This window comes from Bacillus sp. CPT56D-587-MTF (genome assembly GCF_058792335.1).
In genome coordinates, this window is the sequence record NZ_JBYTEF010000001.1 from 3,425,478 (window position 1) to 3,540,820 (window position 115,343).

At 37.3% G+C, this 115,343-nt stretch carries 109 protein-coding genes, 1 pseudogene and 1 other annotated feature (1 of these 111 only partly in view); of the genes and pseudogenes, 7 read left to right on the plus strand and 103 right to left on the minus strand.

All coding sequences use genetic code 11. From position 1 onward, the window contains the following. The 53 genes from AC3WVZ_RS17560 to AC3WVZ_RS17820 all read right to left on the minus strand — a co-directional run. Positions 1-786, minus strand: the 5' portion of a protein-coding gene (locus AC3WVZ_RS17560) for a polysaccharide deacetylase family protein (protein ID WP_000868217.1). Its footprint begins 114 nt before the window's first position; the window shows 786 of its 900 coding nt (coding positions 1-786); the start codon lies at positions 784-786; its stop codon lies beyond the left edge, outside the window. Positions 787-937: 151 nt separating this feature from the next. After that, positions 938-3,076 (minus strand): polyribonucleotide nucleotidyltransferase, encoded by a 2,139-nt coding sequence (gene pnp / locus AC3WVZ_RS17565; protein WP_233935214.1) that lies wholly within the window; start codon positions 3,074-3,076, stop codon positions 938-940. 160 nt (positions 3,077-3,236) lie between these two features. Next, positions 3,237-3,506 (minus strand): 30S ribosomal protein S15, encoded by a 270-nt coding sequence (gene rpsO / locus AC3WVZ_RS17570; RefSeq protein WP_001229392.1) that lies wholly within the window; start codon positions 3,504-3,506, stop codon positions 3,237-3,239. Between the two features lie 100 nt (positions 3,507-3,606). After that, complete coding sequence (ribF, locus tag AC3WVZ_RS17575) at positions 3,607-4,578, minus strand: bifunctional riboflavin kinase/FAD synthetase (RefSeq protein ID WP_000766706.1); 972 nt, start codon at positions 4,576-4,578, stop codon at positions 3,607-3,609. A 43-nt stretch (positions 4,579-4,621) separates the two neighbouring features. Beyond that, a complete protein-coding gene (gene truB / locus AC3WVZ_RS17580) occupies positions 4,622-5,545 on the minus strand; it encodes a tRNA pseudouridine(55) synthase TruB (RefSeq protein WP_000399352.1) in 924 nt (307 codons plus the stop codon). Between the two features lie 86 nt (positions 5,546-5,631). Further along, entirely contained in the window at positions 5,632-5,988 is a 357-nt protein-coding gene (rbfA, locus tag AC3WVZ_RS17585) for a 30S ribosome-binding factor RbfA (protein ID WP_000776437.1), read from the minus strand. Positions 5,989-6,003: 15 nt separating this feature from the next. After that, positions 6,004-6,285 carry a DUF503 domain-containing protein gene (locus tag AC3WVZ_RS17590; RefSeq protein ID WP_000582363.1) on the minus strand — a complete coding sequence of 94 codons (282 nt, stop codon included), beginning with the start codon at positions 6,283-6,285 and terminating at the stop codon, positions 6,004-6,006. After that, entirely contained in the window at positions 6,282-8,342 is a 2,061-nt protein-coding gene (gene infB / locus AC3WVZ_RS17595) for a translation initiation factor IF-2 (RefSeq protein ID WP_233935216.1), read from the minus strand. The genes AC3WVZ_RS17590 and infB overlap by 4 nt, the downstream gene beginning before the upstream one ends. Before the next feature lie 4 nt (positions 8,343-8,346). Next, positions 8,347-8,658 (minus strand): YlxQ family RNA-binding protein, encoded by a 312-nt coding sequence (locus AC3WVZ_RS17600; RefSeq protein WP_001286523.1) that lies wholly within the window; start codon positions 8,656-8,658, stop codon positions 8,347-8,349. Then, positions 8,659-8,931: an RNase P modulator RnpM gene (rnpM, locus tag AC3WVZ_RS17605; protein WP_000071127.1), complete on the minus strand. Its 273-nt coding sequence runs from the start codon at positions 8,929-8,931 to the stop codon at positions 8,659-8,661. A gap of 11 nt (positions 8,932-8,942) precedes the next feature. Further along, positions 8,943-10,049, minus strand: a complete 1,107-nt coding sequence (nusA, locus tag AC3WVZ_RS17610) for a transcription termination factor NusA (RefSeq protein WP_000102604.1) — start codon at positions 10,047-10,049, stop codon at positions 8,943-8,945. Between the two features lie 17 nt (positions 10,050-10,066). Further along, positions 10,067-10,537 (minus strand): ribosome maturation factor RimP, encoded by a 471-nt coding sequence (rimP, locus tag AC3WVZ_RS17615; protein WP_000359096.1) that lies wholly within the window; start codon positions 10,535-10,537, stop codon positions 10,067-10,069. Positions 10,538-10,873: 336 nt separating this feature from the next. Further along, positions 10,874-15,175, minus strand: coding sequence for a PolC-type DNA polymerase III (locus tag AC3WVZ_RS17620; protein ID WP_000060005.1), 4,302 nt, complete (start codon positions 15,173-15,175; stop codon positions 10,874-10,876). A gap of 124 nt (positions 15,176-15,299) precedes the next feature. Then, positions 15,300-17,000, minus strand: coding sequence for a proline--tRNA ligase (locus AC3WVZ_RS17625; protein ID WP_000814299.1), 1,701 nt, complete (start codon positions 16,998-17,000; stop codon positions 15,300-15,302). Positions 17,001-17,109: 109 nt separating this feature from the next. After that, a complete protein-coding gene (rseP, locus tag AC3WVZ_RS17630; protein WP_001090244.1) occupies positions 17,110-18,366 on the minus strand; it encodes an RIP metalloprotease RseP in 1,257 nt (418 codons plus the stop codon). A gap of 17 nt (positions 18,367-18,383) precedes the next feature. Continuing rightward, complete coding sequence (dxr, locus tag AC3WVZ_RS17635) at positions 18,384-19,526, minus strand: 1-deoxy-D-xylulose-5-phosphate reductoisomerase (protein ID WP_088321980.1); 1,143 nt, start codon at positions 19,524-19,526, stop codon at positions 18,384-18,386. A 23-nt stretch (positions 19,527-19,549) separates the two neighbouring features. Next, the gene (cdsA, locus tag AC3WVZ_RS17640; protein ID WP_000813592.1) at positions 19,550-20,341 is read right to left on the minus strand and encodes a phosphatidate cytidylyltransferase; all 792 of its coding nucleotides are present in this window, start codon (positions 20,339-20,341) and stop codon (positions 19,550-19,552) included. A gap of 17 nt (positions 20,342-20,358) precedes the next feature. After that, positions 20,359-21,135 (minus strand): undecaprenyl pyrophosphate synthase, encoded by a 777-nt coding sequence (uppS, locus tag AC3WVZ_RS17645; protein ID WP_000971296.1) that lies wholly within the window; start codon positions 21,133-21,135, stop codon positions 20,359-20,361. 85 nt (positions 21,136-21,220) lie between these two features. Then, the gene (gene frr / locus AC3WVZ_RS17650; protein ID WP_000531501.1) at positions 21,221-21,778 is read right to left on the minus strand and encodes a ribosome recycling factor; all 558 of its coding nucleotides are present in this window, start codon (positions 21,776-21,778) and stop codon (positions 21,221-21,223) included. Between the two features lie 2 nt (positions 21,779-21,780). Continuing rightward, positions 21,781-22,503 carry a UMP kinase gene (gene pyrH / locus AC3WVZ_RS17655; protein ID WP_000042668.1) on the minus strand — a complete coding sequence of 241 codons (723 nt, stop codon included), beginning with the start codon at positions 22,501-22,503 and terminating at the stop codon, positions 21,781-21,783. A 66-nt stretch (positions 22,504-22,569) separates the two neighbouring features. Beyond that, on the minus strand, positions 22,570-23,457 hold the full coding sequence (tsf, locus tag AC3WVZ_RS17660; RefSeq protein WP_001018578.1) for a translation elongation factor Ts: 888 nt from the start codon (positions 23,455-23,457) through the stop codon (positions 22,570-22,572). Positions 23,458-23,560: 103 nt separating this feature from the next. After that, the gene (rpsB, locus tag AC3WVZ_RS17665; protein WP_000111485.1) at positions 23,561-24,262 is read right to left on the minus strand and encodes a 30S ribosomal protein S2; all 702 of its coding nucleotides are present in this window, start codon (positions 24,260-24,262) and stop codon (positions 23,561-23,563) included. A 186-nt stretch (positions 24,263-24,448) separates the two neighbouring features. Beyond that, entirely contained in the window at positions 24,449-24,571 is a 123-nt protein-coding gene (locus AC3WVZ_RS17670; RefSeq protein WP_282082056.1) for a hypothetical protein, read from the minus strand. A 38-nt stretch (positions 24,572-24,609) separates the two neighbouring features. Then, entirely contained in the window at positions 24,610-25,389 is a 780-nt protein-coding gene (gene codY, locus AC3WVZ_RS17675; protein WP_000421290.1) for a GTP-sensing pleiotropic transcriptional regulator CodY, read from the minus strand. A gap of 77 nt (positions 25,390-25,466) precedes the next feature. After that, entirely contained in the window at positions 25,467-26,858 is a 1,392-nt protein-coding gene (hslU, locus tag AC3WVZ_RS17680; protein ID WP_233935217.1) for an ATP-dependent protease ATPase subunit HslU, read from the minus strand. A 22-nt stretch (positions 26,859-26,880) separates the two neighbouring features. Beyond that, positions 26,881-27,423, minus strand: coding sequence for an ATP-dependent protease proteolytic subunit HslV (gene hslV, locus AC3WVZ_RS17685; RefSeq protein ID WP_000526272.1), 543 nt, complete (start codon positions 27,421-27,423; stop codon positions 26,881-26,883). Between the two features lie 42 nt (positions 27,424-27,465). Continuing rightward, entirely contained in the window at positions 27,466-28,365 is a 900-nt protein-coding gene (xerC, locus tag AC3WVZ_RS17690) for a tyrosine recombinase XerC (RefSeq protein WP_001101243.1), read from the minus strand. 65 nt (positions 28,366-28,430) lie between these two features. Next, a complete protein-coding gene (gene trmFO / locus AC3WVZ_RS17695) occupies positions 28,431-29,735 on the minus strand; it encodes an FADH(2)-oxidizing methylenetetrahydrofolate--tRNA-(uracil(54)-C(5))-methyltransferase TrmFO (RefSeq protein ID WP_000213003.1) in 1,305 nt (434 codons plus the stop codon). A gap of 48 nt (positions 29,736-29,783) precedes the next feature. Then, positions 29,784-31,862, minus strand: coding sequence for a type I DNA topoisomerase (gene topA, locus AC3WVZ_RS17700; RefSeq protein WP_001286963.1), 2,079 nt, complete (start codon positions 31,860-31,862; stop codon positions 29,784-29,786). Positions 31,863-32,006: 144 nt separating this feature from the next. Continuing rightward, positions 32,007-32,876: a DNA-processing protein DprA gene (gene dprA, locus AC3WVZ_RS17705; RefSeq protein WP_000818060.1), complete on the minus strand. Its 870-nt coding sequence runs from the start codon at positions 32,874-32,876 to the stop codon at positions 32,007-32,009. Between the two features lie 88 nt (positions 32,877-32,964). Further along, positions 32,965-33,867: a succinate--CoA ligase subunit alpha gene (sucD, locus tag AC3WVZ_RS17710; protein ID WP_000115178.1), complete on the minus strand. Its 903-nt coding sequence runs from the start codon at positions 33,865-33,867 to the stop codon at positions 32,965-32,967. A 19-nt stretch (positions 33,868-33,886) separates the two neighbouring features. Then, positions 33,887-35,047, minus strand: a complete 1,161-nt coding sequence (sucC, locus tag AC3WVZ_RS17715) for an ADP-forming succinate--CoA ligase subunit beta (RefSeq protein ID WP_001020791.1) — start codon at positions 35,045-35,047, stop codon at positions 33,887-33,889. A 194-nt stretch (positions 35,048-35,241) separates the two neighbouring features. After that, positions 35,242-36,015: a ribonuclease HII gene (rnhB, locus tag AC3WVZ_RS17720; RefSeq protein ID WP_001194265.1), complete on the minus strand. Its 774-nt coding sequence runs from the start codon at positions 36,013-36,015 to the stop codon at positions 35,242-35,244. Between the two features lie 56 nt (positions 36,016-36,071). After that, positions 36,072-36,962 (minus strand): ribosome biogenesis GTPase YlqF, encoded by an 891-nt coding sequence (gene ylqF, locus AC3WVZ_RS17725; protein ID WP_233935218.1) that lies wholly within the window; start codon positions 36,960-36,962, stop codon positions 36,072-36,074. Between the two features lie 20 nt (positions 36,963-36,982). Further along, a complete protein-coding gene (gene lepB / locus AC3WVZ_RS17730; protein WP_000711853.1) occupies positions 36,983-37,534 on the minus strand; it encodes a signal peptidase I in 552 nt (183 codons plus the stop codon). 101 nt (positions 37,535-37,635) lie between these two features. Then, positions 37,636-37,980, minus strand: a complete 345-nt coding sequence (rplS, locus tag AC3WVZ_RS17735) for a 50S ribosomal protein L19 (protein WP_001186516.1) — start codon at positions 37,978-37,980, stop codon at positions 37,636-37,638. A gap of 146 nt (positions 37,981-38,126) precedes the next feature. Then, positions 38,127-38,861, minus strand: a complete 735-nt coding sequence (gene trmD, locus AC3WVZ_RS17740) for a tRNA (guanosine(37)-N1)-methyltransferase TrmD (RefSeq protein WP_074047428.1) — start codon at positions 38,859-38,861, stop codon at positions 38,127-38,129. Further along, positions 38,861-39,376 (minus strand): ribosome maturation factor RimM, encoded by a 516-nt coding sequence (gene rimM, locus AC3WVZ_RS17745; RefSeq protein ID WP_000170278.1) that lies wholly within the window; start codon positions 39,374-39,376, stop codon positions 38,861-38,863. The genes trmD and rimM overlap by 1 nt, the downstream gene beginning before the upstream one ends. Positions 39,377-39,497: 121 nt before the next feature. Beyond that, complete coding sequence (locus AC3WVZ_RS17750; protein ID WP_000737401.1) at positions 39,498-39,725, minus strand: KH domain-containing protein; 228 nt, start codon at positions 39,723-39,725, stop codon at positions 39,498-39,500. A 14-nt stretch (positions 39,726-39,739) separates the two neighbouring features. After that, complete coding sequence (gene rpsP / locus AC3WVZ_RS17755; RefSeq protein ID WP_000268750.1) at positions 39,740-40,012, minus strand: 30S ribosomal protein S16; 273 nt, start codon at positions 40,010-40,012, stop codon at positions 39,740-39,742. 101 nt (positions 40,013-40,113) lie between these two features. After that, positions 40,114-41,463 carry a signal recognition particle protein gene (ffh, locus tag AC3WVZ_RS17760; protein WP_233935219.1) on the minus strand — a complete coding sequence of 450 codons (1,350 nt, stop codon included), beginning with the start codon at positions 41,461-41,463 and terminating at the stop codon, positions 40,114-40,116. Between the two features lie 12 nt (positions 41,464-41,475). Next, entirely contained in the window at positions 41,476-41,808 is a 333-nt protein-coding gene (locus tag AC3WVZ_RS17765) for a putative DNA-binding protein (protein WP_000891062.1), read from the minus strand. A 133-nt stretch (positions 41,809-41,941) separates the two neighbouring features. Beyond that, positions 41,942-42,931: a signal recognition particle-docking protein FtsY gene (gene ftsY, locus AC3WVZ_RS17770; protein WP_000007655.1), complete on the minus strand. Its 990-nt coding sequence runs from the start codon at positions 42,929-42,931 to the stop codon at positions 41,942-41,944. A gap of 15 nt (positions 42,932-42,946) precedes the next feature. Further along, entirely contained in the window at positions 42,947-46,516 is a 3,570-nt protein-coding gene (gene smc, locus AC3WVZ_RS17775; RefSeq protein ID WP_233935220.1) for a chromosome segregation protein SMC, read from the minus strand. Between the two features lie 146 nt (positions 46,517-46,662). Then, positions 46,663-47,400, minus strand: coding sequence for a ribonuclease III (gene rncS / locus AC3WVZ_RS17780; RefSeq protein WP_001146875.1), 738 nt, complete (start codon positions 47,398-47,400; stop codon positions 46,663-46,665). 58 nt (positions 47,401-47,458) lie between these two features. Next, on the minus strand, positions 47,459-47,692 hold the full coding sequence (acpP, locus tag AC3WVZ_RS17785; RefSeq protein WP_000786062.1) for an acyl carrier protein: 234 nt from the start codon (positions 47,690-47,692) through the stop codon (positions 47,459-47,461). Between the two features lie 69 nt (positions 47,693-47,761). Continuing rightward, positions 47,762-48,502, minus strand: a complete 741-nt coding sequence (gene fabG, locus AC3WVZ_RS17790) for a 3-oxoacyl-[acyl-carrier-protein] reductase (RefSeq protein WP_233935221.1) — start codon at positions 48,500-48,502, stop codon at positions 47,762-47,764. Next, entirely contained in the window at positions 48,502-49,446 is a 945-nt protein-coding gene (gene fabD, locus AC3WVZ_RS17795; protein ID WP_000515899.1) for an ACP S-malonyltransferase, read from the minus strand. Before fabD ends, fabG begins: the two co-directional genes overlap by 1 nt. Before the next feature lie 14 nt (positions 49,447-49,460). Then, positions 49,461-50,453, minus strand: coding sequence for a phosphate acyltransferase PlsX (gene plsX, locus AC3WVZ_RS17800; protein ID WP_000684100.1), 993 nt, complete (start codon positions 50,451-50,453; stop codon positions 49,461-49,463). Then, positions 50,450-51,043, minus strand: coding sequence for a transcription factor FapR (fapR, locus tag AC3WVZ_RS17805; RefSeq protein ID WP_000747348.1), 594 nt, complete (start codon positions 51,041-51,043; stop codon positions 50,450-50,452). The genes plsX and fapR overlap by 4 nt, the downstream gene beginning before the upstream one ends. Before the next feature lie 88 nt (positions 51,044-51,131). Beyond that, positions 51,132-53,180, minus strand: a complete 2,049-nt coding sequence (gene recG / locus AC3WVZ_RS17810) for an ATP-dependent DNA helicase RecG (protein WP_065212076.1) — start codon at positions 53,178-53,180, stop codon at positions 51,132-51,134. A gap of 290 nt (positions 53,181-53,470) precedes the next feature. Continuing rightward, on the minus strand, positions 53,471-55,147 hold the full coding sequence (locus AC3WVZ_RS17815; RefSeq protein ID WP_233935222.1) for a DAK2 domain-containing protein: 1,677 nt from the start codon (positions 55,145-55,147) through the stop codon (positions 53,471-53,473). Positions 55,148-55,169: 22 nt separating this feature from the next. Beyond that, entirely contained in the window at positions 55,170-55,532 is a 363-nt protein-coding gene (locus AC3WVZ_RS17820; protein WP_000021109.1) for an Asp23/Gls24 family envelope stress response protein, read from the minus strand. Positions 55,533-55,908: 376 nt separating this feature from the next. Here AC3WVZ_RS17820 and rpmB point away from each other — a divergent pair, with 376 nt between their 5' ends. Continuing rightward, the gene (gene rpmB / locus AC3WVZ_RS17825; protein ID WP_000124776.1) at positions 55,909-56,097 is read left to right on the plus strand and encodes a 50S ribosomal protein L28; all 189 of its coding nucleotides are present in this window, start codon (positions 55,909-55,911) and stop codon (positions 56,095-56,097) included. Between the two features lie 73 nt (positions 56,098-56,170). On the opposite strand, the gene spoVM is transcribed toward rpmB, so the two are convergent. The 17 genes from spoVM to AC3WVZ_RS17910 all read right to left on the minus strand — a co-directional run bounded on the left by spoVM (position 56,171) and on the right by AC3WVZ_RS17910 (position 74,111). Beyond that, positions 56,171-56,251: a stage V sporulation protein SpoVM gene (spoVM, locus tag AC3WVZ_RS17830; RefSeq protein ID WP_001213599.1), complete on the minus strand. Its 81-nt coding sequence runs from the start codon at positions 56,249-56,251 to the stop codon at positions 56,171-56,173. Between the two features lie 66 nt (positions 56,252-56,317). Continuing rightward, positions 56,318-56,998: a thiamine diphosphokinase gene (locus AC3WVZ_RS17835; protein WP_000752665.1), complete on the minus strand. Its 681-nt coding sequence runs from the start codon at positions 56,996-56,998 to the stop codon at positions 56,318-56,320. A 69-nt stretch (positions 56,999-57,067) separates the two neighbouring features. Beyond that, positions 57,068-57,712 (minus strand): ribulose-phosphate 3-epimerase, encoded by a 645-nt coding sequence (gene rpe, locus AC3WVZ_RS17840; RefSeq protein ID WP_065212077.1) that lies wholly within the window; start codon positions 57,710-57,712, stop codon positions 57,068-57,070. 2 nt (positions 57,713-57,714) lie between these two features. After that, positions 57,715-58,596 carry a ribosome small subunit-dependent GTPase A gene (gene rsgA, locus AC3WVZ_RS17845; protein ID WP_233935224.1) on the minus strand — a complete coding sequence of 294 codons (882 nt, stop codon included), beginning with the start codon at positions 58,594-58,596 and terminating at the stop codon, positions 57,715-57,717. Between the two features lie 246 nt (positions 58,597-58,842). Next, positions 58,843-60,816: a Stk1 family PASTA domain-containing Ser/Thr kinase gene (gene pknB / locus AC3WVZ_RS17850; protein ID WP_000904747.1), complete on the minus strand. Its 1,974-nt coding sequence runs from the start codon at positions 60,814-60,816 to the stop codon at positions 58,843-58,845. An 8-nt stretch (positions 60,817-60,824) separates the two neighbouring features. Beyond that, positions 60,825-61,577 (minus strand): Stp1/IreP family PP2C-type Ser/Thr phosphatase, encoded by a 753-nt coding sequence (locus AC3WVZ_RS17855; RefSeq protein WP_000648703.1) that lies wholly within the window; start codon positions 61,575-61,577, stop codon positions 60,825-60,827. 4 nt (positions 61,578-61,581) lie between these two features. Then, on the minus strand, positions 61,582-62,670 hold the full coding sequence (gene rlmN, locus AC3WVZ_RS17860; protein ID WP_000450540.1) for a dual-specificity RNA methyltransferase RlmN: 1,089 nt from the start codon (positions 62,668-62,670) through the stop codon (positions 61,582-61,584). A 4-nt stretch (positions 62,671-62,674) separates the two neighbouring features. Continuing rightward, complete coding sequence (gene rsmB, locus AC3WVZ_RS17865) at positions 62,675-64,009, minus strand: 16S rRNA (cytosine(967)-C(5))-methyltransferase RsmB (RefSeq protein WP_001249666.1); 1,335 nt, start codon at positions 64,007-64,009, stop codon at positions 62,675-62,677. Further along, the gene (fmt, locus tag AC3WVZ_RS17870; protein WP_000598804.1) at positions 64,006-64,950 is read right to left on the minus strand and encodes a methionyl-tRNA formyltransferase; all 945 of its coding nucleotides are present in this window, start codon (positions 64,948-64,950) and stop codon (positions 64,006-64,008) included. Before fmt ends, rsmB begins: the two co-directional genes overlap by 4 nt. Positions 64,951-64,973: 23 nt before the next feature. After that, complete coding sequence (gene def, locus AC3WVZ_RS17875) at positions 64,974-65,444, minus strand: peptide deformylase (protein WP_000279455.1); 471 nt, start codon at positions 65,442-65,444, stop codon at positions 64,974-64,976. A gap of 11 nt (positions 65,445-65,455) precedes the next feature. Beyond that, a complete protein-coding gene (gene priA, locus AC3WVZ_RS17880; RefSeq protein WP_233935225.1) occupies positions 65,456-67,861 on the minus strand; it encodes a primosomal protein N' in 2,406 nt (801 codons plus the stop codon). Beyond that, complete coding sequence (coaBC, locus tag AC3WVZ_RS17885; protein ID WP_233935227.1) at positions 67,858-69,063, minus strand: bifunctional phosphopantothenoylcysteine decarboxylase/phosphopantothenate--cysteine ligase CoaBC; 1,206 nt, start codon at positions 69,061-69,063, stop codon at positions 67,858-67,860. The genes priA and coaBC overlap by 4 nt, the downstream gene beginning before the upstream one ends. A 172-nt stretch (positions 69,064-69,235) precedes the next feature. After that, positions 69,236-69,448 carry a DNA-directed RNA polymerase subunit omega gene (gene rpoZ / locus AC3WVZ_RS17890; RefSeq protein ID WP_000933960.1) on the minus strand — a complete coding sequence of 71 codons (213 nt, stop codon included), beginning with the start codon at positions 69,446-69,448 and terminating at the stop codon, positions 69,236-69,238. Between the two features lie 2 nt (positions 69,449-69,450). Then, entirely contained in the window at positions 69,451-70,068 is a 618-nt protein-coding gene (gene gmk / locus AC3WVZ_RS17895) for a guanylate kinase (RefSeq protein ID WP_001257741.1), read from the minus strand. 13 nt (positions 70,069-70,081) lie between these two features. Next, a complete protein-coding gene (gene remA / locus AC3WVZ_RS17900; protein ID WP_001251456.1) occupies positions 70,082-70,345 on the minus strand; it encodes an extracellular matrix/biofilm regulator RemA in 264 nt (87 codons plus the stop codon). A 67-nt stretch (positions 70,346-70,412) separates the two neighbouring features. Beyond that, positions 70,413-71,288, minus strand: a complete 876-nt coding sequence (locus AC3WVZ_RS17905; RefSeq protein WP_000625869.1) for a YicC/YloC family endoribonuclease — start codon at positions 71,286-71,288, stop codon at positions 70,413-70,415. A gap of 99 nt (positions 71,289-71,387) precedes the next feature. Beyond that, positions 71,388-74,111, minus strand: a complete 2,724-nt coding sequence (locus AC3WVZ_RS17910; protein WP_233935229.1) for a calcium-translocating P-type ATPase, SERCA-type — start codon at positions 74,109-74,111, stop codon at positions 71,388-71,390. A 105-nt stretch (positions 74,112-74,216) separates the two neighbouring features. Here AC3WVZ_RS17910 and AC3WVZ_RS17915 point away from each other — a divergent pair, with 105 nt between their 5' ends. The 6 genes and pseudogenes from AC3WVZ_RS17915 to AC3WVZ_RS17940 form a co-directional block, all read left to right on the plus strand. Next, entirely contained in the window at positions 74,217-75,926 is a 1,710-nt protein-coding gene (locus AC3WVZ_RS17915) for an Rqc2 family fibronectin-binding protein (RefSeq protein ID WP_000863284.1), read from the plus strand. Between the two features lie 342 nt (positions 75,927-76,268). Continuing rightward, positions 76,269-77,339: a M24 family metallopeptidase gene (locus AC3WVZ_RS17920; protein ID WP_000172817.1), complete on the plus strand. Its 1,071-nt coding sequence runs from the start codon at positions 76,269-76,271 to the stop codon at positions 77,337-77,339. 83 nt (positions 77,340-77,422) lie between these two features. Then, complete coding sequence (locus AC3WVZ_RS17925; RefSeq protein ID WP_001012048.1) at positions 77,423-77,947, plus strand: DinB family protein; 525 nt, start codon at positions 77,423-77,425, stop codon at positions 77,945-77,947. Between the two features lie 186 nt (positions 77,948-78,133). Next, positions 78,134-79,519 (plus strand): hypothetical protein, encoded by a 1,386-nt coding sequence (locus AC3WVZ_RS17930; protein WP_065382112.1) that lies wholly within the window; start codon positions 78,134-78,136, stop codon positions 79,517-79,519. A 97-nt stretch (positions 79,520-79,616) separates the two neighbouring features. Then, complete coding sequence (locus tag AC3WVZ_RS17935; RefSeq protein ID WP_233936587.1) at positions 79,617-79,856, plus strand: YbeF family protein; 240 nt, start codon at positions 79,617-79,619, stop codon at positions 79,854-79,856. A gap of 86 nt (positions 79,857-79,942) precedes the next feature. After that, positions 79,943-80,194 (plus strand): annotated as a pseudogene (locus tag AC3WVZ_RS17940) (HAD family hydrolase); the annotation flags it as partial. A gap of 39 nt (positions 80,195-80,233) precedes the next feature. Here AC3WVZ_RS17940 and pyrE read toward each other — a convergent pair. The 33 genes from pyrE to murE all read right to left on the minus strand — a co-directional run bounded on the left by pyrE (position 80,234) and on the right by murE (position 115,308). After that, positions 80,234-80,866: an orotate phosphoribosyltransferase gene (pyrE, locus tag AC3WVZ_RS17945; protein ID WP_000711440.1), complete on the minus strand. Its 633-nt coding sequence runs from the start codon at positions 80,864-80,866 to the stop codon at positions 80,234-80,236. Continuing rightward, entirely contained in the window at positions 80,863-81,579 is a 717-nt protein-coding gene (gene pyrF / locus AC3WVZ_RS17950) for an orotidine-5'-phosphate decarboxylase (protein ID WP_000083510.1), read from the minus strand. Before pyrF ends, pyrE begins: the two co-directional genes overlap by 4 nt. Then, the gene (pyrD, locus tag AC3WVZ_RS17955; RefSeq protein WP_001081049.1) at positions 81,564-82,493 is read right to left on the minus strand and encodes a dihydroorotate oxidase B catalytic subunit; all 930 of its coding nucleotides are present in this window, start codon (positions 82,491-82,493) and stop codon (positions 81,564-81,566) included. Before pyrD ends, pyrF begins: the two co-directional genes overlap by 16 nt. Then, positions 82,490-83,269 (minus strand): dihydroorotate oxidase B electron transfer subunit, encoded by a 780-nt coding sequence (gene pyrK / locus AC3WVZ_RS17960; RefSeq protein ID WP_000983359.1) that lies wholly within the window; start codon positions 83,267-83,269, stop codon positions 82,490-82,492. The genes pyrD and pyrK overlap by 4 nt, the downstream gene beginning before the upstream one ends. Then, entirely contained in the window at positions 83,266-86,484 is a 3,219-nt protein-coding gene (gene carB, locus AC3WVZ_RS17965; RefSeq protein WP_001126101.1) for a carbamoyl-phosphate synthase large subunit, read from the minus strand. Before carB ends, pyrK begins: the two co-directional genes overlap by 4 nt. After that, complete coding sequence (locus AC3WVZ_RS17970) at positions 86,469-87,566, minus strand: carbamoyl phosphate synthase small subunit (protein WP_000828680.1); 1,098 nt, start codon at positions 87,564-87,566, stop codon at positions 86,469-86,471. The genes carB and AC3WVZ_RS17970 overlap by 16 nt, the downstream gene beginning before the upstream one ends. Continuing rightward, positions 87,563-88,849 (minus strand): dihydroorotase, encoded by a 1,287-nt coding sequence (pyrC, locus tag AC3WVZ_RS17975; RefSeq protein ID WP_001108367.1) that lies wholly within the window; start codon positions 88,847-88,849, stop codon positions 87,563-87,565. The genes AC3WVZ_RS17970 and pyrC overlap by 4 nt, the downstream gene beginning before the upstream one ends. Continuing rightward, the gene (gene pyrB, locus AC3WVZ_RS17980; RefSeq protein ID WP_000018867.1) at positions 88,833-89,747 is read right to left on the minus strand and encodes an aspartate carbamoyltransferase; all 915 of its coding nucleotides are present in this window, start codon (positions 89,745-89,747) and stop codon (positions 88,833-88,835) included. The genes pyrC and pyrB overlap by 17 nt, the downstream gene beginning before the upstream one ends. A gap of 148 nt (positions 89,748-89,895) precedes the next feature. Further along, positions 89,896-91,179 carry a uracil permease gene (uraA, locus tag AC3WVZ_RS17985; protein ID WP_000435928.1) on the minus strand — a complete coding sequence of 428 codons (1,284 nt, stop codon included), beginning with the start codon at positions 91,177-91,179 and terminating at the stop codon, positions 89,896-89,898. A 146-nt stretch (positions 91,180-91,325) separates the two neighbouring features. Next, entirely contained in the window at positions 91,326-91,868 is a 543-nt protein-coding gene (pyrR, locus tag AC3WVZ_RS17990; protein WP_001156491.1) for a bifunctional pyrimidine operon transcriptional regulator/uracil phosphoribosyltransferase, read from the minus strand. A gap of 203 nt (positions 91,869-92,071) precedes the next feature. After that, positions 92,072-92,980 (minus strand): RluA family pseudouridine synthase, encoded by a 909-nt coding sequence (locus tag AC3WVZ_RS17995; RefSeq protein WP_000005829.1) that lies wholly within the window; start codon positions 92,978-92,980, stop codon positions 92,072-92,074. Between the two features lie 4 nt (positions 92,981-92,984). Next, a complete protein-coding gene (gene lspA / locus AC3WVZ_RS18000; RefSeq protein ID WP_000642185.1) occupies positions 92,985-93,443 on the minus strand; it encodes a lipoprotein signal peptidase LspA in 459 nt (152 codons plus the stop codon). 124 nt (positions 93,444-93,567) lie between these two features. Then, positions 93,568-93,897: a TraR/DksA family transcriptional regulator gene (locus AC3WVZ_RS18005; RefSeq protein WP_233935230.1), complete on the minus strand. Its 330-nt coding sequence runs from the start codon at positions 93,895-93,897 to the stop codon at positions 93,568-93,570. A 157-nt stretch (positions 93,898-94,054) separates the two neighbouring features. Continuing rightward, positions 94,055-96,820, minus strand: a complete 2,766-nt coding sequence (ileS2, locus tag AC3WVZ_RS18010; RefSeq protein ID WP_000455951.1) for an isoleucine--tRNA ligase — start codon at positions 96,818-96,820, stop codon at positions 94,055-94,057. 71 nt (positions 96,821-96,891) lie between these two features. Next, positions 96,892-97,115 (minus strand) — a binding site (T-box leader). Positions 97,116-97,166: 51 nt separating this feature from the next. After that, entirely contained in the window at positions 97,167-97,673 is a 507-nt protein-coding gene (divIVA, locus tag AC3WVZ_RS18015; RefSeq protein WP_001131611.1) for a septum site-determining protein DivIVA, read from the minus strand. An 89-nt stretch (positions 97,674-97,762) separates the two neighbouring features. Further along, a complete protein-coding gene (locus AC3WVZ_RS18020) occupies positions 97,763-98,530 on the minus strand; it encodes a YlmH family RNA-binding protein (protein ID WP_002164454.1) in 768 nt (255 codons plus the stop codon). A gap of 15 nt (positions 98,531-98,545) precedes the next feature. After that, positions 98,546-98,809, minus strand: a complete 264-nt coding sequence (locus tag AC3WVZ_RS18025) for a YggT family protein (protein WP_000214233.1) — start codon at positions 98,807-98,809, stop codon at positions 98,546-98,548. A 6-nt stretch (positions 98,810-98,815) separates the two neighbouring features. After that, positions 98,816-99,286: a cell division protein SepF gene (locus AC3WVZ_RS18030; RefSeq protein WP_000119129.1), complete on the minus strand. Its 471-nt coding sequence runs from the start codon at positions 99,284-99,286 to the stop codon at positions 98,816-98,818. A gap of 19 nt (positions 99,287-99,305) precedes the next feature. Next, positions 99,306-99,980 carry a YggS family pyridoxal phosphate-dependent enzyme gene (locus AC3WVZ_RS18035; protein WP_000218005.1) on the minus strand — a complete coding sequence of 225 codons (675 nt, stop codon included), beginning with the start codon at positions 99,978-99,980 and terminating at the stop codon, positions 99,306-99,308. After that, entirely contained in the window at positions 99,977-100,795 is an 819-nt protein-coding gene (pgeF, locus tag AC3WVZ_RS18040) for a peptidoglycan editing factor PgeF (protein WP_017657591.1), read from the minus strand. Before pgeF ends, AC3WVZ_RS18035 begins: the two co-directional genes overlap by 4 nt. Positions 100,796-100,915: 120 nt before the next feature. Continuing rightward, positions 100,916-101,197: a YlmC/YmxH family sporulation protein gene (locus AC3WVZ_RS18045; RefSeq protein WP_000236745.1), complete on the minus strand. Its 282-nt coding sequence runs from the start codon at positions 101,195-101,197 to the stop codon at positions 100,916-100,918. A 163-nt stretch (positions 101,198-101,360) separates the two neighbouring features. Next, positions 101,361-102,140, minus strand: coding sequence for an RNA polymerase sporulation sigma factor SigG (gene sigG, locus AC3WVZ_RS18050; RefSeq protein WP_000197755.1), 780 nt, complete (start codon positions 102,138-102,140; stop codon positions 101,361-101,363). A 157-nt stretch (positions 102,141-102,297) separates the two neighbouring features. Further along, the gene (gene sigE, locus AC3WVZ_RS18055; protein WP_000976948.1) at positions 102,298-103,017 is read right to left on the minus strand and encodes an RNA polymerase sporulation sigma factor SigE; all 720 of its coding nucleotides are present in this window, start codon (positions 103,015-103,017) and stop codon (positions 102,298-102,300) included. 20 nt (positions 103,018-103,037) lie between these two features. Then, on the minus strand, positions 103,038-103,955 hold the full coding sequence (gene spoIIGA, locus AC3WVZ_RS18060) for a sigma-E processing peptidase SpoIIGA (RefSeq protein WP_000261975.1): 918 nt from the start codon (positions 103,953-103,955) through the stop codon (positions 103,038-103,040). 259 nt (positions 103,956-104,214) lie between these two features. Then, positions 104,215-105,369: a cell division protein FtsZ gene (ftsZ, locus tag AC3WVZ_RS18065; RefSeq protein ID WP_000888984.1), complete on the minus strand. Its 1,155-nt coding sequence runs from the start codon at positions 105,367-105,369 to the stop codon at positions 104,215-104,217. 39 nt (positions 105,370-105,408) lie between these two features. After that, the gene (gene ftsA, locus AC3WVZ_RS18070; protein ID WP_001087558.1) at positions 105,409-106,716 is read right to left on the minus strand and encodes a cell division protein FtsA; all 1,308 of its coding nucleotides are present in this window, start codon (positions 106,714-106,716) and stop codon (positions 105,409-105,411) included. A gap of 399 nt (positions 106,717-107,115) precedes the next feature. Then, positions 107,116-107,886 carry a cell division protein DivIB gene (gene divIB, locus AC3WVZ_RS18075; RefSeq protein WP_001065793.1) on the minus strand — a complete coding sequence of 257 codons (771 nt, stop codon included), beginning with the start codon at positions 107,884-107,886 and terminating at the stop codon, positions 107,116-107,118. A 98-nt stretch (positions 107,887-107,984) separates the two neighbouring features. After that, positions 107,985-108,890, minus strand: coding sequence for a UDP-N-acetylmuramate dehydrogenase (gene murB, locus AC3WVZ_RS18080; RefSeq protein WP_233935232.1), 906 nt, complete (start codon positions 108,888-108,890; stop codon positions 107,985-107,987). A 212-nt stretch (positions 108,891-109,102) separates the two neighbouring features. Beyond that, the gene (murG, locus tag AC3WVZ_RS18085; RefSeq protein ID WP_011110342.1) at positions 109,103-110,197 is read right to left on the minus strand and encodes an undecaprenyldiphospho-muramoylpentapeptide beta-N-acetylglucosaminyltransferase; all 1,095 of its coding nucleotides are present in this window, start codon (positions 110,195-110,197) and stop codon (positions 109,103-109,105) included. Between the two features lie 103 nt (positions 110,198-110,300). Then, entirely contained in the window at positions 110,301-111,392 is a 1,092-nt protein-coding gene (gene spoVE / locus AC3WVZ_RS18090) for a stage V sporulation protein E (RefSeq protein ID WP_000753520.1), read from the minus strand. Between the two features lie 90 nt (positions 111,393-111,482). Beyond that, positions 111,483-112,835 (minus strand): UDP-N-acetylmuramoyl-L-alanine--D-glutamate ligase, encoded by a 1,353-nt coding sequence (murD, locus tag AC3WVZ_RS18095; RefSeq protein ID WP_000860115.1) that lies wholly within the window; start codon positions 112,833-112,835, stop codon positions 111,483-111,485. Beyond that, positions 112,836-113,810 carry a phospho-N-acetylmuramoyl-pentapeptide-transferase gene (gene mraY / locus AC3WVZ_RS18100; RefSeq protein ID WP_233935233.1) on the minus strand — a complete coding sequence of 325 codons (975 nt, stop codon included), beginning with the start codon at positions 113,808-113,810 and terminating at the stop codon, positions 112,836-112,838. Between the two features lie 22 nt (positions 113,811-113,832). Continuing rightward, positions 113,833-115,308, minus strand: a complete 1,476-nt coding sequence (gene murE / locus AC3WVZ_RS18105; RefSeq protein WP_000766313.1) for a UDP-N-acetylmuramoyl-L-alanyl-D-glutamate--2,6-diaminopimelate ligase — start codon at positions 115,306-115,308, stop codon at positions 113,833-113,835. Between the last annotated feature and the right edge of the window lie 35 nt (positions 115,309-115,343).

Genomic DNA, 115,343 nt, shown 5'->3' on the forward strand with positions numbered 1-115,343 from the left:
CATTAATACGATAGCACCTGGGTGTATTTTTCTCATTACTCTCTGCAATAGTACATCTGGCTCAGGTCGCTTCCAATCGATTGTATCGACAGTCCACATAATCGTTCCCATTTGGAAATCATCAGCGATTTTCACGACTTCATCCCGAAAACTTCCACTCGGCGGGGCAAACCATCTTACTTTTTGATTCGTTACTACTTCTATCATTCGATTTGTTTTTTGTAACTGCTCTCGTATTTCATCAGACGATAGCGTTTTCATATTAGGGTGCGTATAAGAATGATTTCCGACTTCTTGATTTGCATCGACAATCATTTTTGCAAATCGTAAATTTTCTTTCACCCAACGTCCTTCTAAAAAGAAAGTGGCCTTCACATCATGCTTTTTCAATATCTCTAATATGCGAGGCAAATACTCATTTCCCCATGCCACATTTATTGTTAATCCTACCATCTTTTTATTTGGATGGCCTCTATAAATTGGAGCGGGTGATAAATCTTCTAAATGAACACTCGGTGAGACTTCTTTGAATTCAAGATATTTTTGATCAAATTCCTTTAGCTTCTTCATATTATTATACGATGCTTCAATATCCACTTGTCTTCCATTATATCCAGGTGTTGCCTTCCATATTTTATCAATCATCGCATTTTGAGGTGCAATCTCATACTTTTTTGCATGCTTTTGAATTTCTTCATGCAAGTTATCTTGTGCAAAAACAGAATAAGAGCCTAAACTGACATATAAAGAAAATATACATATGTATGCCAATATACGAACTTTCATATAAACCCTCCCAAATTAACTATATAAAAACATTTTCTTCTTATCTTTGTTAATTTGAGCGTTATAATGAAAACTATACCTATGCTGACATAAAAATATATATAAATCATATTTTTACATAACAAAAAAAGCCAGTTAAACTGGCTTTTACTTATTGCTGCTCTTGTTTGTTTTCTTCTTTAGCAGCTTCTTTTTCTTGCTCTTCTTTTAGCAATACTTTTCTAGATAGATTTACGCGACCTTGCTTGTCAATCTCGATAACTTTAACTGTAATTACATCACCGATTTTTACAACGTCTTCTACTTTACCTACACGCTCAAGTGCAAGTTCAGAAATATGAACTAATCCATCTTTACCGCTGAATAATTCAACGAAAGCACCGAATTTCTCAACACGTTTCACTTTTCCTTCGTAGATTTCACCTACTTGTACTTCGCGAACGATATCTTCGATAATTTTCTTAGTTTTGTCGTTCATTTCTTGGTTTATTGAAGAAATGAATACTGTGCCATCTTGCTCGATGTCAATTTTAACGCCAGTTTCTTCAATAATTTTATTGATTTGTTTACCGCTCGGTCCGATAACGTCACGGATTTTATCTGGATTAATTGTCATTGTAATAATCTTTGGAGCGTACGCTGATAATTCAGTGCGTGGCTCTGGAATAACAGATAACATATGATTTAGAATGTGCACACGACCAACTTTCGCTTGTTGTAATGCCTCTTCTAAAATTTCACGAGATAGACCATCGATTTTAATGTCCATTTGTAGTGCAGTTACACCTTGTGCTGTGCCTGCTACTTTAAAGTCCATATCACCTAAATGATCTTCCATACCTTGAATATCAGATAAAATTGTGTAATGCTCACCAGTTTTAACTAGACCCATTGCAATACCTGCAACTGGAGCTTTAAGTGGAACACCAGCATCCATCATTGCTAAAGTACTACCACAAATACTTGCTTGTGAAGTAGAACCATTTGATTCTAAAACTTCAGATACAAGACGTACTGTGTATGGGAAATCTTTTTCAGATGGAATTACAGGCTCAAGTGCGCGTTCTCCTAGTGCACCGTGACCGATTTCACGACGACCTGGTCCACGCATTGGTCTTGTTTCACCAACACTAAATGATGGGAAATTGTAATGGTGCATAAAGCGTTTTGATTCTTCTACACCAAGACCATCTAAAATTTGCACATCGCCTAATGCACCTAATGTACAAATACTTAATGCTTGTGTTTGTCCACGAGTGAACAAACCAGAACCGTGTGTACGAGATAAAATACCAACCTCTGATGCTAATGGACGGATTTCGTCACCTTTACGGCCATCTGGACGGATTTTTTCAACTGTAATAAGACGACGTACTTCTTCTTTTACAATTTTATATAAAATCTCATTTACTTGTCCTAATGTATCAGCGTCAGCTTCCTGCGCTTCGTAATGCTCAATAACACGCTTTTTCACTTCGTTAATTGCATCTTCACGTGCATGTTTCTCATGTACTTGAATTGCTGAATGCATATCTTCTTCAGCCATTTCACGTACAGCTTGGTTAAGATCAGCGTCAACTTCATAAAGTTTCACTTCTGATTTCTCTTTACCTACAGCTTGTACAATCTCTTCTTGGAATGCAATTAGACGTTTAATTTCGTCATGACCAAACATAATTGCTTCTAACATTGTTTCTTCAGGTACTTGATCTGCTCCTGCTTCAACCATGTTAATCGCATCTTTCGTACCAGCTACAACTAAGTGAATATCACTTTGTTCTTGCTGTTCTACTGTTGGGTTAATAACGAATTCGCCATTAATACGGCCAACTGTCGCACCAGCGATTGGACCTTCAAATGGAATATCTGAAATCGATAACGCTAATGAAGAACCAAGCATAGCTGCCATTTCAGAAGAACAATCTTGATCAACACTCATTACAATGCTGACAACTTGTACTTCGTTACGGAAGCCATCTGCGAATAGCGGACGAATTGGACGGTCGATTAAACGACTTGCCAAAATTGCTTTTTCACTTGGACGACCTTCACGCTTAATAAAACCGCCAGGAATTTTTCCGACTGCATATAAACGCTCTTCATAGTTTACTGTAAGTGGGAAGAAATCTACATTTTTTGCTTCTTTTGATGCAGTTGCTGTAGATAGAACCGCTGTATCGCCATATCTTACTAATACTGCTCCGTTCGCTTGTTTTGCAAGCTGACCAGTTTCAACTGTTAGCTGGCGACCAGCTAAATCTATCGAGAAGACTTGCTTTTCTTGACTCATTTAAGTACCCCTCTCAATTTAAAGTATTCAATTCTTCTATGTAAATGGATAGTATATCACAATATTCTACCTCTAGTATTGCCTAAAATTAAGTAAGCTATAAAGCGTAGAAGATATATTTTTACCTAACAAAAAAGCGGGAATATTCCCGCTTCTTTGACTATCGACGTAAGCCAAGCTTTGTGATTAATTCACGGTAACGTGTGATATCGCTATTACGAAGGTAAGTTAGTAAGTTACGACGTTTACCAACCATCTTTAATAGACCACGACGTGAATGATGATCTTTCTTGTGAGTACGTAAGTGCTCGTTTAGAGTGTTAATTTGCTCCGTTAGGACAGCAATTTGAACCTCTGGAGAACCAGTATCAGTCTCATGAGTTCTAAATTGTGCAATGATTTCATTTTTACGTTCTTGTGTTAAAGCCATCCTATTTCACCTCCTATTAATTAAACCCCCAATTACCTAGCAAGCGTCGGTGAGTCGCAATGCCAAGCAATGGTTGTCATAAAGTACATAACATAGAATACTACTTTTCATTTGAAAAAGCAAGTATATTCTTTTCGCTCATAAAATATTCTTGTGCTGTTTTCTTATCTTTTGCGATTTGTTCAACTAACTCATCAATACCGTTGAATTTCTTTTCTGCTCTTATACGCATATGCCACTCTACTGTAACATTTTGATCGTATATATCTTTGTTAAATTCAAATAAGTGCACTTCAATTGATAATTGACGCTCATCTTCTTTAAAAGTCGGTTTATATCCAATATTACATACACCATCGTACCATTCATCGTGAACTTTTAATCTCACTGCATAAACACCTACAGGTGGCAATAAATACTCATCACTTAAACCTACATTAGCTGTCGGGAAACCAATTTGACGCCCACGTTTGTCGCCGTGTATAACTGTTCCCGCTACAGTATAGGCTCTACCTAAAATAGATGGAATTTGCTCCATTTCGCCATTTCGAATTAACTTTCGTAATGCTGTAGAACTTACTTTCTCTTCTTGAAATTCAACTTTTTCAATCACAGTCTGTGTAAACTCCCCTCTTGCATGAAATGGTAAAGTCTCCATCTTTCCTTTTCCTAAACGTCCATATGAATAATCAAACCCTGCTACTACATGCTTTACATTTAAACCAATAATATAATCATCTACAAATTGTTGCGGTAATAACCCTGCAAATGATTCATCAAATTTAATCACATATAATATATCGATTCCTAAGCTTTCGACTATTTTTTCTTTATCACGCATTGGTGTAATATACTCCACATGCGCATCCTTTTTCCCTAAAACAACAGATGGATGAGGATGAAATGTCATAACTGCACTTTTATATCCTCGTTCGTCCGCTATTTTTTTCGCAGTTCGAATTACACATTGATGTCCTAAATGAATGCCATCAAAAAATCCTAATGCCATTACAGTAGGTGGTAATTCTAATTTATTTTGTTCATGTGGATGAGTTAAATGAATAAGTTTCACGCTTGAATTCACCTTTTTCTGTAATAATCCTTCCAATAATTCATTATAGCTTTAGTTCTTGATTATTCACAAGTACTTTCATCGGCTTTAACATGCCAGGATGTTTCGGATGATGTTCATAAATTGCTAAGCAACGATCATTTTTATCAAACACTGTAATAAATGGTGCTGTTATTTCTAATTCATTCTTTAAGAACATACCATTCTTTATTTTCTCTGCTTGCTTTTCATCTACAACCATTTTTGGAAACTTACTTAATGCTTCATCAATTGAAATGAAGATAGACTCTACTGTTCCATTTTGCACGTTTTCTTCAATTTCTTCAAATGATATGCAATCTTCTAATAAAAATTCACCAGATGCCGTTCTTACAAGGTGAGACATATGTGATGGGAAACCAAGTTTCTCCCCGATCATTACAGCTAACGTTCTTACATATGTTCCTTTACTACACGTTACACGGAAACGGAATGAAATATTTTCTCCTTCAAAAACTTCACGATCATCAAGTAATACGAATTCATGAATTGTAATCGTACGAACTGGACGTTCCACCTCTTGTCCTGCTCTTGCATATTCATATAATTTTTTCCCGTTTACTTTTACAGCCGAGAACATTGGTGGCATTTGTTCAATCGTGCCTGTTAATTCCGCAAGGACTTTCTCTACTTCCATACGAGTAATAGTACGATCTACATTTTTCGTTTCAACAACCTCACCAGAAGCGTCTTCAGTTGTCGTTGAAAACCCTAATGTTACTTCACCTTCATATGTTTTCGTTTCACTTGTTAAAAATTGTGCAATTTTCGTTGCTCTTCCAACGCAAATTGGTAATACTCCTGTTACATCTGGATCTAATGTTCCCGTATGACCAATTCTCTTTTCTCGCAATATCTTTCTTAATTTAAATACACAATCATGTGATGTCATGCCTTTTGGCTTATGTAATAATACTACACCTTCCATATATGTTCACCTCATCATAATTCTTTCGTATTAAATATCCAAAACTTATTTTGCATTGAAAAAATGGATAGACAAATGTCTATCCATTATTCTTCACGTTTACCGTCTTTATTAATTTCATGTAAAAGTGTATCAATTCGATGACCATATCCGATAGACTCATCAAACTCAAAGGTAATTTCCGGTGTTTTACGAAGACGAATACGTTGGCCAATTTCTGAACGAATAAAGCCTTTTGCCTTCGCTAAACCTTTTAAAGTATTTTCTTTCTGTTCTTCGTCACCTAAAACAGAAATATATACTTTAGCAATTTGTAAATCACCACTCACTTGTACATCTGTTACTGTAACAAATCCAATACGTGGGTCTTTAATTTTACGACTGATAATATCGCCTAATTCTTTTTTCATTTGCTCGCCCACACGGTTCGCACGTAATTTCATAACTCTTCACCTCATTCAATACCATTCCAAATGTGTTATTGTACGTTCAATTTCAGGAAATGAATCGATGTACTCAAGTACACGATTCATTTCTTTTTCACAGATAACACGATTTGAGGATACGGAAACAATTGCAATTTCTGTACGTTGCCATACATCTTGGTGCCCAACTTCAGAAACAGCTACATTATAGCGCTGTTTCACACGAGTTAACACACGTTGTAAAATTGCACGTTTCTCTTTTAAAGAATGCACATCGTAAATCATACACTCGAATGAGAGTGAAGCGATAATCATCGCTTCACTTCTTCCATAATGTACGCTTCAATGATGTCCCCTTCTTTAAGATCATTATATCTCTCAATTGTAATACCACACTCATAGTTTTGTGCAACTTCTTTTACGTCGTCTTTGAAACGTTTTAACGTATCAAGTTGTCCTTCGAAAATTACTACGCCGTCACGGATAATACGTACGCCACTATCACGCGTAATTTTACCGTCTGTTACATAACAACCTGCGATTGTTCCAACTTTTGTTACTTTAAACGTTTGACGAACTTCTGCTTGACCGATTACTTTTTCTTCGAATTCTGGATCAAGCATACCTTGCATCGCTGCTTCAATCTCTTCGATTACTTTATAAATAATACGGTGTAAACGAATATCAACGTTCTCTAATTCAGCTGTACGCTTCGCGTTCACATCTGGACGTACGTTAAATCCAATTACAATTGCATTAGATGCAGAAGCTAAAATGATATCAGATTCTGTAATCGCACCTACACCAGTGTGAATGATTTTAACTTTTACGCCTTCAACATCAATTTTACGAAGTGATGCTGCCATCGCTTCAACAGAACCTTGTACGTCTGCTTTTACGATTAAGTTAATTTCTTTTACATCACCCTCTTGGATTTGTTGGAATAAATCTTCAAGGCTTAATTTAGATTTCTCACCACGTTGTGCAACTAACGCTTCTTGTGCACGTGATTCACCAATTTGACGAGCTTTCTTCTCATCAGCGAATGCCATGAAACGATCTCCAGCCTGTGGTACTTCGTTTAAACCAGTAATTTCAACAGGAGTTGATGGACCAGCAACTTTTACACGACGACCAATATCACTTACCATTGCACGAACACGTCCGAATGAAGTTCCAACAACGATTGGATCTCCAACTCGAAGCGTACCGTTTTGAACAAGTAATGTCGCGATAGTTCCTTTACCTTTATCAAGCTGTGCTTCGATTACTGTACCAGTTGCATAGCGGTTTGGATTTGCTTTGTATTCTTCTACTTCACTTACAAGAAGGATCATTTCTAGTAAGTTGTCAATGCCTTCGCCTTGAATTGCAGAAATTGGTACGAAAATAGTATCTCCGCCCCAAGCTTCTGGAACTAATTCATATTCTGTTAGTTCTTGCATTACGCGATCAGGGTTTGCAGCTGGTTTATCCATTTTATTCACAGCAACAATAATTGGTACTCCTGCTGCCTTCGCATGGTTAATTGCTTCAACCGTTTGTGGCATAACACCGTCATCCGCTGCAACAACAAGGATTGTAATATCCGTTACTTGTGCACCACGAGCACGCATCGTTGTAAATGCTGCGTGACCAGGTGTATCTAAGAATGTAATCTTCTTATCGTTTACTTCAACTTGATATGCACCGATATGCTGAGTAATTCCACCCGCTTCGCCTGCAGTTACTTTTGAGTTACGAATAGAATCCAGTAATGTTGTTTTACCGTGGTCAACGTGTCCCATGATTGTAACTACAGCTGGACGTTCTTTTAAGTTCTCTTCATCATCTTGCTCATCAATGAATGTTTCAAACTCAGTCTCGCTCACAATTACTTCTTCTTCTACTTCAATACCGTAGTCGTTAGCAATTAACTCAATTGTATCTTTATCCAAGTCTTGGTTAATTGTTGCCATAATTCCAAGCATGAAGAGCTTCTTAATAATTTCAGATGGCTCTTTGCTTAATTTTTTAGCAAAATCTCCTACTGTAAGGCTTCCAGAGAAAGTAATTTTATCTGGTGTTTCTACAATTTGAGTTTGTTGTCTACCAGCAAAGTTCTCTTGACGTTTGTCTTCGTTTCCTTTGCCTTTTTTCTTTTTCTTATTGCTGTTCTTTTTACTGCGAACAACTTTTTCTTCTACTTCAAACTCATCTGCAACAGAAGGTTTTTCAGTTTGATATTCATTATCTAATTTATTTACTACTTCATCGTCTAACATTGTCATATGATTCGAAACCTCGATATTCATTTCTTTTAGTTTTGTCATAAGATCTTTACTTGAGATATTATGTTTTTTTGCATATTCATGCACTCGAATTTTACTCATACCTTCACCCCCGGTAATTTGTATCGAGCATGCTACGCAGCTTTTTCGCAAAGCCTTCATCTAACACAGCTACAACGACTCGCTCATCTCTCCCAATCGCATGCCCTAATTGTTGTCGATTTTCGACCTTTCTCATTGGTACGTTGTAGTACGTAGTTTTATCTGTGATGCGTTTTGTAGTATTTACTGACGCATCTTCAGATAGCAATACAAGTTTTGCTTTGCCACTTCGTACTTCTTTTAAAACGAGTTCTTCACCCGAAATAATTTTCCGAGCCCGGTTTGCTAGTCCTAAAAACGATTTCCAATCGGACACTTATTTCGACTCCTTCTCAACAAGCTCAAGAAGCTCTTCATATAAAGAACCGTCGATTTTCGCTTTTAGATGATGTTCCAAAACATTTTTCTTTTGAGCTTGAAGAATGCTCTCCTTGTCCTTCGACAAGTAAGCACCTCGTCCTGATTTTTTCCCAGTTAAATCAATGGACACTTCTCCCTCTTTGGAACGAACAATGCGAACGAGCTCTCGTTTTGATTTCATTTCTTGCGTTGCAACACATTTTCGTAACGGAACTTTTCGATTGCTCATACTCATCACCTCTATTCGATTTCGTCTTCCACTGAATCAAATCCAAATGCGATTACGCTATCTTCTTCTGTTACAATACCAAGTTGTTTCGCATCAGACTCACTCTTAATGTCAATTTTCCAGCCTGTTAATTTAGCTGCAAGACGTGCATTTTGTCCACGCTTACCGATAGCTAATGATAGCTGGTGGTCTGGAACAACTACTGTTGTCGCTTTTTCTTCTTCATCTACAAGTACTTTAACAACTTGTGATGGGCTTAATGCATTTGCAACATATTCAACTGGATCATTTGACCAGCGAACGATGTCAATTTTTTCACCTTTTAATTCGTCTACAATGCGTTGTACACGTTGCCCTTTTGGTCCTACACAAGAACCAACTGGATCAACATCAGTGTTCTCTGCATATACAGAGATCTTAGAGCGATCGCCAGCTTCACGTGCTACAGAACGAATTTCTACAGTTCCATCATAGATTTCAGGAACTTCCATTTCGAATAAACGTTTTAAAAGACCAGGATGTGTACGTGATACGTAAATTTGTGGTCCTTTTGTCGTTTTTTCTACTTTCGTAATGAATACGCGAATACGATCATGTGGCTTGTATTGCTCATTAGGCATTTGCTCACTTACAGGTAATAAAGCTTCTACTTTTCCTAAGCTTACATAGATGAAACGAGCATCTTGACGTTGTACAATACCTACCATAATATCTTCTTCACGATCACTAAACTCAGAGTAAATAACACCGCGCTCTGCTTCACGCACTCGTTGTGTTACAACTTGTTTTGCAGTTTGTGCTGCAATACGACCAAAGTCTTTTGGTGTTACTTCAATTTCTAGTACGTCACCATCTTGGTAGTTTGGATTAATTTGTCTTGCTTCCTCTACAGAAATTTCAAGACGTGGATCAAACACATTGTCTACTACGTCTTTACGTGCTAAAACTTGAATTGTTCCCACTTCTGGGTTAAAGCTCACACGAACGTTTTGTGCTTGATTAAAATTGCGCTTATAAGCAGAGATTAAAGCTGCTTCAATCGCATCAATAATAATGTCTTTGCTAATGCCTTTTTCAGATTCTAATACGAGCAAAGCATCTAATAACTCAGTGCTCATGAAGATCCCCCTTCTAACTAAAACGTAACAGCAAGTCGCGCATTTGCGACTTTATCCATCGAAATTTGGATTTCTTTTTTACGTGTTTTAATTGTTAATAATAATGTTATTGTTGTACCATCGTAAGAAAGCAGTTTTCCTTCAAACATCTTTTCACCATCAATCGGCTCATATGTTTTAATTGCCACTTGTTTTCCTACCGCTTGCTGGAAGTCTTTTTCTTTCTTTAATGGGCGTTCCGCTCCAGGAGATGATACATCCAAAAAGTAAAGATGAGGAATTGGATCCTCTTTATCTAAAGCTTCGCTTAAACGTTCACTTACCGCACCGCATTCTTCAATGTCGACTCCCTTTTCAGAATCGATGAATACGCGTAAGAACCAGTCTTGTCCTTCTTTCACATACTCTACATCTACAAGTTCAAGATTTAACTCTTCAACGATCGGCTGCGCAAATGCTTCTACAACTTCTGTGACTTTCTTATCCATAAACAGCCTCCTTCCTGCCGTCATGTACCATTTAAAAGAAGAAGACCCCGCCAATTTAAAAACGGTCTATCTTATTCTTTCTCGTTAGCTAACAAAAGCCCCTGCTGTTCAGCAGGGATTATCTGTCTTAGTATTACCAAATTTAAGAAGTAAAACTTGTAACAAAATATGTATATACGACAGAAATCTTTTACCTATCTACGTAGATAAAACATAGATAGTAACACGAAAGAGTGGGTTTCCCCACTCTTTTCTTTACACAATATACATGACATGGTTATCTCGGTTAATAGTATATCATAGGAAATGTTGATTTGCAAAGACTTTTCCTACCTACTAGAACAGTGATAACTGGTTTTGATCTGGTAAGTCTCCTAAACAACCTTGGCTATCTAAATACTCAATAATTGTTTTCGAAACCTTACTTCGCTGTTGCAAGTCTTCTTTTGATAAGAAGTCTCCATTTTTACGTGCTTCTACAATACTTAAAGCTGCGTTTGTGCCAAGACCAGGTACTGCATTAAATGGAGGGATTAATGTATCTCCATCAATAATAAATTCTGTTGCATGTGAGCGGTATAAATCCACCTTTTGGAATGAGTATCCACGCTCACACATTTCAAGTGTCATTTCTAGTACCGTTAATAAACTCTTCTCTTTCGGCGCAGCATCGAGTCCCTTTTGAGCAATTTCATCAATTCTTGCACGTATAGATGCTGAACCTTTCGCCATTGCCTCTACATCAAAATCATCTGCACGAACTGTAAAATATGCGGCATAGAATAACAGTGCAAAATGTACTTTAAAGTATGCGATACGTACAGCCATAAGTACGTAAGCAGCCGCATGGGCTTTAGGGAACATGTATTTAATCTTCTTACATGAATCAATATACCAACCTGGTACATTATTATTTTTCATGTCTTCTTCCCATTCTTCCGGTACACCTTTACCTTTACGAACCGACTCCATGATTTTGAAGGCTAATGATGGATCTAGACCTTGATAGATTAAATATACCATGATGTCATCACGACAACCGATAACTTCGCTCAGCGTACATGTACCGTTATAAATTAACTCGTTTGCATTACCAAGCCATACGTCGGTACCATGTGATAGTCCAGAAATTTGGACTAACTCTGAGAATGTCGTCGGTTTTGTCTCTTCTAACATCTGTCTTACGAATTTTGTACCAAACTCTGGTATACCAAGTGTACCTGTTTTACAGTTAATTTGTTCTTCCGTTACCCCTAACGATTCTGGACCAGAGAAAATTTTCATTACTTCTGGATCATCCGTTGGGATTGTTTTCGGATCAATACCACTTAAATCTTGTAACATACGAATAACGGTCGGATCATCGTGTCCTAGTATATCAAGTTTCAATAAATTATCATGAATCGAGTGGAAATCAAAATGCGTTGTTCTCCATTCAGCACCAATTGAATCAGCTGGATACTGTATTGGTGAGAAATCAAAGATATCCATGTAATCTGGCACAACGATAATACCGCCTGGATGCTGTCCTGTTGTACGTTTTACACCGGTACACCCCGCTACTAAGCGATCAATCTCTGCATTTCGAATCGTTAAGTTATGATCATTTGCATAACCTTTTACATATCCGTAAGCAGTTTTTTCCGCAACTGTACCAATCGTTCCTGCACGATATACATAGTCTTCACCGAACAGTACTTTCGTATAGTTATGGGCACGTGGTTGGTATTCCCCGGAGAAGTTCAAATCGATATCGGGTACCTTATCTCCTTTAAATCCAAGGAATGTTTCGAACGGAATGTCATGTCCATCTTTTACATATGGAATATTACAAGCAGGACATTCTTTATCTGGTAAGTCAAAACCAGAGCCTACAGAACCATCATTAAAGAATTCTGATTGCTTACACTTCGGACATACATAGTGTGGTGGTAATGGGTTTACTTCTGTAATTTCCATCATCGTTGCAACAAATGATGATCCTACCGATCCACGCGAACCTACTAGATATCCGTCTACTAACGATTTTTTCACAAGCTTATGTGAAATTAAATAAATTACGGCGAATCCATGCCCAATAATACTTTTTAATTCTTTTTCTAAACGTGCTTCTACAATTTCCGGTAGCTCTTCACCATAAATGCTACGCGCCATTTTATAACTCATATCACGCGTTTCATCATCAGCACCTTCAATTTTCGGTGTGTATAGATCGTCTTTTACTGGATGCACATCACCAATTAATGACGCAATCTTTTGTGTATTTGTTACAACAACTTCTTTCGCTTTATCTTCACCTAAGAATGAAAAACATTCTAACATTTCATCAGTTGTACGGAAATGTACTGGCGGTAATGAATGTCGATTTAACGGATTGGCTCCGCCCTGCGAACTGACTAAAATTTTACGATACATTGCATCCTCAGGGTCTAAATAATGCACGTTTCCTGTAGCAACAACTGGTTTATCTAACGTCTCACCTAGTTTTACTAAGTTAGAAATAATTGTTTTTAATTGACCTTCGTCTCGAACAAGTTCACGTTCTACTAAATGACGCAACACCTCTGGAGGCATTACTTCAATGTAATCATAGAACTGGGCAATTTCTTCTACCTCTTCAGGTGCCTTTTGCATCATTGCCTCGAAAACTTCACCTTTATCACAAGCCGTTCCTACTAAAATTCCTTCACGGTATTTTTTTAATAGTGACCTCGGCACACGTGGTACACGGTAAAAGTAATTAAGGTGAGAATATGAAACAAGTTTATATAAATTTTTCAATCCAACATCTGATGTGGCAAGTAACGTCATATGACTTGGACGGCCACGCTTATACGCATCCCCTTGTCCCATGCTATCATTTAATTGATCGTGATATTCAAATCCCTTTTCAATTACGTCTTTCAACATTTTCACAAGTAAATATCCCGTCGCTTCTGTATCATAAATCGCACGGTGGTGTTGTGTTAATTCAATATCAAGTTTTTTACACATCGTATTTAATCGATGATTTTTCATTTCTGGGAATAAGAATCGTGCAAGTTCTAACGTATCAATAACGGGGTTATTCGTTTTTTCTAGTCCAGCCTTTTTAAAACCTACGTTAATAAAGCCCATATCAAAGCTCGCGTTATGGGCAACAAGTGTATGGTCGCCCATCCATTCCTCAAACTTTTTAAACACTTCGTCCACTTCAGGTGCATCAGTTAACATATCATCTGTAATACCTGTTAATTCAATGATCGTCGCCGATAATGGTTGATGCGGATTTGCAAAAGATTCAAAGCGGTCAATAATTTCGCCACCCTTTACTTTTACAGCAGCCAACTCAATAACTGTATCGTATACAGCTGATAAACCTGTCGTCTCAACGTCGAAAACAACATACGTTTCCTCTGCAAGTAAACGATGCGCTTCGTTATATGCTATCGGTACACCATCATTAACTAAATTTGCTTCTACACCATATATAACTTTAACTCCAGCCTTCTTCCCCGCAGAATACGCCTCTGGGAAAGACTGAGCCACGGCATGGTCTGTAACCGCAATAGCCTCATGTCCCCATTTACCAGCTTGAGCAACAAGCTTAGAAACTGGAGTGACAGCGTCCATTTGACTCATCGGAGTATGGAGATGCAGCTCTACTCGTTTTTCGCCTTCTGGTGCTTTATCTTTACGAGACGGTCCTGTGATTTCATTAATATCATTTGCAATCATTACTAAATCTCGAACGAATGTATCGTTTTGAACAGAACCACGCGCTTTCACCCACATTCCTTTTTTCAAGGATTGCAGCATTGGAATATCTTCTTTGTCACGCGAGAACATTTTGATCATAATAGAATCCGTATAATCCGTTATTTTTAAAGTTAATAACGTACGTCCACTACGAAGCTCTTTTGTTTCTACATGGAAGACATATCCTTGAACCGTTTTTCTTCTTTCTTCATCTTGAATTTCTCGCATCGGTGTAATCTCTTCATCTGGCTTAATAAGATACCCGAGTGTAATCGGTCCTTCATACACAACGCTGCTTTCTTCAGCTTGCTTCTTCGCCATTTCTTCCATAGCTTGTATAACACGCTCGCGGTCTTCTTGCTGCGTTTGTTCACGAAACTTTTGCATTTCTTCTGTATTTTGCTGTATATGTGTGTCTAACTGAAAACGCGGGAATCCAAAAACTTCGTATTGATCCCCTACTGGTTTCGCAACGTTTTTCTTTAAAGCAGTAGACTCCAACTCGTTATTCACATTTATTAGCAACTTCACTCCATTCACCTGTGGAAGCTGCTTCTTTAAGTATGCGAACATAGGTGAAAATGTAATTCGTTCCGTACAAAGCGGCCAATACGCCCTCACTTCTTCTTCTGTAAATTGTTTATTCTCTGTTTCTAATGCAAATGTTGTTCTTGCAATATGAGAAAATGATTGCTTAAGCTTTGTTTCTAGCAATTCATATAATTCTGTAGGCAAAATACGTGGCACTTGTAAATCAAAATGCCAACTTTTATTCGCTTTATCAATAACGAGCCTTTCAATACCACCGCCTTGTAAATATTGATTTATAAGGTCGTCTGGTATTTGCAACTGCTGGAGCAAAATTTGAAATCGCTCTTGTTGTTCATTTGTTAAAGACATAAGCACTCTCCTTCCATTTGCTATTATAAATTGAAACGTACCACAAAGAAAGATTTCTCACCTCTTCTTTTACAAAATACGTTTACAAAGAAAGAGAAGGTACCCCATTACGAGGTACCTCTTCTTATTTTAAAATATTTGCAATATATGTTTGAAGTTCTTCTACTTTTACTTCTTCAGACTCACCTGTAGCACGTACTTTCACTTCTACAATACCTTCGTCTGCTTTTTTACCAACTGTAACACGAACTGGAAGACCGAATAAATCTGCATCTGCAAATTTAACACCTGCACGTTCTGCACGATCGTCTAATAACACTTCATAGCCTTGTTCTTGTAATGAGTTGTAGATATTTTCACCCATTTCACGTTGTGCATCCGATTTCATATTTACTGGAATTACATGCACATGGAACGGTGCTACAGCTTTTGGCCAAACTAAGCCGTTCTCATCGTTAAACTGCTCTGCAATTGCTGCCACTGTACGAGATACCCCGATACCGTAACAACCCATAATAAGTGGTTGTGTTTTTCCGTTTTCATCCAGGAATGTTGCGTTCATTGCTTCACTATAACGAGTTCCTAATTTGAATACATGACCAACTTCAATTCCGCGTGCAAAAAGAATTGTTCCGTTTCCATCTGGAGATTGGTCTCCTTCTTGGATGAAGCGTAAATCTGTATATTGACTTACTTTAAAGTCACGTTCTGGATTTACATTTACATAATGGAATCCTTCTTCATTCGCTCCTGAACATCCGTTAACAATTGATGCTACAGCATGATCAGCAATAATTTCGATATCACCTGTTACATTAATCGGTCCTAATGAACCAACTTCACAATTTAATAATGCTTTTACTTCTTCATGAGAAGCAAGCTCAACAACTGAAGCGCCGTATACATTTTTCACTTTCACATCGTTTACTTCGTGATCACCACGAACAAGTACCACTACTAATTTCTCATCTACTTTAAACACCATAGACTTAATGCACTTGTCAGCTGCAATGTTTAAGAATGCGGATACTTCTTCAATTGCTTTTTGGTCTGGTGTTGCTACTTTTTCAAGTGCTTTTTCTGCTTCGTCACTCTTCGTATACGTAGCTACAACAGGAGCCATTTCGATGTTTGCTGCATAATCAGATGTGTCAGAGTATGCAATTGTATCTTCACCAACATCAGATAATACCATAAATTCATGTGTATCTTTTCCGCCCATTGCTCCAGAATCAGCAATAACTGCACGGAAATTCAAGCCACAGCGAGCAAAAATGTTAGAGTATGCTTTATATAAACGATCGTATACTTCATCTAAGCTCTCTTGTGTAGCATGGAAAGAGTATGCATCTTTCATTAGAAACTCTCTTCCACGTAATAAGCCGAAACGAGGTCTTTGCTCATCACGGAATTTTGTTTGAATTTGGTATAATGTTAACGGTAATTTTTTATATGATTTCACTTCATCACGCACAAGATCCGTAATTACTTCCTCATGTGTCGCTCCTAATGCGAATTCACGAGCATTACGATCTTTCATACGCATTAATTCAGATCCGTAAGAATACCAACGACCTGATTCTTGCCATAATTCCGCAGCTTGCATAGCTGGCATTAATAATTCTACAGCTCCTGCGCGCTCCATTTCTTCTCGAACGATACGTTCTACTTTGTGTAATACTTTTAATCCAAATGGTAGAAAGCTATAAATACCAGAAGCATTTTGACGCATAAAACCTGCACGAAGTAATAGCTGATGACTCTTAATTTCAGCATCAGCTGGAACTTCACGTAATGTAGGACTGAATACCATACTTTGTTTCATTTATTTGCACCTCTTCATTTTACTCTTACACGCAGTAAAACCCCTCACCTCGAGTTAGGTGAGGGATTTTATTCTACGAGCTCTATTTCATTATAAGTTTCACTTTATTTTACAAGAAAAACTTACGAATGTCATTCCAAGTTACAACTAACATAAGTAACATTAATAATGCAAAACCAATAAAGTGAACCATTCCTTCTTTTTGGCGATCAATTGGTTTCCCTCGTAACGCTTCAATTAAGAAGAAGAATAAACGGCCACCATCTAAAGCAGGAACTGGTAATAAATTAAATAAACCAAGATTAATGCTTAGAACTGCAGCTAAACTTAGTACACGCGTAAACCCATAATCTACAACTTGATCTGTTAGATTATAAATTCCTACTGGACCTGATAACTCATTAATAGAAAATTGACCAGTTACTAATTTAACAAGAGATTCAAAAATTAGTTTCGTCCATTGGTACGTTTGTTCAAATCCTGATTTAATAGAACCCATTACTGTTTTCTCTACAGGAGAATACACACCGATTCTACCAACTTCGTCTTTTCCTTCTTTATCGAGTGTTGGCGTTACTTTCACATTAAACTGTTCATTATCACGCTTTACTTGTAACGTAATTTCTTTATTTGGGTTTTCACGTACAATAGTAACAACATCTTTCCATGTACTTGTGTTTTTCCCATCAATAGCTTGAATTGTATCATTCTCTTTCAATCCAGCTTGCTGTGCTGCACTGTTATCCATCACTTTTCCAACCATTGGTTTGTCAACAGGAACCCCTTGTACAAATCCAAGAATCACAAAAATAACAAATGCTAAAATGAAGTTCATTGCAGGACCCGCAAAGATTGTTAAAGCGCGTTGCCCTAGTTTTTTCGAGCCAAATTGTCTATTATACGGAGCAATTTGAATTTCTTCCCCCGCAGTAATAATACGAGCCTTTTCATTCACTCGGAATGTTTGAAGCTCTTCCTCGTACTCTTCATAGCCCGAAATTGTTAAATTATGCTCCAAATCAGCTTGTTCGACTTCAATAACACGAACATTTGGATACTTTTCATATCCATCAAAAACTAATTTTACAACTTCGTCTTTTTCATTTAATACAAGGCCAACCTTTTTCCCAGGCTTTAACTCAACTGTGTCCGCATCCTCGCCGGCCATTCTTACATAGCCACCAAGGGGCAGTAATCGAATCGTATACACCGTTTCATTCTTTTCAAATGAGAATATTTTCGGACCAAAACCAATCGCAAACTCGCGGCATAAAATACCTGCTCTTTTTGCGAAATATAGATGCCCTAGCTCATGGAAAAATACGAGTGCACCGAAAATTAATATAAAGGCAATCGCTGTATTCAATTCCATAACCACCTTTGCTAAATTTGTTCCATCACAAACCGTCTTGTGGCCGCATCAATTTCCAAAATTTCCTCTAAGCTCGGTCGTGCAATGACATTGTGATGGTTCATTGCTTTTTCAATGAGGTCTTCCAATGTTAAGAAACCAATTCTCTTTTGTAAAAAGGCTTCAACCGCTACTTCATTCGCTGCGTTCATTACAGCTGGCATACTTCCACCTGCTTTTCCAGCTTCATACGCAAAACGTAAACAACGGAATCGTTCTTGGTCCATTTTCTCAAAATGCAACGTCCCTATTTCCCATAAGTTTAACTGTTTTGTGTCTGAAAGAGGCAATCTATCAGGATATGTAAGTGCGTATTGAATTGGTACTCGCATATCAGGTGAACCAAGCTGCGCCATTACACTACGATCTTCAAATTCAACCATAGAATGGATAATACTTTCTTTATGTAAAACAACATCGATTTGCTCATAAGGGATACCAAAAAGCCAATGTGCTTCAATTACTTCTAGTCCCTTATTCATCATTGTAGCAGAATCAATTGTAATTTTCGAACCCATTGACCAGTTTGGATGTCGAAGCGCATCTTCTACGGTCACATGATGCAATTCATCCCTCGTTTTATCACGGAAACTTCCACCAGAAGCCGTTATAATAAGACGAGAAATTCTTTTTTCATTTTCACCATTCAAGCACTGAAAAATAGCCGAATGTTCACTATCTACTGGAAGTAACGAAACATTATGTTTTCGTGCTGCTTCCATTACAAGATGTCCTGCAGTTACTAACGTTTCTTTATTTGCAATTCCAATTGTTTTTTTCGCCTCAATTGCACGAAGTGTTGGTAACAACCCTACGCTACCTACAACAGCATTTACTACAATCTCCGCATCTGGATGTAATGCTACTTCTAAAAGTCCTTCACTACCATATACAATTTTTGTATTACCAGAAACAGATTGTAATTTTAAAACATCTTCCTCTCTTTGCACAGAGACGATTTGCGGAGAAAATTCTTGAATTACCTTTACTGCATAGTCAATATTTTTCCCTACAGAAAAAGCAACGAGACGGAATTGGTCTGGGTGCGAGCGTAATACATCTAAAGTTTGTGTACCAATTGATCCGCTTGCACCTAATAAACTAATGTTTTTCATGACTCCAACCCCTCGTTCATTTATTAATTGTATTGTAATAAGAAGTAGAGAATTGGTAAAACGAATAACCAACTATCTGTTCGGTCTAATATACCACCATGCCCAGGTAAAATTGTACCTGAATCCTTTACGCCATAATGACGTTTAAAAGCAGATTGTACTAAATCACCAATTTGTCCAAAAATAGAAATGATAATTGTCAGCACAATTAAAATTACTACATTCGATTCGACTGGGAAGAACACGTTGTAAACAAGTGCCACAATAATTCCACAAACGATACCGCCTAATGAACCTTCAATCGTTTTATTCGGACTAATTTCTGGCCACAATTTTCTCTTGCCCAATGCTTTTCCTACGAAATATGCGCCTGAATCAGTAGCCCATATAACAAATAATGCGCAAAATACATATTTAATTCCTAATATTCTCGTTTCATTTAAATATAAGAATCCCATTGCCACATATGTCGTTGCCATCAGTAAAAATGAAGCATTATCAAAAGTAAATGTATTCTTAGAAAGGACTGTATATGATAAAAGTAATAAAACAATCACAAATGTGATTTCCAATTTACCTAATCCAATCCATGTAAACAGTTCTGATGCACTACTTGGAATTAAAAGAATCCACAATAATACTGCAGCTAAAACTGTCGGTACTGAAATAAGCGTAAGCTTATTCATACGAATTAATTCATATAAACCTATAGAAGCAAGTGCATACACTAAAACCGTAAAAGGCACGCCACCGTATATTACGATGGGAATGAATAGCGCGGCAGCAACCACTCCAGTAATAATTCTCTGTTTCACTACCAAACCCTCTCTTTCTACACGCCTCCGAATCTGCGCCCTCTATGTTGAAAGTCAGTAATCGCATTTAGCAAATGTTCTTCTTTGAAGTCTGGCCAATACACGTCTGTAAACCAAAACTCAGAATATGCAATTTGCCATAACATGAAATTACTAATACGTAGCTCTCCGCTTGTTCGGATTAACAACTCTGGATCAGGTAAAGAACTCGTCATTAAGTAGGAGGAAAGCATTTCTTCACTTACCTCTTCAGAACGAATTTTTCCTTCCTCATTATCTTTCATCATATGTTGCACAGCAGAAACGATTTCATCTCGACTTCCATAGTTTAACGCGAAATTAAGAATTAATCCCGTATTCTCTTTCGTATCTTCCATGGCTTTCTCCATCGCTCTGCGTGTATGCGTAGGAAGACGATCTTTTTGCCCTATTACTCGGACTTGTACGTTTTCTTCAATCAATTCTGGTAAAAATGTACCTAGAAATTCTTCTGGAAGCTTCATTAAATAATCAACTTCCTTTTTCGGTCTTTTCCAGTTCTCAGTTGAAAAAGCATAGAGAGTTAACACTTTCACATTAAGTTTACTTGCAAATTTTGTAATTTTCTTTACAACTTGCATACCTTCATGATGTCCCGCAATACGAGGCATTGCTCTCCTCTTTGCCCATCTTCCATTCCCATCCATAATGATGGCAATATGTTCTGGGATATATCCTTTTTTCACTTCTTCAACGAGATGATCAAACGATGTGTCCTTTTTACCTTTAAAAAAAGGAAAGTTTTTAAACATCATTCATACCCTCCAGCAAGCAGACGTATGCCTAAAAGTGTAAAAAGACCCCCTTAAGAAGAGGGTCATATTTGCGAAGTTATCGCTATTACACTTCCATGATTTCTTTTTCTTTGTTTTTTGCGATTTCGTCAACTTTTGCAATATATTTATCTGTTTCTTTTTGGATATCTTCAGTATATCCTCTTAAATCATCTTCTGTAATCTCGCCAGCTTTTTCAAGCTTCTTAAGATCATCATTTCCGTCACGACGTACGTTACGAACAGCAACTTTTGCTTCTTCAGCATATTTTTTCACAACTTTTACAAGATCACGACGACGCTCTTCTGTTAGTGCAGGGAATGCAATACGAATTACAGTTCCATCATTAGAAGGGTTTAAGCCTAAATCTGCTTTTAAAATTGCTTTTTCAATATCACCGATAGAAGTTTTATCATAAGGTTGAATTACTAGTAAACGCGCTTCTGGAACTGTAATGTTCGCTAATTGCACAACTGGTGTTGGTGCACCATAGTAATCAACTTGTACCTTATCTAATACAGACGCGTTTGCACGACCAGCACGAACTGTTGCTAATTCACGAGAATAAGCAGCAACTGCTTTTTCCATTTTTTCATTTGAAGACTTCAATACTTGTTGTCCCATATTTATTTCCCCCTTACCACTGTTCCGATATTTTCGCCTAAAACGGCACGTTTAATATTACCTTTTTCCATAACTGAGAATACAATTAGTGGAATATCATTATCCATACATAGAGAAGAAGCTGTAGAATCCATTACACCTAAACCTTCTTTTAATACATCTAAGTAAGTAAGCGTTTCGTATTTTGTAGCTGTTGGATCAATAGATGGATCCGCATTATATACACCATCTACATTGTTTTTCGCCATTAAAATTACATCTGCTTCAATTTCTGCCGCACGTAATGCTGCTGTTGTATCTGTAGAGAAGTATGGATTACCTGTACCTGCTGCAAAAATAACAACACGTTTTTTCTCTAAGTGACGAACTGCTTTACGACGAATGTAAGGTTCTGCAACTTGACGCATCTCAATTGAAGTTTGTACACGAGTTTGAATTCCGATATTCTCCAAGCTATCTTGAAGAGCTAATGAATTCATAACTGTCGCTAACATGCCCATGTAATCTGCCCCTGCACGATCCATGCCCATTTCACTTCCAATTTTTCCACGCCAAATGTTACCGCCACCAACAACAACAGCAACCTCTACATCAAGTTCTGCAATTTCTTTTACTTGTTCCGCAACTGACTTAATAACAGTTGGGTTAATTCCAAATCCTTGCTCTCCAGCTAAAGCTTCTCCACTTAGCTTTAAAACGACACGATTATATTTCGGTTTACTCATAATGAACCTCCAATTGCTTACATCTTTATTTTAAAAAAGGGAACACAATGTGTTCCCTAATCTGTATTAGTTACTACCTTTTACTTGGTTCATTACTTCTTCAGCAAAGTTGTCTTCGCGTTTTTCGATACCTTCACCAACAGCGTAGCGAACGAATCCTTTTAATGTTCCGCCTTTAGACTCAACGAACTGACGAACTTTCATATCAGGGTTTTTAACGAATGCTTGGTCAAGTAAGCAAATCTCTTCGAAGAATTTGCCTAGACGGCCTTCAACCATTTTCGCAACGATTTTCTCAGGCTTGCCTTCGTTTAATGCTTGTTGTGTTAATACTTGACGCTCATGCTCAACTTCTTCAGCTGTTACAGCATCGCGGTCGATGTATTTAGGGTTAACTGCAGCGATGTGCATTGCAACATCTTTAGCAGCAGCTTCATCAGTAGAACCTTCAAGAACTGTTAATACACCAATGCGTCCACCCATGTGTAGGTAAGCGCCGAATGCATCTGCATCAGTTTTTGATACGATTTCGAAACGACGAAGTGTAAGTTTTTCACCAATTTTAGCGATTGCTTCGTTGATGTGCTCTTCAACTTTTTTACCGTTTTCCATTGTTTGAGCCATAGCTTCTTCAACGTTAGCTGGTTTGTTAGTTAATAAGTGAGCAGCTAATTCTTTAATTAGCGTTTGGAAACCTTCGTTTTTCGCAACGAAATCAGTTTCAGAGTTTAATTCTAAGATTAAAGCGTCGTTACCGTTTGTTTCGATGAAAGTTAAACCTTCAGCAGCAATGCGGTCTGCTTTTTTAGCAGCTTTCGCAATACCTTTTTCACGTAAGAAGTCAATTGCCTTCTCCATGTCTCCGTTAGTTTCTGTTAAAGCTTTTTTGCAGTCCATCATACCTGCGCCAGTTTTTTCACGTAATTCTTTTACCATTTGAGCAGTGATTGCCATACTTTTCATCCTCCTAAAATATGTATTTATACCTTTTATAAAGGTGTTTATACCTTAAAAAAGGTGATAAAAGGCCGAACCCCTTATCACCTTTCCAACTTTGTTACGCAGTAACAGTTTCTTCACCTTGTTTTGCTTCAAGGATCGCGTCTGCCATTTTAGATGTAAGAAGTTTTACAGCACGAATTGCATCATCGTTTGCTGGGATAACGTGATCGATTTCGTCTGGATCACAGTTTGTATCAACGATACCGATGATTGGAATGTGTAATTTGCGTGCTTCAGCAACTGCAATACGCTCTTTACGAGGGTCTACTACGAATAATGCACTTGGAAGACCTTTCATATCTTTAATACCGCCTAAGAATTTCTCAAGACGCTCTAACTCTTTTTTAAGTTGAACAACTTCTTTCTTAGGAAGTACTTCGAAAGTACCATCTTCTTGCATTCTTTCGATGTCTTTAAGACGCTTGATACGCTTTTGGATTGTTTGGAAGTTTGTTAAAGTTCCACCTAACCAACGTTGGTTAACGAAGTACATACCAGCACGAGTTGCTTCTTCTTTAATAGCTTCTTGTGCTTGTTTTTTAGTACCTACGAATAAGATGTCTCCGCCTTCAGCAGCGATGTCGCGCATCGTTCTGTAAGCTTCCTCAACTTTTTTCACAGTTTTTTGTAAGTCGATGATGTAGATACCGTTACGCTCTGTGAAAATGTAACGCTTCATTTTTGGGTTCCAACGACGAGTTTGATGTCCGAAATGAACACCAGCTTCAAGCAATTGCTTCATAGAAATTACTGACATAATATAGTTCCTCCTAAATGGTTTTTGATATCCTCCGTTTACTTCATCTCTAAGCGAAACTACAAACGTAGCACCAACACTTAAATCAGTAAACGTGTGTACTTTGTACTGACACCACTGCTTACTATATCATACTGAAATATTACAATCAAGTCGAAAATGCGAACAATGTAAAACTTTCTTTGTTCATACTCGAATTCTAGTATTACCAACCTTCTTTTCTTTTAAGCAAAAAAGTAAATACAATTGATAGTTTTCCCAGAAAACACGCTTATGACACTTTTCACAAGCATCTTCTATCCATTGCACAAAAAAACTCTCCTCAATTGAGGAGAGTTTTTTATAAATTAGTTTGTTTTTAATTTAGCAAGTTCTTGTAGAAACTTGTCGTTTAGCACTTTAATGTATGTTCCTTTCATACCTAAAGAGCGAGACTCAATAACACCAGCACTTTCTAATTTACGTAGTGCATTTACGATTACAGAGCGAGTAATTCCTACGCGATCAGCAATTTTACTTGCAACAAGTAAACCTTCTGTTCCATTTAATTCTTCGAAGATATGCTCAATTGCTTCTAACTCACTGTAAGATAATGAGCTGATTGCCATTTGAACAACAGCTTTACTACGCGCTTCCTCTTCGATTTCTTCTGCTTTTTCACGTAAGATTTCCATACCTACAACAGTTGAGCTGTACTCAGCAAGGATTAAATCATCATCTAAGAACTCTTGACCAAGACGAGCTAATACTAATGTACCTAGACGCTCACCGCCACCAACGATTGGTACGATTGTAGTTAAACCTTGACCGAATAATTCTCTGTTTTCTACTGGGAATGCTGTGTAAGCACTGTTCACATCTAAGTTTGAAGATGTTTCTGTAATGTTGAATAAGCTTTGTGTATATTCTTCTGGGAATTGACGTTCTGCAAGCATTTGCTTCATGCGTTCGTTTTCGATTTGTTGGTGAATTGCATAACCTAGTAATTTACCACGACGGCTAACTACGAATACGTTTGCTTCGATTACTTCACACATTGTGTCAGACATTTCTCTAAAGTTTACAGGCTTCCCTGCTGCGCTCTGTAATAACGCATTTAATTTTCTCGTTTTTGCTAATAATTCCATTTCAAAAGTTCCTCCTACATGTTACTCACATATTTTTTCATCACTTGGAAACTAGGGCGAGTCACCTGATGACACTATTACAAAATAAACTGGCTCACATCTTTATTTTTAGCAATTGTTGCTAATTTCTCCTCAACGTATTGAGGTGTTATCGTTATTTTCTCTAACGTAATTTCAGATGCTTCAAACGATAAATCTTCAAGGAGCTTCTCCATAATCGTATGAAGTCTTCTTGCTCCAATATTATCTGTATCCTGATTAACTTGATAAGCAATCTCAGCAATCTTACGAATAGCTTCGTCTGAAAATTCAATTTCTATACCTTCAGTCGCTAATAATGCCATATATTGTTTAATTAACGCATTGTCAGGCTCGATTAATATTTTAACAAAATCGTCTGTCGATAATTTTGTTAATTCTACTCGAATCGGAAATCTCCCTTGCAATTCCGGAATTAAATCCGACGGTTTAGACATATGGAACGCTCCAGCTGCAACGAATAAAATATAATCCGTTTTTACTGATCCGTATTTTGTCGCAACATTCGACCCTTCTACAATTGGCAGAATGTCACGTTGCACACCTTCACGTGATACATCTACGCTATTCGACTGCTTACCAGCAATTTTGTCAATTTCATCGATAAAAATAATCCCGAGCTGTTCAGCACGATAAACAGCCTCTTGTGTAACCTCATCCATATCAATTAAGCGCTGTGCCTCTTCATTTGTCAAGAGTTTTCTTGCTTCTTTTACAAAAAGTTTACGTTTTTTCGTTTTTTTCGGCATAAAACTTCCTAGCGCATCTTGGAAATTCATTCCCATTTGTTCCATGCCAGTTCCTTGTAACATATCAAACATGGAAGACTGTTGTTCAGTCACTTCAATCGATACAATTTCTTCTTCAAGAAGCCCTGCAGCAAGCTTTCTCTCCACATCTTGACGTTTCTTTTCGATTTCAACATCTTCTTGTGTATCAGACGTTTGATTCGAATTTTGAGCGCCTCCAAAAAGCATCTCTAATGGATTTTTGAATCCAGATTGCTTCTCCGGACTCGGCACTAAAATTTCAACAAGACGTTGATTCGCTTGCTCTTCTGCTTTATCTTGAACTTTCACTACCATTTCTTCTTTTACGATACGAACTGATGTTTCCACCAAGTCACGTACCATCGACTCTACATCTCTACCCACATATCCAACTTCTGTGAATTTTGTAGCCTCAACCTTAATAAAAGGTGCTCCAACGAGTTTCGCCATTCGTCGTGCTACCTCTGTTTTCCCAACACCTGTCGGTCCAATCATTAAAATATTTTTAGGCGCAATTTCGTCACGTAAATTTTCAGCTAATTTACTGCGGCGATATCGATTTCTCAACGCTACAGCAACCGCTTTCTTTGCGTCTTTTTGACCGATGATGTATTGATCTAATTTTTCCACAATTTGGCGCGGAGTAAAATGTAAATGCATATAAAATGCCTCCCTTACGATTCTACAATTCTTCAACAATTATGTTGTGATTCGTATAAACACAAATATCGCCAGCAATCTCTAAACTCGCTTTCGCAATTTGCTTCGCTGTTAAGTGTTCACTTGCATATTGCTTTAAAGCACGACCTGCAGAAAGTGCATAATTCCCACCAGATCCAATTGCTAAAATACCATCATCCGGTTCAATCACTTCTCCTGTACCTGAAACAAGGAGCATAGTTGTTTTATCCATGACAATGAGCATCGCTTCTAGCTGACGTAACATTTTATCGCCACGCCATTGTTTTGCCATTTCAACAGCAGCACGCTGCAAGTTGCCATTATACTCTTCTAATTTCCCTTCAAACATTTCAAAAAGAGTAAATGCGTCAGCAACTGATCCTGCGAAACCAGCTAAAACTTTACCTTGGAAAAGTTTACGAACTTTACGAGCTGTATGTTTCATTACAACAGCATTTCCCATTGTCACTTGGCCATCTCCAGCCATTGCACATTCTCCATTATGATGAACTGCAAATATCGTTGTAGCGTGGAAATTTCCCATAGAAAAAACTCCTTTATTTGTTTTTATAGCTTTTAAAGCAATTTATGCCCGCGGGTGATGCTTCATGTAAACAGAACGCAATCTTTCTTTAGAGACATGCGTATAAATTTGTGTCGTCGACAAATTTTCATGGCCTAATAGCTCCTGTACAGTACGTAAATCCGCCCCTTCATCTAGCATATGTGTAGCAAATGTATGCCTTAACATATGGGGACTTATCCGCATTGTCAGCGAAGCCTTTTTAATGAGTTCATTTAAAACATAACGAACCCCACGACTTGTTAGCGGTGTACCTTTCGCATTTAAAAATACCATATGAGAATCTTCGTCAGTCTTATTAACTAACTGTTTTCTCCCATTCTCTATATAAGTAATTAAAGAATCTTGCGCATAGCTTCCGAACGGAATATACCTTTGTTTTTTTCCTTTTCCCATTACTAAAATTGTTCCCACCGCAAAGTCAATATCGGTAAGTTGTAAATTGACACATTCACTCACACGGATCCCAGTCGCATACATCAACTCTAATAAAGCTTGATTCCTTTGACCTAATGGCGTTTCCGTGTCAGAAACTTCAAATAATTCCTCTAACTCTTCAGCATATAAAAACTTTGGGATTGACAATTCTTTTTTGGGGAGTGACGCAAGTGCAAACGGATTATCCTTTCGATAACCTTCACGCATCAAAAAACGATATAAACTTCGTAAGCTTGATACTTTTCTTGCGACAGATTTACGGGCTAACTTTTCATCGTGTAACGTCGTTAAGTACAAACGAACATCCGCGTATGTAACGTCTAAAAAAGAGGATATGCCTTCTCGTTCCATAAATTGCACAAAATGTTCTAAATCATTTTGATAACTTGCAATTGTATATTTTGAATAATTTCTTTCAATTTGTAAATATCCAACGAATAATTGTAACAATTTCTTCACATTCACACAACTCACCTCAATAAAGGCTACTAAATCGTATCACAACTGAGTAGCCTTTGCAAGAAATTTAACTAAATATTTACAAAATTTCGAATCGTTTCTAAAGCGCGTGCTGCGTACGCTTCATTTCGTTCTACTTTCTTTTTAATCTTCTTCTCTAACGGTGCAAATAGACCGAAGTTCGCATTCATCGGCTGGAAGTTTTTAGCGTTCGTTGCCGTAATGTAATTTGCCATGCTACCCATCGCAGTTACTGGCGGTAATACAACTGGCTCTTCACCTTGCACAAGACGCGCAGCATTAATTCCTGCTAATAATCCTGATGCTGCTGATTCAACATATCCCTCTACTCCAGTCATTTGACCAGCGAAGAATAAATCATCACGTTGTTTATATTGATATGTTGGACGAAGCAAATTAGGTGAATTAATAAACGTATTACGATGCATTACACCATAACGTACAATCTCTGCATTTTCCAATCCCGGAATTAACTGTAGCACTTCTTTTTGCGGTCCCCACTTTAAATGAGTTTGGAAACCTACGATATTGTATAAAGTTCCCGCTGCATCATCTTGACGTAACTGAACAACAGCATATGGCGTTTTCCCTGTTTTGGGATCTTCCAATCCAACAGGTTTCATAGGTCCAAATACTAACGTCTGTCTCCCTCTACTTGCCATAACTTCTACTGGCATACAACCTTCAAAGAAAATTTCTTTTTCAAACTCTTTTAAAGGCACTGTCTCAGCAGCAATTAGAGCCTCATAAAAACGATCAAACTCTTCTTCTGTCATTGGGCAATTTAAATATGCAGCTTCACCTTTGTCATAACGCGATTTTAAATACACTTTATTCATGTCAATGCTGTCTTTTTCTACGATTGGGGCTGCAGCATCATAGAAGTAGAAATAATCTTCTCCTGTTAATTCTTTCAATTTTGCAGAAAGATCAGGAGATGTTAATGGACCTGTAGCAATAATTGTCGGTCCCTCTGGAATATCTGTAATTTCTTCATTCATTACAGTTACATTTGGATGGTTCTTTACGTATTCTGTTACTTTAGCTGCGAACTCATGACGATCTACAGCTAAAGCACCTCCAGCTGGTACAGAGCACTCATCCGCCGCACGAATAATTACAGAATCCATTAAGCGCATTTCCTCTTTAATAACTCCAACTGCATTTGTTAAAGTGTTTGCACGAAGTGAGTTACTACATACTAATTCAGCGAATTTATCTGTGTGATGAGCTGGCGTTTGCCTTACCGGTCTCATTTCATATAATCTAACTTGGACACCACGTTTTGCAATTTGGTAAGCTGCTTCACTTCCTGCAAGACCTGCGCCAATGACGTTTACTACTTGTGTTGTCATTTATATCACCTTTCCTTTTCTTCCCGAAAAAAATGTGAGCAGTTACGCTCACATTTGTTGTTCTTCTTCATAATCGCACGAAATACATTGTACTTGCACGCCTTTTTTCAACTTTTTCTCTACAAGCATGCCTTCGCACTTCGGACACTTACGACCAATTGGCTTATCCCAAGATACAAAGTCGCATTCCGGATACGTACCGCACCCATAGAAAAGACGTTTCTTTTTATTACTACGGCGTTCAATAATTTGACCCTTATCACACTTTGGACAAGTAACACCGATTTCTTTCACAATCGGCTTTGTATTACGACAATCTGGGAAATTCGAGCAAGCCATAAATTTCCCGTATTTACCCATTTTAAAGACCATTGGGTGATTACATAATTCACAATCTTCCCCAGCTGGTTCATCTTTAATTTCCACTTCACGCATTTCTTTTTCCGCTTTTTCTAAACGCGGTTCAAAACCTACGTAGAAATCATCAACAATTTTTACCCAATTCGCATTTCCTTCTTCTACTTCATCAAGGCTTTGCTCCATATTGGCAGTAAATTCAATGTTAATAATTTCTGGGAAAAACTCTAAAATAAGTTCAATTACTATTTCACCAAGTTCAGTCGGAACGAAGCGTTTATTATCCAAACCTACATACCCACGCTTTTGAATTGTTTCAAGTGTAGGTACATATGTTGACGGTCTTCCAATTCCAAGTTCTTCAAGTGTTCTTACTAGGCGAGCCTCTGTATAGCGCGGAGGAGGTTGTGTAAAATGTTGCTTTGGTTCTAAATCCTTTGAAAATACAGTTTCCCCTACTTCTAAAGGTGGCAACATCTTATCCTTTTCTTCAGCACCATCATCTTTTGACTCTACATACACTTTCATAAATCCTGGGAACTTTACAACCGATCCACTTGCACGGAACTGAACATTGTTATTAATGAGTCTCGCTGTCACAGTATCCATTATAGCAGACGCCATTTGACTTGCAACAAATCGCTCCCAAATCAATTTATATAATCGAAGTTGATCACGACCTAAGAAACTTTTTAGTTCCTCTGGCTTTCTCATTACTGAAGTAGGACGAATTGCCTCATGCGCATCTTGTGCATTTGACTTTTTCGTTTCTTTCTTCTTTTCTGTTCCTATGTATTCCGTACCATACGCTTCAGTGATGTAAGTACGAGCCTCTGTTTGAGCTGTTTCTGAGATACGTGTTGAATCAGTTCTCATATACGTAATAAGACCTACAGTTCCTTGTTTTCCAAGATCTATCCCTTCATACAATTGCTGTGCAAGCATCATTGTTTTCTTTGCTCGCATGTTTAACTTACGTGCTGCTTCTTGTTGCAAGGAAGATGTTGTAAACGGTAATGCAGGATTACGTTTTCGCTCTTTGCGCGTTACATTTTCAACTGAAAACGCATTGTCTTTCATCTGTTCAATTATTTCATTCACTTGCGTTTCATTTGTTAATTGAACTTTTTCACCATCTACACCGTAAAAGCTTGCTTCAAATGTGTCTTTTCCTTTTACAAATTCTGTTTTAATTGTCCAGAATTCTTCAGGTTCAAAGTTTTGAATTTCCCTTTCACGCTCGATGATTAAACGAACTGCTACAGATTGTACACGCCCTGCACTTAATCCTTTTTTTACTTTCTTCCATAATAAAGGACTAATATTGTAACCAACAAGACGATCAAGTATACGTCTTGCTTGTTGTGCATCCACTAAATCCATATTAATTGCACGAGGATGTTTAAATGATTCTTTGATTGCATCTTTCGTAATCTCATTAAACACAACCCGACAATCTGATTCAACGTCCACATTTAACGTATTCGCTAAATGCCAAGCAATCGCTTCCCCTTCACGGTCTGGATCGGCCGCGAGATAGACTTTCTTTGCTTTTTTCGCCGCTGATTTTAAATCTTTTAAGACGGGACCTTTACCACGAATGGTAATATACTTCGGGGTGAAGTTGTTCTTTACTTCTATCCCCATTTGACTTTTTGGCAAATCGCGAACATGTCCCATAGACGCGACAACTTTGTATTTTTTCCCTAAATATTTCTCAATGGTCTTCGCCTTAGAAGGCGACTCCACGATTACGAGGTAATCTGACATGCTAGTGCCTCCTTAAGAGGTGGATTCAAGTCTTCATTAATCTTATTGATTTCTCTTGTTTTTGTCAATCAAGAATGAATATACCATACAGTGCCAATCTACCATTTGTCAATAATTGTTTAATAAAAACATAAAAATATAAGGTTAATTTAAAATCTCTTCCAAGATATCTTCTGCATTTCTTACTAGTTTTGCTCCTTGCTGAATAAGATGATTCGTTCCCGATGCCCCCTCTACAAATATAGGTCCAGGAAGCGCAAACACCTCTCTATTTTGCTCTAACGCAAGGTCTGCAGTAATAAGTGTTCCACTTCTCGATTTCGCTTCTACAACTAAAACACCTTTACTTATACCACTAATAATCCGGTTCCTTTTTGGAAAATACCATTTTTTCGGTGCATAGTGCGGCGGATACTCTGTCAATAACAATATATATTCCTTCCACATTTCATATAAATGTCTATTTTCTTTCGGATACATAAAAGACAATCCATGCCCTAATATCGCAATAGTCGGGCAATGATGCCTTACTGTAATCTCATGAGACATTGTATCTATCCCTTTTGCAAACCCACTGACAATAAGCCACTCTCTTTCTAATAAAGGGTGTAAAATAAACTTCAAACTCTCATAACCATATAATGATGGTTCTCTCGTTCCAACAACTGCTAATTTATTTACTTTATTCAGGAAATCTTTCTCTCCTTTTCCATATAAAACGAAGGGAGGGTCTTGTATTTCACGTAATAATTGCGGATAATCTTCATCCCATATCGTTATATAAAAAATACGATTTCTCTCTAAATAAGATATATATTGCGGAAGATTTGAATTTTGAAGAAATTTTACTAGTTCTGAAGATTTTTTCGAGGATATTCCAGTGTAGTGTTCCATTTGTTTTTCGTTAAAATTATATATGTTCTTTAATTCTGGATCGACATATAGTAGCCTCTCCATCGCTTTCCAATAATCTGCTAGCAAGTAATGAACATGTAATAATCTCTCTCTTTTCATCTTGATTCTCCTTACCCATAATTTTTATTATGTAAACAGAAAAAAGTGTAAAAAGACACCCTCAAGTAAGAAGGTGTCTTTCAACAGATTAATAGTTTTTACAAGTCTCAAATAAACCTTTTTCTTTTAAAACAGAGATTAGCGTTTCTCCCATAACTGCTGGAGTTTCAGCTACTTTAATGCCACAAGCTTCCATTGTTTTAATCTTTTCAGCAGCAGTTCCTTTACCGCCAGAAATGATTGCACCAGCATGGCCCATACGTTTGCCAGCAGGCGCTGTTTGACCACCAATGAAGCCTACGACAGGTTTTGTCATATTAGCTTTTACCCATTCAGCTGCCTCTTCTTCTGCTGTACCGCCGATTTCACCAATCATAATTACAGCATGTGTTTCTTCATCTTCATTAAATGCTTTTAACGCATCAATAAAGTCTGTACCGTTAACAGGGTCTCCGCCGATACCTACAGCAGTAGATTGGCCAATACCTTCTTGTGTTAACTGATGTACAGCTTCATAAGTTAATGTACCAGAGCGAGATACGATACCAACATGACCTTTTTTATGAATATATCCTGGCATAATACCAATCTTACATTCATCTGGTGTGATTACACCTGGGCAGTTTGGTCCAAGTAAACGTGTATGTTTACCCGCCATATATCTCTTTACGTTTACCATATCTAATACAGGAATCCCTTCAGTAATACATACTACTAAATCAATTTCTGCATCAACAGCTTCCATAATTGCATCTGCCGCAAAAGCGGGTGGAACGTATACAACTGAAGCGTTTGCGCCTGTTGCTTTCACTGCATCTTCTACTGTATCAAATACTGGTACACCTTCAATATCAGTGCCGCCCTTACCTGGTGTTACACCACCGACAATTTTCGTACCGTATTCAATCATTTGTTTTGTATGGAATAAACCTTGAGAACCTGTAATACCTTGAACAATAACTTTTGTATCTTTATTAACTAATACGCTCATTTTTCTCCCCCGCTTTCTATTAGCCCACTAGTGAAACAATTTTTTGTGCACCGTCTGCCATAGATTCTGCTGCAACAATATTTAAGCCAGACTCATTTAAAATTTTCTTACCTAGTTCTACGTTTGTGCCTTCAAGACGTACAACTAAAGGTAACTCAAGACCTACTTGTTTCGTTGCTTCAATAACACCTTCTGCAATAACATCACACTTCATAATGCCACCAAAAATGTTAACGAAGATACCTTTTACATTTTTGTCAGAAAGGATAATTTTGAATGCTTCTGTAACTTTTTCTGCAGTTGCACCGCCACCAACATCTAAGAAGTTAGCTGGGTCACCGTGGTAATGTTTAATGATATCCATTGTAGCCATCGCTAAACCTGCACCATTAACCATACAACCGATATTTCCATCTAAAGGAATGTAGTTTAAGTCGTATTTTGAAGCTTCAATTTCTTTTGAATCCTCTTCATCAAGATCACGAAGCTCTAAAATGTCTTTATGGCGATATAACGCATTAGAATCAAAGTTTAATTTTGCATCTAATGCCATAACTTTACCTTCGCCTGTTGTAACAAGTGGGTTAATCTCAGCGATAGAGCAATCTTTTTCGATAAACGCACGATATAAGCCCATCATAAACTTCACAGCTTGTCCTACAAGCTCTTTTGGAATATTGATGTTAAATGCAATTCGGCGCGCTTGGAAACCTTGCAAGCCTACTGCTGGATCAATATATTCTTTAAAGATTTTTTCAGGTGTTTTTTCTGCCACTTCTTCAATTTCTGTTCCGCCTTCTTCAGACGCCATTAAAACAACTTGAGAAGTTGCACGATCTAAAACTAGACCTACATAATATTCTTTTTTAATATCGCAACCTTCTTCGATAAGTAAGCGTTTTACTTCCTTACCTTCAGGACCTGTTTGATGTGTCACAAGTGTAGTTCCTAAAATGCTTTCTGCATATGTACGAACTTCATCTAAATTTTTCGCAACTTTTACTCCGCCAGCTTTGCCGCGTCCACCAGCGTGAATTTGTGCTTTCACTACACATACATCTGTTCCTAATTCTTTCGCTGCTTCTACAGCTTCTTCTACTGTAAACGCAACCTTCCCGTTCGGAACGCTAACCCCATAGCTTCTAAGGACTGCCTTACCTTGGTACTCATGGATATTCATGGTCCCATCCTCCCCTGTTTTCCTGTTTTACTCGAAAAGTTTTTTAATGTTTAAAAAACATTACATTGCCATTGTATAAGATGATTGGCACGCTGTCTACAATAAAGTGTCAGAAAACTGAAATCGCTTTATTCTTTTTCGAAAATAGTAATGTTTATATGCCAAAATAAAAAAATAAGCTGTATATTTACAGCTTATTTTTGAATCATATCTTTAATTGGTGCGAATGACTTGCGGTGTTCATCTAGTACTCCATGCACTTCAATTGCCTCTAAATGTTGCTTTGTGCCATATCCCATATGTTGCTCAAATCCATATTCAGGATACTTCTCTCCCAGTTCTTTCATCATACGATCTCTCGTTACTTTTGCTATAATGGATGCTGCTGAAATCGAAACACTTTTCGCATCACCTTTAATAATTGATGTTTGCGGAATTGGTGTAGGAAGCTTCATCGCATCAATTAATAAATGTTGAGGTGTACAAGATAAATTTGCAACTGCATCTAACATCGCTTGTTTCGTTGCTTGGTAAATATTAATGTCATCAATAACTTGCGGTGATACAATTCCTACTCCAATTGCAATTGCTTGTACTTTTATTTCATCATAAAAACGCTCACGTTTCGCTTCACTCAACTTTTTCGAGTCATTTAACCCTGGAATATAAAAATCCTCAGGAAGAACGACAGCTGCCGTCACAACAGGCCCAGCCAATGGCCCGCGCCCTACTTCATCAATACCCGCGATATATGTGACCCCTTTTTCACGCAAAGCATTTTCATACTTGGACATTTCAAAAAACTTCTCTTTTTCTTTCTGTTCTAACTCTTTTTGTTTATACCACTTCAAAACGAGCTTTTGAACACCTTTTCGATCATCTTTCATTAACAGTTGAAAGCGATCATCTTCTTCATTCATAATTTCTTTCAATACATTTTCCGCTTCTTTTATCGTCATAGTTTGCATTTATACAAGCTCCTTTTTAAACATATCCAAAAAGAAAAGACGCACAAACGCACGTCTTATACTTCTTCTATTTTTTCCACATCTTCCACTTGCTCTCCAAACTCTTCCGGTGTTTCAAACGTCATTTTTCCAAGTTTGCCACCACGAAGCTCACGAAGCACAAGCTCAGATGTCTTATCATAATCAATCATTCCGCCGCCCATTAAGCAGCCTCTATTTTTTCCAATTGCATCGAATAATTCCACAATATCTTCTGGAATCTCATTTAAATTATAGCGTTCTTTCAAGCGTTCTGGATAATGTTTCTCCATAAAACGTAATGCGTAAACAGCTACATCTTGTAAATTTAAAATTGAATCTTTAATTGCACCCGTTGTCGCTAAACGAAGACCCACTAATTGATCTTCAAATTTAGGCCACAGAATACCTGGTGTATCTAACAATTCCATTTCCTTCCCAACTTTAATCCATTGTTGAGCTGTTGTCACACCTGGACGATCTCCTGTTTTAGCAATATTTTTCTTTGCCAATTTATTAATCAATGTAGATTTACCAACATTTGGTATACCTACAATTAATGCACGAATCACTCTCGGTCTAATACCTTTTGCAACCATTTTATCAAATTTTTCTTTAACAAGCACTTTACAAGCTGCTGCAATTTCCTTCATACCTTGTCCAGCTTGCGCGTTAATCGAAATTGCCATATGGCCTTTTTCTTTAAAATATGCAATCCATTGTTTTGTTAAACGATCATCCGCCATATCCGCTTTATTTAAAACAACAAGCCTTGGCTTATGTGTAATGATTTCATCAATCATTGGGTTTCGAGATGATAATGGTAATCGAGCATCTACAAGTTCAATTACAACATCAATTAATTTTAATTTCTCCGTTACTTGGCGTCTAGCCTTCGCCATATGCCCTGGAAACCATTGAATTACCATGTTGCCACCTTCTTTTTCATTTATTTCACAATACGTGCGTCTTCTAACGGCCAATATAACATATTAGCTTTACCAATTACTTGATCCATTGAAATCGTACCGATTGAACGGCTATCTTTACTAAAACGACGATTATCACCTAAAACAAATAATTGATCTTTTGGAACGGTTTTCTTGCCTGTCATTTCTTCAAGATTAAAATCATATGTAAGCGGTCCGTCAGCAATTTGCTTTTTCTGCTTGTCTAAATACGGCTCCTCATAAGCCTTTCCGTTAACATACAGTTTATCATTACGATACTCTATTTCATCGCCTGGCAGGCCTATAATGCGCTTAATGTAATCTTTATCTTCTGTTGCTCGAAATACGATAATATCAAAGCGTTTTGGATCTCCAATGTGATAACCAATTTTATTCACAATCATTCGATCACGATCATGTAAAGTAGGTGCCATTGATACCCCGTCTACGAGAATTGGCGCAAAGAAAAACTGTCTAATAACACCAGCTAATACAACAGCAATCAAAATTGCCTTAATCCATTCCCAAAGTGAACTCTTCTCTTTTTTCATGCATTTCCCCTCCACGGTTATGTAAACTGCTCGTATTATACCAAAATTTCATATAGATTGGAAAAAGGGAGCTTGTGCATTTACAAGCTCCCATACATGTCTTATCGAATTTCTTTAATACGTGCTTTTTTACCGCGAAGGTTACGTAAGTAGTATAACTTAGCACGACGTACTTTACCACGGCGAAGTACTTCGATTTTCGCGATTCTTGGCGTGTGAACTGGGAATGTACGCTCAACACCTACACCGTAAGAAATCTTACGAACTGTGAATGTTTCACTGATTCCACCACCACGACGCTTAATTACAACACCTTCGAAAAGCTGAATTCTTTCACGAGTTCCCTCAACAACTTTTACGTGTACACGTAAAGTGTCACCAGGACGGAATGAAGGAAGGTCAGTTTTTAATTGGCCTTTTGTAATTTCTGCGATTAATTGTTGCATATTAAATTCTCTCCTTTAAACAGATGCTCTTATAAAGTCTTAATAAATTACAGCGGAACATCGTTAATACGGCTACTGATTTCAGTAGCACAAATGTTATAATAGCATATTACTAGGCCTGTTGCAATAGCAAATATATGAAGTTATTACTGCTCTCGCTTTATTTCCTCAAGCCATTTTTTCTCTTGTTTAGATAACTCTCTCTCATCTAACAAATCCGGTCTACGCGTATACGTTCGACGCAAAGATTCCTTATGTCGCCATTCATCAATGTTTTTATGATTCCCTGACATTAATACATTCGGTACCTTCATACCACGAAAATCAGCCGGACGTGTATAATGAGGATGCTCTAATAAACCTGTACTAAACGAATCCTCTACTTGTGAAGCATGATTTCCTAGCACACCTGGCAAGAGACGTACAACACTATCAGTAATAACCATAGAGGCTAATTCTCCGCCCGTTAATACATAGTCACCAATAGAAATCTCATCCGTTACGAGATGCTCACGAATTCGTTCGTCATACCCTTCATAATGCCCACATACGAAGATCAAATGTTCTTCCCCTGCAAGCTCTTCCGCTTTCTTCTGCGTAAATCTTTCGCCCTGCGGACACATTAAGACAACTCTAGGCTTACGCTCTGTCTCTTTCGTCAAATCTTCTACAGCATCAAAAATAGGCTGAGGAGTAAGCACCATACCAGCTCCTCCGCCGTAAGGATAATCGTCTACACTATTATGCTTACTTGTTGTATAATCACGAAAGTTAACAACACGAAGGTTTACCGCTTCTTTTTCTTGTGCCTTCTTTAATATAGAAGATCCAAATACACCGGTAAACATGTCTGGGAACAACGTTAAAATATCAATTTTCATTATAGCAGCCCTTCCATTACATGAATGGTTACTAATTTATTTTCAATATTAACTTGAAGTACAACGTCATCGATATAAGGAATTAAGAGATCTTGACCCTTCGGGCGTTTAATTACCCAAACATCATTTGCACCAGGAGATAGAATCTCTTTGATTGTCCCTAGCGCTTCTCCTTCTTCCGTTACAACACTGCAACCAATAATTTCATGATAGTAGTATTCACCTTCAGCAAGTTCACCTAACTGCTCTTCTGGTACTTTTATTAAAGAACCTTTAAACTTCTCTACTTCATCTACATTGTTATATCCTTCAAATGTTAATAAATCGAATGTCTTATGTTGGCGATGAGAAGTTACCTTCACCGGAAGGTAGTCTGTGCCTTTCTCATTCGATATGTATAACGTGTTTCCTACTTTATATCGCTCTTCTGGAAAATCAGTACGAGAAATAACACGGATTTCTCCTCTTACGCCATGAGTATTTACAATTTTCCCTACGTTAAACCATTTTGTCATAAATAGTATGTCACCCCTGGTTTCTATATAAATTAAGCATCTCCATTTCACAGATGGAACATGCACTCTCTATTTAAATGTTAAAAAAGGGAGAGGAATAACTCCTCGCCCTTTTTTACGTTTATTGAATTTCCAGTGTTACTTTTTCATCATTATGATGTCCCACTGAATACAAGAGCATTCGAATCGCTTTCGCAACTCTCCCTTGCTTTCCAATGACTTTTCCAACATCCTCAGGATGTACAGTTAATCGATACTTTATCTCTCCGTTGCAAAGTTCCTGTGTAACTTTTACATCTTCAGGATAATCGACAAGAGGCTTGACAATCGTCTCGACTAACTTCTTCATAGTCATTGCCTCAATTACTTACCTTGTTTAGATAAGTGGAATTTCTCCATGATACCTTGGTTAGAGAATAAGTTACGAACTGTATCAGATGGTTTAGCACCATTTCCTAACCATTTTAATGCTGCTTCTTCGTTGATCTTAACTTCAGCTGGTTGAGCAACTGGATTGTAAGTTCCGATTTCCTCAATGAAACGTCCGTCACGAGGAGAACGAGAATCTGCAACAACTACACGATAGAAAGGAGTTTTTTTAGCTCCCATACGTTTTAAACGAATTTTAACTGCCATTTATAAAGCACCTCCGAATTTATTTCACACAGATAATTATATTAGCAAAAAGACTATTGCTTTGTAAAGTATTTTTTCTTAACAGAGCCATCTTTTTTTCCTTACATGAATGGAAACTTCAATCCACCTAGTCCTTTTTTCTTACCTTTTTGCATTCCCGTCATCGTCTTCATCATTTTTTTCATGTCATCGAATTGTTTAATTAGACGATTGATTTCTTGTACAGTTGTACCGCTACCTTTGGCAATGCGCTTTTTGCGACTAGCATTGATTATTTCCGGTTGTTCTCGTTCTAATTTAGTCATAGAACGAATAATTGCCTCAATATGCCCAATTTGTTTTTCATCAACTTGTGCATTTTTCAGCCCTTTAATTTTATTTGCACCAGGAAGCATTCCTAACAATTCATCAAGCGGCCCAAGTTGACGCACTTGTCCAAGTTGTTCTAGGAAATCGTCAAGCGTAAACGAAAGCGTACGCATTTTTTGCTCAAGTTCTTTCGCTTTCTCTTCATCAACTGTAGCTTGCGCTTTTTCAATCAATGTTAAGACATCGCCCATCCCTAAAATACGGGATGCCATACGCTCTGGATGGAACGCTTCAATTGCATCTAGTTTTTCACCCATACCAGCAAATTTAATCGGCGTGTTTGTTACAGCCTTAATAGATAATGCAGCACCACCGCGCGTATCACCATCTAATTTCGTTAATACAACACCTGTTAAACCTAACTGTTCATGGAAACTTTGCGCAACATTTACCGCGTCTTGTCCCGTCATCGCATCGACAACAAGGAAAATTTCATCCGGTTTCGCAACTTCTTTAACTTTCGCTAATTCATCCATTAGTTCTTCATCAATATGCAGGCGACCCGCTGTATCGATTAAAACATAATCGTGATGATCTTCTTTTGCTTTTGCAATCGCTTGTTTCGCAATTTCAACAGGACTTACTTGATCTCCTAAAGAGAATACAGGCATGTCCAATTGCTTCCCTAATGTTTCAAGCTGTTTAATCGCTGCTGGACGGTAAATATCCGCTGCAACAAGCATCGGTTTACGGTTATGCTTTTTACGAAGCAAATTCGCAAGCTTACCTGTCGTCGTTGTTTTACCCGCACCTTGCAGACCAACCATCATAATAACAGTCGGTGGCTTATTAGCAACAGCAATTTTGCTTTGCTCTCCGCCCATAAGTTCTGTAAGTTCTTCCTGTACAACTTTAATTACTTGTTGTCCAGGTGTCAAACTTTTCATTACACCTTGTCCGACAGCACGTTCAGACACACGCTTCACAAAATCTTTTACTACTTTAAAGTTAACATCTGCTTCTAAAAGAGCTAGACGAACTTCTCTCATCATTTCTTTCACATCGGCTTCAGAAACTTTTCCTTTGCCGCGGATTTTTTGCATTGTCTGTTGAAGTCGGTCGGCTAATCCTTCAAATGCCATATTGCCGCCCTCCTAATCTAATTTTTCGATAGCTTCAACAACTTGTTTCATTTCTTCATTCACATGCTCTTCTTCGCTGATTAGCTGTTTTAGCTTTGCAACAAGTCGCTGTCGCTCTTGAAACTTTTGAAGTAATACTAATTTTTCTTCATATTCTTCAAGCATCGCTTCAGTCCGTTTAATGTTATCATACACGGCTTGGCGACTTACATCAAATTCTTCCGCAATTTCACCAAGAGATAAATCATCTAGATAATAAAGCGACATATAACTTCTTTGTTTTTGCGTTAACAACGATTGATAAAAATCAAATAAATAGTTCATTCTCGTTGTTTTTTCGAGCATGTTGGATCATCCTTTGTTAAGTGATTTCCCTTTACATGAATTAGTTTACATGTAGTCCAAAAGAGTGTCAAGTTTTTTTCTTAACATCATATATTTTTTATAGAAAAAGAAGCGGAAATACCGCTCCTTTCGCTTATACTTCTTCTGTTTCTACTAAGTTCGCAAATAAACCATACACATATTGTTCTGGATCAAACTGTTGCAAGTCATCCATTTGCTCTCCTAATCCAACAAACTTCACTGGTACATCCATTTCGTTACGAATCGCTAATACAATACCACCTTTAGCAGTTCCATCTAACTTCGTTAAAACAATACCAGTTACATTCGTTGCTTCACGGAATGTTTTCGCTTGGCTTAAACCGTTTTGTCCTGTTGTTGCATCAATAACAAGTAATACTTCATGAGGAGCACCTGGTACTTCACGCTCAATTACACGCTTCACCTTCTCTAATTCTTTCATTAAATTTACTTTATTTTGCAAGCGTCCTGCTGTGTCACATAGTAATACATCTACCTTACGTGCTTTCGCAGCTTGTACAGCGTCATACATAACCGCCGCTGGATCAGATCCAGATCCTTGTTTAATCACTTCTACACCAACGCGATCGCCCCATACTTCTAATTGTTCAATCGCTCCAGCACGGAATGTGTCTCCTGCCGCTAATAGGACTGACTTACCTTCTGATTTAAACTTATGCGCCAGTTTACCAATTGTCGTCGTTTTTCCTACACCATTAACACCAACAAATAAAACAACCGTTAATTGGTCCTCTTGCATATTAATTTCGTTACTAAAATCGCTGTCGCCTTTGTAAATTCCTACTAGTTTTTCTGAAATAACAGCTTGTACTTCTTTTGGATCTTGAATGTTACGACGTTGTACTTCTTCTTTCAATTGGTCAATTAATTCCATTACCGTCGCAACGCCAACGTCTGCACCGATTAAGATTTCTTCTAACTCTTCGAAAAAATCTTCGTCCACTTTACGGTAACGATAAACTAAATCATTCACTTTATCCGCAAATGAATTTCTCGTTTTTTCTAATCCTTGTTTAAATTTCTCTGTAACTGTATCCGTTTGTTTTGAAATTTTTTCTTTTAGTTTTTTAAAAAAACTCATACTTTCCCATCCTTCCTATTCACTTGCAATAAGTTCTTCTCCGGCGTCTAAACGAACCGAAACAAGTTTAGATACCCCTGATTCTTGCATTGTTACACCGTACAACACATCAGACTCTTCCATTGTACCTTTTCTATGTGTAATTACAATAAACTGCGTCTCATTACTGAATTTCTTTAAATACTGTGCAAAACGAGCTACATTCGCCTCATCAAGGGCTGCCTCTACCTCATCTAGTACACAGAATGGTACTGGGCGTACTTTTAAAATACCAAATAAAAGCGCAATTGCTGTTAAAGCACGCTCTCCACCTGAAAGTAAACCTAAGTTCTGCAGTTTCTTCCCTGGCGGTTGTGCTACAATATCAATACCCGTATTTAGTAAATCCTCTGGATTAGTCATTACTAAATCCGCTCTACCGCCTCCAAATAATTCAGAGAATACCGATTGAAACTCCATTCTAATGCCTTCAAACGTAGTAGAAAAGCGTTTTTTCATTTCTTCATCCATTTCGGTAATAAGCTGGTGCAATGTCGCTTTCGCTTCTTCTAGGTCGTCTCTCTGCTCTAGTAAGAATGTATGACGCTCCGCTACACGTTCATATTCATCAATTGCCCCTAGGTTCACTGTACCTAACTCTTCTATAGATAATTTGATTAATTTTACTTTCTTACGCGCATCTTCTGCAGGCATTGTCATTGTATATTTTAGTTTTGCCGCTTCAAATGAAATCGTATATGTTTCACGTAAATGTTGTAATCTATTTTCCAACTCTACATCAAGTCGATTTATTCTCACTTCTTGATTTTTCAACATTTCAAGAATATATTTATGTTTACCTGTCGTTTCTTTCAAATTGCGCTCTAAATGTTCTACCCTCTCTTGCAACGATACACGTTGTTCACGACGAGAGCGAATTAATTCTGAAGTTTGATTACGATCATATGCTTTCTTCTCAATCATATTCGTAATTTGCTCTTCACCACTTGAATTAGATGTCATTTCTTGTTTTAAGAACGCTAAATCCTCTTTCGTTTTTACAAGTGTCGCATCCGTTTCTTCTTTTTCCTTCGTCAATCGTTCAACTTTTTCTTTTTGATTAAATAAGCGTTGTTGCTTTTCAGCTACCAGCACTTTTAACTCCGTCATTTCTTTTTGAACTTTTTCTTTCGAAGAATGTTGCTCACTTTTTTGTTTTGTTAAAGCTACAATTTTACTATCTAACTTAGTGATATCAGCTTGAAGATTCGTTAAAATCCCTTCTAACTCCTCTTTACGCCCTTGCATTTTTACTCGATCTTGTAAAAACCCTTCAATCTCTAAATCATAAATAGACAATCGATCATTAATACGATGTTCTTCTAATTCTAGACGATTAATCTCTTCTCTTAATTTCTGCTCATCTACACGATCTACTTCTACAGTTTGCCTTAGTTCGCGTATTTTCACTTCTTTTTCTTGAATCTCTTGTTTTACTGCTTTAACAAAGTTTTCTAACTTCATTGTTTTTTCTTCCATATCAGTTAACTTGCGAGTCCACTCTTCCAGTTCACGTTGGCGTCCTAATAAAGAAGATTTCGCTTGCTTTACCGCCCCACCAGTCATAGAACCGCCAGGATTCACTACATCACCTTCGATTGTTACAATGCGATAACGGTATTGCAGTTGTTTCGCCAACTCATTTGCTCCGCGTAAATCTTTCGCAACAATAACCGTACCTAATAAATTTGAAACTACATTTTCATATTTATTGTTGTACTGCACAAGTTCTGCCGCCACACCTACAAACGATGGGTGTTGATTTGCAATGCGTAATTGCTCAAATGATAAAGACCTGCTTTTAATAACAGCTTGCGGTAAAAACGTTGCACGTCCATGTTTATTTTGCTTTAAAAATGCTATCGCATTACGAGCATGCTCCTCTGTTTGTACAACAATATGCTGCATCGCTGCACCTAGAGCAATTTCCATTGCAACTTCGTATTCTTTCGGTACCGTTAACAGTTCCGCAACAGCACCCTCGATACCTTGCAACCTATTTTCTCTAGCTTTCAATACTTCACGTACACCTTGATAGAATCCAGAATAATCTTCTTGCATCTCTTCAAGCATTTCTTTTCGAGAACGTGCCTGTTGCACAAATTGATATGCTTGATACAGTTTTGTTTCATTTTCACTATACTGCGTCTTACATTTCCCAAGCGCCGCCTCTGTCTTCTGTATGTTTGAGAGAATGCCAGCTACTTTTTCTTTCGCTTGTTCGTAACTTTCTACAAGTTTCGTCTTTTTCGCTGTAATTTCCATACGCATTTCTACATATTTCGCATTCTCTTCATCTAGACGCTCGTTTTTAGACGTTTGCTGTTTAGATTGTTCTTCAATCATAGATAATTCATTACGATGACTAGCTTGTTGATTTAAAAGCTCAATATAGTCACCTTTTAAATTCTCAATCTGTTCCTCTAAATTGTCAGCAAAAGTAGCAAGCAGTTGCTCATTATCATGCAATTTTTGCTCCAACTCTTTTACTTCATTCACAAATTGCATTAAAGCTTCTGTACTTGACTCAATCTCACCATCGTAACTTTTAGTTTTCTCTGTTAATTCAACAATTAACTGCTCAAGTTGCGCACAATGCGTCGTAGCATTTTGCTTTCTCTCTTTTAACAACTCGCGCTGCCCTTCAAGTTTTTCTAGCTCTTTACTAGAAAGAAGAAGTACTTCTTGCAACGAGTCTACAGACTCATCTACCGCTTGTAATTGTCCTCGTAATTCCTCAAGCTCTTCTTCACTTTTTTGTAAATTCGTTGACATTTTAGCTTCTTCGTTTTTATTATGCCCAAACTGATTTCGAAGCGCTTCCCATTTCTCGTGCAATTCTTCAATTTCATGGACAATAAGCGCAGCTTCTACTTTCTCTAATTCTTCTTTATTCTCAAGATAATCTTTCGCAATAGAAGCTTGTCTTTCTAAAGGTTCTACTTGACTACTTAATTCATGAATTATATCTTGTACACGATTTAAGTTTTCTTGTGTTTCTGCTAATTTCCCTTCAGCTTTCTTTTTGCGAAGTTTGTATTTTAGCACGCCTGCCGCTTCTTCAAATACACCTCGACGCTCTTCTGACTTACTACTTAAAATCTCTTCCACTTTCCCCTGGCTAATAATTGAAAAAGCTTCTCTTCCCATACCAGAGTCCATAAATAAATCGATAATATCTTTCAATCTACATGATTGTTTATTAATATAAAAATCACTATCACCTGAACGAGATACACGACGTGTTACACACACCTCATTGTATTCAATTGGTAAACGTTGATCTTCATTATTTAAAGTTATTGTTACTTCAGCAACATTAACCGCTCTCCTCGTATCACTGCCTGCAAAAATAATATCCTCCATCTTTGCACCACGTAATGATTTTGCAGATTGTTCACCAAGTACCCAGCGAATTGCATCAGTAATATTACTTTTCCCGCTTCCATTAGGTCCTACTACAGAAGTTACACCTGGGACAAAATCAACAGATACACGCTCAGCAAAAGACTTAAACCCTGCTATTTCTAATCTTTTTAAAAACACGAAAGGCCTTCCTCCTATTCTCCGTCGTTATAAATGTTCTCTATACAAAAACAAGTATTATACGGATTTACCTTCTTTTTCATTATAAACAAAAAGAAAGTTTCATTCTATGCACAAGGAATCCCCCTCATTCAAAGGGGGATTCCTTATAGTTGTTCTTTTAATTTTTTCAATGCTTCTGCAGCAGCTTGTTGCTCTGCTTCTTTTTTCGACTTACCACTACCAAGACCTAAAGCTACGTTATTTAACGTAACACGTGACACAAATTCTCGATTGTGAGCTGGTCCTTTTTCTTGCAAAATTTGATACTCAACATTGCCACTGCCATCACGCTGAATCAATTCTTGCAACTGACTCTTATAATCCATCACATGAGAAAAAGCACCCTCATTAATTTTCGGATATACAATTTCTTTTAAGAATTCCCAAACTGTTTCTAGCCCTTGATCAAGATAAAGGGCACCAATAAACGCTTCAAAGACATCCGCTAATAAAGCTGGTCGTTCACGTCCACCTGTCATTTCTTCACCTTTTCCTAATAAAACAAGGCTACCAAATGACAATTCGTTCGCAAAACGAACAAGAGATGGCTCACATACAATAGCTGCACGTAGTTTTGTTAACTCTCCTTCGCTCATTGTCGGATATTTTTGAAACAGATACTGCGATACAGTCAGTTCCAATACTGCATCTCCAAGAAATTCAAGACGCTCATTATCTTCATGCGGTTTTTTTCGATGCTCATTCACATACGATGAATGCGTAAATGCTTGAATCAATAATTTTTCATCTGTAAACGTAATACCTATCTTTTCTTGAAACACTTTAAATGCTTCACGATATTTTGTTTCGTATTTTTTTTCTCTATATTTTCGGTACGGCATAGGTCCCTCCAGATATAAGCCAGAAAGCCCCGCTAAAAAACGGGACTTCACTTAAGCATTATAGATGACTCTCTATGTAAGTCACAGCATCGCCAACAGTAGCAATCTTTTCAGCATCTTCATCAGAAATTTCCATTTCGAATTCATCTTCTAATTGCATTACAAGTTCTACTACATCTAGGGAGTCTGCTCCTAAATCTTCCTTGAAGCTTGCAGCTGGTACTACCTCAGTCTCTTCTACTCCTAAACGATCAACGATGATTTTTGTTACGCGCTCTAAAACATCTGCCATTCCATTCACCTCCCCTCAAATATTATATTAAATATTGACCAAAAAAACTAGGTGAAATCGATTCTTTTATTACATTACCATACCGCCATCAACATTTAACGTTTGACCTGTAACATATTTGCTTTGATCAGAAGCAAAAAACGTTACAGCATTCGCGATATCTTTCGCTTCACCAAATTGAGCAGCTGGAATAACTTTTAACATTTCGGCTTTAATATTCTCATCTAGTACATCCGTCATATCAGTCGCAATAAAGCCCGGCGCAATTGCATTCACTGTAATATTTCGACTTGCTAACTCTTTTGCAGATGTTTTTGTTAATCCAATAACACCCGCTTTAGCAGCAACATAGTTAGCTTGTCCTGGGTTTCCTATAACACCAACAACCGAAGCGATGTTTATAATTCTACCGTGACGTTGACGCATCATATAACGAGATACTGCTTTTGTACATAAGAATACACCTTTTAAGTTTGTATTAATAACTGTATCCCATTCTTCTTCTTTCATACGCATTAATAAATTATCTTTCGTTACACCAGCATTATTTACAAGAATATCAACTTGTCCAAATGTATCTACTGTTTGTTTCACCATATTTGTAACATCATCAGCATTTGCAACATCTGCTCTTACCGCAATTGCATCAGAACCTAATTTTTCAATTTCATCTACTACTTCATTTGCTTTTTGTTCATTACCAGCATAATTTACTACTACATTTGCCCCTTGTTTCGCTAAATCAATCGCAATCGCGCGACCAATTCCACGTGAAGCGCCAGTTACTAATGCTACCTTCCCTTTTAACATCAGTTTTCTCCTCTCAAATTTGAAATGGTATCTTTTAATGTCTCTTCATCGTATATCGCATATGCTTTTACTGATGAATCAATTGACTTCATAAGTCCAGCAAGTACTTTTCCAGGTCCAATTTCAATAAATGTATCTACTCCCTGGTTCACCATATATTCAATAGACGGGTACCATAATACAGGCGAATAAAGCTGTTCGATTAACTTTTCTTGAATGTCTGCACCACGTGTAATAACTTCCGCCGTAACATTTGCAATAACAGGAATATTCGTGTCATGAATTGTAATTTCATTTAAAACACTTTGGAACTTCTCAGCTGCCGGCTTCATAAGTGAAGAATGGAATGGCCCACTTACTTTTAGTGGAATCGCTCTCTTTGCACCATTTTCTTTCGCTCTTTGAGAAGCAACCTCTACGCCTTGCTTCGTTCCAGAAATCACAATTTGCTTCGTACTATTCATATTAGCGATTTGCACTGCATATCCTTCACTTGTTACTTCTTCTGTAACTTGTTTCAGCATATGTGGGTCAGCACCTAATATAGCTGCCATTGCGCCTTCCCCGCCCGGAACAGCTTCTTCCATATATTCGCCACGTTTCCTTACAGCATATACAGCATCTTCAAAAGTTAATGCACCAGCTGCTACAAGAGCACTATATTCACCTAAACTATGACCAGCGACAAAGTCAGGTGTAATGTCATACTCTTTCAAAGCTGTCAAAATAGCAAAACTCGTTGTTAATAATGCAGGCTGCGCATTTGTTGTTAATGTAAGCTTTTCCTGCGGTCCTTCAAAAATCACTTCTGAAAGTGAATCTTCCAACACCTCATCTGCTTTTGCAAACACTTTTGCAACCTCTTTATTATTCTCTGCTAATTGTTTACCCATTCCAACTGCCTGTGAACCTTGGCCCGGAAAAAGAAATGCTATTTTTCCCATTTCAAATCCTCCTCTTATTGGAGTGACTCTTTCTCCATTACGCTTGAAATCGTAGGAATTACTTCTTTCGCTACCATTTCTCTCGTTTGACGAATCGCACTAAATATCGACTGATCATTAGAAGAACCGTGAGCCTTAATGACAGGTGCTTTCAATCCAAATAATGCAGCTCCTCCATACTCCGAATAATCCATTTTATCTTTTAATACCATAAGTTTTGGCTTTAATACCGCCGCTGCTAATTTGCTCGTAAATGAACTCATTAACTGTTCTTTCAACATAGAGAATAGCGCAAGTGCTGTTCCCTCTAATGATTTCAACGCTACATTCCCTGTAAAACCATCACATACAACAACATCTGCTACACCTTGCAATAAATCTCTTGATTCAACGTTCCCCACGAAATTAATTGGCGCATCTTTAAGCATTGCAAATACTTGCTTTGAAAGCTCGTTTCCTTTTCCATCCTCTGTTCCAACGTTTAATAGTCCAACGCGAGGATTTTCAATTCCTCTTACCTTCTCAGCATAAACAGATCCCATTACTGCATATTGATATAAATGAATTGGTTTTGCATCAACATTTGCTCCAACATCTAACATAACAAAACCTTTTCCATCTACAGTTGGCATTGTAGGCGATAAAGCTGGTCTCTCAATTCCTTCCATACGACCGACTACAAATAATCCAGCTGCCATTAAAGCTCCTGTACTACCTGCGGATATACAAGCGTCTGCTTCTCCATCCTTTACTTGTTGTGCCGCAAGCACCATTGAAGCTTGTTTTTTTCGACGAACCGCTCTTACTGGTTCCTCCGTTGATTCTATTTTTTCGTCTGTATGAAGAATAGTAATTCGTTCATCACTCGTTAAGTATTGACGAATTTCCTCTTCTTTCCCTACTAACGTAATATGTAAATCAGAATATTCCTTAATAGCTTTCATTGCCCCTAATACTACAGCCTTTGGAGCGTGATCTCCGCCCATTGCATCTATTGCGATTTTCATAAGTTGTTACCTTCCTCACTATAATTACTAGATCGATACATTTCAAAAGTGCCTGTAAAAACAAGTTCTTCTCCAACGAAGCTACGCACTTTGACAACCGTCCGTCCTTTATCATTCTCTACATCTTCAACGCGCGCTTTTGCAACAACACGCTCTCCTAATTTTACAGGGCGAATGTATCGAATGGTAGACTTTGCAGTTAAAGCTAATTCTTCATCAATAACCGCAACAGCTAGTGAGTTTGCTTGCGCAAACAGATGATGCCCACGAGCGATTTGATTTCTTTTAAATACATGTTCTATCTTTACTTCAAAGATAGAGATTGCATGTCTATCTAATTCAATATCAATAATTTCTCCAACAACCTCTTCTAACGGTAAAGATTTCACATCTTCTTCATGTTGCTTTGTAGCTACATGTTTAATTCTCTCTCTTAATTCAGGAATAGACAATTCCATACGATCAAGTCGTACCGTTTGTATACTCACTTGAAATTTTTCCGCTAAATCTTCATCCGTAATAAAAGGATTTGATTCGATTGTTTGTTGTAATAACTCTTGTCTTTCTTTTTTACTTCTTCTTTTTTTCATACCGCACCATCCATTTTTATGACTAGGTACTAACAGTAGTATATAATCATTAAAAGTAGAATGCAACAAAAACTTTTGTTGACTCCCTTTAATCGAGCTTCTCTCCTTGGAACACACCTGTCCCATCAAGATACGTACGCAAGGCAGCATACTGATTATTGTGCCAAAACGCTTCTGAATCTACTAGTATCGCCGCATCTTGCCTTGCCGTTTCTAACGCTCGATAATCATGTACCATGTCAGCAACCTTAAATTCTGGTAAACCACTTTGCTTACTCCCAAAGAAATCTCCAGGACCTCGTAATTCTAAATCTTTTTCTGACAATACAAATCCATCATTTGTTTCAGTCATTATGCGCATTCTTTCTTTCCCTGTTTCTGATTTAGGGTCTGCTATTAATAAACAATATGATTGTTCACTACCACGGCCGACACGCCCTCTAAGCTGATGAAGCTGCGATAAACCGAAACGTTCTGCATCATAAATAACCATTACAGTCGCATTCGGTACGTTCACACCTACTTCAACAACTGTTGTCGATACAAGAATTTGTACTTTATTTTCACTAAACTGTCCCATTATCTCTTCTTTTTCCTGAGACGATAATCTCCCATGCATCAATCCAACTTGGCATTTCCCTTGGTAATGATGCGTCAGCATACTATGTAAGTCGATAGCATTTTGCACATCAAGTTTCTCAGATTCTTCAATTAGAGGACAAATAACGTATGCCTGTCTTCCTTTTTTTATCTCCTTTTCAACGAAACCGAGAACGCGATCTAACATATCATGTTTTGCCCAGTATGTTTCAATCACCTTTCTACCTGCTGGCATCTCATCGATTATCGAAACATCCATCTCTCCAAATGCAGTAATTGCAAGCGTACGCGGAATTGGTGTCGCTGTCATAAATAATACATCTGGACTTTCACCTTTCTCCCGTAAAACTCGGCGCTGCGCTACACCAAATCGATGCTGTTCATCTGTAATAACGAGACCCAACCTATGAAATATAACTTCATCTTGAATTAAGGCATGCGTTCCAACAAGAATATCTATTTCTCCTTGTTCTAACTTCGCTAAAATTTCTCGACGTCTCGCCCCTTTAACAGAACTTGTTAACAGTTCCACCTTCATACCAAAATGCGAAAACGTTTCAGCAAGCGACTGATAATGTTGCTCAGCTAAAATTTCTGTAGGAACCATTAAAGCACCTTGATAATGAGCTAATTTCGATGCATAAAGACCAATCGCAGCAACAACTGTTTTCCCAGAACCAACGTCACCTTGCAATAGTCGGTTCATCCGATAAGGAGATGTCATATCTTTCAAAATTTCATCTACAACTCGGCGCTGCGCACCCGTTAATGGAAACGGCAGTGCATCGATAAATTCTTGTAATTCTGCTGACGGAATCTCTTTCTTCGTCCCTTTTGAATTTTCCCTCTCCATTTTCCGGAGCGTTTGCATTTTCAGCTGAAATAAGAAAAATTCTTCATATACAAAACGGCGACGCGCTTGCTTCAAATCTTCCTGTCCTACCGGAAAATGCAATGCCCTGAGCGCTTCATATCTTGGTAATAATTTATATCGCCCTAACAAACCATCCGGTAACACTTCGACTATAGAATCTCCATATTCCTTTAACGCTTGAGCAATAAAACGACGCATCTGTTTTACTGTAAGTTTCCCCTTTACTGAATAAACAGGTTCCACTTCTTGTTGACGTACAACCGGTCCAAAATGAAGTTCTGATACAGCAATTGTTTGACGATGTTGATCCCATTTACCAGTAATCGTTATCGTTTCATCTAACTTTAATTTTTGCTTATAGTAAGGCCTATTAAAACATACCGCCGTAATTAAATAACGACCGACGAGAACACGAACTGTTAAACGCGATTTCTTCTTACCATAATATTGCAGCAAAGGAGCACTATGAACCTTCCCTTCAACCGTTACACGTTCATCATGCTTTACTTCAGCAAGATCTTTCATCGCATAATCTTCATAACGGTACGGAAAATGTTCTAATAGATGAGAAACTGTATAAATACCCATCTCATGTAGTAACTCAGATGTTTCTCCTCCAATCCCCTTTACATCCGTAACAGGAACTTGTACAACATCATTCAAGATTCTCACACCCCGTCACATTATTTTCTTTATTGCATTTTATTTGAGTACCAATTAGCATCTGTAATCGCTCTCTTTCACCTTATATATTCTATCATAGGCATTCTAAGAGAAACTACTCAAATCCCTTATATAAAACAAGTAAAAAAGAGCCTCACTATTAGCAGCAAGGCTCTTTTCTCTCTTCAATATGCTAGCCTTTTGAATAAAAACTAGTAATAAACTTCATATTACTACTTCTTATCCATTAGCAAGTAAGTAATCCATTTATTTTCAAAACGAATCTTATCTTATTCTACAGAGAAGATGAAAGAATACACTGGTTGGTTTCCAGCATGTACTTCTACTTCTGCATCTTCAAATTTCTCTTCTACAAATTCAACTAACTCCGCTACTTCTTCATCAGTTGCATCTTCCCCTTGTAGAATCGTTACGATTTCAGAATCTTCATCAATAAGCGCTTCTAGTAATTGCTTCGCAGCTCCTACTTTTTCAGCATTTGTAGATACAATTTTCCCATCTGCAATACACATGAAATCATCTTTTTGAATTGCTACACCATCAATTTCCGTATCACGTACAGCATACGTAATTTGACCTGTTTTCACATGAGATAAAGCTTCTTGCATGTTTTCTTCATTCTCTTCTAACGTTCCAACTGGGTTAAATGCTAACATTGCTGCCATACCTTGAGGAACTGTTTTCGAACGAACAACAATAACTTCTTGATCTACAACTGATGCCGCTTGTTCTGCTGCCATTACAATATTTCCGTTATTCGGTAAAATAATGATTTTTTCAGCATTTGCTTCTTCAATTACCTTTACGATATCCTCCGTACTTGGATTCATCGTTTGACCACCTTCGATAACTTTCGTTGCGCCGATGCTCTCAAATAAAGTTTTAATACCAGATCCCATAGCTACAGTTACGATACCATATGGTTGTTTTTCTTTCGATTGAGCTGGTTGCTCAGGAACCATAGTAGGTTCATCTAACAAAGCAGTATGCTGTTCACGCATATTTTCTACTTTAATCTTAATTAAACTACCGTATTTTTGCCCGTAGTTCATAGCGTCTCCAGGATGTTCTGCATGGATATGAACTTTTACAATTTCATCATCAGACACAACTAGTAGAGAATCACCATATACACTAATATCTTCACGGAATTTTTGTTCAGAGAAATTATGCTCTTTCACCTTTTCAGCCTCTAATTTCACCATGAACTCTGTACAATATCCATACTTAATATCTTCTGTACTCAATTGGCTTTGTACACTACGGTGATGTTCTGCGCGTACCATTTCATTCATAGATGGTTGCGTCGGTGCATCAGAAGAAATCGTTTCTCCTTTTAAGTCAGCTAAAAACCCTTCGTATACCACTACAAGACCTTTACCACCGCTATCTACAACGCCAACTTGTTTTAATACAGGTAATAAATCTGGCGTACGATTTAACGATGCGTTTGCTTCTTTCACAACGTCTTCCATAAACAAAACAAAGTCGCGCTGTTTTTTCGCAACTGTTACTGCATATTTACCCGTTTCTCTTGCAACCGTTAAAATCGTTCCTTCAATCGGTTTCATAACCGCTTTATAAGCCGCCTCTACTCCAGCTTCTAGTGCTGCAGCAAAATCAACTGTTGTTAATTCTTCTTTTTGTTCAATGGATTTAGAGAAACCACGGAACAACTGAGATAAAATAACTCCAGAGTTACCACGAGCTCCCATTAATAATCCTTTGGCTAAACTTACGCCGACTTTACCAGCATGCTGTGAAGGATTTGCTTTCACTTCACGCGCACCTGAAGTCATAGATAAGTTCATGTTTGTACCGGTATCGCCATCTGGAACTGGAAATACGTTTAATGCATCAACAAGCTGAACATTATTTGTTAAATTATTCGCTCCTTGCATGATCATTTGTGATAAACGTTTTCCATCAATTTTTTGAATTGACACAGATTTTCCTCCTTAATGCACATTACAAGTTTATTACTTTAACTCCTTGTACGTAGATGTTTACAGAATCTACTGCTAGTCCTACAGTTTGATCTAATGTATATTTCACTTTCGTCTGCACATTATGTGCCACTTCTGAAATTTTCGTACCATAGCTCACAATAATATACATATCAATATGTACTTCATCTTCATCTTTACGAACAATAACACCTCTAGTGAAGTTTTCTTTTCGTAAAATGTCTGTTAATCCATCTTTTAACTGATTTTTTGATGCCATACCTACGATACCGTAGCAATCTACCGCGGCACCTCCAGCAATTGTTGCAATTACATCTGTACTAATATCAATTTGACCGTACTTCGTTTTAATTTCAATTGACATCTCGTTTCCCCCTTCATAAATGGTGAAAGTGAGCTAGACTACTTTAGTTACTATCATATAATCTTTTTAAAGAAAATTCCATCGTTCTTTCTTTTCACTCTCATATTTTATGTTTTAAATTACACTTTTTTATGATGAGCAAAATAGTCCATTGTTATTATACAACATGTACCACTATAATATGTCAAGCAATTTTTATGGATTTCAACTTTTCTTCATTGACATATAGTGTCAAGTAAATTTTCTTGATTTCTTTTTTCTACGGTGTTGCATTCTCTTTTTAGTTGTGTTAAATTATAGTAGTGTTTTTAGCATCGCATAAAAGACTAACATTGAAAAATTACGTATGGTAAGGTATCAAGGGAGGGAAATATAAATGGCTCGTGTTTGTGCTATTACTGGAAGAAAAGCTCGTTCTGGTAACTCTCGTTCTCACGCAATGAACGCTACAAAACGTAAGTGGGGCGCTAACCTTCAAAAAGTTCGCGTACGCATCGACGGAAAAGTTCAACGTGTTTACGTTTCTGCTAGAGCATTAAAATCTGGCAAAATCGAACGTGTTTAATAATAAAAAAAAGAGCCGATAGGCTCTTTTTTTACTATAACAATGGAAAAAGCACCGGTGATAGGTGCTTTTTTTAATCTTTTTTGAAGGTATTTAACATTGCACGAACAATTCCACCAAGAAATTTAGGTAACTTAATTGTATAAAATCTCATGGTTTCCCTCCTAATCCCCATTACTCCACTTGGTCACTATATGATGTAAGGAGCAAAATTGTTTCTTCAATCAGTGCTTCTTATCAACATTAATATGCCAGAAGTAAATGAAAAAGTACCTTTTTCCTCAACGAGTTCGTTACTAATACAAAGTGTTGATCCCCACTCTATTGTTTTATTAGTAAGCGGGTACTTAAAACCAAACAATGTAATCCCTTCCACTATTTCAGTAACTGGTACAAAAGATACATAAGGAAAGTTTTTATTTTCTTCAATTATATGTGTACCCACTTTTTTAACTGTTATTTCATTTTTATTGTCCACAATACACATTTCTATCTCTACTTCTAACCCTTTTAAAAGCATCTGTATATTTGCCAAACCGTGATCAAGCCTTCCACCGGTAGCACCAAAAATACGAATTAGTGCCGGCTTCTGTCCTAATGCCCAGTTAATTGCAATTTCTAAATCCGTTTGATCTTTTTCTCGCGGAACAATATGTAATTCGTTCGTTTGCTGTCCCATCCATACTAATTCTTCTTCAGTAACTGAATCGTAATCTCCAAACGCAACAGCCGGTGTAATCCCTTTCTTTAATAGACGGTATACTCCCCTATCAACCGCTGCCCACACTACTTCCTCATTCTCATATCGAGCAAAATCTGCACAATATTCCGAAGGTCCTCCTGCCAAAATATGAATAATCATTTTTTCTTCCCCTTCCATTGTAAAAAGGCAATCTGCCATTCGGTAGATTGCCTTTTTACATATTTTTACCCTATCCTATAAATACCTTACTAGGATAAAAGTTCATCACTACCCACGAATTACGCGAATTGCTTCACCGCGGTCTTTTTGATTGTATACTGCTGACCCAGCTACAAGTACATTTGCTCCTGCTTCCACACAAAGCTTTGCTGTTTCAGCGTTTACACCACCATCAACTTCAATTTCTACTTCTAGATTGCGCTCTTTCACCATGTCTGCAACTTGTTTAATTTTCGGTAATACAGAATGGATAAACTTCTGTCCACCAAATCCAGGGTTTACTGTCATAAGTAATACCATATCTATATCTTCTAATACATGCTCAATTGCTGAAACTGGCGTATGTGGATTTAATACAACGCCCGCTTTAATACCATGAGATTTAATTAACTGAATTGTACGATGTAGATGCGGACACGCCTCTACGTGAACAGTAATAATATCCGCTCCCGCTTGTGCGAAAGTCGGGATATAGTTATCAGGATTTTCAATCATTAAATGTACATCTAATGGTAATGATGTAATCGGACGGATTGCTTCTACAATTAACGGTCCAATCGTAATATTTGGTACGAAATGTCCATCCATTACGTCAACGTGAATGTAATCCGCTCCACCCTTTTCTACATCTTTAATCTCTTCCCCTAATTTTGAAAAATCTGCTGATAAAATCGATGGTGCAATTTTAATCATAACTAATACCTCGGCCTTCTCTCTCTAATTTCTTCTACGAATTGTTTATAGTTCTTATAGCGATATTCTGTAATCTTCCCTTCTTCAACCGCAGCTTTCACCGCACATTTCGGTTCAGAAAGATGTGTACACCCTCTAAATTTACAGTATTGGCTCGCTTCTTTCAACTCTGGAAAACAATATGTAAGATCTTCTACTTCTATATCAATGAAATCTAGTGAACTAAACCCCGGTGTATCTGCTACTAGTCCACTCCCAATTGCAATTAATTCTACGTGTCTTGTCGTATGCTTCCCGCGTCCTAAATGGGAGGAAATATCATTTGTTTTCAGCTCTAATTCTGGACGTAGCACATTAAGCATTGAAGATTTCCCCACACCAGATTGACCCGCAACGACAGAAACACAATTTTCTAAGTATGGTTTTAATATATCAATACTTTCTGACGTATTAATAGAAGTAAATAAAACATCATAACCCATCTCACGATAATCATTCGCATAAGCTTCAACAGTTGCTTTCATCTTTTCATCTACTAAATCCATCTTGCTAATACAAATAATTGGCTTAATGTTATGATATTCAATCAGCACTAAAAATCGATCTAACAGTCCAGGATTAAAATCTGGTTCTACTGCAGAGAACACAAGGATCGCTTGATCGACATTAGCAATAGGAGGTCTAACAAGTTCATTTTTTCGATCAAACACTTCAAGCACATAACCATCAGTTGGATTATCTGCCTGAAAAACAACTTGGTCTCCTACAAGTGGTGTAATTTTATTTTTTCTAAATACACCTCGTCCACGACATTGCGTAACCCCTTCTTCATGCTGCACGTAATAAAACCCACTTAAAGCTTTTATAATTTTTCCTTCTGGCATAGAATTCTCCTTTTTTGTATAAGGTGATGCTGAATTTAAAAATGAATGGATTTAAATTTTCTAAATAACGATTTCAAAACCTACCATATATACTTTCGCTAATATACATTAAATTTCCCATTAAATGCAAAAAAATATTTACAGCTGCATCACTTTACTAGCTTTTTGAATCATATATTATTGCCTGCTATACCGTCCACTTTGTAGACAGCATAACAGGCAATAATAATAAGTAGACTTTCACTATTATTGAGTTGGATATGGTACTTCTTTATCAATAATCGTTACTCCATCTCGTACAATTTTATAGTGTCCCTTTGAACCCTCTTGAATTACAAATTCTAAAGAAATAGTCGCTGATTCAGTAATTGTTCTCGTTTCAACCGGTCTATCCATTTTTTGCTGCATGTCTTCTTTATAAATTTCTATTGTTTGCGGCTTTTTTTCACCTGTTACAGCAGGCTCATATGGGATAGAGATATTGTCCAATTTTACCGTTTTAGTCACTTTAGGCTTTTGACCATCAGAGATAATAATAGTTACTTTATCTCCCTCTTTTAATGGTGTACCTGGTTTTGGAAATTGCGAAATTACAAGTCCTTTTTCGACTGTATCTGAATACTCTCGTTTTATATCTGACGTTAGTTTTCTCTCATTCAAATAACCAGTTACACTATTTTCAGTCCACCCCGAAAAGTCACCTGGTCTAATTTGATAAGGACCTTTACTTACCCAGATTTTCAGTTCTTGCTCCGCTTCTATAACCATTTGATCAGGCGTCGGAATTTGCTCTACAATTTCACCTTTCGGCTTATCATTTTCAATATAATTTACTGTAACTTGTTTATATTTTTCTTCTAACTCAGCTTTTACACTCTCAAAGTTTTGCCCTGTGAAATTCGCCATCTTACTTTTCTTTTTCCCACCTGATTGATAGATAGTAATTTTAGCGTTTTCTTTTACGACTCTTCCTGCTACAGGGTCCGTTTTTATTACATCCCCAACTTCAACATCATCTGTATATACAATATTAGGCTCCGTCACCTCAAAGCCCTTTTCTACTAATGTATTTACAGCTGTCGTGTATTTCATACCAGCCACATCAGGAACTTTCACATCTTTCGGAATAAATAATCCTGGAATAACCGTAAGCGCTAATGTTATTCCTATTGCTAAAAATAAAAATGTTGAAATTAAAACTTTAAGCCACTTGTTACTCCGTTTTTTCTTCTTATCTAACTCAGCTGCTTCTGCTCTTATCGGTTCTTCCACCTTACTCCCTTTTAAAACAATCGTTTCATCACTTACATTTTCAAATAATTGTTCTTGTTGAATAATTGGAATCGCTTTCGTCGCTTCCATATCTTCTGGTATGTAAAACGGTTGCTCATTTATCCTCTCTGGATATAGCGCAGTTTCAATATCTCGCTTCATCGCATTGGCAGATTGATATCGATGGAACGGATCTTTTGCAGTTGCTTTTAATATAATATTTTCAACACTTTGTGGAATATTTTCATTCCATCTTTTTGGTGATGGGATTTCACTTTGTAAATGTTTTAAAGCTATAGCAACAGCAGATTCGCCAGAAAACGGTTGTCTTCCTGTTAACAATTCAAACATAACTATCCCAAGAGAATAGATATCTGATTGTTTATTTGCTATCCCGCCACGTGCCTGTTCTGGTGATAAATAATGGACTGAACCGAGCACTGAATTTGTATGTGTAATTGTTGTTGCACTTGTAGCTGTCGCAATTCCAAAATCTGTTACTTTTATTATTCCATCAGCTCGAATTAAAATATTGTGCGGCTTTATATCACGATGCACAATTTCAAAATGATGGGCGTGTGCCATAGCGGATGTTAACTGCTCCATAATATCAAGAGCTTCTCCTATAGGTAACATCCCTCGCTCAATTATGTATTGCTTCAATGTTTGCCCTGGTACATATTCCATGACAAGATAGTATATACCATCTTCTTCTCCGACATCATACATATTCACAATATTTGGATGCGACAACGTTGTAACAGACTGCGCTTCTCGATGGAAACGTTTAATAAACTCTTCGTTATTTGAGTAGTCGAGTCTTAATATTTTTACCGCTACATCTCGGCCAAGTATATCATCATGAGCTAAATATACATTGGCCATTCCGCCACCACCAATCATTTTCAGCAGCTTATAACGGTCATTTAAGCGTTTTCCAATCAGCACGTTGCACTTCACCTACTTTCGTTTGTCGAACCCGCATAATCAATAAGAACAAGTGTGATATTATCTTCTCCACCGCGATCATTTGCCAATTGAATGAGACACTGCCCTTTACCTTCAAGCTGTTCATTTAACTGTAAAATTTGTCGCATATCATCAATAGAAACTTTGTTTGATAACCCATCAGAGCAAAGAAGTAATTGATCATCTTCCTCAATCACCAACGTTTTAACATCTAACCCAACTTTTTCTTCTGTTCCTAATGCTCTTAATAACACATTCTTTTTCGGATGATACTCTGCGTCTTCCTTTGAAATTTCACCATGTTTCACAAGCTCATTTACAAGCGAATGATCTTCCGTTACTAGCGTCATTTCTCCTTCTGATACCATATAGCAACGACTATCTCCTATATGCCCTATTGTCACAAAGCTTGGTGTACAAACAGCTATTATAAGCGTTGTTCCCATACCATTACATTCTGCATTTTGCTGAGCATATTCATATATACGCTCATTAATAATCCCAACACTAGTATGTAACCATTGTTCTACTTTTTTCGGCTCATTCATATTATGTGTTTGCTTCCAATAATCATGGAATAATTGAATGGCCATCGAGCTAGCTACATCACCAGCTCGATGACCTCCCATTCCATCTGCTACTACCGCTAATACATTTCCATCTAAATTGTGAAAAACTCCTGCACTATCTTCATTATGTTGACGAACTTTTCCTTTATCCGATAGAAATACGGCTTTCATCTCGTCACCTCGTCTCTTCTTTGCGCTCCTTCGCACGCAACTGACCGCAGGCTGCATCAATATCATGACCTTGTTCACGGCGAATCGTTACATTCACTCCACGATCTTTTAACGTTTTTTCGAACAAGAAAATTTGTTCACGTGGCGTACGTACATAATCACGTTCAGGTACGTAGTTTACCGGAATCAAGTTCACATGACATTTTACACCTTTTAAGAGCGCAGCAAGCTCTTCAGCATGCTCTACTTGGTCATTTTCTCCTCCAAATAATCCATATTCAAAAGTAATACGACGCCCTGTTCTATTTACATAGTATTTAATAGCTTCCATTAAATCTGGTAATTTATAAGCACGGTTAATCGGCATTAATTTTGAACGTAATTCTGAGTTTGGAGCATGCAATGAAATCGCAAAATTAATTTGTAGATCTTCTTCAGCAAACTTATAAATTTTCGGGATAATTCCACTCGTCGAAACAGTCATATGTCTCGCACCAATATGAAGTCCTTTTTCATGGTTAATGATGCGTAAGAATCCCATTAAATTATCATAGTTATCAAATGGTTCTCCAATCCCCATAACAACAAGAGAACTTACACGTTCTTCTGTTTCATCAAGCGCACGCTGAACTTCTACTACTTGCGCTACGATTTCTCCAGCTTCTAGGTTTCGCTTTAATCCACCAAGTGTCGAAGCACAGAACGTACACCCAATACGACAACCAACTTGCGTTGTTACACAAATGGAATTTCCATATTCGTGTCGCATTAATACCGTTTCAATAGAATATCCGTCATATAATTGGAATAAGAATTTAATTGTTCCATCCGAAGACGTTTGTTTTACTAACGTTTTTAAAGTAGTAATATCAAAGGAATTCGACAATTTATCACGCAATCCTTTAGAAAGGTTTGACATATCCTCATAATTTTTTACACGTTTTTTATATAACCAATCAAAAATTTGTCCAGCACGGAACTTCGGTTCTCCTTGTTCCTTTAACCAATCTTGCATTTCATGAAGTTGTAAAGAGTAAATTGATGGTTTCTTCGTTTCTAAATTTTTCTTTTGTTTTCTTACAGTCGTTTCCATGATGCTACACCTTCTTCCTTAAACAAGCAATATAAAAGCCATCCGTCGCAAAATAATGCGGTAAAATTTGCACTTGACCTTCATCAATATACGGAGTTAATTTTTCTGGCATACGCTCTTTAAGCGTAGTATCCCATTCAAATTCAGGATGTTCTTGTAAAAATTTCTCTATTACTTGTTCATTTTCTATTTTCTCAATTGTGCACGTACTATAAACAAGACGACCGCCTTGTTTTAATAATGGTGCTATTTTTTCTAGTATTGCAATTTGAATCGTCGATAATCTTTCACTATCGCCTTTATCTTTTCCTAACTTAATATCAGGTTTACGTCTAATTACACCAAATCCAGAACACGGTGCATCTACCAATATTTTATCAAACGTTTCATTTGCAAAGTGCTCTTGCACTTTTCTAGCATCTAGCGCTTTAGTTTCGACATTTTCTAGACCAAGTCGCTCTGCTTGCTGTTTAATTAAACGTACTTTGTGTGCATGTAAATCAAGGGACATGACCTTACCAGTTCCCTTTAATCGTTCCGCGATATGCGTTGTTTTTCCGCCTGGAGCAGCACAACTATCAAGAACTGCATCTCCCGTATTCGGTTCTAAAGCGCGTGCTACAAGCATAGAACTTTCATCTTGAATAGAAAGAAATCCTTTTTTGAACGCTTCTGTATGCGCTACATTTCCTCTTTCAATCTGAATAGCATCATCTGATAAGTCACCACGTTTTGCTTCTATACCTTCACTTGCTAACAACTCAATCGCTTCTTCTACAGTTACCTTATCAACATTCACACGCGCTGTTGGTACAGGGGGTAACATGTTTACTTCGCACATTTTTTCTGCAGTTTCTAAACCGTATTCTGAAGTCCACTCTTGGACAAGCCAAACTGGATGACTTGTTGTAATTGCAAGACGTTCTACTGGATCCTTGATTTCATCTACAGAAGGTACACCTTCTCTCTGAATCGAACGTAATACACCGTTCACCATACCAGCAATTCCTTTATGCCCGCGACGCTTTGCAATCTCAACCGCTTCATGAATAGCCGCTCTTTCTGGCACTCGGTCTAAATAAATCATTTGATATAAAGATAAGCGAAGCAATACTCTTACCCACGCCTCAACCTTCTTTTTTAAAAAAGGCTGTAAATAATAATCTAATGTGTCACGACGTTGAATCGTTCCATATACAATTTCAGTTAATAAACCAATATCTTTTCTATCAATTGCACTTTTTTCAATTAGATTATTTAAAAGTAAGTTGCTATATGCACCACTTTTTTCCACTTGAATTAAACCATCAAGAGCTAATTCACGAACATTTTGTCTCATGCATTTTCTCCTAACTTCGTTCCAATTTCAGGTTTTGTTCCACGTAAAAATTGTGAACAACTCATACGCTTTTTACCAGAAGGTTGCAATTCAGTAATTTTAACACCTGTTTCATTACTCGTTGCTACAACAAAACCATCTTCTTCGATTGCAACAATTGTACCTGCTTCAGCCGGTTCAGTTATAGGCACTTTTTCCCCCCACCATACTTTAACAACTTGTCCTGCTAAAGTTGTATAAGCAACTGGCCATGGATTCAATCCGCGAATGTGATTGTATACTTCTTCACCTGTTTTTGTCCAATCAATTTTCTCTTGCTCACGTTTTATATTGTACGCAAACGTTACTTCTTCTTCGTTTTGTTTAATCGGTTCTAACTTACCTTGAATTAATAAAGGCACTGTTTTAGATAGAAGGTGTGCTCCTGCTTCACTTAATTTATCAAATAATGAGCCTGTCGTTTCACGCTCTTCAATTTCAACTTCCACTTGCGTTAAGATATCACCAGCATCCAATTTTTCTACCATATACATAATTGTAATACCTGTTTTTTCTTTACCTTCCATAATTGCATAATGAATTGGTGCACCACCACGAAGTTCAGGAAGTAAAGAAGCGTGAACATTAATACACCCATACTTTGGTGCTTCTAAAATTTCATTTGGTACAATCTGCCCAAATGCAGCTGTTACAATTAAATCTGGCTCTAATGCCAATACTTTTTCATATTCATCTTTTTCACGAATTTTTAACGGCTGTAACACAGGGATACCATGTTTTTCCGCTTCAACTTTAACAGGTGTAGGTGTTAATACTTTTTTTCTACCTACTGGACGATCAGGTTGCGTCACAACACCTACTACCTCATAGCCATCTTCAATAAGACGACGAAGCACCGGCACTGAAAAGTCCGGTGTTCCCATAAACACTACTTTTATCATTTAAAAACCGCTCCTTTTAACACCTATTCTAGTTCGTTTTCTTCATAATATCTTGTCACTTTCGATGTAAATAAAACACCGTGTAAATGATCAATTTCATGTTGAATTGCACGCGCTAAAAATCCTTCCGCTTCTAATAAGAATACTTTCCCACGGCGATTTTGCGCTCTTACTTTAATATAATCGGCACGTTCTACTTCACCATAAAGTCCCGGGAAGCTTAAACAGCCTTCGGGACCTACTTGTTCACCACGTTTTTCTAATATTGATGGATTGATTAACTCGATTTTCCCAGTATCATCATCGACATCAACAACCGCTACTTGCAAGCTTACACCTACTTGAGGCGCAGCTAAACCGACTCCGTCCGCAATTAACATTGTTTCATGCATATCTTTCAACAATTTCACTAACTTTTTATCAAAGTTAATTACTCTTTCGCATGGTGTTTCTAACACTTCATTTGGATGCTTTATTATTTCTAAAACTGCCATATTTCCCTCCGCTACATTAACATTGTTGGATTAAAATCAATTGAGATTTGTAGCTCTTTTTGCATTTCTGCTTGATAATGTTCATTTACCATTTTGAGCACGTTCTTTAAGTTTGGTTCCCGTTTGTATTTTATCATGCATTGATAACGATATCTATCTTTTATCCTTGGAATCGCTGAAGCAACTGGTCCTAGCACCATTGTTTGCTGTGAGCAATGCGTTCGTAAATACGAGGCAATTTTTTCCGTCACTTGTACCGCTTTTAATAATTCTGGATGAGATACAGTTACGAGTACAACATAGTAATATGGGGGATATTGTCTTGTTCGTCTCATTTGCATTTCTTGGTCAAAAAACACATCATATTGTTGGTTCTTCGCTAACTCTATACTGTAATGTTCTGGCGTATACGTTTGAATCACAACTTCCCCTGGCAATTCATGTCTACCCGCTCGTCCACTTACTTGCGTCAATAACTGATATGTCTTTTCACTCGCCCGAAAATCAGGTAAGTGAAGCATCGTATCTGCAGTTAAAACCCCAACGAGCGTTACTTTCGGAAAATCTAATCCTTTAGCAATCATTTGTGTTCCAAGTAATATATCTGCTTTTTCTTCCCCAAACGCCTTTAATAATTTTTCATGCATTCCTTTTCGACTTGTCGTATCTACATCCATTCGAATGACTCGCGCCTCTGGAAATAGTTTTGTAATTTCTTCTTCTACCTTTTGTGTACCTGTACCAAAGAAACGAATGTATGTACTTTGACAAGCTGGACACTCAGTTGGCATATTCTCTTCGTAACTACAATAATGACATTTTAAACGATGATTCATTTTATGATATGTCAATGAAATATCACAATGCGGACATTGGACAACATACCCACAATCACGGCACATAACAAATGTAGAATGACCTCTTCTATTTAAAAAGAGTACCATTTGTTCTTTCTTTTCTAATCGATCTGCTATTTTTTCATGCAGCGCCTTAGAAAACATTGATCGATTCCCGTCACGAAGTTCTTCTCGCATGTCAACAATCTCTACCGTTGGTAAAGCTTGTTCATTCATACGTTTTTCCATTATTAATAGTTCATAAACACCTTTTTTCGCCCTTGCAAACGATTCAAGTGTTGGTGTCGCACTACCAAGAACGATAGGACATTTATGATATTGTCCTCTCCAGACAGCTACATCTCTTGCATGATACCTCGGATTATCTTCTTGTTTGTAACTTGATTCATGCTCTTCGTCAATAATAATAATCCCTAAATTCTCAAAAGGCGCAAAAACAGCTGAACGCGCACCAACTACAACTTTCACTTCTTTTCTTAAAATCTTACGCCACTCGTCATACTTTTCTCCAACAGACAACGCACTATGAAGAACTGCAACTTGCGAGCCAAACCTACCTTTAAAACGATCCACCATTTGGGGCGTTAGTGCAATTTCAGGAACAAGAACGATAGCTTCTTTTCCTTTCTTGAGCACTGCTGCTATAGATTGTAAATATACTTCTGTCTTTCCACTTCCTGTAACACCATATAGCAAAAATGGATTATAAGTTTCATTTGTAATTGATGATAAAATCGGTGTAATAACTTGTTTTTGTTCCTCCGTAAGTGGAAATGGTTTTGTTTGTTCAAAATCATCATCGTCATACGGATTTCGGTATACTTCCACATACTTTTCTGAAATGAATCCCTTTTTAACAAGTGCTTTTATTGGAGCATCTGTTATTTGTAACTCTTCTGTAATTACTTTCAACGGTGTACTTTTATAATTTTCCACAAAATAATAAAGTACATCTTGTTGTTTTTTACTTTTCAGTTCAAATGCCGCTAATTCCAATTTATCTTCTGGCAACTCCGGCTGAACCACTCTTTGCTTCTTCTTTTGTACTTTATCTTTCACTTGATAAACGACTTCAACCGTACCATTTTTAATTTCTTGTTGAATAGTTCGGTATAAATGTGGCTGTTGCTCGATTACTTCAAAATCAATTGCTTCTTTATCCTGAAATAAATATAGTATTTCAGGTGCTATTTCTTCCTGTTTACAAAGTTGTAGACGTTTTTTATACGTTGCTTTTATCGCAGTTGGAAGCATCACTTGAAAAGCTGAAATCATGTAGCATAACGTTTCACTTGTAAGCCAATATCCAAGCTTTAATAATTCATCATTTAAAACCGGTGTTACATCTAATATTTCATGGATTGTCTTTAACTTCTTACTTTCTACATCCACCGAATCTTTAATCCCAATAATAAAACCTTGCAATTTTCTTGGCCCAAACGGAACTACTACACGCATTCCTGTCTGTACAATATCTTCCCATTTTTTAGGAATAATATAATCAAATGGTCGATCTGTCTGACGGACAGGTACATCAACAATTACACTTGCAAATTTCATAAACGATCATCTTCTAACATCATTTCAATTTGCTTCAATATTTCACGAGCTACCTCTTTTTTCATTAAAAGTGGCAACTCAATAACTTTTCCATCTTTTCTATACATTGTTACAATATTCGTATCCGTGCCAAATCCAGCTCCTTGCGCTTTTACATCATTCGCGACAATCATATCTGCATTTTTCTCACGTAGTTTTTTCGTTGCATATTCCTCTACATTTGTCGTTTCAGCAGCAAAACCGATAAGTAACTGTTTATCCTTTTTCCGCCCTAATGTTTTTAAAATATCCACCGTTCTTTCAAGTTCAATGACAGCATCACCATTTTGCTTTTTCATTTTATTCTCATGCACATATTTCGGACGATAATCTGCAACTGCTGCTGTTTTAATGACAACGTCTACGTTTTGATAATGTTGAAGAACTGCTTCTAACATATCTTGTGCAGATTCCACTTGCACTGTCGTTACATGTAACGGTGGATTTAATGCTGTCGGTCCTGAAACGAGTATAACATCAGCGCCTAAATTCGCTGCCACTTCCGCAATCGCATACCCCATTTTCCCAGAAGAAAAATTCGTCATAACACGAACTGGATCAACCTTTTCACGTGTTGGGCCAGCAGTTATTAATATTCTTTTTCCCTGCAATGGTTTGTGTTCTGAGAAAGCTTCCTCTAACCGTGCAATAATTGCTTCAGGTTCTTCTAGTCGTCCCTTCGCTACATATCCACATGCTAAAAAGCCTTCCCCAGGCTCAATAAATGTATATCCTAGCGTTTTCAATGTCATCATATTTTTTTGAACTATTTTATTTTCATACATATGCACATTCATAGCAGGCGCAATCCATACCGGAGCTGTAGTAGCTAACAAAGTAGTTGTAATCATATCATCTGCAATACCACCAGCTAACTTTCCAATACAATTGGCAGTAGCAGGTGCGACAAGTACAACATCCGCCCAATCTGCTAAATCAATATGAGCAATAACAGCTGAGTCTTTCTCATCGAATGTATCCGTATATACATCATGGCGAGAAAGCGCTTGGAATGTAAGAGGCGTAACAAACTTCATTGCCGACTCACTCATCATTACTTTGACAATCGCGCCAGATTGTGTCAATTTACTCGTTAACGCAGCTGCTTTAAAAACCGCAATGCCTCCTGTTACACATAAAAGTATCTTTTTCCCTTTTAGCATATGACTCGTCCTCTTTCTTTTTCAAACTTATAATACTGAAATAGAATTCTCAGCTCGTCAGTACCGATATTTCATTCCTTTCGTAAAAAAATAACAACCTACTTGTAAATAGGTTGTTACCGTTACATAGAAAATTATAAAGTCTATGTTTTATTTTGTCGAAGGCAAAGGCTTATTCAGCTACTTTATCTTCACTTGGTACGTAGCTTAATGCTTCTGCATCGATTTCTTCTAATGCTTTACCTACACATTTATGAGAAACAGGTTTTTCTACAACACAGTTATTAGCAAGTTGCATTTCACGTGCGCGTTTTGCAGCCACTGTTACTAAAGTGTACTTAGAATCGATTTTTTGTAGTAATGAGTCAATTGATGGATTTAACATAATTATAGACCCTCCGTCATTTCTTTATAATATTTTGCTACCCTTTCGCGGCGGCAATGTTCGCCAACCACAATTGCTTTAATTCTATCACAAGCTAATTCAACTTGATCGTTTTCTACTACATAGTCGTAAGCGTCCATCATCTCGATTTCTTCTTTCGCTACAGTTAAACGATTTTCAATAACATCTTCAGTCTCTGTACCACGTCCGACAATACGGCTCTTTAGTTCAGATAAACTTGGAGGTGCTAAGAAAATAAATACACCTTCTGGGAAAGCTTTCTTAACTTGAATTGCTCCTTGCACTTCAATTTCTAAGAATACATCTTTTCCTTCTTGTAATGTTTTTTCAACATAGTCAATCGGTGTTCCGTAATAATTACCTACGAACTCAGCCCACTCAAGTAATTTTTCATTACGAATCATTTCCTCGAATTCTTCTCTTTCTTTAAAGAAATAATCCACACCATCTACTTCACCTTCACGCGGCTTACGTGTCGTTACTGAAATAGAGTACTGAAAACGTGTATCCTCATGGCTAAACAGCTCTTTACGAACCGTCCCTTTTCCAACCCCAGAAGGCCCTGAAAGAACGATGAGCAATCCTCTTCTACTTCTCATAAATATGTAAAACCTACCCTTCCTCACTTAAATCTTCTTTATTATTCAAACGATGTGCAATCGTCTCTGGTTGAATTGGACTTAATACAACATGCCCATCATCCATAACAATAACCGCCCTTGTTTTTCTCCCATACGTAGCATCAAGCAAAGCATTATGTTCGCGTGCTTCTTGTACTGTTCGTTTAATAGGAGCTGACTCCGGACTTACAATAGCAATAATTCGATGAGCAGATACAATATTTCCGTATCCAATATTTAAAAACCGCATGGCCATAGTTTGCGCCTCCTAGTAAGTCTATCCGATTTCTCCACCACGTATAACTTTATATATTTTTTGAAAGCTACTCAATATTTTGTACTTGTTCACGAATTTTTTCAAGGTTATTTTTCATTTCTACAACATATTTTGAAATTGTTAAGTCATTTGCCTTAGAACCAATCGTATTAATTTCTCTATGCATCTCTTGCACGATGAAATCCATTTTCCTTCCAACAGGCTCTTCAATCTGCAATGTTTCACGAAATTGCTCTAAATGACTTTGCAAACGAACTAACTCTTCATGAATATCACAACGCTCTGCAAAGATTGCGACTTCTGTTAGCAATCTTTGTTCATCTAGATCTTGATTATGTAATTCTTTTAAGCGATTTTCTAATCGTTCACGATATTTTTGTGTAACAATTGGTGCATGTGGAATAATCGCATTTACACAATTGCTAATCTCTTGTAAACGATACGCTATATCTTTATGTAATCGTTCTCCTTCGCCATCTCTCATCGTTTTCAACATATGAGCAGCTTGACGAACAGCCTCATATAAACTGTTCTCAAAATGTTCATTTACATTTTCTATTTCTTCAATTGCTGTTACTTCTGGCATTGCCATTAATTGCTGAAGTGTAATAGAATCTTGTAATTGAAATTTACCTTTTATATCTTCCATCATCGATTGGTACTGCTCAAGAAGTGACCAATTCACACTTAATTTTCTTTCAACAAGTCCTTCACCTGCTATACTAATAGACACTTCGATGCGCCCACGTCGAACTTGCTGTGCAATTATTTTACGAATTTTGTCCTCAAATACCATCATTTGCTTAGGAAGTCGAATACTCATCTCTAAAAAACGGTGGTTCACCGATTTCATTTCTACTGTAATTTGAAAAGTATCACTTTCTACTTTCGATCTTCCAAACCCTGTCATACTAGAAATCATTTTTATCACATCCAAGCCATAAAATAACTCAATGAAAAAGGTAATAGAGACAAGGCTCTACTACCTTCTGTAAATTATATCACATTTTCATAACATTGACTATTTCAAGTTTAATCCCTTCTTATATAACATCGGCTTTTTCTTCTTAGCCTTTTTCCCTGTTAATAAAGAACCTACTAGTAAGAAAGTCGGAATTGATGACAAACCTCCAATTAATAACCAATCTCTTGCTTGTATCGGCATTGTGCTAAAGATCGGTTGTAACAGTGGATAATATATAACCACTAGCATAAGTAGTAACGAAATAATAACCGCCCCTACTAAATACACGTTCCCAAATGGATTACGGTGAAAGACAGAATGCTCACTACGACAATCAAATACATGAATAAGCTGTGCAAGTACCAACGTCGCGAACGCTACAGTTTGTGCATATTTCAGTTCATTTGGATGTTGGTTATACGCAATAATAAACGCCACTAACGTCACTGCTCCAATTAAAAACCCTCGACTTATTATTTTCCACGCAAGCCCTCTAGCGAATACCCCTTCTTTCGGGTGACGCGGTGTTCTCTTCATCACATCTCCTTCAGCCTTATCCAAACCTAATGCCATCGCTGGTAAACCATCAGTAACTAAGTTCACCCATAAAATTTGAATAGGAACCATCGGCAGTGGTAATGCAAGTAACATCGCAAATAACATAACTAAAATTTCTCCAACATTTGACGCCAATAAGTAGCGAATGAACTTACGTATGTTCTCGTATATATTTCTTCCTTCTTTAATCGCTGACTTAATTGTAGCAAAATTATCATCTAGTAAAACAAGTGAAGAGGCTTCTTTTGCAACATCTGTCCCTGTAATCCCCATCGCTATCCCAATATCCGCTGTTTTTATAGCTGGAGCATCGTTCACTCCATCACCTGTCATCGCTACTATATGTCCTTGATTTTGCAATGCTTTAACAATTTTCAATTTATGCTCAGGTGATACACGAGCGAATACATACGTATCTTCTACAACATTTTCTAATTCCTCCACATCCATATTCGCGAGTTCTACTCCTTCAACAACGCGTCCATCTGGTGGTAAAACTCCTAATTGTTCAGCAATCGCCATTGCTGTCACTTTATGATCACCTGTAATCATTACTGTTCGAATACCAGCTTCTTTACACTCTTTTACCGCCTGCGCGACTTCTGGCCTTGGCGGGTCAATCATACCTTGTATCCCAACCAACATAAAATCTTTTTCAACGTCTCTTTCATGTTCAATAGAATCCGTGACTTTTAAAGGTTTAAACGCAACTGCAATTGTTCGAAGCGCTTGACTACCTAAGCTATGAATAGCCGCCTGTACTTCTTTTCTATATAGCTCACTTAACGGCTGCTGCTTATCCCCCCATAAGATTGTTTGACTCATTTGCAAAAGAACATCCGGTGCTCCTTTCGTAACAATAAACTTTTTCCCCTCTCGATCTCGTACAATAACACTCATCATTTTTCGAGTTGAATCAAATGGAAATTCACGAATAATTTCAAATTTCCCTTTCAATGCCTCACGTGTTATCCCAGCTTTCATTGCTGCAGCTACAAGCGCTCCCTCTGTTGGATCCCCATCTAATACGTACGCCTTTTTCTTTTGAATAATATTTGCATTGTTACATAGTGAACCAAATGTAAGTAGCTGATAAAGTGATTTTGTCTTAGCTGGATTCACTTCTTTTTCACCTTTCATAAAAGAGCCATTAGGTTCATATCCTTGCCCTGTCACTTTCCACAATTCTCCGCCTGACCACATATGTGTTACCATCATTTTGTTTTGTGTCATTGTTCCCGTTTTATCAGAGCATATAACAGAAGCGCAGCCTAACGTTTCTACGGCCGGTAACTTCCTTACAATTGCTCTCTTTTTTATCATACGCTGTACACCAAGTGATAAAGCTACTGTAACAATTGCTGGCAATCCTTCTGGAATAGCCGCAACAGCTAGCGATACGCCAGCTAAAAACATATGATATACTTCATTCCCTTGATACACACCAGCCAATACAACGAGCGCTGTCAAAATAAGAGCTACAATAATTAATATTTTTCCGAGCTGTTCTAACCTTCTTTGCAGTGGCGTTTCCATTTGCTCTGCATTTTGCAACATATTTGCAATTTGCCCCATCGCTGTATTCATACCAGTTGCTACAACGACTCCTGTACCAGATCCTCGCGTAATCATTGTCCCCATAAAAGCCATATTTTTTTGATCCCCAATTGCAACATCTTGCCCTTGCAGTGCTTCTACCTTCTTTTGTACAGGTACGGACTCCCCTGTCAAAGCAGACTCTTCAATATATAAACTTGATGCCTCAACAAGACGCACATCAGCCCCAATACGATCACCACTGGAAAACTTAATAATATCACCTAAAACAAGTGCTTTAGATGGTGCTTTTACCCACTTTCCATTCCGCATTACAGTAACTTGCGGGGCAGCTAGTTCCTTTAAAGCTTCCAATGATTTTTCAGCTTTTCTTTCTTGAAAAAAGCCGAGAATACCATTGATAATAACAATGGCAACAATAGCAATAGAATCAATGTATTCACCTAAAAACGCAGAAACAATTGTTGCTCCAAACAAAACGAGTACCATGAAATCTTTAAACTGTGCTAAAAATACCATTAGTGCAGAAGGCCTTTTTGCTTCTTCTAATTCATTAGTACCAAATTTCTTTACTCGCCCTTCTGCTTCTTTCTCTGTAAGTCCAACCTTTACATTCGTATTCGTTCTTTCTTCCACTTCATGTGCTCGCATTCCATACCAGTTCATCCTGCTATCGACCTCCTGATTCCAGACATACTCTATTGAAAGCTTATTCAGCCTCGTCCAAAAAAATGCTATAATTAACATTTAGTTAGAAAGGAGTGTTCATTTATGGCATTCGATGGATTATTTACAAGAGCGATTACACATGAAATTGAAAATTCTCTTTACACAGGAAGAATTTCCAAAATATATCAACCTTCAAAATACGAGATTTTATTACATATTCGAGCGAATGGAAAGAACCAAAAACTAATTCTTTCATCTCATCCTACATATGCGCGTATGCACTTAACGAATCAAAACTACGATTCGCCAGCAATACCGCCGATGTTCTGTATGCTTCTTCGCAAACATTTAGAAGGTGGATTTATTGAAAAAATTGAACAAATCGACTTAGAACGCATTATTCAAATTACAGTTCGCAGTCGTAATGAAATCGGAGACGAATCATTAAAAACATTAGTAATTGAAATAATGGGACGACATAGTAACATTATCTTATTAGATACGAAAACAAACGTGATTTTAGATAGCTTAAAACACGTTTCATTAGCCGTAAACCGTCACCGAACTGTATATGCTGGTGCTGAGTACGTCGCGCCACCAGCCCAACATAAAATCAATCCTCTGCAAATTGAAACCGCAGATGATTTTATTAGACCGCTAGACTTTCTATCTGGAAATATGGATAAACAACTCGTTGGTGCTTTCATGGGAATATCCCCATTATTTGCAAAAGAAGTAGTAAAGAAAGCCGGTATGGTAAACGAGAAAGCATTATCAGAAGCATTTTTCTCTATACAAACACCATTACTATCTCATGCATATACACCTACAATGATTACTGCAAATGGAAAAGAATTCTTTTATCTTTTCCCTCTTACACACTTGCAAGGAGAAGAAAAAACATTCTCATCAGTGAGCGAATTGTTAGATCGTTTCTTCTTTGGCAAAGCAGAACGTGATCGTGTAAAACAACAAGCTCATGATTTAGAACGCTTTATGCAAAACGAAAAAAATAAAAACGAGAAAAAACTCATTAAACTCGAAAAAACACTGCAAGATGCTGGAAAAGCAGATAAATATCAACTATTTGGAGAGCTACTTACAGCCAATATGTACGCTTTAAAAAAGGGCGATAAAGATATTGAGGTCGTTAATTATTACGATGAGGATGGTGGAACTGTAAAAATCACATTAGATCCTTTAAAAACACCATCTGAAAATGCACAACGCTATTTCCAAAAGTATCAAAAAGCAAAAAATTCGGTTGCTGTTGTAGAAGAACAAATCGAAAAAACAAATGAAGAAATTCTTTATTTTGATAGCTTACTTCAACAAATGGAAGCTGCTTCTTCAAAAGATATTGAAGAAATTCGTGAGGAATTAGCTGAAGAAGGTTATGTGCGCAATCGCAAAACGAAAAACGCAAAGAAAAAGCCTACTAAACCAGTATTAGATAAATATGTAGCAAGTGATGGCACAGAGATTTTCGTTGGTAAAAACAATAAACAAAATGATTATTTAACAACGAAGTTTGCCCGCCGTGATGAAATTTGGTTACATACGAAAGACATACCTGGCTCTCACGTTGTCATTCGTTCTTTAGAGCCTGCTGAAGAAACTTTACTAGAAGCTGCCAAAATTGCTGCCTATTACAGTAAAGCGAAAGAGTCTAGCTCTGTACCTGTTGATTTCACCAAAATACGCCATGTCAAAAAACCGAGTGGTGCAAAACTTGGTTTTGTTACGTACGACAATCAGCAAACCGTATATGTAACACCAGATGCTGATATTGTAATGAAATTAAAAGCATAAATAAAAAAATGCGTTGCTTGTATGCAGCGCATTTTTTATATGTTTTCAATTTCGTTGCTATATCCATTCAATATTGTCAAAAAAATTGACAGTATCATTTCACATTTGTATAAAATTTTTTACAGCATGTAAATAAAGTACAAGTGTAACTCCAATCATTTTTCCCCATCCCCCTGCTATTCATTGAAGCAATCTAGATTTTATGAACAAACCGTCTCCCACAAATTACGGGCTATTTTTTTATCTCCCCTAAAATATATGTTGTCCCTACTATCCTTTCTTCAAATATACATTTTGGCACGCTATTTGCTTTATTCAATACTATGAATAGGAGGAATTAACATGACTTTAAAAATTAATAAAATCCAAAATCAACTACAAAACTATGAAATTGAGGGGTTACTTATTACAAAAAAAGAAAACCGCCAATATGCAACAGGCTTTACAGGTAGTGCTGGCGTCGTCTTACTCTCTGCCGATCAAGCTGTTTTCATCACTGATTTCCGCTATGTAGATCAAGCGAAATCACAAATAAAAGATGCTGAAATTATTATGCATAAAGGAAATTTAGAAAAAGAAATTGCACATCAAGTATCGAAATTAAACATTCAAAAACTTGGAATTGAAGAAAACAACATGACATTGCAACAATATAAAAACTTGCAAAAATACGTACAGGCGGAAATGATTCAAGTGTGCGAAATTATCGAAAATATTCGTATCATTAAAGACACGCCTGAAATAGAAACAATGAAAATTGCAGCTAATATCGCGGACGAAGCATTTCATCACATTCTTACGTTTCTAAAACCAGGAATAAGTGAAAATGCTGTACGAGATGAATTAGAATTTTTCATGCGAAAAAAAGGTGCTACATCTTCATCATTTCAAATTATTGTAGCTTCTGGTGTTCGTTCTTCTCTTCCACATGGAGTTGCATCAAATAAAATAATTGAACGAGGCGACATCGTTACATTAGACTTTGGTGCACTTTACGACGGATATTGTTCCGATATAACACGTACCGTAGCAATAGGGGAACCATCGGAAGAATTCAAAAAAATATACAATGTTGTACGAGAAGCGTTAAAACGTGGGACTGAAGCGATTAAGCCTGGAGAAACTGCGAAAAGTATCGATGATGTAACAAGAAACTACATTACAGATTGTGGATATGGTCAATATTTTGGTCATTCTACTGGTCATGGTCTTGGCTTAGAAATACATGAACCTCTTCGCTTATCCCAAGAAAGTAAAGCTACATTAAAAGAAGGTATGGTTGTTACAGTTGAACCGGGCATTTACATACCGAACTGGGGCGGTTGTAGAATTGAAGATGATATCGTCATTACAAAAGACGGATATGAAGTTATTACAAAATCAAATAGAGAACTAATTGTAATCCCTTGTTAAAATCATGGCCTTTTTAAAAGGAGTTTTTTTCTACACATAGAATTCCTTCTCTGGAGTGTTCATTTAAAGAGGGGGAATTTAAATTGAATTTTGTAATTGATAAAATAGATGGTTTACAAGTTGAGTTTTCAAAACTTGTTTCCATGATGAATTACGCTCGTTATACAACAATGCAAGCAGTGGAAAGTTTAACAATTGAAGAACTTGATTATTTATATGATAAAGAAGCCAATTCAATTGGCATGCTGTTATATCACATGGCTGCTATTGAATTTTACTACCAAATCCATACCTTTGAGGATCGTGAACCGACGGAAGCTGAATTAGAACATTGGTTGCCAGCTATTGAGTTAGGGAATCTTGGACGAGAAAAAATAAAAGGAAACTCTTTAGAATTTTACATTAATACATTACAAGAAGTACGCTCTAAAACAATTGAAACATTTCAATCTTTACCTGATGAATGGCTATTTAAAACGACAGACTTTTGGTATGACAAACCAGCTAACAACTACTTTAAATGGTTTCACGTATTTGAAGATGAAATCAATCATCGCGGACAAATTCGCTTAATTAGGAAGATGCAAAAAGCTCATGCAGTAAAATAAGAAAGTGCCACCAGATAAGGTGGCACTTTCTTTTATTCATTTTTTAGGATTAACTGTATTGTAACATCCATTTATCGTTCTCATCATTACAGTACATGAAATTTTACTTTTTTCTTTTTCCTATACTCACATACTTTCCCTACTTTCATACAATAAACTACACGATTGCCTAAGGATGTGAATGTTATGGGAGTTGAATTAACGCTATTACACGCTCTCTATGTTATTTGTTTACTCACTATTATTACCTTTTTTATTCTCCGGAAAGATACTACAATTATTTGTATCGTTTTTATCTTTTTATTAGCATTAACTGCTACAAGTTCTATCCCTCTTGCCGTTAGCGGCATTTTTCAAAGTTTTATTTACGCCATTACTGAGCTATTACCAACTATATTAATCATTTCTATTATTGTATCCATGAGCAATTTACTCGTTCATACCGGTATAAATGATACAATGATTTCACCATTTACAAAGATGATCCGTACCCCTACCCTCGCCTACTGGATTATTGGCCTTTTGATGATGACAATTTCTTTCTTCTTTTGGCCTTCTCCCGCTGTCGCCTTAATGGGAGCTATTTTATTACCGGTTGCTGTACGCGTCGGTCTCCCCCCAATTGGAGTAGCAATTGCTATGAACTTATTCGGGCATGGGATTGCTTTATCCGGCGACTTCGTTATACAAGGCGCACCAAAATTAACCGCAGACGCTGCTGGTCTCCCTGTTTCCAGCGTCGTATCTGCAAGTGTTCCACTCGTTATCGTTATGGGCGTTGTGACAACTTCCGTCGCTTTTTTCTTCTTACGAAAAGAGTTTCATACAGGCTTAGCTATACAAGAATCTATTCTATCAACTGAGTCTTCTAAAACGCTCACTTCATTATCTCCTCGCACAAAGAAATGGCTCGCTATTTGTATCCCTATCGCATATATCATTGATATCCTTTGCATGATTCAATTTAAACTACAAGGAAGCGACGCAACTGCACTTATCGGCGGAACGACTGTTATTATGATTATCATCATTTCTCTCATCGCCTACAAAGGTAATGGACTAAATAAAACAACCGATTATTTCATAGAAGGGCTCCAATTTGGCTTTAAAATTTTCGGACCAGTTATTCCTATCGCTGCACTCTTTTATTTAGGAGATAGCGGCTTTGTGAAAATTATCGGAGACTATTTACCGAAAGGTTCACACGGAATCATTAACGACTTAGGCATCGCTTTATCTCAAACTGTTCCTTTAAATCAATATGTATCGGCAGGGACATTAACCATCGTGGGTGTCATTACCGGCTTAGATGGATCAGGTTTTTCAGGTATATCACTTGCTGGTTCCATTGCCAATCTTTTTGGAACAGCACTTGGCCATGGAACAGCTACATTAACAGCACTCGGGCAAATTGCAGCTATATGGACCGGGGGCGGGACGTTAATTCCTTGGGCACTTATTCCTGCTGCTGCGATTTGTAAAGTCGATCCATTTGAACTTGCACGCCGAAACTTTTTACCGGTTGTTATCGGTTTAATTGTCACCACGATCGTTGCGATGTTTATCCTATAACGTAAGCAAGTGTTCTCTTGCTTACGTTTTTTGCTTGTAAAATTCATCATGAATTATCAGTTTTCAAGAGGGATTCGTTATTACTCAGCGAAATTATATTAGGAGAGTAATTTGTCCATTATTTATCTTTATCGTATCTGTTATTGGAACACGCAAAACGAAAACGTATTACGTAATGCCGATTGTAACGTTTGCTAGTTTTTTAATAATAAGTGTTATCGCCTTTACTCCAAAATTTTTCTTTTGGGTCGGCATGTATAGCATTTTCTCATTTATTGTTTCTTATGTGACTCTATTGTTTGTAAAAGGATATAAGCTTGCAGAAAGCACTAAGTAGTTAAGGAGATTGTAATATGATTTTCTTTGATATTGATGGAACTTTACTTGATTATGAGGCTGCTGAAAGAAATGGTATTATAGATTTTTTTCAAATATATATTTACTTCTAGTGAACTTGGTATATCGAAACCAGATCCTGAAATTTTTCACAGAACCGTATTACAATCGAACCTTGAAATGAAAGATTGCTATTATATTGGCGATCGATTAGAGACTGATGCGATTAGTAGTACAGCAGCTGGGATGCAAGGGATATGGTTGAATCGGGATAACTCACAACTCAAGTACGATATTCCTACTATCTGTTCGTTACATGAAATTATAACAATGATATAAAAAAACGACCGCGTTCCCCCGCGGTCGTCTTTTTTCGTGTTACGCTGTGATCCAAGCTTCGTTAGCTGGATTTTTACGCCACTCTTGTAATTTTTTCGTTTCAGCTTGTCCAATCATACCTTTTTCTGCTGCAACTTCAGTTAATGCACTGTAATCACTTAAAGAATATGATGCTACGTTAGCTGCTTCTAGTTTTTCTTTTCCTGCTTCTAATTCATATGTGAAGATTGATACGATTCCTAATACTTCACATCCAGCTTCGCGAAGTGCTTCTACACATGTAATTGCACTACCGCCAGTTGAAATTAAGTCTTCTACTACTACGACTTTTTGACCTTTTTCAGCTTTTCCTTCGATTTGGTTCCCTTTACCGTGACCTTTTGCTTTACTACGTACGTAGCACATTGGTAAATCCATACGATCGCTTACCCATGCAGCGTGCGCAATACCAGCAGTTGCTGTTCCTGCAATAATTTCTACAGTTGGGAAGTGCTCTTTAATTAACTCTTCTAATCCAGCTGCAATCGCTTGACGTACTTTTGGATAAGATAAAGTTAAACGGTTATCACAATAAATTGGTGATTTCATACCTGAAGACCAAGTGAATGGATCATTCGGTTGTAAAAATACTGCTCCAATTTCTAATAAATGCGATGCGATTTCTTTTTTCATACTGTTACACCTTCCCACTGTTGTTTTACTGTTTTATACGCTTCAAGCGGATTTTCTGCTTTTGTAATACTACGTCCAACTACGATGTAGCTTGAGCCAAGTTCCCTCGCACGTTTCGGTGTTGCTACGCGCACTTGGTCATTTACATCATCGCTTGCAAGACGAATCCCCGGTGTTACTGTTACAAATTCATTTCCGCATACTTCACGTAATTTTGGAACTTCAAGTGTTGAACAAACAACGCCATCAAGTCCACTTTCTTTCGTTAATTTTGCATAATGAGCAACCGCTTCTTCTAACGTTTTCTCAATGCCGATCTCTTTTTTCATCATAGCTTCCGAAGTGCTTGTTAGTTGTGTAACTGCAATACAAATCGGTCTCTCTTTTCCTTCTTGCTTACCTTCCTCTAATCCCTCAATCGCAGCTTTCATCATGCTGCTTCCCCCAGCAGCATGAACATTTACCATATCAACATCTAGACTAGCTAGGCTACGCATAGCGCTTTTTACTGTATTCGGAATATCATGAAGTTTTAAATCTAAGAAGATCTTATGTCCCTTTTCTTTTAAGTACGTAATAATCGCAGGGCCTTCTTTGTAAAATAACTCCATACCTACTTTGACAAATAACTCTTCCCCTTCAAAGTGGTGTAAGAATTGTTCTACTTCTTGTTTCCCTGGAAAATCTAATGCAACGATTAACGACTGTGACATGTTTGCTTCCAGCTCCTTCCTTGACATTCCGAAATGTGATCAAATCCTAATTCATCTAATAATGCTGGTAACTCTTCAATAATTGTCGGACATACGAACGGATCGATAAAGTTCGCTGTACCTACTGCAACTGCGCTTGCGCCAGCATAGAAGAATTCAATTACATCTTCAGCTGTTTCAATACCACCCATTCCGATAATTGGAATGTTAACCGCTTGGCTTACTTCATGTACCATGCGAATTGCTACTGGCTTAATCGCAGGACCTGATAATCCGCCTGTACGGTTTGCTAAAATTGGTTTAGCTGTTTTTAAATCTAGACGCATACCAAGCAATGTATTAATCATCGTTAAACCATCTGCACCTGCATTTTCAATCGCTTTTGCAATTTCTACTATGTTTGCCACGTTCGGTGACAATTTCACGTATACAGGTACTTCAGAAACCTCTTTTACTCGCTTCGTTAAATCAGCAGCAATTTCAGGATTTGTACCAAAGGCGATACCACCTGTTTTTACGTTCGGACAAGAAATGTTTAATTCTAGTGCATGGACATTAGGCGCTTTAGAAATTTCCTTCGCAACCGCTACGTAATCCTCAGCTTGTGAGCCTGCAACGTTTGCAATAATTGGAAGGTCAAATTGTTCTAACCATGGTAATTCCGAATTCATTACTTTGTCTAATCCCGGGTTTTGAAGTCCGATTGCATTTAGCATGCCCCCTGGTGTTTCAGCAACACGAGGCGTTGGATTTCCATAACGTGGTTGTTCTGTCGTCGCTTTAATCATGATTGATCCTAGTACACTTAAATCGTAAAACTGTGCATATTCACGACCAAACCCAAAGCATCCAGATGCCGGTATAATTGGATTTTTTAATGATAATCCTGGTAATTCAACTTGCAATCTGTTCATAGTACAACCTCCCCGATTGGAAATACTGGTCCGTCGCTACACACCTTCTTGTAAGAATGTCCACTTGGATCTTCTTGTAAGTGGCATACACATGCGAAACAAGCTCCAATACCACAGCCCATACGTTCTTCTAATGAAATATAGGCTTTTTTCTCTTTGTAACGTCCTTCTAATGCACGAAGCATCGCTAGCGGACCACATGAATAAAGAATATCAAAGTCAATTCCGTAATTATCAATTACATCTGTGACAAATCCTTTTGTACCGTGTGTACCGTCTACTGTCGCAACGTACGTATCACCAAGTTCTGCAAATTTTTCTTCATAGAAAACTACATCTTTCGTTTGAAAGCCTAAGATGTGAATAACACGTACACCTTTTGCAACGAGGCGCTGTGATAATTCATAAAGTGGTGGTACACCAATTCCCCCACCTACTAGTAAAGCTGTTTGACCAGCTTCTGCTTCTTCTACAGGAAAACCGTGTCCTAATGGTCCTAGTACATCTACCATTTCACCTTGTTTTCTAGTTGCTAATGTTTTTGTCCCTTGTCCTTCGGCACGATATAGCATTGTAAATTCGTTCTTCTCTTGATCTACATTACAAATACTAATTGGGCGGCGCAGAAGGGGCGCAATGCCCTCTGCTACCTTAATGTGTACAAACTGCCCTGGTTCGTTCATTTGCTGTACTAACGTTCCTTGAAGCACTAATTCGTAAATATTTTTTGCGATTTCTTTTTGGTTAACGACGATCATATTTTGCTTTTGCATCATGCATGTACCACCTCGTGACGCTTTGTTTGCGTAATTTCTTTCATTGAATGAGCTGAGAATGTCATAGATTCTAATACTCGTAAGATTGCTCTTGTTGTATCAAGTGATGTTAAGCAAGCCACACCATTTTCTACTGATTCACGGCGAATGCGGAAACCATCACGCGCTGGTTGTTTACCTTTTGTTAATGTGTTAATTACAAACTGTGCTTTTCCTTGACGGATAATATCTAGTAAGTTGTAGTCTTCAGAATCAATTTTGTTTACAACTTGTACTGGGATATTTTGCTCTTCTAATGATTGTGCTGTTCCAGCTGTTGCTAATAAGTTATAGCCGATTTCGTGGAAACGTTTTGCAATTTCCATCGCCTCTTCTTTATCTTTATCCGCTACAGTAATGATTACTGAGCCGTGCGTTGGGATGTTAATTCCAGAAGCAACTAATCCTTTATATAATGCTTTTTCAAGCGTTAAGTCTTTACCCATTACTTCCCCTGTTGATTTCATTTCAGGTCCTAATGTTGTATCAACTGAGCGTAGTTTCGCGAATGAGAATACCGGAGCTTTTACATATACTTCTTTCTCTTCTGGGTGATAGCCAGTTCCGTATCCTTGCTCTACTAGGTCTTGCCCTAAAATAACTTTCGTTGCAACATTCGCCATCGGTACGCCTGTAATTTTACTTAAGAACGGTACTGTACGGCTTGCACGTGGATTTACTTCAATTACGTACACTTGATCTTTGAATACTACAAACTGGATATTTAGTAATCCAACAATGTTTAATCCTTTTCCAAGTGCAATTGTATGTTCAATGATTTGTTCTTTTAGTTTTTCAGATAAACTTTGTGGTGGATATACTCCAATTGAGTCACCAGAGTGAACTCCAGCGCGTTCAATATGTTCCATAATACCTGGAATGAATACATTCTCACCATCGGAAATTGCATCTACTTCAATTTCTTTACCAACCATGTAACGGTCGATTAATACTGGGTGATCTGCATGAACTTTAACTGCATTTTTCATGTAGTGCAGTAGTTCTTCTTGACGATATACGATTTCCATCGCACGTCCACCTAGTACGTAAGATGGTCTTACTAATACTGGGTAACCAATTTCTTCTGCGATTGCTACCGCTTGTTCTACAGTCGTTGCTGTTTTACCAACTGGTTGCGGGATGCCAAGTTTTGTTAAAGCAGCTTCGAATTTATCACGATCTTCTGCACGGTCTAAGTCTTCAAGTGATGTTCCTAAAATTTTCACACCGTGTTCTTCTAGTTTCGCTGCTAAGTTAATTGCCGTTTGTCCACCGAACTGAACGATAACACCTTCTGGTTTTTCTAAATCGATAATATGCATTACATCTTCAATCGTTAATGGTTCAAAGTATAATTTGTCAGAAATACTGAAGTCTGTTGAAACTGTTTCTGGGTTGTTGTTAATGATAATTGCTTCATATCCAGCTTCTTTAATTGCCCATACTGAGTGAACTGTTGCGTAATCAAACTCAACACCTTGACCAATACGGATCGGACCAGATCCTAGAACTACTACACTCTTACGATCTGTTACAATCGATTCATTTTCGTCCGCATATGTGCTGTAGTAATATGGCGTTGCAGATTCAAACTCTGCCGCACAAGTATCTACCATTTTGAATACTGGCATCATATTATTTTCTTTACGCATATCGTAAATTTCGCGCTCCGTTTTGTTCCAAGCTGCTGCAATGTAGTGATCGCTGAAGCCCATTTCTTTTGCAGTTTGTAGTACTTCCATATTTCCTACATTCGCTTTTACTTCACGTTCCATATTTACGATGTTTTCAACTTTTTGTAAGAAGAAGAAGTCCATTTCACACCATTCATTGATTTCTTCTTTCGTTACACCTTGGCGAATTGCTTCTGCTACAATAAACAGTCGTTCATCATCCGCTTTAATGATACGTTTTTTCATCGTTTCTTTATCAAGTTCTTTTAAGTGGTCTAATTCTAAGTGATAAATGCCAAGCTCTAAAGAACGAACTGCTTTTAGTAATGATTCTTCTAAGTTACGTCCGATTGACATAACTTCACCAGTTGCTTTCATTTGTGTTCCAAGCGTTCTGTTCGCTGATTCAAACTTATCAAACGGCCAACGTGGAATTTTTGAAACAACATAGTCTAACGCTGGCTCGAAGCAAGCGTAAGTTTTTTGTGTTACTGGGTTTACGATTTCATCTAACGTTAAGCCGACTGCAATTTTTGCTGCTAATTTCGCAATTGGATATCCAGTTGCTTTAGATGCTAGTGCAGATGAACGACTTACACGTGGATTTACTTCGATTACATAGTATTGGAAGCTATATGGATCTAGTGCAAGCTGAACGTTACATCCACCTTCAATTCCTAGTGCACGAATAATTCGTAATGACGTGTTACGTAACATTTGGTATTCACGGTCGCTTAGCGTTTGGCTCGGTGCTACAACGATTGAATCACCTGTATGAACACCAACTGGATCGATATTTTCCATGTTACACACTACAATCGCGTTATCATTTGAATCACGCATTACTTCGTATTCAATTTCTTTACAGCCAGCAATACTTTTCTCTAATAAACATTGTGTTACTGGGCTATGTTTTAAACCACTTGTTACGATTTCAATTAGCTCTTCTTCGTTATGACAAATTCCGCCGCCCGTTCCTCCTAATGTGAACGCTGGTCGAACGATTACTGGGTAACCAATTTCGTTTACAAATCCATATGCTTCATCAAGGTTATGAATAATTTCACTTGGTGGTGTTGGTTCATTTAAATCTTGCATTAATGTACGGAATAAATCACGATCTTCCGCTTGCTCGATTGCTGATAATTTTGTTCCTAAAATTTCAACTCCGCACTCGTCAAGTACGCCTGATTTTGCAAGTTCAACAGCCATGTTTAAACCTGTTTGACCACCTAATGTTGGTAGGATTGCATCAGGACGTTCTTTACGAATAATACGGCTTACGAATTCTAATGTTAATGGCTCGATGTATACTTTATCTGCTGTTGCAGTATCCGTCATAATTGTTGCTGGGTTAGAGTTAACAAGGATTACTTTGTAACCTTCCTCTTTAAGAGATTGACAAGCTTGTGTACCAGAGTAGTCAAACTCCGCTGCTTGCCCAATTACAATTGGTCCTGATCCGATTACTAAAATTGTGTTAATGTCTAGGCGTTTTGGCATAACTCTTCCCCTTCTTTCTTGAAGTTTTCAATCATTGTTAAGAAATCTTCGAATAAATCATTTGCATCTTCTGGTCCCGCTGAAGCTTCTGGATGGTATTGTACTGTAAATGCCGGGAACTTCTTATGACGAAGACCTTCTACCGTTCCATCGTTTAAAGCAACATGTGTAATTTCAAGATCTGTATTTTCAACTGATTCTTCTTCTACTGCGTATCCGTGGTTTTGAGATGTAATTGCTACTTTTCCAGTTGCAAGATTTTTTACTGGATGGTTTAAACCACGGTGACCAAATTTCAACTTACTTGTATTTGCACCTGATGCTAGAGCGAACAATTGATGTCCTAGGCAAATTCCGAATAAAGGAACTTTACCGATAATGTCTTTTAACATTTCAATTGCTTCTGGTACATCTTTCGGATCTCCAGGTCCATTACTTAACATAATTCCATCTGGGCTAAGGCGTAAAATTTCTTCCGCTGTTGTGTTGTAAGGAACTACAATTACATCACAGTCACGCTTATTTAATTCTCGTAAAATACCATGTTTCATACCGAAGTCTACTAGTACAACTCGGTGACCACGACCTGGGCTTGGGTATGGATCTTTCGTTGATACGCGTTTTACATGATCTGTAAATACTGTCGCTTTTAATTGGCTTACAATGTACTCTACATCTGCATCCATGTTACAAAGGCGTCCACGTAATGTACCGTATTGACGAATTTTTCTCGTTAATTTTCTCGTATCAATCCCTGCTAATCCTGGGATATTTCTTTCTTTCAAGTAATCATTTAACGAAATTTCATTACGGAAGTTTGATGGGTGATCACAAATTTCGTTTACGATTAAACCATTTACAGATGGGTGAATGGATTCAAAATCGTCACGGTTAATGCCGTAGTTTCCGATTAATGGGTACGTGAATGTTACGATTTGACCGCAATATGATGGATCAGATAATGTTTCTTGATATCCAGTCATTCCTGTTGTAAATACAACCTCACCTGACTTTTCGATTTCGCCTCCGAAACCTGTTCCAATTAATACTGTTCCATCTTCTAAGATAAGTTGTCTTTTCATACTAATGCACTCTCCTTTTGCCATGCGATCTTACCACCAACGATTGTCATTACCGGCCATCCTTGGCATTTCCAACCTGCGAATGGTGTATTTTTTCCTTTTGATAAGAATGTTGTTGGGTCAATCTCTTCTTCTTGTTCTAAATCAATGATTGTAATATCAGCTGCTCTACCTTCTTTTAGGCGACCTGCTTCTAAGCCGAATGTATCAGCTGGCTTTTCTGTTAAGAATTGAATTAACTGTTCTAGCGTAATAACTCCCTTTTTCACAAGGTTTGTGTATAGAAGCGGGAATGCTGTTTCAAAACCAGTAATTCCAAACGGTGCTCTTTCAATTCCTTGTGCTTTCTCTTCCGCTGTATGCGGTGCATGGTCAGTTGCGATCATATCGATCGTTCCATCTAATAAACCTTCAATTAATGCTGCATGGTCTTCTTTTCCACGAAGCGGTGGGTTCATTTTAAAGTTAGGATCAGCTGATGGGATATCATCTTCACATAACACTAGGTGATGCGGTGTTACTTCTGCTGTTACTTTAATTCCAGCGCGTTTCGCATCACGGATTACACGTACAGAACCTTTCGTACTTACATGACATACGTGATAGTGGCAATCTGCTGCTTCAGCAAGCAGTATATCCCTTGCAATATGTACAGATTCACATACTGATGGGATACCGTTTAATCCGTGTTTCTCAGAAAACTTCCCTTCATGTACACAACCTTTATTAATAAGCGTATTCTCTTCACAGTGCGCAACTACTGCCATATCTAATTTTGCTGCACGTTTCATAGCCGCTAACATCATGCTCGCATCTTGTACGCCTACGCCGTCATCTGTGAAAGCAAATGCTCCAAGTTCTTTTAATGTTTCGAAATCTGTCATTTCAGAACCAGCTTGACGTACTGTAATTGCTCCGTATGGTAGTACGTTAACATGAGCTTTTTCTTCAATACGTTTTTGCAAGTCTTCCATATGTTCTCTGCAATCTGGTACCGGGCGTGTATTTGGCATTGCGCAAATTGTAGTGAATCCACCTTTTGCCGCTGCTAGTGTACCTGTTTCAATTGTTTCTTTATGTTCACCACCTGGTTCACGAAGATGTACGTGTACATCTACTAATCCAGGTGCGATTAACTTTCCGTTCACATCGATTACTTCAGCATTATCTGCCGTAATATTTTCTGCTACCTTAGCGATTTTACCGTCTTGTACGAGAAGATCCGTTGCTACGATTTTTCCTTCTTCATTCATATAACGACCATTTTTAAACAAATAATTCATGTTTCATTCCTCCTAATACATTTGGTAAGGCGCGTTTTAGTACAGCCATTCTTACGTAAACTCCATTTTCCATTTGTTTAAATATACGTGAACGCTCACACTCAACAAGTTCACTTGCAATTTCAACATCACGGTTTACAGGAGCTGGATGCATAATAATGCTTCCTTCTTTCATACGCTTTTCTCTTTCTACTGTTAATCCGTGTTTCTCATGATATTCTTTCATAATGTCTGTTTCATAATGATCATGACGCTCATGTTGTACACGGAGTAACATCATTACATCAACTTCTGGAACAAGTTCATCTAATGGTTTGTATGTTCCAAATGTGTTGTCTTCATCTTTCCACTCTTCTGGACTTGCAAAGTAAATTGTTGCACCAAGCTTCGTTAATGCTTCTGCATTAGAACGTGCTACTCGGCTATGACGAACATCTCCTACTATTGCAATCTTCAAACCTTCAAATCTTCCAAACTCTTGTTTAATTGTAAGAAGGTCCAGTAGGCACTGTGTTGGGTGGTTTCCGCATCCATCTCCAGCATTTAAGATTGGAATATTCACCTGATCTTTTAGTTCATCGAAGTAGCGATCTTGCTCGTGGCGGATGACCACTGCTTTTGTTCCGATTGATTCTAGTGTTCTTATCGTATCGTATAGAGTTTCTCCTTTTTGTACGCTAGATGCATCAGCTGAAAAGTTTAAAACATCAAGTCCTAATCTCTTCTCAGCAACTTCAAAGCTAAATCTCGTTCTCGTACTATTCTCAAAGAACAAGTTCGCAACAAAAGTTTGCTCTGTCGTTTTGCTCTCTTTTCCATTCACAAAATCTTCTGCATCTTTTAGGATTTCTGAAATTTCTACTTCCGATAATTCACTCATCGTTAACAAATGGCTCATCGTCATCCCTCATCTTTCTGATTTTTATGTTACCACTTTTGAATTTTTATAACAACCTTTGCATAAAAATACCCTAATCGTGTGAGACTAGGGTGCAAGAAAGAAGCCACCCTTTCCGGTCTCACAGGACTGAATTAAAAGGTTATTATTATGAAGCAATCTGCTTAGATTGTTTTATTTGTTTCGTTTCCGGTAGTAGTAGATTTAACAGTACACCTACAATTGCTGCTAGTGCCATTCCTTCTACTTGGAATGATTCTCCTACGTGAAGTACCGCTCCACCAATACCGATTACTAATATTACTGATGCAATCATTAAGTTTCGTTTGTCACTTAAATCTGTTTTATCATCTACCATCATGCGTAATCCGCTTGATGCGATTACACCGAATAGTAAGATTGATACACCACCCATAACTGGTGTTGGGATCGAATGAATCAGTGCAGAAATCTTACCGATAAATCCGAACATGATTGCGAATACTGCTGAACCGATGAATAAGTATACACTGTATGCTCTCGTAATTGCTAGCACACCGATGTTTTCACCATACGTTGTATTCGGTGGCCCACCGATTAGTGACGCGATTAATGTTGCTACTCCGTCACCGAAGATTGAACGGTGTAAACCTGGTTTTTCAATTAAATCTCTTTTAATAACATTTCCAAGAACAATTTGATGTCCGATATGTTCTGATATTGTTACTAGTGCAACTGGTACCATCAAGAGTACAATCTTCCATGAAAACTCTGGTGTGTATGTTACAAATGGTACTGTGAAATCTGGTACAACAAACCATTTTGCCTCAGCTACCGGCTTTAAGTCTACTAGCCCTTGGAAGTAAGCGAAGATATATCCGCCGATAATGCCAAGTAACACTGGTATGATACTGAAAAATCCTCTTCCAAATATCGAGCATATAATTGTAATTGCTAATGTTACTAACGCTACTGAAAAGTGTGTAAAGCTATATTTGCCATCCGCACCGTTCATCGCCATGTTAACTGCTGTATGTGCTAAAGCTAGACCGATTACCATTACTACTGGACCAACTACGATTGGTGGTAGTAATTTCATAATCCACTCTGATCCTGATTTCTTAATTCCGAGTGAGATTAAGATGTACACAAGTCCTGCTAGCAAACCACCAAGCATTGCCGCTCCCGGTCCACCTGCCGTTTTCGCTGTTATAATCGGTGCGATAAAGGCGAATGATGATCCTAGATAAGCAGGTACTTGACCTTTCGTTATAAGAAGGAATGCTAACGTTCCTAATCCACTTGATATTAATGCTACTGATGGATTCAATCCTGTTAAAAACGGAACAAGCACTGTTGATCCAAACATCGCGAACAAATGTTGTATACTTAAAAATAACCATTTTCCCGGTTTCGGTACTTCATTAACGTCTAACACTGGCTTTTGTTCCATTGTTACATCCTCCCTCAGTTTAAATCTTTGCAATAAAAAAACTCTTTGTGCCTGTGCACAAAGAGTCCTACACTTTCGTATGCCAAATTTGACATATGAAAGCCAAGACCCTTTGGCAGCCTCACAGGACTACATTTAAAAGGGCTTTACTTATCGTATATGCTTACTCGATCTTGTTGATCTGTCTCTTGCAAATCAACTTCGATACGCTCTTCACTTGATGTTGGAATATTCTTCCCTACATAATCAGCGCGAATTGGTAATTCGCGATGACCTCTATCAACAAGAACCGCCAATTGGATTTGAGATGGTCTACCTAAATCCATAAGAGCATCCATTGCTGCTCGAACTGTTCTTCCTGTATATAATACGTCATCCACAAGGATAACTTTTTTCTTCGTAATATCTACAGGGATATCAGAACCTTTTACAAGTGGTTCTTTATTTTTCGATTGTAGTGTTAAATCATCACGATATAACGTAATGTCTAACTCTCCAACTTCCATTTCTTTTCCTTCAATTTGACCAATTCGTTCTGCCAAACGTTGTGCAATAAAAATTCCACGAGTTTTAATTCCGACAAGAACACAATTATCGACACCTTTATTTCGTTCCACGATTTCATGACTAATTCGTGTTAAAGCGCGGCGAATCATTTGGTCATCTAAAACGACAGCTTTCTCTTGCATGCTCTACACCTCCAAGCTTTTTTCTTGCGTGAGAGTAATGGTATAAAAAAAGTCCTCTCAGCGTGTGCGAGAGGACTTTTGAAAAAAGGGTACAACATACCCTAAGTATTTCAAACCGTTACCTTCTCAACCTCACGGGGCTGTGTTAAAGGATCATTATTTAACTGTTGTCAGTATCTCAGTTTTCTTATGATTTGTCAATACTATTTTCGTAAAATATTTAATGCGTCTTCAAACACTTCTGGAATCGGTGCCTCAAACTGAATATATTCACCCGTACGAGGATGATCAAAGCCTAAAATACCCGCATGAAGTGCTTGTCCATTCATATCTAACGTTTTCTTCGGACCATACTTCGGATCTCCTGCAAGTGGATAGCCAATATATTTCATATGAACACGAATTTGGTGCGTACGTCCCGTTTCTAAGCGACATTCTACAAGTGTAAAGTCTTTAAAGCGTTCTAACACTTGGAAGTGCGTAACAGCGTTCTTACCATTTTCATCAACTGTCATACTTTGACGCTCTTTCTTATCACGAGCAATCGGAGCATCAATCGTCCCCTTATCATGCGGAATCACACCGTGTACAATCGCTTTGTAACGTCTCGTTACTGTTTTTGCTACAAGCTGATTCACAAGCGATTCATGTGCCATATCATTTTTAGCAACCATTAATAGTCCAGATGTATCTTTATCAATACGATGCACGATACCTGGACGCATTACACCGTTAATGCCTGATAAGTCTGTACAATGATGCATAAGGCCATTTACAAGTGTACCACTTGTATGCCCTGGTGCTGGATGTACAACCATACCACGTGGCTTATTTACAACAAGCACATCTGCATCTTCATAATAAATTTCTAAATTTAAATCCTCTGGTTGAATATCTAACTCTTCTGGTTCAGGAATTGTTACTGTAATTTCATCTTCTTCTTTTACTTTATAATTCCCTTTTACCGCTTTCCCGTTTACTGTCACAACGTCATCTTTAATCCATTGCTGCACTTGCGTACGTGACCATTCGTTATTTATCCCTGCAACGAATTTATCAATTCGCTCGTTTTTTTGCTCTGCTGCAACTGTTACTTGTACTACTTCACTCATTCAATTACTCCTTCGCTTTCTTGCCTTCTAATAATGTTTGAATAATAATTAATACAACACCAATACATAATGCTGAATCAGCTATATTGAATACTGGATAGTTGTACGAGAAAATATACACGTGAATGAAATCCACTACTTCTTGTCTAAATACACGATCAATAAAGTTACCAATTGCCCCGCCCAAAATTAGGCCTAACGAAATACCTAGAAGCCTGTCTGTTTTCGCATACTTTTTCATATAAAATACAATAAACACTACAAAAACAACTGTAATAATGTAGAAGAACCACATTTTATTTTCTAAAATACCCCAAGCAGCGCCTCTATTTCGATGTGATGTTATGTATAATACATTGTCGATAATCGGAATACTCGTACCCAATTCCATGTTCTTTACAATTAACCACTTCGATATTTGATCGATAGCAATGACGAATAACGCTATTACATAATATATCATTTTCATTTCCCCCACAAAGACAGTGTACCTCAAAATTTTAGCATAGCTGCTACCTTTTCACAATGAACCTTTATAGAAGAATAAAATAAATTAAAAAAAGGTAATATAATATCGTTGTGCGTATTCATACATTTACCTTTTCATAAAAGAATTCATGAATCGTACGGGCAGTCGGCATTGTCTTCATTTGCTTTGTCGAAATTAATCTCCCCGTCTCTTCACAAATACCATACATGTCTATTTCCATTTTAAATAATGCGCGTTCTACATCCTTTAAATCCTCTTTTATATCATGTAATAGCAATTTTTTCTTTATCTCTTCCTTAATTTCATATCCAAACTCTTGGCTGAACTCGACATCATATTTGTGCATTACTTCTTTAGCTAGTCTCTCTTGCAACTCTTTTCTCATCAATTGCAATTCTTCTTTTATTTCCATGTAAATTTCATTCACGTGTACATTCCTCCTAGCTGTAATGTACAGTTAGTGTGTCCGAAATTTATTTGCTTACCTCACACACATTTTTCCTTCACAGGAAAGAGTCTGAAAGTGATTTTGATATGCCATAAACAAAAAAACTGACTGCATCAATAGCAGTCAGCTTTTTTTATTATTTTACATAGTTTTCTTTAACAACTGTTGCACAACGCTCACATAATGTTTCATGTTCAGCATCTTTACCAATTGTTTCTGAAACTACCCAACAACGTTCACATGTTTCACCAGTTGCTTGAGCAACAACAACCGCTGTATGTTCATACTTCGGTGCATCTGCTGGCGCTTCATCCATCATACCACCAAGTTTATACTCAGAAACGATGAATAATTGCTTTAAGTCTTCGCTAATAGACTCTAACATAGCTTTCATTTCTGCAGTTGGATATAGCGTAATGCTTGCATTTAATGACTTACCGATTACTTTTTCATTACGAGCTACTTCTAGTGCTTTTAACACGTCATCACGTAATGTCATAAATGCATCCCATTTTGTTTTTAACGCTTCCGCGTCATCTAATTGTACAGCTTCTGGCATATCAGTTAATTGTACACTTTCTTCTGTTACGCCTGGAATGTATGGCCATACTTCATCAGCTGTATGCGGTAAGATTGGTGTTACAAGTTTCGTTAACGCAACAAGAACATCATATAATACAGTTTGAATCGCACGACGATCTTCGTGGTTTGCACCTTCAATATATAAAATGTCTTTTGCAAAGTCTAAATAGAATGAACTTAAATCAATTGTACAGAAGTTATGAATTGCATGATACACAGCAGCGAAGTCGTATGTCTCATATGCTTCTTTAACTTTTGTAATTAAGTCATTTAATTTCACTAACATGTAACGATCTACTTCACGAAGTTCAGCTACAGCTACTGCATTTTCACTTGGCTTAAAGTCGTCTAAGTTTCCTAATAAGAAACGGAATGTGTTACGGATTTTACGATACACTTCTGCTACTTGTTTTAAAATATCATCTGAAATACGTACGTCAGATTGATAGTCAACAGAAGATACCCATAAGCGTAAAATGTCTCCGCCTAATTGATCCATAATTTTCTTCGGTACGACAATGTTTCCAATCGACTTACTCATCTTACGTCCTTCACCATCTAGTACGAAACCGTGACTTAGTACGCCTTTATATGGAGCTTTACCTGTTACAGCAACTGCTGTTGATAATGAAGAGTTAAACCAACCACGATACTGGTCAGATCCTTCTAAATATAAATCAGCTGGACGCTGTAAATCTTCGCGCTCTTCTAATACCGCTTGGTGAGAAGAACCTGAATCGAACCATACATCCATGATGTCTGTTTCTTTACGGAATTCGCCATTTGGGCTACCTGGATGTGTAAATCCTTCTGGTAATAGATCTTTCGCTTCACGCTCGAACCATACGTTAGAACCGTGTTCACGGAATAAATCTGCTACATGGTTAATTGTTTCATCCGTAATAATTGGATCACCATTCTCAGCATAGAATACCGGAATTGGCACACCCCAAGCACGCTGACGAGAAATACACCAGTCACCACGGTCACGAACCATATTATGAAGACGAGTTTCTCCCCATGCTGGTACCCATTTTGTTTCTGCTACAGCTTCTATTAATTCTTTACGGAATGCTTCAATAGATGCAAACCACTGTGCTGTCGCACGGAAAATAATTGGTTTTTTCGTTCTCCAATCATGTGGGTATGAATGTGTAATGAATGTTAGTTTCAGTAACGCGCCTACTTCTTCTAATTTTTCTGTAATTGGTTTATTAGCTTTATCATAGAATAAGCCTTCAAATCCAGGTGCCTCATTTGTTAATACACCTTTATCATCGACTGGGCAAAGTACTTCTAATCCATACTTTTTACCAACAACGAAGTCATCTTCCCCGTGTCCTGGTGCTGTATGAACACAACCTGTACCTGCATCTGTTGTTACGTGGTCTCCTAGCATAACTAATGAATCACGATCGTAGAATGGATGTTTTGCAACTGTGTACTCAAGTTCGCTACCTTTTACTGTTTTCACAACTTCAGCATTTTCCCACTCTAACGTTTTTGCAACTGTCTCAAACAGCTCAGAAGCAATGATATATTTCTCATCGTTTACTTTTACAATGCTATATTCAAGCTCTGGGTGAACAGAAATACCTAAGTTTGCAGGTAATGTCCAAGGTGTCGTTGTCCAAATGATGTACTTTTCATCACCTTCTAATACGTTCTTTCCATCTTTTACAGGGAATGCTACGTAAATAGATGCTGATTTTTTATCTTGATATTCAATTTCAGCTTCCGCTAAAGCAGATTCACTCGTTGGAGACCAGTAAACTGGTTTTTGACCTTTATAGATATAACCTTTTTTCGCCATGTCACCAAACACTTTGATTTGTTGTGCTTCATAAGCTGGCTCTAAAGTAATATATGGATTATCCCAATCTGCACGTACACCTAGACGCTTAAATTGTTCACGTTGACGTTCTACTTGTTCATATGCATACTCTGCACATAACTTACGGAACTCAGCAACTGTCATTTCTTTACGTTTTACACCTTTATTTGTTAAAGCTTGTTCAATTGGTAAACCGTGCGTATCCCATCCTGGAACATATGGCGCACTAAAACCAGTCATTGATTTATAACGAACAATAAAGTCTTTTAATACTTTATTTAATGCATGTCCCATATGAATGTCACCATTCGCATATGGAGGTCCATCATGCAATACAAATAAAGGACGTCCTTTTGTATGTTCTTGTACTTTTTCGTAAATATTCATTTCAGCCCATTTTTCTTGCATTGCAGGCTCACGTTTTGGTAAATTCCCACGCATTGGGAACTCTGTTTTTGGCATCAGTAATGTATTTTTGTACTCCATGCTCAATTCCTCCTTACATGTATAAAAGAAACACTTAAAAAACGGAATAAAAAAGAGACCTTCTCATCCCAAAAAGGGACGAGAAAGTCTCCCGCGGTACCACCCTAGTAGATCATATACATATGTATAGAATCCTCTTTATATTCTTAACGCGAATACACGCCTACGCTTACTCTATTTGTTCAGCGCGGAACTCCAGGGTGATATTCCCACTATCTCCTTATCCTGAGCTTACACCATCCTCAGTTCGCTATATAAGGTTTGAAAAGGTACTTATCCCTATCTTCGTTTTTCTTAATAAATATGTTGTTTAAAATTATATGTAATAATGAGAAAAACGTCAAGCTTACACTGTTTCTTCTTTTTTCAACAGTTCATCTACTTCGTCTTCTAATTCAATTAGTTTATCCCAATCATCGTTGTTTAACATCTCAAGCTGTGTTTCTAATAACATACGGAAACGAGTTCGGAATACTTTCGCTTGTTTCTTTAGCTCTTCAATATCAAAAGCAACTTTTCTTGATTTTACTAATGCTTCGTTAATAATACGATCAGCATTCTTTTCAGCTTCACGCACAATTAATTTCGCTTCTTTTTGCGCATTACGTTTTACTTCTTCCGCTGCTTCTTGTGCAACGACGATAGATTTGTTTAACGTATCTTCAATATTAGAGAAATGATCTAACTTCCCTTCTAACTGCGCAACTTTTTCTTCTAAAGCTTTTTTCTCACGAATGACCAATTCATAATCTTTGATAATTTGATCAAGAAACTCATTTACTTGATCTTCATCATAGCCACGGAATCCGCGACCAAATTCTTTGTTATGAATATCTAATGGTGTTAACGGCACAACGCCACCTCCAAGTAGTTATCTAAATTTCCTCTTTCAATTATATCTTTTCTTCGACAAAATAGGGGGATTTCCTTCTAAAAAACCAATCATTTTAGTATACCATACAAAATTCTCCATTTGTCGCGTTTTGTTCTACCTTCTACAGAAAATAATTTACTTCGGCCATATCCTCTAACAGAAAAAACATCTCCTGGATAGCATTCATAAGAAGTTTGCTCCACTGTTTTCCAATTGACTTTTACTAAACCATTTTTTATGAAAGGTTGTACTTTCTGTCTAGATAAATGTAACATTTCAGCTAACATAACATCTAAACGAAGTGAAGAAACCGTTCCAGATTTCTCTCCCCACGTTTCATCTATCTGTAGAATTTGTTCTCCTTGCACTGACGCTAAAGAGACTTTTACTTTCCCTATTGATTGTAAGTTCATCTCAATATACGATACAATTTCTTTCGCAACTACAATTTGGGCACGATTTTCTTGCAGCAAAATATCACCACATTTTTCTCTTGTTAAACCAAGAGACATAAATGTACCTAATATTTGCCTATGTTCTAGCGTATAAAATTTGGAAGGATAGTCAATTTCTAATACTTCTACTTGAAATTCTTCTTCATTTAATTCTAGATAGTCTGGATAAATAAGTGCTCTTTTACGCTCTGCATTAGGCGTTGCACCACCAAATTGTACAGCAACATCACCTTGTCCTATTACCATAGAAACAATTTGTTGTTGCCTAGGATCAAGAAAATCCGTTAACTTCACTTGATGGTACTCCGCCGCTCGCTTCCACTCTAGCACTTTATCCACAAAGACCTCCTCATCAGGCCTAAAATGTTCGTAGATGCTCATGTATTTACCTTCTTACTATAAGAAATAGCTTAATAAACTGAACAAACCAGTTTTAGCAAGTTTCAACGCAAAGATCGCAACGATTGGAGAAATATCAATCATTCCAAGCGGCGGAATAAAGCGGCGGAATGGTTCTAAATACGGTTCACAAATACGTGCCAGGAACTCTCCAAAAGATGATTCCTTTGCACCAGGAAACCATGATAGGAGAATGTAAATAATAAGTGCCCACGAGTAAATCTCGATAGCATAACTTAACACTATAAAAACTGTTGTCATGGCGTATTACCACCTCTTTATATTTGTTTCTTCTTCTTCACCGAATAACTCTGAAATCGCACCAACAATATCTACATTTTCAGGTGTACACATAAATGTTTTCGGCCCTATTTTTTGAATGTCCCCGCCTATAGCGTATACAGTACCACTTAAAAAGTCAACGATACGTACCGCTTGATCAGTAGACATTCTCTGCAAATTAATTACAACAGCTCGTCTACCTTTTAAGTGGTCCGCAATCCCTTGTGCTTCCGAATATGTGCGTGGTTCTAATAAAACAACTTTTGAAGATTGTTTTGCTGTTTCAATACTCACAACATTTTGCTTCGGTTGCGCTTTCGGAAACGTAACGTCTTGTTGTTCTGGTGGATCTTGCTGCTTTTTCATGTCTGTTTGCTCCTTTTCATAACCATATTGAGCTGCTTCTTTTTCTTCCGGTGTATCAAAAAAGAAGTATTTTACTTTTGACCAACTCATAATAAGATTCTCCTTCCTTTTACGCTTTTCCTACTAAAATCGTTCCCAAACGAATATATGTAGCCCCTTCTTCAATTGCAATTGTGTAATCGTTGGACATTCCCATTGATAATTCTTTACATGGCGCATGTAATAACTCTAGCTCCTGCACCTCTGTTTGCAGCATACGTAATTCCTTAAAACAGCGTCTGATTTCTTCCTCTTCTTCTGTAAATGGAGCCATCGTCATTAGTCCAACCACTTCAATTTTATCGAATTCTTGCAAACTTTGAATAAAAGAAACAACCTCTTCTATTGCCAATCCTTGCTTCGATTCTTCAGATGAGGTTTTCACTTGAATAAAGCATTTCACTTTCTTATCAGCACGTTTCTGAATTTCTTTCGCCAGCGAAAGACGATCTAACGAATGTAAATAATCAATTTCATTAATGATTTCTTTTACTTTTCTCGTTTGTAATGAGCCAATAAAGTGCCAATTAACTTTTGAACCGAAATGCTCGTATTTCTGTAAGAAACCTTCATTTCTATTTTCACCTAAATCGATAATTCCAGCTTCAATTACTTCGTTTGTTTTTTCAATCCCTACAGTTTTTGTAACTGCAACAAGTTTAATATCTTGCAACGAACGTCCAGCTCGAGCGCAAGATTCTTTAATAGCTTCATTTACAATTACTAAATTTTCTTGTACTGTCACTTGCTTCCTTCCCCCTTAAAACCTATGAAACTCAACATTCTTCCTGTCTTACCTTGATCACGACGATGAGAGAAAAATAGTTGCTCTTCACAGCTTGTACAAAGAGATGACATTACAATATGCTCTTCTTTTATGCCTGCTTGTACACATAATATACGATTAATTTCTTTTAAATTAATTGCGTACTGCCCGTCAGAAATTTTTTGATGAGGAACAGCACCGCTAACTACTTCCTGTGCTGCTGTTAATACACGATCATCCACAACATAACAACAAGATCCGATCGACGGCCCAATTGCAACATGAATTTCATCACTTGAAATACCTTCTGCATTCCACTTTTGAATCATTTCCTTTGCAATCTCTTGTACAGTGCCTTTCCATCCAGCATGCGCAAGTCCTATCATACCATGTGATGGTGCATAAAAATAGAGCGGAACACAATCCGCGTAACAAGACGTTAACAGAACATCTTCATTACTCGTATAAATGCCATCTGTTTTTGAAATGCCGTCCTCATATGAATAGACACCACTTCCCTTTTCCTGTTGCCCTACTTTTTCAACATGATGAGCATGAACTTGTTCAGAGCAAATCCAGTTTTCTAATGGTTTTTGTAACTTATTTGCTAAAATGCGTCTGTTTTCATGAACGTTCTCCACGATATCATTCACATGTAATCCTAAATTCATCGCATGAAAGGAGCCCGTACTTATCCCACCATCTTTTGTCGTAAATCCAGCAGTAATGTTTCCAAGTTCTTTCCACGCTTGTAAATACAGTATACCGTCCACATATTTAAATGGTTCTCTCATAATAAAGCGGCTCCTTTTAATTAAAATAACAGAAAAAAGCATGGTACTTCCTGTCTATTTTACCATACTTTTATTTTTTCATAATCCTAACAGAAAAAAAAGAGGAATTTGTAATATTCTTTATGAAATTGTCGGTGTTTGTATTGATTCTGTTACAGAATTAACAGGATTTACTCTTACAAGTATGACATCTTCCCCAATTTTCACAATTTCCTTCCAAGGAATTACAATCTCAACATCTTTTCCAAAAATACCTAGCATACGTGTCTGTTTGGAAATAATAACAGAACAAATTTTCCCTGTGTTCATATCAATTTCAATATCTCCAATATTCCCAATCCTTTTTCCATCTGAAATATTTATAACATCCTTCATCTGTAACTCTGAAATTCGTATCACCATTTTTATCCTCTCCCTTATATGACAAATTGGAAACTGTTTCTCATATTTACAGGAAACCACCTATACGAAACACCATGCTAGTTTCATTATATGAACACTAATCCCCTACTATGAGCACAAACCATATTACATATAAAAAGGTCTCACCATAATTGGTGAGACCTTATCCTTGAATCGTTTTATTCATTTGTTTAATGGCTGACTTCTCTAAACGTGATACTTGCGCTTGGGAAATCCCAATTTCTTCTGCAACTTCCATCTGTGTCTTTCCTTGGAAGAAACGTTTTCTAATAATCATTTTCTCTCTATCATTTAAACGCTTCATTCCTTCTTTCAATGCTAATTCTTCAACCCACTGCTCGTCCTTTTGTTTTTCATCACTTAACTGATCCATAACAAAGATAGGATCTCCCCCATCATTATAAATCGGTTCAAATAATGAAACTGGATCTTGAATCGCATCTAAAGCAAATACTATCTCTTCATGAGTTACTTCTAGCACTTTTGCAATATCCATTGCTGTTGGTTCTTTTGAATTTTCTGCAATCAATTTTTCTCTTACTTGTAAAGCTTTATACGCAATATCTCGCAATGAGCGCGATACGCGAATCGGATTATTATCACGCAAATATCTGCGTATTTCCCCAATAATCATCGGCACAGCATACGTTGAAAATTTTACATTTTGGCCTAAATCAAAATTATCAATTGATTTCATAAGTCCGATGCAACCAACTTGAAATAAATCGTCAACATATTCTCCTCTGTTATTAAATCTTTGGATGACGCTCAGTACAAGACGTAAGTTTCCATTCACTAATTTTTCTCTTGCGCTTATCTCTCCACTTTGCATTTCACGAAATAATTTACGCATCTCTTCATTTTTTAATACTGGAAGTTTAGCTGTATCAACACCGCAAATTTCTACTTTGTTTCTCGTCAAAGTGTTCCCTCCTATCGGGAGTTGCTGTACAGTGTAAAGTATTTCCTTTGAAGGGGATTTTATGCATGTGGTTTTTTCACGATTTATTATTTAAATTATCTTTCCTAATACAACTAAATAGAATAAGACCAGCCTACATAACGGCTGGTCTTATTCTTTACACCATTTTATTAAATTCTTTTCGTAATCTTTTTATAATTCTTTTTTCTAAACGCGAAATGTATGACTGTGAAATCCCAAGCATATCAGCCACATCTTTTTGCGTCTTTTCCTCTCCTCCAGCAAGCCCAAACCGAAGTTCCATAATTTGTTTTTCACGATCATTTAATTGGTGTAATGCTTTCATTAAAAGGTGACGATCTACAGTAGCTTCTAAATCTTTTGTAATAATATCATCATCTGTACCTAACACGTCAGACAATAACAGTTCATTCCCATCCCAATCAATGTTTAGTGGTTCATCAAAAGAAACTTCCGAACGATTTTTGTTATTTCGACGTAAATGCATTAAAATTTCATTTTCTATACAACGCGATGCATATGTTGCTAATTTTATTTTCTTTTCTGGATTAAATGTATTTACCGCTTTAATAAGGCCGATTGTTCCTATACTAATCAAATCTTCAATATTTATCCCTGTATTTTCAAACTTTCTTGCTATATATACAACGAGCCTTAAGTTACGTTCAATAAGTAATGACCTTGCTGCCTGATCTCCTTTTGGCAATTTATTCAAAAGAACTTCCTCTTCTTCTTTTGTTAACGGTGGTGGCAACGCTTCACTTCCACCAATATAATAAATTTCATCGGTCTTAATTCCTAATTTCAGCAATACTTTATACCAAAGGTATACTAAATAAAATTTTAATTTCATCATATTATCCCGCCTCTCATTTATTAAGCGATCACCATTTTTTGCGAAATCAACATTTTTGGATGCACAATACATTGATACTCCCCATTAGTAGACAGCTGTTGTGTATTTAATCCAATTAATACTTTGTTTACAACAATAGAACTACCTTCATGGTCAACTTGCACACTGTCAGGCTTAATTGCCCACAAAAATTGACTCTCTACTCCTACTGCACGGAAAGGAATTAAGCGTAATTTGGTCGCCCAACCAGAATCATTTTCTGGTATTTGAGGAATTTCTGTTTTGGAATAAATTTGTTCTGTTAACCAAGATGGTAAGCAATGTTCTAATGATGAAACATGCATAATCATAACAGGTGTTTTTGTTAATGGGTCATAAAGTTGGTTCCCACTGTCAATAAGACCTGCGAGTTCTAGTTCTTCTTCGGCTAATTGAATTTTTACTTTCACAATTTGATCATAGTGTATTTTCGTGACCTCTACGCTTTCAATACGCTTTTTAGAAAAATAATAAATTACTGGAAAACCAAAAATAACAAATAACCAACTAATTGGATCACCGTAAGAAATTGACTGAGATTGAACCAATCCATTTACCATTTCATTCGTTTGCAAAAAGAAATGAGTTCCAATTAATCCTCCGCCAACCATAAAGGTTACAAAGTAAAAAGTAAAAACAGTTTGTGCATAATTTCTAAATGTCGTAAACCCAAATGCTGTATACACAATAAGTAACGAGTACAGTAGTTTCATAATTGGATGTGTCATCATAGAAGCAAAAGGAGTAAAGGCAAAAATAACAATAGTTGAACCTATAAATGCCCCTAACACAAGCCTCCATCTTTTGATTTTCTTTTTTAACACGGTAGCTGTTAATAAAAGCAAAAGAAAATCAATGCAGGCGTTTAACAACCAAACAACGTCGGCGTAAACAACCAAACAATTCACCTCTTTTTTCAAGTTGAGACTAGTATAATGCATATCCAATAGGAAAGTGTGTCAATTTGCGGAGGTGTTTTTTTGTTATTTTGTGATTTCTAGACATAATCTGTCGGTAAAAAATAAAAGTACAAATTCATAGAATGATATACTCTTATTTTCACAAACAAAATATATTGAAATATACGAAATAAAAAAAAGACCTGCTTAGCAGGTCTTTTCCATAAAAAAATAAAAAGGAGCATGAAAGCTCCTTTTTTTATCGTCTACGACGGTTACGTAAAAATGCTGGAATATCGATATCATCTGAATCTGAATGACGCTCATGTACAACTGGCTCTTCACGCTTCATTTCACGTTTTACTTCACGCTGTTTTGAAGGTTGAGCTACTGGTTGTTGCTGTTGTTGCGTGTGGTTCGCATTCGGACGAATAATTGGTTTTGGTGGTTGAGTTGCAATGCTATCATCAAAACCAGTTGCAATTACAGTTACAACGATATCATCTTTTAATCCTTCGTTAATAACAGAACCGAAGATCATATTTACTTCTGGATCTGAAGCTGAAGCTACGATGTCTGCCGCTTCTTGTACTTCATATAAGCTTAAGTTAGCGCCACCCGTAATGTTCATGATAACACCTTGAGCTCCATCAATAGATGTTTCTAGTAATGGGCTAGAAATCGCTTTTTTCGCAGCTTCTGCAGCACGATTTTCCCCATTACCAGAACCAATACCCATTAAAGCAGAACCTCTATTAGACATAATTGTCTTTACGTCTGCAAAGTCTAAGTTAATTAAACCTGGCGTTGCAATTAAATCCGAAATACCTTGAACACCTTGACGTAATACGTTATCAGCTTCACGGAATGCTTCTAACATTGGCGTATTTTTATCAACAATCTCTAATAAGCGATCGTTTGGAATTACAATAAGAGTATCTACATTTTCTTTAAATGCTGCAATACCAGATGCTGCTTGCGTCGCACGCTTACGTCCTTCAAAAGTAAATGGACGTGTTACAACACCTACTGTTAAAGCACCTAATTCTTTTGCAACTTGAGCAACAACTGGAGCTGCACCAGTTCCAGTTCCACCGCCCATACCGGCAGTTACGAAGACCATATCCGCACCACGAAGTGCTTCTTGAATCTGTTCTTTACTTTCTTCTGCAGCTTTTTTCCCTACTTCAGGGTTTGCGCCTGCACCAAGTCCACGCGTTAATTTTCCACCAATTTGCATTTTTGTTTCAGCTTTTGATAGATTTAATGCTTGTGCATCAGTGTTCACAGCGATAAAGTCTACACCTTGTACACCGTGTTCAATCATACGGTTTACAGCATTGTTTCCGCCACCGCCGACACCGATAACTTTTATATTCGCTAATTGATCTTGAGTAGTATCAAACTCTAACATGTCGAAATCCCCCTAGAACCTCATTTTTCGTGTCCAATTTTAATCCCATAAATAACGGAATACACGTTTTACTTTTGACATCATGCGGTCATCATTTTGATTATTATTGTTTTGATTACGAGTTTTTTGTTTCGTGGGTTGCTGTTGTACCGGCGTTGGTGCTGGTGCTGGTACTGGTTCAAAATGCTCTTGCTTTTCCTGCACATTTTTCCCACGTAATTTAGCTTTTTGATAAGAATGTTTAATTAATCCAACTCCACTTGTATATTGGGGCTCACGCACACCAATATAATCAGGAGTTGCTACACGAACATTTTCATGTAAAATATCATATGCAAGATCAAGAACACCTGGCATAGAAGCAATTCCGCCAGTTAGTACATAACCAGAAGCCACTTGCTTTACTCCTAACTTACGCACTTCATCTTGAACAAACATTAAAATTTCCTCTACACGAGCCTCTATTATATCCGATAATTCCAACTGAGAATATTGTTCTGTTTGATCACTTCCCATAATAGGAACCGTAAACATCTCTTCTTCAGATGCTGTATCATAAAAAGCATGTCCATATTTCAACTTAATTTGATCTGCATTTTCTGTTGAAGTTTTCAACCCAATCGCAATATCTTTCGTTATATGGTCTCCACCTAATGGTAATACGCTTGTCGCTTGTAACTCTCCATCTTTAAAAATAGATAAAGTTGTAGATCCTCCCCCCATATCAACAAGGGCTACTCCTCTATTTTTTTCATCTGAAGATATTGCAACTGTTGCAGCCGCTAAAGGTTGAAGACAAATATCAACAATTTCAAGACCTGCTTTTTCTACACAACGAAGTAGGTTATGTAGTAAAGTTCTCGAGCCTGTAATAAGTGTACCTTCCATTTCTAATCTTACACCGATCATCCCGCGTGGATCGTTAATCTCGTCAAGACCGTCTACGATGAACTGTCGAGGTACCACATCAATAAACTCACGTTCTGGAGCAATTGACACAACTTGTGCTGCATCTAGAACGCGTAAGACATCTTCATTCCCGATTTCACGATCTTCATTTGAAACAGCGACTACTCCGTGACAAGGAAGTAGCTGTACCTGGTTTGCATTGACACCTACTACAACTTGCTCAATGTGGATCCCCACCATGCGCTCAGCTTGTTCAATTGCTTTTTTAATTGATCGAACAGTCTCGTCTATATCAACTATCGATCCCTTCTTTAAACCATTTGATTTTACATTTCCAACACCAATAATGTTTAAGCTGTCATTAACCATTTCACCAATGATGACTTTAACATTGGATGTACCGATGTCAAGACTAACATATATTTCATTGCTGTTCATTCTTTGGCACCTCCTTCTTTATTTATACCATACAACTCAATATATGGAACAACAATCGCAACTTTACTATTTATAAGAAAAATATTCAACGTCTTTATACGTTTCCCTTTTTTAACCCTATATTTTTCTTATTTTTATTTAGCATTCAATTAAGAATATCGCAGTAAACTATGAATAACTGCTTATCTTGAAATAATTCTATTTCGAGTGTAAAGTTTACCGCCAAGTATAAGTCTACACTAAGATGTACTCATAGAAAAGTGAAACTTGTACCAATACTAGTATGAATCTAAGAATTTTTACATATTTTTCATCAAATGAACCATTCTTCTAAATTCGTATACACATAATAGAACATTCGTTTCGTTTTTTCTGCTATAAGTAACGAAAACTACCATTCTATTCTTTTTTTTCTTCCGCACCTAATTCTTTCGTATATGCACCTACTTCTAAGTCAATTAATACCTTCTTACCTGGCTCAATTGTTTTTAAAATAAGCGGATAGGCTTCCATACGTTTTGCGAAATTTTGAATTGTAGTGCTCACTTCATAACCTTCATTCATATATAAAGTAAGATGATCTTCATTCGCATTCGTTGGTGAATAGCGAATCTCCGAAATAGATTTTAAAATAGCTGGTGTTAATTTTTCTAGTTCAGCGATTAACTCCTTCATTTTCTCTTCTTTAAAAGGTTCGAAAATCGGTGCTGCAACAGGAAGTTTTCCGTTAGGTAGTACATCAAGCGTTTTTCCATTCTCTAATAACGGTTGTAATTTTCCCTCTTTATTTATATAACCAATCGTTAAATATTCTTCGATATGAATATCAATATTGTTTGGAAAACGTTTTTTTACATTTACTGCTTTAATTTCTTTTCGCTTCGTTAAGTTTTCTTCAGCTTTATGTGCTGTCACTCGGAAATAACTTGTATCATATGTCACGCCTGAATCCTTCATTACTTGTTCATCCGTCATATAGTGATTTCCAAACACACTAATCTTTTTTATATTACTAAGCGGAGACCGAAAATAAATTAAAAAGAGCACTAATAAAAATAAAATTGATATGTATAAAATCAATCGATGATTAACATTTTTTTTGTTTTTTTTCTTTTGATTTTTCAATTTTGGTACACGATCTTGTAGTTTAATCACTTTACTATTATTCATGTACGATCCCCCTATGTAACATAAAGAACGGCATGTTCCTCATGCCGTTCTTATCTTCTTATTATAACATAAATGATAATGAGCGGAACGAATAACCGTTATCTTCCAATGATTTCTACTTCTGTGTGCATATCTACATCAAATTTATCCTTAATTGTATGTTTTATTAATTCAATTAAAGACAATACATCTTGCGCTGAAGCTCCCCCAGTATTAACAATAAAATTGCCATGCATTTCAGAAATTTGAGCTCCACCAATCCTATAGCCACGAAGCCCTGCTTTTTCTACTAAATCTCCTGCAAAATGTGGGATTGGATTCCGAAATACACTTCCTGCACACGGGTGATTCCATGGTTGCGTTTCACGGCGGTAATCTTTATTATTTTGCATGCTACGTACAATTTCTTCACGTTTCCCCGCCTGTAATTGAAACACCGCCTCTAAAACAATACCAGGACGTTTCGTTTGCAATACAGATGCCCGATAAGAAAACTCCAGTTCTTTATTCGTTAACCAGTCAATTGCACCGTCTTCAAACAGAATGAGAGCCTTCGATAATACACTCGATATATCCGATTTATGTGCACCTGCATTCATATATACTGCACCACCGACACTTCCTGGAATACCGCTTGCAAACCCCAATCCAGCTAACCCTTGACGACTAAGTAAAGTTGACAATTTAATAAGAGGATATCCACTACCAACTCTTACCTTATGTTTTTCGACCTCTAAGTGATCTAATCCTTCTCCTAAACGGATAACAACACCTTCTATGCCTTGATCAGATACAAGAAGGTTTGAACCGCGACCAATTACAGTCCACTTCGTTTTGTATTGCTTTACTAACTGTAATGTTTTTTCAATACCTGCTACATGCTTTGGCACAATTAAAATATCCGCTGGGCCACCTATTTTCATAGTTGTATAACGTGCTAACGGCTCGTTAACCAAAACACGACCAACGTCTGCTTCTATAAGCTCATTTACTAATTGTTCCATAGACAATCTCCCCCATATTAAGTCTCCTTATGACAATAATATGCAGGGCGTTCACCTAACGTTATCCCTCTATTTACGGGCAGTACAGCTCCTAAATCAAAATTAGGTGATAACAAAGAAATTAGGCGGAATGAGGATACCAGTAAACATCCGATTAGTGAAAGGTAATAATCAAAGAGAGAGAATCACTCCCCACTGATTAAAGCCTCACTTTATTTTTTTACAAGTTTATTCATTACTTCATACAGCTTATTTGCTGCATCTGGAATACCTAGTTGCTTAGCAGCTAGCTTCATATTTTGTAATGTTTGTGTATCTAATAAAATCTCATCAATATCACGAATAAGCGTTTCAGCTGTTAAATCTTTTTCAAGTAACATTTTTGCCGCTCCTTTATCAACAACTGAACGTGCATTCTTTTCCTGATGATTATTTGTTACATACGGACTCGGTATTAACACACTTGGTTTTCCTAACGCTGTTAATTCTGCAAGTGTTGTTGCCCCAGCCCTTGAAACAACAAGGTCTACACCAGTTAGTACCTCTGGCATATTATGAATGAACGGCTTAATAATAACATTGCTTGGGTTCCCTTTTTGCTTCACGGCTTCCATCACTTTGTCATAATGTACTTCACCTGTTACATATAGTATTTCGTAGCTTTTGTTCCCAAACTGTTCAATTGCTTCAACGAAGGCATCGTTAATCGGTCTAGCCCCACGACTTCCACCAAATATAAGTACAGACTTTTTAGGAAGAGAAAGCCCAACTGAACGTTTCCCCTTCATTCCATTTTGTTCCATTACCTCTGATGCTCGTGGATTACCTGTCATTACCACTTTTGACTCCGGAAAATGCTCTATAGCTGCTTCAAAACAAACAGCAACTTTATCAACATAACGGCTTAAAAACTTGTTCGTTACACCTGGTACACTATTTTGTTCATGTACAATAGTTGGAATACCTAATTTGGCTGCAGCGTATACAACTGGTCCACATACATATCCACCCGTTCCAATTACGATATCCGGATTAAAACGACGAATATATCGTTTACTATCCTGTACACCTTTTAGAAAACGCATTACTGTTTTCACATTATCTAATGATATTTTTCGTTTAAATCCACTTATAACAATAGATTGAAATGGTATACCTGCTTTTGGAACGATTGTACTCTCTAGTCCATTTTCCGTACCAATATATAAAAATCTTGCTTCTGGATTTAACTTTTTTATTTCTCTAATTAAAGCAAGAGCTGGATAAATATGACCACCAGTACCCCCACCACTCACTAATACACGCACTACTAACTCCTCCGCTTCTCTTTTCTTATTTCCATTATATTTATTTCTATATACATATTGCATTTTTACACACATACGAAAAACCCTGTCTTATAAACAGGGTTTAGTAGCGAGAATGGCGACTTATATTTAATAATACACCTACTGCCATTAACATTAATGTCAAACTTGATCCACCATAACTTAAAAACGGCAAGGTAATACCCGTAACAGGCATTAGTCCTGTTACAACACCAACATTAATCATTACTTGAATCGCAATCATCGCCACAATACCTACTGCTAAAAACGTACCATATAAATCTGGCGCTCCTAATGCGATACGAATCCCGCGCCATAATAATAGACTAAATAATAATAACACAAATGAACCACCAATAAAACCTAATTCCTCGGATAAGATCGCAAATATAAAGTCAGTTTGTGGTTCAGGTAAATAAAGAAATTTTTGTCTACTTTGTCCAAGTCCAAGCCCAAATAATCCACCAGGTCCAATTGCAAGTAATGATTGGATAATTTGAAATCCACTCCCGAGCGGATCTGACCACGGATCTAAATATGATGTAATGCGTTTCATTCGATACGGTGCTGATGCAATTAACCCTACAAATCCTGCTACACCAATCAAACCAAACATTGCAAAGTGAAAAACTCTCGCTCCCGAAATGAATATCATAATGATACATGTCCCAACCATTACCGTTCCTGTCCCAAGGTCTGGCTGTAACATAATCATCCCAAAAGCAAGAAACACAAAACTAAGAGCCGGTAATAAACCACGTTTAAAAGATGTAATCAATTTTTGCCGTTCTGCTAAAAACTTTGCCAAGAAAATAATCATCGCAAACTTCATAAATTCTGACGGCTGAATCGAAAATGCCCCGATTCCAATCCAACTTCGTGCTCCTCCTCGAACAAGACCTACTCCAGGAATAAGAACGAGAATAAGAAGAATGAAGCAAACTAGCAAAATCACTTTTGAATACGTACGCCACACCCAATAATCAATTTTCATAATAAAAAACATAGCTACTACACCAAGACCCGCAAACAGTAATTGTCTTTTTGCAAAAAAGAATGAGTCCCCCATTTTATAAGAGGCCCAAACTGCACTCGCACTATAAACCATAATCATTCCGATTGTCAACAATGAAAGTGTTACGATGATGAGAATAAAATCAGGCGTTTTCTTCATTACCCACAAACACCACCTCTTTAGGCAGAACCTTTTGCCCTATGTAACAAAACATCAGTAGGTGTTAGCCTACTGATGTTTTGATTTACTTTATATAAGTTTATGCACAGCTTGTATAAAAATGTCTCCTCTTTCTTCAAATGTTTTAAATTGATCCCAGCTTGCACACGCTGGAGAAAGAAGAACGACATCACCATCTTTAGAATGAGCATAAGCTTTCACCACTGCTTCATCTAAAGTATCGACACTTTCAATTATATCTAATCCCGCTTTTTCTGCCGCTCTTACTAGTTTAGGAGCTGTTTGTCCAAATGTTACAATCGCTTTTACATTTTTGAAATACGGAATTAAATCATCGAATTCATTTCCGCGATCAAGCCCACCTGCTAGTAACACAATCGGTTGTGTAAACGCAGATAGTGCTTTCTCAGTCGCTAACATATTCGTTGCTTTTGAATCATTATAAAACTTACGGTTGTTAATCGTTGTTACATATTCTAAACGATGTTTTACACCCGTAAAACGTTTTAACACGACCGTAATTGCTTCATTAGAAGTACCTAATAATTTCGCAATACTCATCGCAGCTAAAATATTTTCTAGATTATGTTGACCAGGTAAAACGATATCGCTTACTTCAATAACTTTTTCACCTTTGAAATAAAGAGCGTTATCTTTTATACACGCACCATCTTCAATTTCTTTCGTTGTCGAAAACAGGATTTTTTGACCTTTAGAATACGCAGACAAAGCCATCACATCTGCATCATCCGCATTTATTACACTATAATCATTTTCTGTTTGGTTTTTAAAAATATTTGCTTTTGCTAAACCATATTCTTTCTTCGTCCCATGATAGTCTAAGTGGGCCTCAAATAAATTTAAAAACGCAGCAATTTTAGGTTGGAACAATTCTACTCCCATCAATTGAAACGATGAAAGTTCTGTAACTACAACTTCATTTTCTTTTGCATCCTGTGCTACTTCACACGCTACAGTTCCAATGTTCCCTGCAATTACAGGATGCTTTTGTCCTTCTTTTAGCATTTCAAATGTCAGCATTGTCGTCGTCGTTTTACCGTTAGACCCCGTAATCCCAACAAATGGTGCTTCTGAAATACGATATGCTAATTCAACTTCCGTAACAATCGGAATTTGCTTTTCTTTCGCAGCAACTAATATTGGATTAGAATACGGGATTCCTGGATTTTTTACTACAAGAGAAATATTTCTCTCTAATAATTCTAAAGGATGACCACCGCATACAACGTCCATTCCTTTTGCTTGTAATTCTGCAGCAAGTACATTCTCTGCTAAAGGCTTTCCGTCATTTACAATAACATTTGCCCCTAACTTTTGTAACAATGTAGCTGCTGCATAACCACTTTTTGCAATGCCCAATACAAGAATATTCTTATTTTGAAATTCAGTTACAGTTTTCAATTACATCCACACCCCGATATAAATTCCTAACACAGCTAATAAAAATCCTGCAGACCAAAACGTCACAACAACACGCCACTCTGACCAACCACATAATTCATAGTGATGGTGTAATGGACTCATTTTAAAGACACGTTTTCCTGTTGTTTTAAATGAAATGACCTGAATGATAACCGATAAAGTTTCCATTACGAATACTCCGCCAATAATTACAAGTAGCAATTCTTGTTTTAATAAAATCGCTACAGCTGCAATGGCTCCACCTAAAGCTAATGAACCTGTATCTCCCATAAACACTTTTGCTGGATTCGCATTGAATACTAAAAATCCAAGTACAGCTCCTACAACTGCCATACAGAATATCGCTACTCCAAATTGCTCTTGTGCCACAGCAATAATACTAAATGCTCCAAATGCAATAGCAGCTGTTCCTGATAATAAACCATCTAAACCGTCAGTTAAGTTAACTGCATTTGATCCACCAATAAGCATAAATAGTACAAGTACGAAATACACCCAACCTAATTCAAACTTAACATCCGTTCCCGGAATCATGATGTATGTGTGGAACGCTTGCCCTTTTCCAATTAAAAAGAATGCAATAGCAATAACAAGCTGACCTACTAATTTTTGCTTTGATGTTAAACCAAGATTTCTCTTCTTAACTACCTTTATGTAGTCATCTAAAAATCCAATCAATCCGTAACCAAACGTCACTAATAGTAATAACGAAACCTCTGCACCTAAATAATTAAACTTAATCGCCATAATAAGTGAAGTTACCATCATAGATACGTATATGACGATACCACCCATTGTCGGTGTCCCTGATTTTTTTTGGTGTGACTTTGGTCCCTCATCACGAATACTCTGTCCGAACTTTAATTTTCTTAAAAATGGAATAAACAATGGCGAAAGGGCAACAGAAATTAAGAATGCTACCCCAGCCGTTACTAATAAACCTTGCTCAAGCACATGTAGTCCTCCTCTCACGTTGTTACTCTTCGTTGTTTAAACGCCCTGTAATTGCTTCTTTAGCAACTTCACGATCATCGAAATGATGAACTTCTTTACCAATAATTTGATACGTTTCATGACCCTTACCAGCAATAATAATGATATCATCTGCTTTCGCTTTAGCGATTGCATGGTGTATTGCTTCTTTTCTATCAATGATCATTTCATAATTTTTCCCGCTTGCACCATGTACCATATCATCTAAAATAGCCGCTGGATCTTCACTTCTTGGATTATCTGATGTATAAATTGCATGAGTTGCATATTTTGTTGCAACACTTGCCATTATCGGTCTCTTCGTTCGGTCCCTATCGCCACCACAACCAACGATACAATACACATCACCTTTTGCAAATTGTTTTGCAGTTTTTAATACATTTTCTAAACTATCTGGCGTATGTGCGTAATCAACAATAACTGTATAATTTTGCCCTCCATCAACAACTTCAAAACGTCCTGGAACCCCAGCTAAATCCTTTATAACAGCAATGATTGTTTCTAATTTCACACCCGAAACAAGTCCTGCTGCTGTTGCTGCAAGTACGTTATATACATTAAATTTACCTATTAATTTCATCGTAACATTTACACTTTCATATGGTGTGACAAGCGTAAATGTAGTCCCGCCACTCGTCATAACGATATTTTTTGCCATAATATCACTTGTTGTATCAATACCATATGTTACAACTGTTGCTGCAGTACTTCTCATATACTCTTCTGTTACATTATCATCGCTATTGAGCACAGCGTACTTTTCACGATTATGATTATAACTATTGCCAAGCTGTGCAAATAGTAACCCTTTTGCATGTTTATATTCTTCCATCGTTTTATGATAGTCTAAATGATCTTGGGTTAAATTCGTAAACACCGCTACATCGTAATCACATCCGTGTACACGACCAAGATCTAACGCATGTGACGAAACTTCCATTACCGTGCTGTCCACACCTTGTTCAACCATTTTTGAAAACGTCTGTTGAAGTGTTAGTGCATCTGGTGTTGTATTTTTCACCTCAAATGTTTCATCACCGATTTTCATATTAATCGTTCCAATTAGCCCTGTTTTATGACCATGTGCTCGCATAATCTCATCCATAATATGCGATGTTGTTGTCTTTCCATTTGTACCTGTAATTCCGATTAAATGTAACTTGTGTGTCGGTTGACCATAAAAATAATCAGCTAAAACCGCTAACGAACGAAAAGTATTTTTCACAAGTACAACTGGAACGTCAACATCAATTGGTCTTTCCGCAACAATAGCAGCCGCTCCTTGTGCCGCTGCTTGCTTAGCAAAATCATGGCTATCAACCGTATATCCTTTCATACATACAAATAAGCTTCCCTCTTTCACTTTACGTGAATCAGCTTCTATAGATGTGATTTCTGGATTTTCTTTTGGAACAACTGGAAAATCATGCAAACATGATACAAGTGTATGCAACTTCATTTCACTAAACCCTCTCTACATTGTTTATTTATCTT

Excerpts from the sequence above, each read along its gene's own strand:
- frr (WP_000531501.1), bottom strand. The coding sequence starts at position 21,778 with ATGGGACAACAAGTATTGAAGTCTTCAAATGAAAAAATGGAAAAAGCA.
- sucC (WP_001020791.1), bottom strand. The coding sequence starts at position 35,047 with ATGAATATCCATGAGTACCAAGGTAAGGCAGTCCTTAGAAGCTATGGG.
- priA (WP_233935225.1), bottom strand. The coding sequence starts at position 67,861 with ATGAAATTTGCAAGTGTAATTGTTGATGTACCTGTCCGTCAGACAGAT.
- rsgA (WP_233935224.1), bottom strand. The coding sequence starts at position 58,596 with ATGCCAGAAGGAAAAATTATAAAAGCTTTAAGTGGGTTTTATTACGTG.
- trmFO (WP_000213003.1), bottom strand. The coding sequence starts at position 29,735 with ATGACAACACAAGTAGTAAACGTCATTGGCGCAGGTCTTGCAGGAAGT.
- ftsA (WP_001087558.1), bottom strand. The coding sequence starts at position 106,716 with ATGAACAGCAATGAAATATATGTTAGTCTTGACATCGGTACATCCAAT.
- pyrH (WP_000042668.1), bottom strand. The coding sequence starts at position 22,503 with ATGAGTAAACCGAAATATAATCGTGTCGTTTTAAAGCTAAGTGGAGAA.
- rimP (WP_000359096.1), bottom strand. The coding sequence starts at position 10,537 with ATGGATAAGAAAGTCACAGAAGTTGTAGAAGCATTTGCGCAGCCGATC.
- rpsB (WP_000111485.1), bottom strand. The coding sequence starts at position 24,262 with ATGTCAGTAATTTCTATGAAGCAATTGCTTGAAGCTGGTGTTCATTTC.
- AC3WVZ_RS18025 (WP_000214233.1), bottom strand. The coding sequence starts at position 98,809 with ATGACAACAGTTTTTATAGTGTTAAGTTATGCTATCGAGATTTACTCG.
- rimM (WP_000170278.1), bottom strand. The coding sequence starts at position 39,376 with ATGACAAAATGGTTTAACGTAGGGAAAATTGTAAATACTCATGGCGTA.
- carB (WP_001126101.1), bottom strand. The coding sequence starts at position 86,484 with ATGCCAAAACGCCTAGACATTAACACAATTTTAGTAATCGGATCAGGA.
- divIB (WP_001065793.1), bottom strand. The coding sequence starts at position 107,886 with ATGAATAATAGTAAAGTGATTAAACTACAAGATCGTGTACCAAAATTG.
- pyrF (WP_000083510.1), bottom strand. The coding sequence starts at position 81,579 with ATGTCACAGTCGTTAATCGTTGCATTAGATTTTCCAGGGAAACAAGAA.
- infB (WP_233935216.1), bottom strand. The coding sequence starts at position 8,342 with ATGAGTAAAATTCGAGTGCATGAATATGCAAAAAAACATAATATCTCA.
- rpoZ (WP_000933960.1), bottom strand. The coding sequence starts at position 69,448 with ATGTTAAATCCATCAATTGACTCATTACTACAAAAAATCGATTCTAAG.
- AC3WVZ_RS17820 (WP_000021109.1), bottom strand. The coding sequence starts at position 55,532 with ATGTCAATTGAAATTAAAACGAAGTACGGTCAAATTGATATTAGTACA.
- nusA (WP_000102604.1), bottom strand. The coding sequence starts at position 10,049 with ATGAGCACTGAGTTATTAGATGCTTTGCTCGTATTAGAATCTGAAAAA.
- murB (WP_233935232.1), bottom strand. The coding sequence starts at position 108,890 with ATGGAACAATTAGTAAATGAGCTTATAGAAGCAGACGTTGGTCGTGTT.
- ftsY (WP_000007655.1), bottom strand. The coding sequence starts at position 42,931 with ATGAGTTTTTTTAAAAAACTAAAAGAAAAAATTTCAAAACAAACGGAT.
- AC3WVZ_RS17590 (WP_000582363.1), bottom strand. The coding sequence starts at position 6,285 with ATGATTATCGCTTCACTCTCATTCGAGTGTATGATTTACGATGTGCAT.
- murE (WP_000766313.1), bottom strand. The coding sequence starts at position 115,308 with ATGAAGTTGCATACACTTGTATCATGTTTGCATGATTTTCCAGTTGTT.
- AC3WVZ_RS17920 (WP_000172817.1), top strand. The coding sequence starts at position 76,269 with ATGACTTTAAAAATTAATAAAATCCAAAATCAACTACAAAACTATGAA.
- acpP (WP_000786062.1), bottom strand. The coding sequence starts at position 47,692 with ATGGCAGATGTTTTAGAGCGCGTAACAAAAATCATCGTTGATCGTTTA.
- rbfA (WP_000776437.1), bottom strand. The coding sequence starts at position 5,988 with ATGAAATTACGTGCGAACCGTGTGGGCGAGCAAATGAAAAAAGAATTA.
- tsf (WP_001018578.1), bottom strand. The coding sequence starts at position 23,457 with ATGGCAATCACTGCTCAAATGGTAAAAGAATTACGTGAAAAAACTGGC.
- def (WP_000279455.1), bottom strand. The coding sequence starts at position 65,444 with ATGGCAGTTTTAGAAATAATAAAGCATCCAAATGAAGTGTTAGAAACA.
- AC3WVZ_RS17750 (WP_000737401.1), bottom strand. The coding sequence starts at position 39,725 with ATGAAGAAGTTAGTCGAGACGATTGTCAAGCCTCTTGTCGATTATCCT.
- rpmB (WP_000124776.1), top strand. The coding sequence starts at position 55,909 with ATGGCTCGTGTTTGTGCTATTACTGGAAGAAAAGCTCGTTCTGGTAAC.
- AC3WVZ_RS17905 (WP_000625869.1), bottom strand. The coding sequence starts at position 71,288 with ATGATTTCTAGTATGACAGGGTTTGGAAGATCGAAAGTAGAAAGTGAT.
- sigE (WP_000976948.1), bottom strand. The coding sequence starts at position 103,017 with ATGATGAAATTAAAATTTTATTTAGTATACCTTTGGTATAAAGTATTG.
- hslU (WP_233935217.1), bottom strand. The coding sequence starts at position 26,858 with ATGCATTTACATTTTACTCCGCGCCAAATTGTGGAAAAATTAGATCAA.
- rlmN (WP_000450540.1), bottom strand. The coding sequence starts at position 62,670 with ATGGAAACGACTGTAAGAAAACAAAAGAAAAATTTAGAAACGAAGAAA.
- sucD (WP_000115178.1), bottom strand. The coding sequence starts at position 33,867 with ATGAGCGTATTAGTTAATAAAGATACAAAAGTTATTGTTCAAGGTATT.
- pyrK (WP_000983359.1), bottom strand. The coding sequence starts at position 83,269 with ATGATGCAAAAGCAAAATATGATCGTCGTTAACCAAAAAGAAATCGCA.
- rpsO (WP_001229392.1), bottom strand. The coding sequence starts at position 3,506 with ATGGCTTTAACACAAGAACGTAAAAATGAAATCATTGCACAATTTAGA.
- lspA (WP_000642185.1), bottom strand. The coding sequence starts at position 93,443 with ATGATATATTATGTAATAGCGTTATTCGTCATTGCTATCGATCAAATA.
- AC3WVZ_RS17625 (WP_000814299.1), bottom strand. The coding sequence starts at position 17,000 with ATGAAACAAAGTATGGTATTCAGTCCTACATTACGTGAAGTTCCAGCT.
- pyrD (WP_001081049.1), bottom strand. The coding sequence starts at position 82,493 with ATGAACAGATTGCAAGTTGAATTACCAGGATTATCATTAAAAAATCCA.
- AC3WVZ_RS17835 (WP_000752665.1), bottom strand. The coding sequence starts at position 56,998 with ATGGCAGATTGCCTTTTTACAATGGAAGGGGAAGAAAAAATGATTATT.
- AC3WVZ_RS17620 (WP_000060005.1), bottom strand. The coding sequence starts at position 15,175 with ATGTCTTTAACAAATGAACAACAAGAGCGATTTCAAATTTTGCTCCAG.
- fabG (WP_233935221.1), bottom strand. The coding sequence starts at position 48,502 with ATGTTAAAAGGGAAGGTAGCATTAGTAACTGGCGCTTCACGTGGAATT.
- coaBC (WP_233935227.1), bottom strand. The coding sequence starts at position 69,063 with ATGCTAAAAGGGAAAAAGATACTTTTATGTGTAACAGGAGGCATTGCG.
- codY (WP_000421290.1), bottom strand. The coding sequence starts at position 25,389 with ATGGAATTATTAGCAAAAACGAGAAAATTAAATGCGTTATTACAGAGC.
- rncS (WP_001146875.1), bottom strand. The coding sequence starts at position 47,400 with ATGCCGTACCGAAAATATAGAGAAAAAAAATACGAAACAAAATATCGT.
- trmD (WP_074047428.1), bottom strand. The coding sequence starts at position 38,861 with ATGAAAATTGATATTTTAACGTTGTTCCCAGACATGTTTACCGGTGTA.
- ileS2 (WP_000455951.1), bottom strand. The coding sequence starts at position 96,820 with ATGGAGTACAAAAATACATTACTGATGCCAAAAACAGAGTTCCCAATG.
- AC3WVZ_RS18020 (WP_002164454.1), bottom strand. The coding sequence starts at position 98,530 with ATGAGCATCTACGAACATTTTAGGCCTGATGAGGAGGTCTTTGTGGAT.
- hslV (WP_000526272.1), bottom strand. The coding sequence starts at position 27,423 with ATGGGAAATTTCCACGCTACAACGATATTTGCAGTTCATCATAATGGA.
- ylqF (WP_233935218.1), bottom strand. The coding sequence starts at position 36,962 with ATGGTAATTCAATGGTTTCCAGGGCATATGGCGAAGGCTAGACGCCAA.
- lepB (WP_000711853.1), bottom strand. The coding sequence starts at position 37,534 with ATGAAAAAAGAGAAGAGTTCACTTTGGGAATGGATTAAGGCAATTTTG.
- rnpM (WP_000071127.1), bottom strand. The coding sequence starts at position 8,931 with ATGAGCAATCGAAAAGTTCCGTTACGAAAATGTGTTGCAACGCAAGAA.
- remA (WP_001251456.1), bottom strand. The coding sequence starts at position 70,345 with ATGGCCATGCGGTTTTTAAATATTGGATACGGAAATATTGTATCTGCT.
- rnhB (WP_001194265.1), bottom strand. The coding sequence starts at position 36,015 with ATGCAAACTATGACGATAAAAGAAGCGGAAAATGTATTGAAAGAAATT.
- fmt (WP_000598804.1), bottom strand. The coding sequence starts at position 64,950 with ATGATAAAAGTAGTGTTTATGGGAACACCGGACTTTTCAGTGCCGGTG.
- uppS (WP_000971296.1), bottom strand. The coding sequence starts at position 21,135 with ATGATGTTTAAAAACTTTCCTTTTTTTAAAGGTAAAAAGGACACATCG.
- rpsP (WP_000268750.1), bottom strand. The coding sequence starts at position 40,012 with ATGGCAGTTAAAATTCGTTTAAAACGTATGGGAGCTAAAAAAACTCCT.
- topA (WP_001286963.1), bottom strand. The coding sequence starts at position 31,862 with ATGTCAGATTACCTCGTAATCGTGGAGTCGCCTTCTAAGGCGAAGACC.
- plsX (WP_000684100.1), bottom strand. The coding sequence starts at position 50,453 with ATGAAAATCGCAATAGATGCAATGGGCGGAGATCACGCTCCAAAGGCT.
- dxr (WP_088321980.1), bottom strand. The coding sequence starts at position 19,526 with ATGAAAAACATTAGTTTATTAGGTGCAAGCGGATCAATTGGTACACAA.
- spoVE (WP_000753520.1), bottom strand. The coding sequence starts at position 111,392 with ATGAAGAAAACGCCTGATTTTATTCTCATCATCGTAACACTTTCATTG.
- AC3WVZ_RS17910 (WP_233935229.1), bottom strand. The coding sequence starts at position 74,111 with ATGAACTGGTATGGAATGCGAGCACATGAAGTGGAAGAAAGAACGAAT.
- AC3WVZ_RS17855 (WP_000648703.1), bottom strand. The coding sequence starts at position 61,577 with ATGAAAGCCGTATTTCTATCGGATAAAGGAAAAGTTCGTCAACATAAT.
- rplS (WP_001186516.1), bottom strand. The coding sequence starts at position 37,980 with ATGCAACAATTAATCGCAGAAATTACAAAAGGCCAATTAAAAACTGAC.
- AC3WVZ_RS17995 (WP_000005829.1), bottom strand. The coding sequence starts at position 92,980 with ATGAGTGAAGTAGTACAAGTAACAGTTGCAGCAGAGCAAAAAAACGAG.
- pyrR (WP_001156491.1), bottom strand. The coding sequence starts at position 91,868 with ATGCAAGAGAAAGCTGTCGTTTTAGATGACCAAATGATTCGCCGCGCT.
- rsmB (WP_001249666.1), bottom strand. The coding sequence starts at position 64,009 with ATGAGACAAAATGTTCGTGAATTAGCTCTTGATGGTTTAATTCAAGTG.
- rpe (WP_065212077.1), bottom strand. The coding sequence starts at position 57,712 with ATGATTAAAATTGCACCATCGATTTTATCAGCAGATTTTTCAAAATTA.
- spoVM (WP_001213599.1), bottom strand. The coding sequence starts at position 56,251 with ATGAGATTTTATACAATTAAGTTACCTAAATTTCTTGGTGGAATTGTT.
- dprA (WP_000818060.1), bottom strand. The coding sequence starts at position 32,876 with ATGAAAAGAGAGAGATTATTACATGTTCATTACTTGCTAGCAGATTAT.
- gmk (WP_001257741.1), bottom strand. The coding sequence starts at position 70,068 with ATGAGAAGTAGAAGAGGATTGCTCATCGTTCTTTCAGGGCCTTCTGGG.
- uraA (WP_000435928.1), bottom strand. The coding sequence starts at position 91,179 with ATGGAACAAAAGCCAGTGTTAGACGTTAATGAAGTACCGAAACCGGGA.
- fapR (WP_000747348.1), bottom strand. The coding sequence starts at position 51,043 with ATGAAAAAAAGAAGAAGTAAAAAAGAAAGACAAGAGTTATTACAACAA.
- pyrC (WP_001108367.1), bottom strand. The coding sequence starts at position 88,849 with ATGAATTATTTGTTTAAAAATGGTCGTTATATGAATGAAGAAGGAAAA.
- truB (WP_000399352.1), bottom strand. The coding sequence starts at position 5,545 with ATGGAAGGTGTAGTATTATTACATAAGCCAAAAGGCATGACATCACAT.
- AC3WVZ_RS18030 (WP_000119129.1), bottom strand. The coding sequence starts at position 99,286 with ATGAGTTGGTCAAAAGTAAAATACTTCTTTTTTGATACACCGGAAGAA.
- fabD (WP_000515899.1), bottom strand. The coding sequence starts at position 49,446 with ATGGGAAAAATAGCATTTCTTTTTCCGGGCCAAGGTTCACAGGCAGTT.
- pnp (WP_233935214.1), bottom strand. The coding sequence starts at position 3,076 with ATGAGTCAAGAAAAGCAAGTCTTCTCGATAGATTTAGCTGGTCGCCAG.
- AC3WVZ_RS17970 (WP_000828680.1), bottom strand. The coding sequence starts at position 87,566 with ATGAAAAGACAACTTATCTTAGAAGATGGAACAGTATTAATTGGAACA.
- pgeF (WP_017657591.1), bottom strand. The coding sequence starts at position 100,795 with ATGAGAGAACCATTTAAATATGTGGACGGTATACTGTATTTACAAGCG.
- AC3WVZ_RS18045 (WP_000236745.1), bottom strand. The coding sequence starts at position 101,197 with ATGGTGATACGAATTTCAGAGTTACAGATGAAGGATGTTATAAATATT.
- pyrB (WP_000018867.1), bottom strand. The coding sequence starts at position 89,747 with ATGAGCCATTTGTTAACGATGAGTGAATTATCGGAAGTAGAAATTTCA.
- ftsZ (WP_000888984.1), bottom strand. The coding sequence starts at position 105,369 with ATGTTAGAGTTTGATACTACTCAAGATCAATTAGCGAATATAAAAGTT.
- AC3WVZ_RS17915 (WP_000863284.1), top strand. The coding sequence starts at position 74,217 with ATGGCATTCGATGGATTATTTACAAGAGCGATTACACATGAAATTGAA.
- AC3WVZ_RS17765 (WP_000891062.1), bottom strand. The coding sequence starts at position 41,808 with ATGCTCGAAAAAACAACGAGAATGAACTATTTATTTGATTTTTATCAA.
- pyrE (WP_000711440.1), bottom strand. The coding sequence starts at position 80,866 with ATGAAAAAAGAAATCGCATCGCATTTATTAGAAATTGGAGCAGTATTT.
- AC3WVZ_RS17930 (WP_065382112.1), top strand. The coding sequence starts at position 78,134 with ATGGGAGTTGAATTAACGCTATTACACGCTCTCTATGTTATTTGTTTA.
- ffh (WP_233935219.1), bottom strand. The coding sequence starts at position 41,463 with ATGGCATTTGAAGGATTAGCCGACCGACTTCAACAGACAATGCAAAAA.